This window comes from Escherichia sp. MOD1-EC6021 (genome assembly GCF_002965245.1).
Taxonomy (GTDB): Bacteria; Pseudomonadota; Gammaproteobacteria; order Enterobacterales; family Enterobacteriaceae; genus Escherichia; species Escherichia coli_F.
Genome location: NZ_PTRU01000004.1, coordinates 57,672 through 173,014, shown reverse-complemented (window position 1 = coordinate 173,014; position 115,343 = coordinate 57,672). Strand labels below are relative to the sequence as shown.

The 115,343-nt window shown below is 50.5% G+C and carries 109 protein-coding genes, 1 tRNA gene, 3 other RNA genes, 3 pseudogenes and 1 other annotated feature (2 of these 117 cut by a window edge); of the genes and pseudogenes, 50 read left to right on the top strand and 66 right to left on the bottom strand.

The window, feature by feature from the left end; translation table 11 throughout:
* A protein-coding gene (locus BEB54_RS07080; RefSeq protein WP_000138728.1) for a YcjF family protein crosses the window boundary here: on the bottom strand, window positions 1-777 show its 5' portion. It extends 285 nt beyond the left edge of the window; only the first 777 of its 1,062 coding nucleotides appear in the window; it begins with the start codon at window positions 775-777; its stop codon lies off the left edge, out of view.
* Window positions 774-2,171, bottom strand: coding sequence for a YcjX family protein (locus BEB54_RS07075; RefSeq protein ID WP_105277402.1), 1,398 nt, complete (start codon window positions 2,169-2,171; stop codon window positions 774-776). The genes BEB54_RS07080 and BEB54_RS07075 overlap by 4 nt, the downstream gene beginning before the upstream one ends.
* 144 nt (window positions 2,172-2,315) lie before the next feature.
* Between BEB54_RS07075 and BEB54_RS07070 the strand changes: the two genes are divergently transcribed.
* Window positions 2,316-3,314 (top strand): LacI family DNA-binding transcriptional regulator, encoded by a 999-nt coding sequence (locus tag BEB54_RS07070; protein WP_105277401.1) that lies wholly within the window; start codon window positions 2,316-2,318, stop codon window positions 3,312-3,314.
* 110 nt (window positions 3,315-3,424) lie between these two features.
* On the opposite strand, the pseudogene ompG reads toward BEB54_RS07070, so the two are convergent.
* The 16 genes and pseudogenes from ompG to pspA form a co-directional block, all read right to left on the bottom strand.
* A pseudogene (ompG, locus tag BEB54_RS07065) lies at window positions 3,425-4,332 on the bottom strand (monomeric porin OmpG).
* A gap of 44 nt (window positions 4,333-4,376) precedes the next feature.
* Window positions 4,377-5,459 carry an ABC transporter ATP-binding protein gene (locus BEB54_RS07060; RefSeq protein ID WP_000057969.1) on the bottom strand — a complete coding sequence of 361 codons (1,083 nt, stop codon included), beginning with the start codon at window positions 5,457-5,459 and terminating at the stop codon, window positions 4,377-4,379.
* Window positions 5,460-5,472: 13 nt separating this feature from the next.
* The gene (gene pgmB / locus BEB54_RS07055) at window positions 5,473-6,132 is read right to left on the bottom strand and encodes a beta-phosphoglucomutase (protein WP_105277400.1); all 660 of its coding nucleotides are present in this window, start codon (window positions 6,130-6,132) and stop codon (window positions 5,473-5,475) included.
* Entirely contained in the window at window positions 6,129-8,396 is a 2,268-nt protein-coding gene (gene ycjT / locus BEB54_RS07050) for a kojibiose phosphorylase (protein ID WP_105277399.1), read from the bottom strand. The genes pgmB and ycjT overlap by 4 nt, the downstream gene beginning before the upstream one ends.
* Window positions 8,393-9,448, bottom strand: a complete 1,056-nt coding sequence (locus BEB54_RS07045) for a Gfo/Idh/MocA family protein (RefSeq protein ID WP_039020823.1) — start codon at window positions 9,446-9,448, stop codon at window positions 8,393-8,395. Before BEB54_RS07045 ends, ycjT begins: the two co-directional genes overlap by 4 nt.
* A 9-nt stretch (window positions 9,449-9,457) precedes the next feature.
* Entirely contained in the window at window positions 9,458-10,246 is a 789-nt protein-coding gene (locus BEB54_RS07040; protein ID WP_105267385.1) for a sugar phosphate isomerase/epimerase family protein, read from the bottom strand.
* Window positions 10,247-10,262: 16 nt separating this feature from the next.
* Entirely contained in the window at window positions 10,263-11,315 is a 1,053-nt protein-coding gene (locus BEB54_RS07035) for a zinc-dependent alcohol dehydrogenase (RefSeq protein WP_039020821.1), read from the bottom strand.
* A gap of 30 nt (window positions 11,316-11,345) precedes the next feature.
* Complete coding sequence (locus BEB54_RS07030) at window positions 11,346-12,188, bottom strand: carbohydrate ABC transporter permease (RefSeq protein WP_088542046.1); 843 nt, start codon at window positions 12,186-12,188, stop codon at window positions 11,346-11,348.
* Window positions 12,175-13,056 (bottom strand): carbohydrate ABC transporter permease, encoded by an 882-nt coding sequence (locus tag BEB54_RS07025; protein ID WP_001080790.1) that lies wholly within the window; start codon window positions 13,054-13,056, stop codon window positions 12,175-12,177. The genes BEB54_RS07030 and BEB54_RS07025 overlap by 14 nt, the downstream gene beginning before the upstream one ends.
* Before the next feature lie 20 nt (window positions 13,057-13,076).
* Window positions 13,077-14,369 (bottom strand): ABC transporter substrate-binding protein, encoded by a 1,293-nt coding sequence (locus BEB54_RS07020; RefSeq protein ID WP_000597475.1) that lies wholly within the window; start codon window positions 14,367-14,369, stop codon window positions 13,077-13,079.
* 13 nt (window positions 14,370-14,382) lie between these two features.
* Window positions 14,383-16,062: a glucosylglycerate phosphorylase gene (gene ycjM / locus BEB54_RS07015; protein WP_105277398.1), complete on the bottom strand. Its 1,680-nt coding sequence runs from the start codon at window positions 16,060-16,062 to the stop codon at window positions 14,383-14,385.
* Between the two features lie 213 nt (window positions 16,063-16,275).
* Window positions 16,276-16,590 carry a thiosulfate sulfurtransferase PspE gene (gene pspE / locus BEB54_RS07010; protein ID WP_000473128.1) on the bottom strand — a complete coding sequence of 105 codons (315 nt, stop codon included), beginning with the start codon at window positions 16,588-16,590 and terminating at the stop codon, window positions 16,276-16,278.
* Between the two features lie 74 nt (window positions 16,591-16,664).
* The gene (gene pspD / locus BEB54_RS07005; RefSeq protein ID WP_001295585.1) at window positions 16,665-16,886 is read right to left on the bottom strand and encodes a phage shock protein PspD; all 222 of its coding nucleotides are present in this window, start codon (window positions 16,884-16,886) and stop codon (window positions 16,665-16,667) included.
* Window positions 16,887-16,894: 8 nt separating this feature from the next.
* On the bottom strand, window positions 16,895-17,254 hold the full coding sequence (pspC, locus tag BEB54_RS07000) for an envelope stress response membrane protein PspC (protein WP_000907396.1): 360 nt from the start codon (window positions 17,252-17,254) through the stop codon (window positions 16,895-16,897).
* Complete coding sequence (gene pspB, locus BEB54_RS06995) at window positions 17,254-17,478, bottom strand: envelope stress response membrane protein PspB (protein ID WP_001274958.1); 225 nt, start codon at window positions 17,476-17,478, stop codon at window positions 17,254-17,256. Before pspB ends, pspC begins: the two co-directional genes overlap by 1 nt.
* A 53-nt stretch (window positions 17,479-17,531) precedes the next feature.
* Complete coding sequence (gene pspA, locus BEB54_RS06990; protein WP_000511025.1) at window positions 17,532-18,200, bottom strand: phage shock protein PspA; 669 nt, start codon at window positions 18,198-18,200, stop codon at window positions 17,532-17,534.
* A gap of 166 nt (window positions 18,201-18,366) precedes the next feature.
* Here pspA and pspF point away from each other — a divergent pair, with 166 nt between their 5' ends.
* A complete protein-coding gene (gene pspF / locus BEB54_RS06985; protein WP_000852835.1) occupies window positions 18,367-19,344 on the top strand; it encodes a phage shock protein operon transcriptional activator in 978 nt (325 codons plus the stop codon).
* A gap of 118 nt (window positions 19,345-19,462) precedes the next feature.
* Here pspF and puuE read toward each other — a convergent pair.
* From puuE to puuD, 5 genes and pseudogenes are all read right to left on the bottom strand, one after another.
* Window positions 19,463-20,727, bottom strand: a pseudogene (gene puuE / locus BEB54_RS06980) (4-aminobutyrate transaminase).
* A 37-nt stretch (window positions 20,728-20,764) separates the two neighbouring features.
* Window positions 20,765-22,045 (bottom strand): gamma-glutamylputrescine oxidase, encoded by a 1,281-nt coding sequence (gene puuB / locus BEB54_RS06975; protein ID WP_088542049.1) that lies wholly within the window; start codon window positions 22,043-22,045, stop codon window positions 20,765-20,767.
* Window position 22,046: 1 nt separating this feature from the next.
* Window positions 22,047-23,534, bottom strand: coding sequence for an aldehyde dehydrogenase PuuC (gene puuC / locus BEB54_RS06970; protein ID WP_105277397.1), 1,488 nt, complete (start codon window positions 23,532-23,534; stop codon window positions 22,047-22,049).
* A gap of 149 nt (window positions 23,535-23,683) precedes the next feature.
* A complete protein-coding gene (gene puuR / locus BEB54_RS06965) occupies window positions 23,684-24,241 on the bottom strand; it encodes an HTH-type transcriptional regulator PuuR (RefSeq protein ID WP_001278727.1) in 558 nt (185 codons plus the stop codon).
* A gap of 26 nt (window positions 24,242-24,267) precedes the next feature.
* On the bottom strand, window positions 24,268-25,032 hold the full coding sequence (gene puuD / locus BEB54_RS06960; protein WP_001307158.1) for a gamma-glutamyl-gamma-aminobutyrate hydrolase: 765 nt from the start codon (window positions 25,030-25,032) through the stop codon (window positions 24,268-24,270).
* Between the two features lie 211 nt (window positions 25,033-25,243).
* Between puuD and puuA the strand changes: the two genes are divergently transcribed.
* From puuA to sapF, 9 genes are all read left to right on the top strand, one after another.
* Complete coding sequence (puuA, locus tag BEB54_RS06955; RefSeq protein WP_105277396.1) at window positions 25,244-26,662, top strand: glutamate-putrescine ligase; 1,419 nt, start codon at window positions 25,244-25,246, stop codon at window positions 26,660-26,662.
* A 148-nt stretch (window positions 26,663-26,810) separates the two neighbouring features.
* Window positions 26,811-26,975, top strand: coding sequence for a YmjE family protein (locus BEB54_RS28560; RefSeq protein ID WP_123058307.1), 165 nt, complete (start codon window positions 26,811-26,813; stop codon window positions 26,973-26,975).
* Window positions 26,965-28,350, top strand: coding sequence for a putrescine/proton symporter PuuP (gene puuP / locus BEB54_RS06950; RefSeq protein ID WP_105282156.1), 1,386 nt, complete (start codon window positions 26,965-26,967; stop codon window positions 28,348-28,350). The genes BEB54_RS28560 and puuP overlap by 11 nt, the downstream gene beginning before the upstream one ends.
* Window positions 28,351-28,483: 133 nt before the next feature.
* Window positions 28,484-28,729 (top strand): YmjA family protein, encoded by a 246-nt coding sequence (locus BEB54_RS06945; protein ID WP_001015099.1) that lies wholly within the window; start codon window positions 28,484-28,486, stop codon window positions 28,727-28,729.
* A gap of 312 nt (window positions 28,730-29,041) precedes the next feature.
* The gene (sapA, locus tag BEB54_RS06935; RefSeq protein WP_001250200.1) at window positions 29,042-30,685 is read left to right on the top strand and encodes an ABC transporter substrate-binding protein SapA; all 1,644 of its coding nucleotides are present in this window, start codon (window positions 29,042-29,044) and stop codon (window positions 30,683-30,685) included.
* Entirely contained in the window at window positions 30,682-31,647 is a 966-nt protein-coding gene (sapB, locus tag BEB54_RS06930; protein WP_105277394.1) for a putrescine export ABC transporter permease SapB, read from the top strand. The genes sapA and sapB overlap by 4 nt, the downstream gene beginning before the upstream one ends.
* Window positions 31,634-32,524: a peptide ABC transporter permease SapC gene (sapC, locus tag BEB54_RS06925; RefSeq protein WP_001146166.1), complete on the top strand. Its 891-nt coding sequence runs from the start codon at window positions 31,634-31,636 to the stop codon at window positions 32,522-32,524. Before sapB ends, sapC begins: the two co-directional genes overlap by 14 nt.
* Window positions 32,524-33,516 carry a peptide ABC transporter ATP-binding protein SapD gene (gene sapD / locus BEB54_RS06920; RefSeq protein WP_001128858.1) on the top strand — a complete coding sequence of 331 codons (993 nt, stop codon included), beginning with the start codon at window positions 32,524-32,526 and terminating at the stop codon, window positions 33,514-33,516. The genes sapC and sapD overlap by 1 nt, the downstream gene beginning before the upstream one ends.
* Window position 33,517: 1 nt before the next feature.
* Entirely contained in the window at window positions 33,518-34,324 is an 807-nt protein-coding gene (gene sapF, locus BEB54_RS06915) for a peptide ABC transporter ATP-binding protein SapF (protein WP_000573406.1), read from the top strand.
* Window positions 34,325-34,372: 48 nt separating this feature from the next.
* Here sapF and BEB54_RS06910 read toward each other — a convergent pair whose 3' ends face one another.
* From BEB54_RS06910 to BEB54_RS06890, 5 genes are all read right to left on the bottom strand, one after another.
* A complete protein-coding gene (locus BEB54_RS06910) occupies window positions 34,373-35,536 on the bottom strand; it encodes a multidrug effflux MFS transporter (protein WP_105277393.1) in 1,164 nt (387 codons plus the stop codon).
* Between the two features lie 8 nt (window positions 35,537-35,544).
* On the bottom strand, window positions 35,545-36,918 hold the full coding sequence (locus BEB54_RS06905; protein ID WP_105277392.1) for an efflux transporter outer membrane subunit: 1,374 nt from the start codon (window positions 36,916-36,918) through the stop codon (window positions 35,545-35,547).
* A 3-nt stretch (window positions 36,919-36,921) separates the two neighbouring features.
* Window positions 36,922-40,029: an efflux RND transporter permease subunit gene (locus BEB54_RS06900; protein WP_170881842.1), complete on the bottom strand. Its 3,108-nt coding sequence runs from the start codon at window positions 40,027-40,029 to the stop codon at window positions 36,922-36,924.
* Window positions 40,029-41,150 (bottom strand): efflux RND transporter periplasmic adaptor subunit, encoded by a 1,122-nt coding sequence (locus BEB54_RS06895; protein WP_105282155.1) that lies wholly within the window; start codon window positions 41,148-41,150, stop codon window positions 40,029-40,031. Before BEB54_RS06895 ends, BEB54_RS06900 begins: the two co-directional genes overlap by 1 nt.
* A 148-nt stretch (window positions 41,151-41,298) precedes the next feature.
* On the bottom strand, window positions 41,299-41,865 hold the full coding sequence (locus BEB54_RS06890; RefSeq protein ID WP_105277391.1) for a TetR/AcrR family transcriptional regulator: 567 nt from the start codon (window positions 41,863-41,865) through the stop codon (window positions 41,299-41,301).
* A 476-nt stretch (window positions 41,866-42,341) separates the two neighbouring features.
* On the opposite strand from BEB54_RS06890, the gene fabI reads away from it, so the two are divergent.
* From fabI to BEB54_RS06875, 3 genes are all read left to right on the top strand, one after another.
* Entirely contained in the window at window positions 42,342-43,130 is a 789-nt protein-coding gene (gene fabI, locus BEB54_RS06885; RefSeq protein ID WP_000506490.1) for an enoyl-ACP reductase FabI, read from the top strand.
* A 143-nt stretch (window positions 43,131-43,273) separates the two neighbouring features.
* Entirely contained in the window at window positions 43,274-44,401 is a 1,128-nt protein-coding gene (locus BEB54_RS06880; protein WP_032302932.1) for a carboxymuconolactone decarboxylase family protein, read from the top strand.
* 67 nt (window positions 44,402-44,468) lie between these two features.
* The gene (locus BEB54_RS06875) at window positions 44,469-46,403 is read left to right on the top strand and encodes an exoribonuclease II (protein WP_105282154.1); all 1,935 of its coding nucleotides are present in this window, start codon (window positions 44,469-44,471) and stop codon (window positions 46,401-46,403) included.
* Between the two features lie 76 nt (window positions 46,404-46,479).
* Here BEB54_RS06875 and BEB54_RS06870 read toward each other — a convergent pair whose 3' ends face one another.
* A complete protein-coding gene (locus BEB54_RS06870) occupies window positions 46,480-46,584 on the bottom strand; it encodes a hypothetical protein (protein WP_000221855.1) in 105 nt (34 codons plus the stop codon).
* 53 nt (window positions 46,585-46,637) lie between these two features.
* Here BEB54_RS06870 and pdeR point away from each other — a divergent pair, with 53 nt between their 5' ends.
* Window positions 46,638-48,623: a cyclic di-GMP phosphodiesterase gene (pdeR, locus tag BEB54_RS06865; protein ID WP_000859968.1), complete on the top strand. Its 1,986-nt coding sequence runs from the start codon at window positions 46,638-46,640 to the stop codon at window positions 48,621-48,623.
* Here pdeR and ymiD read toward each other — a convergent pair.
* The gene (gene ymiD / locus BEB54_RS29230) at window positions 48,605-48,733 is read right to left on the bottom strand and encodes a protein YmiD (protein ID WP_212736689.1); all 129 of its coding nucleotides are present in this window, start codon (window positions 48,731-48,733) and stop codon (window positions 48,605-48,607) included. The genes pdeR and ymiD overlap by 19 nt on opposite strands.
* Window positions 48,734-48,770: 37 nt before the next feature.
* Here ymiD and BEB54_RS06860 point away from each other — a divergent pair, with 37 nt between their 5' ends.
* The 3 genes from BEB54_RS06860 (at window position 48,771) to osmB (ending at window position 50,270) form a co-directional block, all read left to right on the top strand.
* Window positions 48,771-48,944 (top strand): YciZ family protein, encoded by a 174-nt coding sequence (locus BEB54_RS06860; protein ID WP_001288368.1) that lies wholly within the window; start codon window positions 48,771-48,773, stop codon window positions 48,942-48,944.
* Between the two features lie 89 nt (window positions 48,945-49,033).
* Entirely contained in the window at window positions 49,034-49,783 is a 750-nt protein-coding gene (gene yciT, locus BEB54_RS06855) for a DNA-binding transcriptional regulator YciT (RefSeq protein ID WP_001088613.1), read from the top strand.
* Between the two features lie 268 nt (window positions 49,784-50,051).
* A complete protein-coding gene (gene osmB / locus BEB54_RS06850; protein ID WP_000498253.1) occupies window positions 50,052-50,270 on the top strand; it encodes an osmotically-inducible lipoprotein OsmB in 219 nt (72 codons plus the stop codon).
* A gap of 125 nt (window positions 50,271-50,395) precedes the next feature.
* Here the strand turns inward: osmB and yciH are convergent, their stop codons facing one another.
* The 5 genes from yciH to pgpB form a co-directional block, all read right to left on the bottom strand.
* On the bottom strand, window positions 50,396-50,722 hold the full coding sequence (gene yciH / locus BEB54_RS06845) for a stress response translation initiation inhibitor YciH (protein WP_001353236.1): 327 nt from the start codon (window positions 50,720-50,722) through the stop codon (window positions 50,396-50,398).
* Window positions 50,722-51,459: an orotidine-5'-phosphate decarboxylase gene (pyrF, locus tag BEB54_RS06840; protein ID WP_000176265.1), complete on the bottom strand. Its 738-nt coding sequence runs from the start codon at window positions 51,457-51,459 to the stop codon at window positions 50,722-50,724. The genes yciH and pyrF overlap by 1 nt, the downstream gene beginning before the upstream one ends.
* A 191-nt stretch (window positions 51,460-51,650) precedes the next feature.
* On the bottom strand, window positions 51,651-52,820 hold the full coding sequence (gene lapB / locus BEB54_RS06835) for a lipopolysaccharide assembly protein LapB (protein WP_105277390.1): 1,170 nt from the start codon (window positions 52,818-52,820) through the stop codon (window positions 51,651-51,653).
* Window positions 52,821-52,826: 6 nt separating this feature from the next.
* Window positions 52,827-53,135 carry a lipopolysaccharide assembly protein LapA gene (gene lapA / locus BEB54_RS06830; protein ID WP_000876284.1) on the bottom strand — a complete coding sequence of 103 codons (309 nt, stop codon included), beginning with the start codon at window positions 53,133-53,135 and terminating at the stop codon, window positions 52,827-52,829.
* Between the two features lie 148 nt (window positions 53,136-53,283).
* On the bottom strand, window positions 53,284-54,048 hold the full coding sequence (gene pgpB / locus BEB54_RS06825; protein WP_105277389.1) for a phosphatidylglycerophosphatase B: 765 nt from the start codon (window positions 54,046-54,048) through the stop codon (window positions 53,284-53,286).
* Window positions 54,049-54,217: 169 nt separating this feature from the next.
* On the opposite strand from pgpB, the gene ribA reads away from it, so the two are divergent.
* Window positions 54,218-54,808: a GTP cyclohydrolase II gene (gene ribA / locus BEB54_RS06820; protein WP_001176295.1), complete on the top strand. Its 591-nt coding sequence runs from the start codon at window positions 54,218-54,220 to the stop codon at window positions 54,806-54,808.
* Between the two features lie 63 nt (window positions 54,809-54,871).
* Here the strand turns inward: ribA and acnA are convergent, their stop codons facing one another.
* From acnA to topA, 6 genes are all read right to left on the bottom strand, one after another.
* Window positions 54,872-57,547 (bottom strand): aconitate hydratase AcnA, encoded by a 2,676-nt coding sequence (gene acnA, locus BEB54_RS06815; protein WP_105277388.1) that lies wholly within the window; start codon window positions 57,545-57,547, stop codon window positions 54,872-54,874.
* Between the two features lie 163 nt (window positions 57,548-57,710).
* Complete coding sequence (gene ymiC / locus BEB54_RS28555) at window positions 57,711-57,806, bottom strand: small membrane protein YmiC (RefSeq protein WP_001310756.1); 96 nt, start codon at window positions 57,804-57,806, stop codon at window positions 57,711-57,713.
* Window positions 57,807-57,919: 113 nt separating this feature from the next.
* On the bottom strand, window positions 57,920-58,087 hold the full coding sequence (gene yciX, locus BEB54_RS06805) for a protein YciX (protein WP_001353237.1): 168 nt from the start codon (window positions 58,085-58,087) through the stop codon (window positions 57,920-57,922).
* A gap of 2 nt (window positions 58,088-58,089) precedes the next feature.
* The gene (locus BEB54_RS06800; protein WP_001300896.1) at window positions 58,090-58,230 is read right to left on the bottom strand and encodes a YmiA family putative membrane protein; all 141 of its coding nucleotides are present in this window, start codon (window positions 58,228-58,230) and stop codon (window positions 58,090-58,092) included.
* 318 nt (window positions 58,231-58,548) lie between these two features.
* The gene (gene cysB, locus BEB54_RS06795) at window positions 58,549-59,523 is read right to left on the bottom strand and encodes an HTH-type transcriptional regulator CysB (protein WP_000776253.1); all 975 of its coding nucleotides are present in this window, start codon (window positions 59,521-59,523) and stop codon (window positions 58,549-58,551) included.
* A gap of 209 nt (window positions 59,524-59,732) precedes the next feature.
* Window positions 59,733-62,330, bottom strand: coding sequence for a type I DNA topoisomerase (topA, locus tag BEB54_RS06785; protein ID WP_001309471.1), 2,598 nt, complete (start codon window positions 62,328-62,330; stop codon window positions 59,733-59,735).
* A gap of 379 nt (window positions 62,331-62,709) precedes the next feature.
* On the opposite strand from topA, the gene BEB54_RS06775 reads away from it, so the two are divergent.
* Window positions 62,710-62,961, top strand: a complete 252-nt coding sequence (locus BEB54_RS06775) for a YciN family protein (protein WP_001031527.1) — start codon at window positions 62,710-62,712, stop codon at window positions 62,959-62,961.
* Window positions 62,962-62,996: 35 nt separating this feature from the next.
* Here the strand turns inward: BEB54_RS06775 and sohB are convergent, their stop codons facing one another.
* The gene (gene sohB / locus BEB54_RS06770) at window positions 62,997-64,046 is read right to left on the bottom strand and encodes a protease SohB (protein WP_000422045.1); all 1,050 of its coding nucleotides are present in this window, start codon (window positions 64,044-64,046) and stop codon (window positions 62,997-62,999) included.
* Window positions 64,047-64,265: 219 nt separating this feature from the next.
* Between sohB and BEB54_RS06765 the strand changes: the two genes are divergently transcribed.
* Complete coding sequence (locus tag BEB54_RS06765; protein ID WP_000559303.1) at window positions 64,266-65,024, top strand: YciK family oxidoreductase; 759 nt, start codon at window positions 64,266-64,268, stop codon at window positions 65,022-65,024.
* Complete coding sequence (cobO, locus tag BEB54_RS06760; protein ID WP_001278876.1) at window positions 65,021-65,611, top strand: cob(I)yrinic acid a,c-diamide adenosyltransferase; 591 nt, start codon at window positions 65,021-65,023, stop codon at window positions 65,609-65,611. The genes BEB54_RS06765 and cobO overlap by 4 nt, the downstream gene beginning before the upstream one ends.
* A gap of 52 nt (window positions 65,612-65,663) precedes the next feature.
* Here cobO and BEB54_RS06755 read toward each other — a convergent pair whose 3' ends face one another.
* From BEB54_RS06755 to rnm, 5 genes are all read right to left on the bottom strand, one after another.
* A complete protein-coding gene (locus BEB54_RS06755; protein ID WP_001000709.1) occupies window positions 65,664-65,972 on the bottom strand; it encodes a hypothetical protein in 309 nt (102 codons plus the stop codon).
* 11 nt (window positions 65,973-65,983) lie between these two features.
* Complete coding sequence (locus BEB54_RS06750) at window positions 65,984-66,985, bottom strand: hypothetical protein (RefSeq protein WP_105277387.1); 1,002 nt, start codon at window positions 66,983-66,985, stop codon at window positions 65,984-65,986.
* Window positions 66,986-67,154: 169 nt separating this feature from the next.
* Window positions 67,155-68,030, bottom strand: a complete 876-nt coding sequence (rluB, locus tag BEB54_RS06745) for a 23S rRNA pseudouridine(2605) synthase RluB (RefSeq protein WP_001291206.1) — start codon at window positions 68,028-68,030, stop codon at window positions 67,155-67,157.
* Window positions 68,031-68,130: 100 nt separating this feature from the next.
* A complete protein-coding gene (locus BEB54_RS06740) occupies window positions 68,131-68,751 on the bottom strand; it encodes an L-threonylcarbamoyladenylate synthase (protein WP_001353240.1) in 621 nt (206 codons plus the stop codon).
* A complete protein-coding gene (gene rnm, locus BEB54_RS06735; protein ID WP_032184177.1) occupies window positions 68,748-69,629 on the bottom strand; it encodes an RNase RNM in 882 nt (293 codons plus the stop codon). Before rnm ends, BEB54_RS06740 begins: the two co-directional genes overlap by 4 nt.
* A gap of 136 nt (window positions 69,630-69,765) precedes the next feature.
* On the opposite strand from rnm, the gene trpL reads away from it, so the two are divergent.
* The 9 genes from trpL to BEB54_RS06690 all read left to right on the top strand — a co-directional run bounded on the left by trpL (window position 69,766) and on the right by BEB54_RS06690 (window position 78,136).
* The gene (gene trpL, locus BEB54_RS06730; protein ID WP_001700591.1) at window positions 69,766-69,810 is read left to right on the top strand and encodes a trp operon leader peptide; all 45 of its coding nucleotides are present in this window, start codon (window positions 69,766-69,768) and stop codon (window positions 69,808-69,810) included.
* Window positions 69,787-69,880: a sequence feature (Trp leader region), on the top strand. It overlaps the preceding gene by 24 nt.
* Window positions 69,881-69,901: 21 nt before the next feature.
* The gene (gene trpE, locus BEB54_RS06725) at window positions 69,902-71,464 is read left to right on the top strand and encodes an anthranilate synthase component I (RefSeq protein WP_105277386.1); all 1,563 of its coding nucleotides are present in this window, start codon (window positions 69,902-69,904) and stop codon (window positions 71,462-71,464) included.
* Window positions 71,464-73,059 (top strand): bifunctional anthranilate synthase glutamate amidotransferase component TrpG/anthranilate phosphoribosyltransferase TrpD, encoded by a 1,596-nt coding sequence (gene trpD, locus BEB54_RS06720; protein ID WP_000763524.1) that lies wholly within the window; start codon window positions 71,464-71,466, stop codon window positions 73,057-73,059. The genes trpE and trpD overlap by 1 nt, the downstream gene beginning before the upstream one ends.
* A complete protein-coding gene (gene trpCF / locus BEB54_RS06715; protein WP_170881843.1) occupies window positions 73,060-74,421 on the top strand; it encodes a bifunctional indole-3-glycerol-phosphate synthase TrpC/phosphoribosylanthranilate isomerase TrpF in 1,362 nt (453 codons plus the stop codon).
* A gap of 11 nt (window positions 74,422-74,432) precedes the next feature.
* Window positions 74,433-75,626 carry a tryptophan synthase subunit beta gene (gene trpB, locus BEB54_RS06710; protein ID WP_000209510.1) on the top strand — a complete coding sequence of 398 codons (1,194 nt, stop codon included), beginning with the start codon at window positions 74,433-74,435 and terminating at the stop codon, window positions 75,624-75,626.
* Window positions 75,626-76,432 (top strand): tryptophan synthase subunit alpha, encoded by an 807-nt coding sequence (trpA, locus tag BEB54_RS06705; protein WP_103253883.1) that lies wholly within the window; start codon window positions 75,626-75,628, stop codon window positions 76,430-76,432. The genes trpB and trpA overlap by 1 nt, the downstream gene beginning before the upstream one ends.
* Before the next feature lie 380 nt (window positions 76,433-76,812).
* Window positions 76,813-76,992, top strand: a complete 180-nt coding sequence (locus BEB54_RS06700) for a general stress protein (protein WP_000807647.1) — start codon at window positions 76,813-76,815, stop codon at window positions 76,990-76,992.
* Window positions 76,993-77,083: 91 nt separating this feature from the next.
* On the top strand, window positions 77,084-77,584 hold the full coding sequence (locus BEB54_RS06695) for a YciE/YciF ferroxidase family protein (RefSeq protein ID WP_001056440.1): 501 nt from the start codon (window positions 77,084-77,086) through the stop codon (window positions 77,582-77,584).
* Window positions 77,585-77,629: 45 nt separating this feature from the next.
* The gene (locus BEB54_RS06690) at window positions 77,630-78,136 is read left to right on the top strand and encodes a ferritin-like domain-containing protein (protein WP_001079516.1); all 507 of its coding nucleotides are present in this window, start codon (window positions 77,630-77,632) and stop codon (window positions 78,134-78,136) included.
* A 58-nt stretch (window positions 78,137-78,194) separates the two neighbouring features.
* On the opposite strand, the gene ompW is transcribed toward BEB54_RS06690, so the two are convergent.
* Window positions 78,195-78,833 carry an outer membrane protein OmpW gene (gene ompW / locus BEB54_RS06685; protein WP_000737226.1) on the bottom strand — a complete coding sequence of 213 codons (639 nt, stop codon included), beginning with the start codon at window positions 78,831-78,833 and terminating at the stop codon, window positions 78,195-78,197.
* A 237-nt stretch (window positions 78,834-79,070) separates the two neighbouring features.
* Between ompW and BEB54_RS06680 the strand changes: the two are divergent.
* From BEB54_RS06680 to yciA, 4 genes and pseudogenes are all read left to right on the top strand, one after another.
* Window positions 79,071-79,160 (top strand): annotated as a pseudogene (locus BEB54_RS06680) (YkgJ family cysteine cluster protein); the annotation flags it as partial.
* Between the two features lie 27 nt (window positions 79,161-79,187).
* Window positions 79,188-79,931 carry a YciC family protein gene (locus tag BEB54_RS06675; protein WP_000028542.1) on the top strand — a complete coding sequence of 248 codons (744 nt, stop codon included), beginning with the start codon at window positions 79,188-79,190 and terminating at the stop codon, window positions 79,929-79,931.
* A 29-nt stretch (window positions 79,932-79,960) separates the two neighbouring features.
* Window positions 79,961-80,500, top strand: coding sequence for a septation protein A (locus BEB54_RS06670; RefSeq protein ID WP_000808667.1), 540 nt, complete (start codon window positions 79,961-79,963; stop codon window positions 80,498-80,500).
* A 104-nt stretch (window positions 80,501-80,604) separates the two neighbouring features.
* Entirely contained in the window at window positions 80,605-81,003 is a 399-nt protein-coding gene (gene yciA, locus BEB54_RS06665) for an acyl-CoA thioester hydrolase YciA (protein ID WP_000108160.1), read from the top strand.
* Between the two features lie 39 nt (window positions 81,004-81,042).
* Here yciA and tonB read toward each other — a convergent pair whose 3' ends face one another.
* The gene (gene tonB / locus BEB54_RS06660; RefSeq protein WP_000171276.1) at window positions 81,043-81,762 is read right to left on the bottom strand and encodes a TonB system transport protein TonB; all 720 of its coding nucleotides are present in this window, start codon (window positions 81,760-81,762) and stop codon (window positions 81,043-81,045) included.
* 223 nt (window positions 81,763-81,985) lie between these two features.
* Here tonB and BEB54_RS06655 point away from each other — a divergent pair, with 223 nt between their 5' ends.
* Window positions 81,986-82,282, top strand: a complete 297-nt coding sequence (locus BEB54_RS06655) for a YciI family protein (protein WP_000967595.1) — start codon at window positions 81,986-81,988, stop codon at window positions 82,280-82,282.
* Between the two features lie 300 nt (window positions 82,283-82,582).
* Complete coding sequence (gene kch, locus BEB54_RS06650) at window positions 82,583-83,836, top strand: voltage-gated potassium channel protein (RefSeq protein WP_032302922.1); 1,254 nt, start codon at window positions 82,583-82,585, stop codon at window positions 83,834-83,836.
* Between the two features lie 54 nt (window positions 83,837-83,890).
* Here kch and BEB54_RS28550 read toward each other — a convergent pair whose 3' ends face one another.
* On the bottom strand, window positions 83,891-84,064 hold the full coding sequence (locus tag BEB54_RS28550; protein WP_001309467.1) for a YciY family protein: 174 nt from the start codon (window positions 84,062-84,064) through the stop codon (window positions 83,891-83,893).
* A 142-nt stretch (window positions 84,065-84,206) separates the two neighbouring features.
* Here BEB54_RS28550 and cls point away from each other — a divergent pair, with 142 nt between their 5' ends.
* The gene (cls, locus tag BEB54_RS06640) at window positions 84,207-85,667 is read left to right on the top strand and encodes a cardiolipin synthase (protein WP_000214516.1); all 1,461 of its coding nucleotides are present in this window, start codon (window positions 84,207-84,209) and stop codon (window positions 85,665-85,667) included.
* A 34-nt stretch (window positions 85,668-85,701) separates the two neighbouring features.
* Entirely contained in the window at window positions 85,702-86,031 is a 330-nt protein-coding gene (locus BEB54_RS06635; RefSeq protein WP_000366959.1) for an HI1450 family dsDNA-mimic protein, read from the top strand.
* Window positions 86,032-86,083: 52 nt separating this feature from the next.
* Here BEB54_RS06635 and oppF read toward each other — a convergent pair whose 3' ends face one another.
* The 5 genes from oppF to oppA all read right to left on the bottom strand — a co-directional run bounded on the left by oppF (window position 86,084) and on the right by oppA (window position 91,670).
* Entirely contained in the window at window positions 86,084-87,088 is a 1,005-nt protein-coding gene (oppF, locus tag BEB54_RS06630) for a murein tripeptide/oligopeptide ABC transporter ATP-binding protein OppF (protein ID WP_000994905.1), read from the bottom strand.
* The gene (oppD, locus tag BEB54_RS06625) at window positions 87,085-88,098 is read right to left on the bottom strand and encodes a murein tripeptide/oligopeptide ABC transporter ATP-binding protein OppD (RefSeq protein ID WP_000110954.1); all 1,014 of its coding nucleotides are present in this window, start codon (window positions 88,096-88,098) and stop codon (window positions 87,085-87,087) included. Before oppD ends, oppF begins: the two co-directional genes overlap by 4 nt.
* An 11-nt stretch (window positions 88,099-88,109) precedes the next feature.
* The gene (oppC, locus tag BEB54_RS06620) at window positions 88,110-89,018 is read right to left on the bottom strand and encodes an oligopeptide ABC transporter permease OppC (RefSeq protein WP_000979659.1); all 909 of its coding nucleotides are present in this window, start codon (window positions 89,016-89,018) and stop codon (window positions 88,110-88,112) included.
* 14 nt (window positions 89,019-89,032) lie between these two features.
* Window positions 89,033-89,953 carry an oligopeptide ABC transporter permease OppB gene (gene oppB / locus BEB54_RS06615; protein ID WP_000911114.1) on the bottom strand — a complete coding sequence of 307 codons (921 nt, stop codon included), beginning with the start codon at window positions 89,951-89,953 and terminating at the stop codon, window positions 89,033-89,035.
* 85 nt (window positions 89,954-90,038) lie between these two features.
* Window positions 90,039-91,670 carry an oligopeptide ABC transporter substrate-binding protein OppA gene (gene oppA, locus BEB54_RS06610; RefSeq protein WP_105277416.1) on the bottom strand — a complete coding sequence of 544 codons (1,632 nt, stop codon included), beginning with the start codon at window positions 91,668-91,670 and terminating at the stop codon, window positions 90,039-90,041.
* Window positions 91,671-91,952: 282 nt separating this feature from the next.
* On the opposite strand from oppA, the gene BEB54_RS28830 reads away from it, so the two are divergent.
* On the top strand, window positions 91,953-92,249 hold the full coding sequence (locus BEB54_RS28830) for a hypothetical protein (protein ID WP_001211521.1): 297 nt from the start codon (window positions 91,953-91,955) through the stop codon (window positions 92,247-92,249).
* 157 nt (window positions 92,250-92,406) lie between these two features.
* Here the strand turns inward: BEB54_RS28830 and ychE are convergent, their stop codons facing one another.
* A complete protein-coding gene (gene ychE / locus BEB54_RS06600) occupies window positions 92,407-93,054 on the bottom strand; it encodes an NAAT family transporter YchE (protein WP_000616773.1) in 648 nt (215 codons plus the stop codon).
* Window positions 93,055-93,530: 476 nt separating this feature from the next.
* On the opposite strand from ychE, the gene adhE reads away from it, so the two are divergent.
* Window positions 93,531-96,206 carry a bifunctional acetaldehyde-CoA/alcohol dehydrogenase gene (gene adhE, locus BEB54_RS06595; RefSeq protein ID WP_000301643.1) on the top strand — a complete coding sequence of 892 codons (2,676 nt, stop codon included), beginning with the start codon at window positions 93,531-93,533 and terminating at the stop codon, window positions 96,204-96,206.
* A gap of 302 nt (window positions 96,207-96,508) precedes the next feature.
* Here adhE and tdk read toward each other — a convergent pair whose 3' ends face one another.
* Window positions 96,509-97,126 (bottom strand): thymidine kinase, encoded by a 618-nt coding sequence (gene tdk / locus BEB54_RS06590; protein WP_000068076.1) that lies wholly within the window; start codon window positions 97,124-97,126, stop codon window positions 96,509-96,511.
* A gap of 603 nt (window positions 97,127-97,729) precedes the next feature.
* On the opposite strand from tdk, the gene hns reads away from it, so the two are divergent.
* The gene (gene hns / locus BEB54_RS06585; protein WP_001287378.1) at window positions 97,730-98,143 is read left to right on the top strand and encodes a histone-like nucleoid-structuring protein H-NS; all 414 of its coding nucleotides are present in this window, start codon (window positions 97,730-97,732) and stop codon (window positions 98,141-98,143) included.
* Between the two features lie 143 nt (window positions 98,144-98,286).
* Here the strand turns inward: hns and galU are convergent, their stop codons facing one another.
* The 3 genes from galU to rssA form a co-directional block, all read right to left on the bottom strand.
* Window positions 98,287-99,195 (bottom strand): UTP--glucose-1-phosphate uridylyltransferase GalU, encoded by a 909-nt coding sequence (gene galU, locus BEB54_RS06580; protein WP_000718995.1) that lies wholly within the window; start codon window positions 99,193-99,195, stop codon window positions 98,287-98,289.
* A gap of 201 nt (window positions 99,196-99,396) precedes the next feature.
* Window positions 99,397-100,410: a two-component system response regulator RssB gene (gene rssB / locus BEB54_RS06575; RefSeq protein WP_000193447.1), complete on the bottom strand. Its 1,014-nt coding sequence runs from the start codon at window positions 100,408-100,410 to the stop codon at window positions 99,397-99,399.
* A gap of 91 nt (window positions 100,411-100,501) precedes the next feature.
* A complete protein-coding gene (rssA, locus tag BEB54_RS06570; protein WP_001226476.1) occupies window positions 100,502-101,407 on the bottom strand; it encodes a patatin-like phospholipase RssA in 906 nt (301 codons plus the stop codon).
* A gap of 112 nt (window positions 101,408-101,519) precedes the next feature.
* On the opposite strand from rssA, the gene BEB54_RS06565 reads away from it, so the two are divergent.
* The 6 genes from BEB54_RS06565 to BEB54_RS06540 all read left to right on the top strand — a co-directional run bounded on the left by BEB54_RS06565 (window position 101,520) and on the right by BEB54_RS06540 (window position 103,648).
* Window positions 101,520-101,978, top strand: coding sequence for a YchJ family protein (locus BEB54_RS06565; RefSeq protein ID WP_001602321.1), 459 nt, complete (start codon window positions 101,520-101,522; stop codon window positions 101,976-101,978).
* Window positions 101,979-102,027: 49 nt separating this feature from the next.
* Window positions 102,028-102,870: a formyltetrahydrofolate deformylase gene (purU, locus tag BEB54_RS06560; protein WP_000555849.1), complete on the top strand. Its 843-nt coding sequence runs from the start codon at window positions 102,028-102,030 to the stop codon at window positions 102,868-102,870.
* A 160-nt stretch (window positions 102,871-103,030) separates the two neighbouring features.
* Window positions 103,031-103,115, top strand: a tRNA-Tyr gene (locus BEB54_RS06555).
* A 46-nt stretch (window positions 103,116-103,161) separates the two neighbouring features.
* Window positions 103,162-103,293, top strand: a non-coding RNA gene (locus BEB54_RS06550) — RtT sRNA.
* Window positions 103,294-103,339: 46 nt separating this feature from the next.
* Window positions 103,340-103,471, top strand: a non-coding RNA gene (locus BEB54_RS06545) — RtT sRNA.
* Window positions 103,472-103,517: 46 nt separating this feature from the next.
* Window positions 103,518-103,648: non-coding RNA, RtT sRNA (locus tag BEB54_RS06540), on the top strand.
* A 168-nt stretch (window positions 103,649-103,816) separates the two neighbouring features.
* Here BEB54_RS06540 and narI read toward each other — a convergent pair.
* From narI to narK, 5 genes are all read right to left on the bottom strand, one after another.
* On the bottom strand, window positions 103,817-104,494 hold the full coding sequence (narI, locus tag BEB54_RS06535; RefSeq protein ID WP_001160117.1) for a respiratory nitrate reductase subunit gamma: 678 nt from the start codon (window positions 104,492-104,494) through the stop codon (window positions 103,817-103,819).
* Window positions 104,494-105,204: a nitrate reductase molybdenum cofactor assembly chaperone gene (narJ, locus tag BEB54_RS06530; RefSeq protein WP_000571676.1), complete on the bottom strand. Its 711-nt coding sequence runs from the start codon at window positions 105,202-105,204 to the stop codon at window positions 104,494-104,496. Before narJ ends, narI begins: the two co-directional genes overlap by 1 nt.
* Entirely contained in the window at window positions 105,201-106,739 is a 1,539-nt protein-coding gene (gene narH, locus BEB54_RS06525) for a nitrate reductase subunit beta (protein ID WP_000702660.1), read from the bottom strand. Before narH ends, narJ begins: the two co-directional genes overlap by 4 nt.
* Window positions 106,736-110,479 (bottom strand): nitrate reductase subunit alpha, encoded by a 3,744-nt coding sequence (locus BEB54_RS06520; protein WP_000032985.1) that lies wholly within the window; start codon window positions 110,477-110,479, stop codon window positions 106,736-106,738. Before BEB54_RS06520 ends, narH begins: the two co-directional genes overlap by 4 nt.
* Before the next feature lie 392 nt (window positions 110,480-110,871).
* Window positions 110,872-112,263, bottom strand: coding sequence for a nitrate transporter NarK (gene narK, locus BEB54_RS06515; RefSeq protein WP_000019836.1), 1,392 nt, complete (start codon window positions 112,261-112,263; stop codon window positions 110,872-110,874).
* A gap of 338 nt (window positions 112,264-112,601) precedes the next feature.
* On the opposite strand from narK, the gene narX reads away from it, so the two are divergent.
* Complete coding sequence (narX, locus tag BEB54_RS06505) at window positions 112,602-114,398, top strand: nitrate/nitrite two-component system sensor histidine kinase NarX (RefSeq protein WP_000918048.1); 1,797 nt, start codon at window positions 112,602-112,604, stop codon at window positions 114,396-114,398.
* Window positions 114,391-115,041 carry a two-component system response regulator NarL gene (narL, locus tag BEB54_RS06500; protein ID WP_105282153.1) on the top strand — a complete coding sequence of 217 codons (651 nt, stop codon included), beginning with the start codon at window positions 114,391-114,393 and terminating at the stop codon, window positions 115,039-115,041. The genes narX and narL overlap by 8 nt, the downstream gene beginning before the upstream one ends.
* Here narL and ychO read toward each other — a convergent pair whose 3' ends face one another.
* Window positions 115,042-115,343: the final stretch of an inverse autotransporter invasin YchO gene (gene ychO, locus BEB54_RS06495; protein ID WP_105277415.1), read on the bottom strand. It continues 1,093 nt past the right edge of the window; 302 of the gene's 1,395 nt are visible here — the last part of the coding sequence; the start codon falls outside the window, past its right edge; its stop codon occupies window positions 115,042-115,044. It abuts the gene before it with no gap.

Here is a 115,343-nt window from a genome sequence, read left to right as displayed (position 1 = left end):
AAACAGGCGCAAACGGCTGTAATATCCCAGTTCAATGCCATACAGCGTGGCGATGCGATTGATCAAACGCAGATTGCGCCAGGCGATAAATGCCATATCCACCAGCGCCAGCGGGCTAACGGCGATCATTAACGTTGATTCCGCCGCTGAGCGACTGATTTCGCGCCGCGCCTGGGCATCTAAAACCGGCTGGACCAGATGAGCATACAGGCTGACCACTTCACGATCGTTCTGCGTTTCATGGATTGAGGCATACCAGCGTTGCAGTGCCGGATGCGACTGGTCGATGCCCGCCTGCTGCGCCAGTTTTTCGCAGAATGCACGGCCTTTACCCGTGCCGTGACTGTGCAACAAATCGCGCGCTTCGTCGCGTTCATGGGCGCGCTGTCGCAAGCGCCATAAGCGCCGCCACTCTGTTACCACTGAACCTACGCCAGCGCCGATAATCAATGCCCCAGCGGCACATCCACCCAGCGCTACCCAATCCTGAGTTTGCCAGGCATTCATCGTCCACTGCACGCCCTGCCCGACAACGCTTGCACCAAACAGAGCCAACCCGCCCATCACCATTTTGCGCCACAGGCTGCGTTTCGGACGTAACGCTGCGTCCATCACCGCTTCAACTTGCCCCTCTTCTTCCTGCGCTTCGTCGAGCGTGGCCGGGGCAAAATTTTGCGCCTGATTTTCGTCAAAGGTCTGCTGCGCCCTGAATTTTGGATTCTGATCGACCTCCAGTGGACCGTCGAAATCAATACGTGGTTTTAACGGTTCGGTCATCGCAATTTATCTCCTATTAAAAATTCCAGCGCAGCATCAAGACGAATATGCGGCAGCGGTTTGTCGACATCCATCACCTGCGGACGAAACGCCTCAAACTGGAAGCCTTGCTTATCCCAGAACGCCTGACCAGGCAAACGTGCGGGAACTTCGCCAGGATAAACAGTGAGCGGTGCACCATCACTGAGTCGATTACCGCGCAGCGCCGGGATTTTCTCACCGTTAACATCAATAATGCCGCTGGTGGTCGCCTGAACTGACGCCAGCCCCAGGCAGTCCATACTGATCCCTTCGAACGCCGCATTTTGCCAGGCATCCTGAATCAGTTGTTGCAGTAATGAAACCATATTGGCGTGCTGATCGATGCTCACATGGTCTGCTTTAGTGGCAGCAAACAATAGCTTATCGATAACCGGCGAAAACAAACGCCGGAACAGGGTTCGCTGCCCGTAGTGGAAACTTTGCATCAGCTGCGTCAGCGCCAGACGCATATCATTAAATGCCTGTGGCCCACTGTTGAGCGGTTGCAGGCAGTCCACCAGCACAATCTGCCGATCAAAACGCAGGAAGTGATTTTTATAGAACCCCTTCACCACTTTCTCGCAGTAATAATTAAATCGTTCGCGCAGCATTCCGGCATTGGTGTGCTTGTCGGCCTGTGCAAGTTTTGATTCGCCCCAGGCATCGACATCGGGCCACGGGAAGAATTGCAGCGCGGGCGCACCTGCCATATCGCCCGGCAAGACAAAACGTCCAGGCTGAATAAAGTGCAGCCCCTGCTGTTTGCAGTGGTGGAGATAATCGGTCCATGCGGCAGCAATGTCTGCAAGACGGTTTTCGTCGGCAGGTGCTAGTGGGTCCAGCCCTTCGCACATCATTCGCCATTTTGCCGACCATTCGCCGCGCTGACCATTGAGTAAGCCCGTCATCTGGCGCGACCAGCTTAAATAGTCCTGCGCCAACATCGGCAAGTCGAGTAACCATTCGCCAGGATAATCCACTATCTCCAGATACAACGTGGAAGTGTCTTTGAAGTGACGCAACAGCGAATCGTTCGATTTATAGCGTAGCGCCAGGCGAATCTCACTGACGCCGCGTGTTGGGGTCGGCCAGGCAGGTGGATCGCCATATAACTGCGCCAGCCCTTCATCGTAGGTGAAGCGCGGAATGCCAAAGTCACGCTGGGGAATGCGTTTTACGCCCAGCAGGCGCTCTTCACGCACCGCACTTAATAGCGGCAAGCGTGCTCCGGCATGAATATTGAGCAACTGATTGACCATCGCAGTGATAAACGCGGTTTTGCCGCTGCGGCTAAGTCCGGTTACAGCGAGGCGCAGATGTCTGTCGACACCCCGATTCACCAGCGCATTAAGTTCATTTTTAAGTCGCTTCATTGCTGTCCTGTGGACCAGAAAAAAATCATTCGTAAGGATATGAATGTGGGGGCCATGCCCTTGATTATCAACTGCCCGTGTTGTCATCTTGAGGCGAACTCCATAAGATGTGCAGCATTCACGTTCGGACGGAGTTCCTGACCTATGTCCCCTACTATTTATGATATTGCCAGGGTTGCCGGCGTATCAAAATCCACCGTATCACGCGTGCTGAATAAGCAAACCAATATCTCCCCGGAAGCGCGCGAAAAAGTGTTACGGGCCATTGAAGAATTACAGTATCAGCCAAATAAACTGGCCCGCGCGCTGACCTCTTCGGGCTTTGATGCCATTATGGTGATTTCTACCCGTTCGACCAAAACGACGGCGGGTAACCCGTTTTTCTCCGAAGTTTTGCATGCCATTACCGCCAAAGCGGAAGATGAGGGTTTCGACGTGATATTGCAGACGTCGCACAACCCGGCTGAAGACTTACAAAAATGTGAAAGCAAAATTAAGCAGAAAATGATTAAAGGCATTATTATGCTAAGTTCGCCAGCAGATGAGTCTTTTTTCGCCCAACTCGATAAATACGATATTCCGGTGGTAGTAATTGGCAAAGTTGAAGGTGAATATGCCCATGTTTATTCTGTCGATACCGATAATTTTGGCGACAGTATTGCGCTGACCGATGCATTAATTGAAAGTGGACATAAAAATATTGCCTGCCTGCATGCTCCGCTTGATGTCCATGTTTCGGTTGACCGCGTTAATGGTTATAAGCAAAGTCTGTCTGAGCATAATATTGCAGTGCGCAATGAGTGGATCGTTGACGGCGGTTATACCCATGAGACAGCACTGCAAGCCGCGCGGGAATTATTAAGCCAGTCACCGTTGCCTGAGGCAGTGTTTGCTACTGACAGCCTGAAATTAATGAGCATTTATCGTGCGGCGGCAGAGAAAAACATTGCTATTCCGCAGCAGTTAGCGGTGGTGGGTTATAGTAATGAAACGCTGTCGTTTATATTAACGCCTGCACCGGGCGGCATCGATGTTCCGACGCAGGAGTTAGGTCAACAAAGCTGCGAGTTATTATTCCGCTTAATTGCCGGAAAACCGTCACCACAAAATATTACCGTTGCCACGCATATGTCGTTGAAATAAATGCCAGCTACGTTGCCTGAATGCCGGATGCGATGCTGGCGCATCTTATCCGGCCTACATTTATAAACCGGATAAAGTACTCGCGCCGCATCCGGCAATTTAGCACATTATCAGAACGCGTAATTCACACCGACACCTGCATAATGGAATTTATCGCTGTCGCCTTCGTCGTGATCCTGCCACTCAAACGCGTATTCCAGCGAAACGGAAAGACCATTCTGGAAATCATAACCGTAAAACAAACCAAGACGGTTAAAATCATGGCCTTCACGTTCGATATCATCCTGCCAGTCCCAGTTACTCCAGCGATCCAACCCAATGCGCGTATACGGTGTTACCGAGTGATTGCCGAGCGTCAGCGGTAAATAGGCGCGAATTTCTTGCGTGGAGAATTCACCGTTATTGCGGCTGTCGTCCATATTGAAGCCGCGCTCGAGATAATAGTTCACTCGCAAGGCAACCGTTTCGTTGAAGGTATATTGCAGACCCGTTTCCGTTTCGACACGGGTATCAGCATAACCGGTTGTATTCAGATCGTTGGCAAATTTATACATCGACAGCCATCCGTTGAAACGTAAATCGTCAGTCAGTTTCACATCCCAGTCTGGCGCGATTTTCCAGCGCTGCATATTTGCCGTGTCTTTACCCGGTTCATCAACGTAGTGATAACCATAGTTACGGAAACCACCGGTCAGGCCGAAACTGAAATCATCGCTTTCGAGAAACTGATAATGCACTTCCAGTTCCGGGCGATCAAACCAGGTTCCACGTTTACCCGCGCTATAATCTACCGGCCCTTCCTGAGATAATAAGCCAGCGATATTCTCCACGGCCCGTTGGCAGCATTAAAATAGACGGAAGGCTCCGCCAGCCCGTCCATATCTTCGCCATAACCCTCGACGTTTTCTATTTCGTACATCGCGCCGATATTAAAGTGCCAGTCGTTTTTTTCCTCAGCCTGTGCGCAGGCCATTCCCGCACACATCACCAGTGCGGTACAGGGTAATAACTTTTTCATTATTGTTCCTTGTATTATCCTGGGGGAATGCCTTCCCCCTGTATTTAGCGAATTGCTATTTCCGTTTCTGCATCAAAGAAATGACATTTGGTCATATCGAAATGAATAGTGACGTTTTCTCCTGCATGATAATCATTTAACGCACCGGCACGGACCACCAGCTCGTGCCCCCCAACCGTGGTGTAGAGCATAAATTCCGCACCGGTTAATTCCGCCACGCTAATTTTGGCGGAAATGTTATTTTCCTCTTGCGCATCCGGATGAATATCTTCCGGGCGTATTCCCATCACGATGGGCTTATGCAAGCTTTCCTGCGTTTTCAGAACCGCTAATTTATCTTCGGGAATGGTTAATTTAAGCGTTTCCGTAACGAATTTATCGCCATCGATCGTGCCGCGAATAAAATTCATTGCTGGTGACCCAATAAAGCCGGCAACAAACATATTCGCCGGTTGGTTATAGACCGTTTTCGGCGCACCGACCTGCTGAACAATCCCATCCTTCATAATGACAATCCGCGTCGCCATGGTCATCGCTTCGGTCTGATCGTGGGTCACGTAGATCATGGTGGTGTTCAGTTTCTGATGCAGCTTGCTGATTTCCGCGCGCATTTGTACGCGCAGCTTGGCATCCAGGTTAGAGAGCGGTTCATCCATTAAAAACACGCCCGCTTCGCGCACAATCGCCCGTCCAAGCGCCACACGCTGGCGTTGCCCGCCGGAAAGCGCACCCGGCTTGCGTTTCAGGTACTCACGCAGGCCAAGGATTTGCGCAGCCCAGTTAACCCGCTCATCTATCACCTCTTTGGCGATTTTTTGCATCTTCAGGCCAAACGCCATGTTGTCGTAGACCGTCATATGCGGATACAGCGCGTAGTTCTGGAAAACCATCGCGATATTGCGCGCTTTGGCCGGAACGTCATTCATTCGTTTGCCGTCGATCAACAGATCGCCGCCGCTGATCTCCTCAAGCCCGGCAATCATACGCAGGGTGGTCGATTTACCGCAGCCTGACGGACCGACAAACACGATGAACTCTTTATCGGCAATCTCCAGGTTGAAGTCCTTCACCACATGCACCTGGTTATCGTAGATCTTTTGAATATGTTGTAACGAAAGCTGTGCCATGTTGATTCCTTTGCTATACGTTTTGCCAGAAGGCCGATAACCGCGGCCAGGTCAGGGACTCCGTTGAGGGCAACAGTAATTGCGCCCCAGTTAAGCCCGCGCCGATCCCCACCGAGCGCATACCGCTGGCGTTAATGGCGTCAATGCCCGCCTGTGCATCTTCAATGCCGATACATGCCTGCGGCAGCACGCCCAGCCCGGCACAGGCGGCGAGAAAGATTTCCGGATCCGGTTTCGAGTGTTTAAGTTGGGAAGCGTCCGCGCAGAAGGTGAAAAACTCGCGCAGCTCCAGCGCATCTAAAATCGTTGGGGCATTCAGAGAGACGGAGGCCAGCCCTACCGGGATGCCTTGCGCCCGAAGATCTGCCAGCAAAGGCCGAATTCCCGGCAGAACAGCGTTAACCGTCAGTTCGCGCAGTGAGTGGACGTAGAGCAGATTTTTGCGATACGCCAGTTGCGCCCGCTCTTGCACGTTAAAGTCGCCCTCTTTGCCCCCGTGTTGCAGAATGCGTCGCAGGGACTCATCGCGGCTGATCCCTTTTAACGTCTCGTTAAATTGCGCATCGATGCTGATGCCGATTTCGGCGGCAATCTGCTGCCATGCCTGGAAGTGCAGATGTGCGGTGTCGGTGATCACGCCATCCAGATCGAAAATTACCCCTTGTAGTTTCATTCATCCTCCTGATGTTTGGTAGCGGTCCCATTGAAGGGCAAAATAAAATCACCCAAACAGAAAACAGATTCTTCAGTCACGGAAATAAGCTGACCGTTCAACCGCATTGAAACGGGCGCAGAAGTTCGAATCGCAATACGCTGCGCGTCGAGAGTGACCTGTAATTCGCAGCCCTGCCAGAACAAAGGGAAAGATAACTGTTGCCACTGCTCAGGTAACGCTGGGTTCAGATGTAATTCGCCGTCGCGCACGCTGACTCCGGCAAAACCCTGAATCGCCCCCAGCCAGATAGCGCCAGTTGCGGCGGCATGGATACCGTCATCGCAGCTATGCGGATCAGCACCAAGATCGATTTCACTCCCCTCGCGCCAGAACGGGTAACTCTGCGCAAGCAAGCCACAACGCGCGGCAACAATGCCGTGGATCGCTTTACTCAATGACGAGTCGTGAATGGTGCGCGGTTCATAAAATTGCAGATTGGCGAGACAAGAGGCCGCTGAAAATTGTTCCGGTAGCATGTAATTGAGCATCACCACATCGGCCTGCTTGAGGATCTGCATCTCGTTCACTTCTGCGCGTGAATAATCCAGCAGAATGGTTTGTTTGCCTGCCGCCGCTTTGTATTTCGCCAGATCTATCGCCGGTTTCGCCATAAACGAATCATCCTGCGGCAAAACGCCGTCGGGCTGAATTTCTGGCATCCACAGCTCTTTGAGGAACATGTCGGCACGATGAATAAACGCGTCGTCGCTACAGCCAAACTGGCGAGCAATATTCAGCGCCTGTTGGACGTTGTAGCAGGCCATATAATTGGTGTATGCGTTATTATTAACGTGTTCGGTATATTCGTCTGGCCCAATAACATCATGAATTTCCAGACGATCGTTAACCCTTACCGCGCGGCTAATCCAGAACTTTGCGGTCTCCAGCAGTAGCGCCATGCCTTCGTGAGCAATGAAGCTTTCATCCCCTGTTACCTGCCAGTATTGAATAACCGCCCAGGCGATATCGGCAACCAGATGATGTTCTGCCTGCGCTGAGGCCACTTTTTGCCGCAGCCCGGTACGAATGTTAATGGCGGCAAATTCCGGCGTTTCTTCTTCGCCGCTACGTGCGCTCTCCCACGGAAACAGCGCGCCCTGCCAGCCATTGCGTCGCGCTTTCTCCTGCGCCCCCGGTAAGTTGTGCCAGCGATAGCGCAGCAAACTCCGGGCAATCGTCGGTTCGCTAAACAGATGGAACGGCAGCAGGAACACTTCCGTATCCCAGAAAACGTGGCCTTTGTAGCCTTCGCCGGTTAAGCCTTTCGCCGCAATGCTGCTACGCTCGTCATGGGCGGGCGTCATAATACGCAAATGATAAAGCGCATAGTCTAACGCCCGCTGATCGTGCGCATCGCAACTGTTTACCGTGATACGACGTTTCTGCCACCATTGCTGCCAGTTTTCTGTGGATGCTGCTAGAAGTTGGTCATAACTCTGTTGCGTGCACCTTTCGAGCTGGCGAAGCGACGCACTGCCCCACTCGTCTAAAGCGGCTTGTCGGTCGTCCCGCCAGTCAATCCACACCCGCTTTTGCAAGGTCAGTGTTTCACCTGTGCGAAGTTGCGCGCTGGTATGTTGCAGCAAACGGCGCTCTTTTGCGGTATAGCACTGCTGAACGTCACCACTCGCCTGACAGTGACAACTGATGGCCACATCACTGCGCCCATCCTGGGTGGTGTAGATCCCCTGCATCAAATGCTGACCAAACACCCGCACCTGGGTTTCGTCCAGATGCTGGCGACCGTGGTTGGTTTGCGTGGCATCAATGCCTGTTGAAATCAGCACTGACGCGTCGGCGTCCAGCGGGGTAATACTGATTTCCAGCGCGACCAGCGGCAGTTGATCTGTTGAAACAAAACGACGGCTTTCAAGGGTGAACCCTGCGCCGTCGCTGGTGCGCCAGATAACACTGCGGCGTAATTCTCCACTGGCAAAGTCAAGCTCACGCTGCCACGCTTCGCGGGATAACGAAAAAATCTCGCCGTTTAGGGTAATTTCCATTCCCACCACGTCTGGCAGATTCACCAGTTCGTTGATTTCACCTTTCCCGGCTCGATGATAAAGCCCTGCCAGATACATGCCGCGCGTCTGCCGCGTGTAATCTTCTTCATGGCTGGCACGAAGCCCAAGATAGCCGTTCCCCTGCGCCATTAATGAGGCATATTTATTCAGGGTATGCTGGCTGAAATGGGGTTCCGTTAATGTTACTGGCCTGGTCATAATTCCACACGCGTCCCTGTTTCTGCGGATTGATACAGCGCCGCCACCAGTTGCTGGATGATGTACCCTTGCTCGGCGTCGGCAATCATCACTGGCTTGCCCTGTACGTGATTGATAAAGGCTTCCATGCTGCGCAAATGACGGTTGTCGTCGGCCAGTTCCCGTTGCATCAGCGTCATTAATTCACCGTTGTTATCGGTATAGATATGCGCCGGAAACAGCGTGGCTCCGGCTTTATCACCGCAAAAGCTGACGTTCATAATCGACTGTTCGCGGATGTTGAGTGCAAATGATGTCTCCAGCCAAAGAATGCCGCCGTTATGAAATTCAATGGTGCCAAACAGCGAATCTTCGACGCTGTAGGTTGCCGGGTCCCACTCACCAAATTGACCACAGCTCTTTTGCGGGCCGATCTTTTGAAAGCTGTGCGCATTCACGCTTTTCACCGCCGGAAAGCCCAGCACATACATCGCGGCATCCAGCATATGAATGCCGATGTCGATCAGCGGGCCGCCACCCTGAAGTTCTTTATTGGTAAAGACACCCCAACCGGGAACGCCGCAGCGACGCAGGGCGCGGGCGGTCGTGACGTAAATCTCCCCCAAAACGCCGTTGGTCACCTGTTCACGCAGTTGTTGCGTATCAAGGGCAAAACGATGGTGAAAGTCGTAGGCCAGCACCTTGCCCTGTTTACGCGCGGTATCACACATCTCCCGCGCCTGTTCTGGCGTCATGGCGGGTGGTTTCTCGCACATCACATGGCAGCCTGCCTCCAGCGCCATCAGGGTATGCTCGTAATGAAAACGGTTGGGTGAACAGACGCTTACCACGTCAGGTTTTACCGCCAGCAGCATGGCCTGCGGATCGTCCCACACGGATGCGTTCCCGTATTTCTCTGCCAACGCCTGCGCCTGGGAAAGGCGGCTGTCACAGACAGCCACCAGTTCCAGATCGTTGCGGGTGCAGTAGTACGAAGCATGAACCTTATCCGCCACCTGTCCCGCGCCTATTATCGCGACCCGCAGCGGAGAGCTTGTCATTGCACTTTTCACAAAGACCTCTTAGCAGGTGCGCAACCAGGCCAAAGAATCACGGTACGCCTGAGCAGGATCTTCTGCCCGGATACGCCCTTCATATACCACATAGCCCTGATAGTTATCGGCGCGCAACTGTTCAAACAGCGCGTGGAAATCGAGGGTGCCGCTGCCCGGCTGATAGCGATGGTTATCGGCAATATGCACATGACCAAGCAGGTCACGGTTGTCATGCAGCGCCTGCGCCAGGTTATCCTCTTCGATGTTCATGTGATAGAAATCGCCGATAATCTGCACATGTTTAAGGTTGTTTTCGACGATGTAACGACGAGCATCGGCGAGCGTGTTGATCATGTGGTCCTGATAGCGGTTTAGCGGTTCGAGATACACCACCGTTCCGGTACGCGCGGCTACCTTCTCCAGGAAACGCAGGGAATCGCTCACCATTTGACGATCGCCATCCAGGCTGCGCGGCGAGGTCATCGGCGGTAAGCGAAAGGTAAACATGCCCCACGCTGCTGGAACGACAATACCTTTGCCGCCCACTTCCGCCAGCGCCTCAAGAATGCGCTCGATCTGCTTTAAACCATTAAGACGACGTTCTTCGATAAAGTCCCCAATCCAGCCGTCATAACCGCCGCAGGCAGTGGTCACCGGTAAACCGGTTTCTTTGATCGCTGATTTGACTTCTTCGAGATTGTTGACCAGCAGTTTGCCGTCAATCTCAAAACCATCAAAACCCATCTCTTTGATATAACGAAATTTCTCCAGAATATTTTCCGGAAAGAAGGCCTGATTCTGTGTGCCGATTTTCATTTTTCCGTCCTTAGAATTAAAAAGTTACGCCCATTTTGATGCTTTGTTCCGGATGCTGGTCGACATACTGCATGTAGCTTTCCGGGCTGTTAGCAAAGGTCACCACCGGGTCGATTAAATCTTCACAATTGAGATAACCGTTCATCAGCAGTTCCCAGCAGGTTTCTTCAATACGCTTGCGGCTCCAGCGCGGATAATCCGGGTTCGGTTCACTGCACGCACGAGAGAAGACAATTTTGGCGTTGTTGAAATGCGCTTCGCGTCCGAGGTTAAAACCTTCAGCAAACGGTTTGGCAAACGCAACATAGGAGATGGTGCCGCCATAAGCCAGGCCGCGCAGTGCCGATTGCAGCGCGTCGGCGTAGCCGCTGGTTTCGATAATCACATCGGCACCCTGCTTGCCGGTCAGCGTTTTAATCTCTTTGCCTACATCCGTGCCAATGGGGTTAAGGCAGAAATCCGCCCCGTGGCGACGGGCAATATCACAGCGATGAGCGATAGGATCGACACCAATCACCACCGACGCGCCAGCGCGTTTTGCCAGTTGAATGGCAATTTGACCAATCGCACCAAGCCCGACTACCACCACAAAATCGCCCACGCGCACGTTGGCATCGCGCACGCCGCTCATGGCAAACTGCGCCGGGTCGTAACAGACGGCGTTTTTCCACGAGCTACCTTGCGGCATCTTGCGCAGTTTGTAGTTATTCACCGCGTTAATGATGACCGTTTCGGAAAGCGGGCCGTAGCCGCATACGCTGTCACCCACCGCGTAGTCGGTAACGTCGCTGCCGCACTCGATAATGTCGCCAACCACCATGTTGCCAAGCTGGAACTTGCCAAACTCAATGCCGCGCGGCGCATCTGCCGGACGGGGGGTGAACATCTGCCATTCGCCATTAAAGTCTTCATCGATAAACGGGCTGGCGGCGCGGAAATCGACCACTTCCGTCCCGTGTTTCGGCGCGCCGAACCGCACGCGGATCTTCACTTCATTGGCTGAAATCGCCCTGTCTTCATACTCCACCAACGCGGCAACGCGCGGTGCTGTGGCTACTAACTTTTTCATGTAAAACTCCTTGTCAAGAAACTGGCCGCTTTAGCCCTTCACGCCACCGGCGGTCAAACCACTCTTAATAAAACGTTCCGAAAGTGCATACATAATCACCACCGGCAATGCGGTCACCAGCGAGGCCGCCATCATTCGGCCCCAGATGTAATCAGGGGTACTGAACAGCGCGTTCAGGCCCACCGGTAAGGTGAAATTGCTGGCGCTGGAGAGGAAAATCGAGGCAAACAGATAGTCGTTCCACGCCACCATAAAGCAGTAGACGAACACGGATATCAGCCCGGACATCGCCAGCGGTACCGTGATGCGGAAGATGATTTGCAGCCGGTTGAGGCCATCCATCATCGCCGCTTCTTCGATTTCATCGGGGATGGTGTCGAAGTAGCTTTTCAGCATAAACACAGCGGTAGGCAGGGTTTGCGTCACCATGGTGATGATCAGCGCCATCTCGGTGTCATAAACGCCAAGCGCGGTGATGATTTTGAACAGCGGCACCACCAGCAAAATGCCGGAGAACATGTACACCGTGTAGAAGCTGGCGTTGATGGTCATTCGCCCTTTAAAGCGCAGGCGGGAAAGCGCGTAAGCCCCAAGAATGCCGAGAAATACTGCTATCACGGATGAAACTACCGACACCACCATGCTGTTACGGAAATAATCGACAAACGGGAAAATCACCGGGTTAAAAATGTCGACGTAATGCTCCAGCGTCCACTGCTGTGGCAGCAGCGTAGGATGCAGCGAGATCGCCTCTTTCGCGCTTTTGAACGAGGTCATCAGCATCACAAAAAACGGAAACAGCGTGATGATGAGAAACAGCGCCAGCCCGCAGTAAAAACCGATGCGACTGAGTGTGCGTTTATTTGTTGCCATTGAGGTTCACCCGTTTTCTGGTCAGCAGAATGACAGCGAAAATAATGATGAAGAGCACCACTGAGATCGCCGCCGCTTTCCCTAAGTCATTAAAGGCAAAGGCGGTTTTGTAGAGATAGACGCCGAGAATATCGACCTTGGTCGTCAGCAAATAAACGTCAGCGAACATGTAGAACATCCAGATGGTACGCAGAGTCACCACCGTCGCCAGGACCGGCATAATCGCGGGCAGCGTGACGATGCGAAACCGTTGCCAGGCATTCGCGCCGTCCATCTCTGCCGCTTCGTACAACGATTTATCAATGGTCTGCAAAATCGCCAGAAACGAGATAAAGGCATACGGGAAGTAGCGCCAGATGGCGAACAGCACCACCAGCACAAAACTACTGCCCGGGTTATCGAACCACAGCGGCGCCTGCTCATAGAGATGCAGAAGATCGACGCCAAGGTAGTTCACAATGCCGTAGCCGTTGTTGAACATGTATTTCCAGGCGAACACCAGTGAAATGGATGGCGTTACGTAGGAGAGGATCACCAACGAACGCGCGGTCTTGCGCAGGCGAAACTCGCGGTTGAAAAACATCGCCACTGCCAGCCCGAGCACGGTGCTGCCCGCCACCACCAGCGCGGTATACCAGACCGTCATCCACAGCGAGTGCCAGAAGCCGGGATCGGAGAGAATACGCACATAGTTGCTCACCCCAACAAACGTTGACTCGATGTTGGGATTAAGCGGCAGACGTAAAAAACTGATTTCGATATTCGACACCATCGGCCACGCCACCAGACCGCCCAGCAGTAATAAGCTGGGCGCGAGAAGCAACAGCGCAAAGGGCATATCGGAACGACCTGAAAAAAGCCTGTTCATTGCGGATTCCTGTCCTGGGATTAGTGCTGTTCGATCAGTTCATCCAGCTTTTTCTGGCTCGCTTGCAGCGTGGTAGAGAGATCGGCTTTCCCCACGGTGACGTTATGCACCATTGAACTCACCACACCAGAGCCCGTGACATCGCCCATGCGGGTAAAGTTTTTGTCCCCTACCGCACCAAAAACCTGAATGTTTGGCAATTCGCTAATCAACTGATTCGGCAAGTCTCCCAGCGCCTTAATCACGTCGTTATCTTTCCAGGTGGCAGTCGTCACAACCGCTTTGTTCACCGGCAGCGCCGCGCCTGGCGACATCATCACCCAGTCGGCAATGTTGTCTGCCTGCTCCATAAAGGTGACAAATTTTTCCGCCGCTTCCGTCTCTTCGCTTTTTTGCCCGGCGGTAATGGTCAGCGAGGTCAACATGCCGTAGACCGCCGAGTTTTTCTCGGTTGGCACCACGAAACCGACATTTTTCGGGTCACCTTCTTTAATCACAGCCGGAAGGATATAGGTGGAGTAAATCGCCATCGGCGCAGTGCCGTTCATAAAGGCGTCTTTCACTTCCATAATGTCGTTAGAGCCCGGCATGGTGTTGGCAGCAAGGTCGCGGTAATAGGTCAGCGCCTGCATCATCTCCGGCGTATCAAGGGTGATTTTGCCTTCGGCGTTAAAAACGTTGGCCTGATTGGATAACGCAAACTGAGAGAACGATTGTTCCGTCAGTACGCTTTCTGCCGTCGGCAGTGCAATACCGTATTTTTTATTCGCCGGATCGTTCAGTTTCTGTGCGACATCCAGCAACTGTTGCCAGTTTTTCGGCTCATCCAGCCCGGCTTTTGCCAGGACATCTTTGCGATACCAGATACCGCCAATCCATGCGCTGACAGGAACACCGGTCCAGGCGCTACCATCTTCGGTGCGCACAATCCGCAGAACGCCGTCATAAAACGCGCCTTCACCGACATTACTGATGACCGTAGCAACCGCTTTGCGATCGATAAGCTGTTCTTTGTCCATCACTTTCGCGTAGTCATGGCTGGTTTCGATCACTTCCGGCAGCGAGCCGCTACGGGAAAGGGTGATGACTTTGGTGTTATAAGCATCTTCTTCCACCGGCACCTGTTTAACAGTGATGCCTGGGTTTTCTTTTTCAAAACGCGCAATTAACTGACTAATTACCGCCTGGCGTTCCTGTTCCACCGAAGAATGCATAAACTCGATGGAAACATTCGTTTTATTTTCTTCTTTACAACCTGAAATCAGGGCGCAGGAAACCAGTGCTGATAACAGCACGATTTTTGATTTAATCATGAGATGTTCCTTTTTATTTAATCCACATAACCTGCCAGGGGCGCAGCGTTATTTCATTACCCACTATATCAACTTCACTAATCAGATCCCGACCGTGCAGGTCAGTAATATTTATATGCTGAATATTTTCACTGACATTAAACAATCCTGTCAGACAATTACCATCCGCGTTGCTTCTTTGAATACGCATTACGGATGAATTAACCGTATCGATGGTAAAATCATTATCTGGATGAAACTCGTTATGACTGCGACGAATTTTAATTAGTCGCGACAATTCATGATATACCGCGTGCCTTAACGTCGCTTTATTGTTCAGTTCGGTCGTGATCTCTTCGCTGGTGTATTTTTTACGGTTAATCGCACGGTTATATCCCAGTTTTTCGACACCTGCGTAATCATTACGCGAGCCCAGAATACTTTGAATATATATCGCTGGCACACCGGGGAAAATTAACAAAATCGCATGGGCAAGGATAAACCTGGCGCAACGTTCTTCATCGCTACTCTCGCTGCGGCTTAACGCATCCATATAAGTGACATTCATTTCATACGGACTGCGCGTACCATCGGGATTATTTTTCCAGTTTACTAATGCCCCTTCCTGCTGTAACGCCTCGACTAGCGCTAATATCTCGCTTTCAGGCAACAAGCCTCGCAGTGGGTTAAGCCCAATACCATCATGAGACGCGAGGAAGTTAAACCAGGTGGTTTTACTGGAAGGCAACGTCAGACTTTGCGCCCACTGGCACAGCGCCTCGACGTTCTGTTTTTGCACCGCATGTAACACCAGCGGCGGCAGTGAGAACTGGTACACCATATGCGCTTCGTCATCACCGTTTCCAAAGTAAGCAATGTTGTCTTTGTGCGGAACATTGGTCTCGGTAATGATCACTGTACCTGGTGCTACGTCATCAATAATCGACCGTAACAGCTTGATAATCAGATGTGTTTTTTCCAGATGGATGCAGCTTGTTCCCGGCTCTTTCCACATAAAGCCAACGGCATCCAGGCGGACATACTCAGCACCTTTCTCAAGGTAACACAGTAAAACATCCACCATCGCCAGTAACACTTCAGGGCTACGGTAATTCAGGTCAATTTGATCGTCGCTAAAGGTGGTCCATAAATGGCGCGTTGAATGATCGCGCATCTGGAATGGCGTTAATAACGGTAACGCACGCGGGCGAGTGACGGCGCTGAGATCGGTTTGCGGGTCAACGGCAATAAAAAAATCTTCAAAGCCTGGCTGCTGCTGTAAATAGTTTTTAAACCATTCACTTTTTGCCGACATATGGTTGCAGACAAAATCAAACATTAAATGACTGCATTCACCGAGTTGCTGAATATCCTGCCACTCCCCCGCTTCACTGGCGACCTGATGATAATCAATTACCGAAAAGCCATCATCAGATGACCATGGATAAAACGGCAACAAATGAACATGTGAAAAAATGCTTTGCAGCCAGTGATGGTAAAACTGATTAAATGTGGGTAGTGGTTTTAAATCATTACTGTGAAATTGATCGGCATAGGTAATTAACACGACATCACTTTCATCCCAGTGTTTTTTACGTCGCTGTGTAATTAATCTTTTCGCACTCTCAAGACGCGTTACAAGTTTCTGTAAATGAGTCGCGGTAAATGTTCCACCGTAGATTTCGTCCAGGTAATCCGTAATTTTCTGTTTCATGTTGCCTTTCCGTGGTAGCGGTCCCATGAGACGAGAGACTACTCCGCAGAAAATAAACTGTCAATTGAGCACAAGGGTTTTAGTCACGCAGGAAATCATTTTTTACCAGGGAAAAAGCGTATTTGTGAGCTGACGCAAATAATCTATGGGGATGTAAATAAGGTGTGACAGAAAAAGTAAACGGCGCATAAGCGCCGCTTAGGGTGGATTCTTTTAACCTTTGACTTTCGGCATTGCGATGTCTTTCAGGCCGCCAGCGTTCTCAACGTGGGTATATCCCATCTCGCTAAGGATCTCTTTTGCCTGTCCTGACTGGCGTCCGGCATTGCAATACACTTTCACGGTGTCGTTTTTATCCGGAACGGCGGTGGCAATGCGCTCTTTCACTTCCTTCAGGGGAATATTGATGGCTCCCTGAACGTGCTCTTGCTGATACTGCTCTGGAACACGAACATCGATCCAGTGTTCAGCGGCGAAAACGGGCAGTGAAAACACCAGTGTCAGAGCAAGTAAGCCTTTTTTAAACATGTAAGCGTCCTTCTATGGATGAAAATTGCCATCCATAATACGCCTTAGCTTTAACAATTTTTGCGAAACTCCCCTCACCTTTTATAACGCTGCGCCAGTTTATTGGCAGCCCGACTTAACAGCGGTTCCAGCGCCACGGCCAGCAACATTTTCAGCGGTCGGCGAGCAACTGATTTTATCGCCCAGCCAGCTACACCTGCCGGGCCATAGCGCAGTGCGGTAAGAAGTACCAGCTTGCCTGCTAATTTGAAACCAGGCTTCACCTTTTGCCCGGCCTGTTGCCAGCGAGTATTCATAACTTTCCTCACAGTTGACGGAAACGGCTACGTAACGTAAAAGTATCGGAAGTGACATAACGTTCCATCTCGCGTAAACGCGTTTCACTTGCCGCCAGTTCACGATCGACTTCATCTAACAATTCGCTGCTGGAAGGCAGTTGTTCACCAAACGCCATGTTGTCAGGCATTGGATCAAGCGCAAATGACAAAATGATGTAAGCAACCAGGGTAAACAGCGCCAGGCCGAAGAAAATCGACAGCACCACCAGGATACGTACCAGTTTTACCGGTACATCAAAATAGTTGGCAATCCCGGCGCAGACGCCGCGTACCATGCCCCGCTGTGGAATACGCCATAATTTTTTATTGAGATTAATGCCCGCCATTAGCGATCCCTCCAGTTCGGATGTTCTGCATCAAGAATGGATTCCAGTGCCTGAATACGTTCGCGCATCCGTTTTGCTTCATCAGCCAGTTGCGCTAATCGTTGCTGCTCACTTTGCGACAATTCACCGCGACCGGAACGATTGCTGTAATGCAGCCATAACCAGATCGGTAAAACAAACAGCACAAAAATGGTTAACGGAATAGCCAGAAATAGCGCGCTCATAAGGACTCCTTAGACGATGAGCGGCGGCGCGTTCGGACGCCGCCTGGATGTTATTATTGATTGTCTTGCTTCATTTTGGCTTTTAATTGTGCCAGTTGCTCGCTGATTGCATCATCCGCTTTCAGTTCGGCAAACTGATCGTCCAGCGATTTTTGTTTACCGAAGCTGTGGCTTTCTGCTTCCGCTTCCATCTGGTCAATTCGACGTTCGAAAGATTCGAAACGAGCCATTGCTTCATCCAGTTTGCCACTGTCCAGCTGACGACGCACATCGCGCGACGAGTTTGCGGCCTGATGGCGTAACATCAATGCCTGCTGGCGAGCGCGTGTTTCGCTCAATTTGTTTTCCAGCTCGCCAATCTCTTTCTTCATGCGTGCCAGCGTATCGTCCACCAGCGTCACTTCATGTTCCAGGCTCTTAATCAGATCGGTCAGTTTCTGTTTTTCAATTAACGCCGCACGCGCCAGATCTTCTCTCTCTTTCAGCAGCGCCAGTTCGGCTTTTTCCTGCCATTCAACTTCACGCGCCGACGCTTGTTCAATACGGCGAGTCAGCTGTTTCTTTTCTGCCAGCGCACGCGCCGAAGTAGAACGTACTTCAACCAGTGTATCTTCCATCTCCTGGATCATCAGACGCACCAGTTTCTGTGGATCTTCCGCTTTCTCTAACAGAGCGTTGATGTTGGCATTCACGATGTCGGCAAAGCGAGAAAAAATACCCATAATGTTGTCCTCTTGATTTCTGCGTTCAGGATTGTCCTGCTGAACTATTAATACAATTTGCGTGCCAATTTTTTATCTTTTTGATTTATAAAGATCTGATTGAAGAATCAACAGCAACATGCCAGGATGAGTTAGCGAATTACACTAACAAGTGGCGAATTTCATCATGGCAGAATACAAAGATAATTTACTCGGTGAGGCGAACAGCTTTCTCGAAGTGCTGGAACAGGTTTCGCATCTCGCACCGCTGGACAAACCGGTGCTCATCATCGGCGAGCGCGGCACAGGTAAAGAGCTGATTGCCAGCCGTCTGCATTATCTCTCCTCCCGTTGGCAGGGGCCGTTTATTTCCCTTAACTGCGCGGCGTTAAATGAAAATCTGCTGGATTCCGAACTGTTTGGTCACGAAGCGGGCGCGTTTACCGGTGCGCAAAAACGTCATCCAGGGAGATTTGAACGTGCCGACGGCGGTACGCTATTTCTTGATGAACTCGCTACGGCACCGATGATGGTGCAAGAAAAATTATTGCGCGTGATTGAGTACGGTGAACTGGAGCGCGTTGGCGGCAGCCAGCCATTGCAGGTGAATGTGCGGTTGGTATGCGCGACGAATGCCGATCTCCCGGCGATGGTCAATGAAGGTACTTTTCGCGCTGACCTGCTCGACCGGCTGGCTTTCGATGTAGTGCAACTGCCGCCCCTGCGCGAGCGCGAAAGCGACATTATGCTGATGGCAGAACACTTTGCCATTCAGATGTGTCGGGAAATCAAGCTGCCTCTGTTCCCGGGTTTTACGGAGCGCGCCAGAGAAACATTGCTGAATTATCGCTGGCCGGGAAATATTCGTGAATTGAAAAACGTGGTGGAACGTTCGGTGTATCGCCACGGCACCAGCGATTATCCGCTTGATGACATTATTATTGATCCTTTTAAACGGCGTCCGCCTGAAGACGCTATCGCCGTTTCAGAAACCACCTCGCTTCCAACGCTGCCGCTGGATTTACGTGAGTTTCAGATGCAGCAGGAAAAAGAGTTACTGCAACTCAGTTTGCAACAAGGGAAATATAACCAGAAGCGCGCGGCTGAATTACTGGGGTTAACCTATCATCAGTTCCGCGCGTTGTTGAAAAAGCACCAGATTTAGCGAAGTTGGGCATACAACTTGCCGGATGCGGCGTGAACGTCTTATCCGGCATACATAATCAATACGTCGTTTGCAGGCCTGATAAGCGCAGCGCATCAGACATTATTGCGTTGGGCTATTAATCGCTCAGCGCATCCTGCAAAATTTTCATTGCCGCATCGAACTGCGCGTCCGGGATGGTCAGCGGGTACAGGAAACGAATCACGTTGCCGTACGCGCCGCAGGTCAGCAGTAACAGCCCCTGCGCCAGCGCGCGCTGCTGAATTTTCTGCGCAATGGCGGCGGAAGGCTCGCCCGTTTGCGGGTCGTTAAACTCCGCCGCAATCATCGACCCCAGACCGCGTACCGCCGCGATGGCCGGAACGCTTTCTTTGGCATCAATCAACGTATTTGTCAGACGCTGGCCCAGTTGATTAGCGCGTTCACAGAGTGATTCTTTGTCGATAATGTTGAGCACCGCGTGCGCGGCAGCCACCGCCAGCGGGTTCCCGGCGTAGGTACCACCAAGCCCGCCCGGCGCGGGCGCGTCCATAATATTCGCGTTACCGACCACGCCCGAAAGCGGCATCCCGCCCGCGAGGCTTTTCGCCATCGTCATTAAGTCCGGCTTATCGGCGTAGTGATCCATGGCAAACAGTTTACCGGTACGCGCAAAGCCGCTTTGCACTTCATCGGCAATCATCACAATACCGTGCTCGTCGCACAGGCGGCGAATGGCGGCAACCAGCTCTTTTGGCGCAACGTTGAAACCGCCTTCGCCCTGCACCGGTTCGAAAATAATCGCCGCCACCTGCTTCGCTTCAATGTCCGATTTAAACAAGCGTTCGATGGCATCGAGGGAGTCCTGCGTTGAAACGCCATGTAAATCTGACGGATAAGGTACGTGATACACCGAACCGGGGAACGGGCCGAAGCCGATTTTGTACGGCGCGACCTTTCCGGTCAGCGCCATGGTCATATATGTACGACCGTGGAAGCCGCCGCTAAACGCAATCACGCCAGGGCGTCCGGTATGGGCGCGGGCGATTTTCACCGCGTTCTCCACCGCTTCCGCACCGGTGGTGAAGAACGCAGTTTTAGCCTGCCCGCTCACCGGGTAAGGGCGTTGATTTTCTCCGCCAGGGTGACGTAGCTTTCGTACGGCACAATCTGATACGCCGTGTGGGTAAACTGTTGCAATTGCTGCTCCACCGCCGCGACCAGATCAGGGTGGCGATGCCCGGTATTCAGCACCGCAATGCCTGCGGCGAAATCGATATATTCGTTGCCCTCTACATCCTTCAGCGTGGCGTTTTCTGCCGACTGGGCGAAGAAGTTACACATCACGCCAACCCCGCGTGGGGTAGCAGAAAGACGACGCTGATGGAATTCATTGTTGCTCATGTTTCACACCTTTTGACTCTTCACTGTTAATCGGAAATTAAACGCCCAGACGATCGCGCAGGCTGTAATAAGCCGCGCCCATCGCGGTAAATGGCACGCGCAGCGTGCGCCCGCCGGGGAACGGGTAATGCGGCAGATTGGCGAAGGCGTCGAAGCGTTCGGCGTCACCGCGCAGCAGTTCAGCAATCAAACGCCCGGCAAGATGGGTACAGGTGACGCCGTGGCCGCTGTAACCCTGCATGTAATAGATGTTGGTATCAAGGCGACCGAACTGCGGCATGCGCGACAAGGTCAGCAGGAAGTTGCCCGTCCAGCGGTAATCAATTTTCACGCCCTTCAGCTGCGGGAAGGTTTTCAGCAGTTTCGGCACAACAAGACGCTCAACATCATCCGGGTCACGCGCGCCGTACACCACGCCGCCGCCGTACAGCAGGCGGTTATCCGCGGTAAGACGGTAGTAATCGAGCAGGTAGTTACAGTCTTCCACGCAGTAGTTTTTCGGGATCAGCGAACGGGCCAAATCATCCGACAGTGGTTCAGTGGTGATCACCTGCGTGCCGCACGGCATACTGCGTTTCGCCAGCTCCGGCTCCACTTTATCGCCCAGATACGCATTCCCGGCGACAATCACATACTTCGCCGTCACCTGACCATTGGCCGTGCGCACAACGGCTGGCGTGGTGTGCTGGATCTGCGTCACCGCAGAAAGCTCATACACGCGTCCACCGTTCAGACGGATGGCGTCGGCTTCACCAATGGCGAGGTTCAGCGGGTGAATATGTCCACCGCTGTGATCCAGCAGCGCACCCGTGTAGCGATCGCTGGCGACTTCGCGGCGAATGGCGTTGGCGTCCAGCAATTCAAGCTGTTTGTTACCGTAGCGTTCCCAGTTCTCTTTCTGCTCTTCGAGTGTGGCGAGTTGTTTATCATTCATCGCCACAAACAGGCCGCCGGGGCGATAGTCGCAGTCAATCTGATAACGTTTGATACGTTCGCGGATGATCTCGCCACCCTCGAACATCATGCTGCCGAGCATACGGGCGGTATCCATGCCGTAGCTTTTTTCGATAACGTCGATGTCGCGGCTGTAGGAGTTCACAAGCTGCCCGCCGTTGCGTCCGCTTGCGCCGAAGCCGATGCGTGAGGCTTCAAGAACCACCACGTCAAAGCCCGCTTCCGCCAGATGCAGCGCGGAGGAAAGCCCGGTATAGCCGCCGCCGACCACGCAAACGTCGCAGGAAATCGACTCATTCAGCGTGTCGAATGGCGCGTATTTATTCGCACTGGCGGCGTAATAACTGCTGGTATGTTCGGTCATTTCAGGCCTCCAGGCTTATCCAGATGGTTTTCAGTTCGGTGAATTTTTCAAGGGCGTGCAGGGATTTGTCGCGACCGTTGCCGCTCTGCTTATAGCCGCCAAACGGCACGGTCATATCACCGTCGTTGTAGTTATTGACGAAGACGGAACCGGCTTTCAGGCGGCGACTCATGCGGTGCGCGCGGGAGAGGTCGCGTGTCCATACCGCCGCGCCAAGTCCGTACTGGCTGTCGTTGGCAAGCTGTAGCGCCTGTTCTTCTGATGTGAAACGCGTGACCACCAGCACCGGACCGAAAATCTCTTCGCGGCTTAAGGACGCATTCGGGTCTACATCCACAAAGATGGTCGGGCCGATGGCGGCAGCCAGCTCGGCGTTACGACCATCCAGCAGCAGTTGCCCTGTGCTTTCGCCTTCCCGAATAAAGCTATGCACCGAGTCAGCGTGGGCGCAGTCGATTAAGGTGCCCATGGTGGTTGCGGGATCAAGTGGATGGCCCGGCTGCCAGTTTTGCGCCTGCTGTTTTAACAGGTCTAAGAATTCATCGGCGATGCTCTCTTCCAGCAACAGGCGCGTTCCGGCGATACACACCTGCCCCTGGTTGTAGAAGATGCCTGCTGCGGTGGCGCTTGCTGCCTGTTGCAGATCCGGGCAGTCGGGGAAAACGATGTTGGCGCTTTTGCCGCCTGCTTCCAGCCAGACGCGTTTCATGTTGCTGTCGCCTGCATCTTTCAGCAGCTGTTTCCCGGTACGGGTCGAACCGGTAAAGGCGATGGCATCGATATCGTTATGACGCGACAGCGCCTGCCCCGCTTCATGACCAAAACCGGTCACCACGTTCAGCACGCCATCCGGCAGACCTGCTTCTTTCGCCAGCCCGGCGAGACGAATCGCACTGAGCGGTGATTTTTCAGACGGTTTTAGAATCACGCTGTTTCCCGCCGCCAGCGCCGGGCCGAGTTTCCAGCAGGTCAGCAGCAACGGGAAGTTCCACGGTACAATGGCAGCAATCACGCCCACCGGTTCACGCACGATCATCGCCAGGTCATTGCTACTGGTGGTCGCCACTTCGCCATACACTTTGTCGATCGCTTCGGCGTACCAGCGAATGGCGCGCGCCGCGCCGGGAATATCATCACGCAGACTGTGACGAATCGGTTTGCCGGTGTCGAGAGTTTCCAGCAGTGCCAGCTCTTCGGCGTTGGCTTCCATTAAATCGGCGAGTTTATTCAGTACCGCTTTACGTTTTGCCGGAGAAGAGTGTGACCAGTCGCCGCGTTCAAATACGCCGCGTGCTGCGCTCACCGCACGGTCGATATCGACGCTCTTGCCGCGGGCAATTTTCGCCAGCGGTGCCTGGGTGACCGGATCAACGGTTTCAAAAGTTTCATTTTCCGCCGCAGCAGTATATTCACCGTTAATAAATAAGCGGGTTTCAATGGCGAGACTTAACGCTTTATCCTGCCAGTAAGCCAGATGATGAAAATTCATTATGACTCCTGTTTCACGTGTATCAGATATATGCAGTTTGTGAACGTCAGGGCGCAGAGATCCCCGGGCCGCATGCCCGCTTATTTCTGGCGACATTCTTTATGGATTGCCGGGCGCATTGCGCTTACCCGGCTTACAGAACAAAAAGATTAAAACGTGGTGGGCGTATGGGCGCTGATAATTCGGCAAATACCTGCCGACGTATTACTGAAACTGTGCGGGATGCCGGTATTAATGGCATAACTTTGCCCCGCGACGAGGTGGTAATCCTGACCATTAATCGTCAGAACAATTTCACCTTCCAGTACAGTGCCTATTTCCTCACCCTGATGCTTAATTCTTTCCCCAGTGGTTGTGCCTGGCTGGTACGTTTCAAATATCATCGCCAGCGTACGATTCGGGTTACCGTTATGAACCAGCTTCATTGACACACCCTGACTACCCATTTCAATTAAGTCGTCCTGATTAATGACGACCTGTGGCTCATCAGGTTTTTCCGGCTCGGAAAAGAATTCCGAGAGTGACAGACCATACACCTTCAGCAGCTTTTGCAGCGTACTGATGGCAGGGCTGACTTTATCTTGTTCTATCGTACTGATAGCACTGTGAGTCAGCCCGGAGAGTTCGGCGGCACGACGTTGTGAAAGCCCCTGCTGCTGGCGGATTTCCGACAAGCGTTTTCCTGGCGCCAGTCCCTCATCACTCATATTTGCATTTCCTTAAACTGTAGTGGTCAGAGTCGCTGTTTTTCAGCGATATGGTGCTGACAAGCGGTGATAAAGCCCTCGAACAATATACGCGAAAGCGCGTACTCGCTACTGTTCCATTCCGGGTGCCACTGTACGCCCAGCGCAAAAGGATGATTGATGACGCTAACCGCCTCAACTAAGCCATCCGGCGAGCGAGCTTCAACACGCAACCGTGGGCTAACGACCTTCGCCCCTTGTCCATGCAGAGAGTTTACCCAAAAGTTGCTACATTCAGGTAACAACGCAGACAGCAATCCCCCCTCTTCAACCTGAACTTCATGCGACGGTGCATATTGCTGTTCCACCGGCAGTTCGGGATCTTCCCGATGTTCCAGCAATTCAGGCTGTTCGCACAGCTTGCGATGCAACGAACCACCGGTTGCCACCACCAGTTCCTGTAAACCCCGGCAGATGGCGAAAATGGGGATGCGCCTTTCGAGTGCGGCATTAATTAACGCCATGCTCAGAAGATCACGCCCGGGATCGGCGTCAGGCTCATCGCCGTTTTCACCATATAGGTGCGGCTGCACATTGCTGGGACTACCAGGAAGATAAATACCATCGAGTTTCGGCAAAAGTTGTTCAAGTAATGACGGTTCCGCCAGCGCATGTGGCAGCGCAATTGGCAAGCCGCCTGCGTGGATGATGGCATTCAGGTACTTTTCTTGCAGAGTCTGGGTCGCATGACCCTTAAGCCTGTTCCTGCACATTACGACACCGATAACCGGATTGTTCATTATATTTTCCATGCTCAATCTCACAAAGTGGACTAAATTATCGCCATTACTGCGCTTTAAATGACCTTTATGTTCAATATTTTTTCAATCTAGCAGCGAGTTTTCATTTTTGCAAACTCAATTTAACATTTGACAAACATTTAGTTTGCATACAGATTCGAATGGTGGTCATTATATTTTACGCTTTGATAACGAGCGGAAAACAAACCAAAGGCGAAGAATCATGGAAACCAATATCGTTGAAGTAGAGAACTTTGTTCAGCAGTCAGAAGAGAGGCGGGGTAGCGCCTTTACGCAGGAAGTGAAACGCTACCTGGAGCGCTACCCGAATACGCAATATGTTGATGTTTTACTTACCGATCTGAATGGTTGTTTTCGTGGGAAACGTATTCCTGTTTCAAGCCTGAAGAAGCTCGAGAAAGGGTGTTATTTCCCGGCCTCGGTGTTTGCAATGGATATTCTGGGCAACGTAGTAGAAGAAGCGGGCCTGGGTCAGGAAATGGGCGAGCCGGATCGTACCTGTGTTCCTGTTCTCGGTTCCTTAACCCCATCTGCTGCAGATCCTGAGTTTATCGGTCAGATGCTCCTGACCATGGTCGATGAAGATGGCGCTCCCTTTGACGTTGAGCCGCGGAACGTTCTCAACCGCCTGTGGCAGCAGCTACGCCAGCGCGGCTTGTTCCCGGTCGTAGCGGTAGAGCTGGAGTTCTATTTACTGGATCGCCAGCGCGACGCTGAAGGGTATCTGCAACCGCCCTGCGCGCCCGGCACCGATGACCGCAATACACAAAGTCAGGTTTACTCCGTTGATAACCTCAACCACTTCGCCGACGTGCTCAATGATATTGATGAGCTGGCGCAGTTACAGCTGATTCCGGCAGATGGCGCGGTCGCCGAGGCCTCGCCAGGTCAGTTTGAAATCAATCTTTACCATACCGATAACGTGCTGGAAGCTTGCGATGATGCGCTGGCACTAAAACGCCTGGTGCGTCTGATGGCAGAAAAGCATAAGATGCACGCCACTTTTATGGCGAAGCCGTATGAAGAGCACGCGGGCAGCGGGATGCATATCCATATCAGTATGCAAAATAATCGTGGCGAGAACGTGCTTTCTGACGCGGAAGGCGAAGATTCGCCGCTGCTGAAAAAGATGCTCGCCGGGATGATTGACCTGATGCCGTCATCAATGGCGTTGCTGGCACCAAACGTGAACTCGTATCGCCGCTTCCAGCCGGGGATGTATGTACCGACGCAGGCGTCGTGGGGCCATAACAACCGCACCGTCGCCCTGCGTATTCCCTGCGGCGATCGCTATAATCACCGCGTGGAATATCGCGTGGCGGGTGCCGATGCCAACCCGTATTTGGTGATGGCAGCGATTTTTGCCGGTATTTTGCATGGCCTTGATAACGAACTGCCATTACAGGAAGAAGTCGAAGGCAACGGGCTGGAACAGGAAGGCTTACCCTTCCCGATTCGCCAGAGCGATGCCCTGGGTGAGTTTATCGAGAACGATCATCTACGCCGCTATTTAGGCGAACGCTTCTGCCATGTCTATCACGCCTGTAAAAATGATGAGCTGTTGCAGTTTGAGCGCCTCATCACAGAAACAGAAATTGAGTGGATGTTGAAAAACGCGTAATACCCCTTGCGGGGTTGTTTCATCGGCCTGAGCGGAGCCAGGCCTGACATTTGCTGGTAATCCAGACATTTCCCGGATGTCGCGTTATGGAGCGCAGGCGGCAACGGGCTTCCGTTAACGATTAAGACTGTGACGAGGAAATGAGATGATGCCGATGATTAAATCCCCGCATGGCGAGGGAGGCTGCGTATGCGCCCCTCCTGCGACTGACTGGACTCCGCCCCCTTTGCTTCCCTTGCTAAACAGGTTTGATTTCAGGTCGATACGACCGCAAACCTTATTACGCAGGGGAGGCAGCAATTATGGCTATTAATTCACCACTGAATATTGCTGCGCAACCCGGCAAAACCCGTCTGCGAAAATCACTGAAATTGTGGCAGGTGGTGATGATGGGTCTGGCCTATCTCACGCCGATGACTGTGTTCGATACCTTTGGCATTGTTTCCGGCATTAGCGACGGTCACGTTCCGGCGTCCTATTTGCTGGCGCTGGCGGGTGTGCTGTTTACCGCGATCAGCTACGGCAAACTGGTTCGCCAGTTTCCGGAGGCCGGTTCGGCCTATACCTACGCGCAAAAGTCGATTAACCCGCACGTCGGATTTATGGTCGGCTGGTCATCGCTGCTGGATTATCTCTTTTTGCCGATGATCAACGTTTTGTTGGCGAAAATCTATCTCTCCGCCCTCTTCCCGGAAGTGCCGCCGTGGGTGTGGGTGGTAACCTTCGTCGCCATTTTAACCGCCGCGAATCTGAAGAGCGTCAACCTGGTCGCTAACTTCAATACCTTGTTTGTACTGGTGCAAATCTCCATCATGGTGGTGTTTATCTTCCTGGTGGTTCAGGGACTACATAAAGGAGAAGGCGTTGGCACCGTCTGGTCGCTTCAGCCGTTTATCAGCGAGAACGCGCATCTGATCCCGATTATTACCGGGGCGACGATTGTCTGTTTCTCGTTCCTCGGTTTCGATGCGGTGACCACGCTTTCAGAGGAGACGCCGGATGCCGCGCGTGTTATTCCGAAAACCATCTTCCTGACGGCGGTGTACGGCGGCGTTATCTTTATCGCGGCGTCGTTCTTTATGCAGCTGTTCTTCCCGGATATCAGCCGCTTTAAAGATCCGGACGCCGCACTGCCGGAAATCGCACTGTACGTTGGCGGCAAGTTGTTCCAGTCGATTTTCCTCTGCACGACGTTTGTGAACACGTTAGCGTCTGGCCTGGCGTCACATGCCAGCGTGTCGCGTCTGCTGTATGTGATGGGGCGCGACAATGTGTTTCCGGAACGCGTGTTTGGCTATGTGCACCCGAAATGGCGGACTCCGGCACTGAATGTCATTATGGTCGGGATTGTCGCGTTGTCAGCGCTGTTCTTTGATTTAGTCACCGCGACAGCATTGATTAACTTCGGTGCTCTGGTGGCGTTTACCTTCGTTAACCTGTCGGTGTTTAATCATTTCTGGCGGCGTAAAGGCATGAATAAAAGCTGGAAGGAACACTTTCACTATTTGCTGATGCCGCTGGTTGGCGCGCTGACGGTGGGTGTGCTGTGGGTTAACCTCGAGTCAACGTCACTGACACTCGGTCTGGTATGGGCTTCATTAGGCGGCGCATATTTGTGGTATCTGATCCGCCGCTATCGCAAAGTGCCGTTGTATGATGGTGACAGAACTCCGGTGAGCGAAACGTAATAGTCGGATGCGCGGCGCATTATCCTGCCTGAGGGTAATGCGCCGCGCCATTAACTATAAAAAGATGTATGACCCGGATCACGAGTGCTATCATCCGCCCTTATGCTTAGCGCATTAACCCCAGGGGCAAATAATGAACCACGATATCCCGCTAAAATATTTTGATATTGCCGATGAGTACGCGACCGAATGCGCAGAGCCTGTCGCAGACGCTGAACGCACACCGCTGGCCCACTACTTCCAGTTACTGCTCACCCGTTTGATGAACAATGAAGAGATCAGCGAAGAAGCCCAACATGAAATGGCTGCTGAAGCGGGGATTAATCCCGTACGCATTGATGAGATCGCAGAGTTTTTGAATCAATGGGGTAATGAGTAATTATTTCATTGCAGACGCTCGGTCAGTATCGTTGCCCGGATAAAGCGTTCACGCCGCATCCGGCTAAAAATGACACGCACTGCAGCGTGCTTTAATGGGTTTCTCACGATCGTACCGCTCTGCTCCTCGCTAAGTTGTTCTGTGAGTTATAGTTATAGAGAAATCACGGGTACGAATGTTGAACAGATGGCGACGTCACCTGTTCAACGACCAACCACACGGCCCTCATTACGACCCCTGAACACAAACGGTAATGGCAAATGTCATTAAATATTAGTAAGATAGCCTCTTTACATAAAATCCCTTAATATTATGCGCCAGGTATTATCGTCTCTTTTGGTGATTGCTGGACTTGTGAGTGGTCAGGCAATCGCCGCGCCTGAATCCCCCCCGCATGCTGATATCCGCGACAGCGGTTTTGTCTATTGCGTCAGCGGGCAAGTCAACACCTTTAACCCATCCAAAGCGAGCAGTGGGTTAATTGTCGATACCCTTGCCGCCCAGTTTTATGATCGACTGCTGGATGTCGATCCCTATACCTATCGCCTGATGCCGGAACTTGCCGAAAGCTGGGAAGTTCTCGACAACGGCGCGACCTATCGCTTCCACCTGCGTCGCGATGTTCCGTTTCAAAAAACCGACTGGTTTACTCCCACTCGTAAAATGAATGCCGACGATGTGGTGTTTACCTTCCAGCGAATTTTTGACCGCAACAACCCGTGGCATAACGTTAATGGCAGCAACTTCCCCTACTTCGACAGCCTGCAATTTGCCGATAACGTGAAAAGCGTCCGCAAACTGGATAATCATACCGTTGAGTTCCGTCTGGCTCAGCCGGATGCTTCTTTTTTGTGGCACCTGGCGACCCATTATGCTTCGGTCATGTCGGCAGAATATGCAGGGAAGTTAGAGAAAGAAGATCGCCAGGAGCAACTCGACCGTCAACCGGTCGGCACTGGACCGTATCAGTTGTCGGAATACCGCGCCGGGCAATTTATTCGCCTACAACGTCATGATGACTTCTGGCGCGGCAAACCGTTAATGCCGCAGGTGGTGGTGGATTTAGGCTCCGGCGGTACCGGACGTCTGTCGAAACTCCTGACCGGGGAGTGCGACGTTCTGGCCTGGCCTGCTGCTAGTCAGCTATCCATTTTGCGTGACGACCCACGCTTGCGTTTAACGCTGCGTCCAGGGATGAATGTCGCCTATCTGGCATTTAACACTGCTAAACCGCCGCTAAATAATCCCGCTGTCCGCCATGCGCTGGCACTGGCGATCAATAACCAGCGTCTGATGCAATCCATCTATTATGGTACGGCTGAAACGGCAGCCTCTATTTTACCGCGCGCCTCGTGGGCCTATGACAACGAGGCTAAAATTACTGAATACAATCCGGCGAAATCGCGCGAACAGTTGAAGGCGTTAGGGCTGGAAAACTTAACGCTGAAACTTTGGGTGCCCACACGTTCGCAGGCGTGGAACCCCAGCCCACTGAAAACCGCCGAACTGATTCAGGCGGATATGGCGCAGGTTGGCGTAAAAGTGGTGATTGTGCCGGTAGAAGGTCGTTTTCAGGAGGCGCGGTTGATGGATATGAGCCATGATCTGACGTTATCCGGTTGGGCGACTGACAGTAACGACCCGGACAGTTTCTTCCGTCCGTTACTGAGCTGCGCGGCAATTCATTCGCAGACCAACCTCGCCCACTGGTGCGATCCGAAATTCGACAGCGTATTGCGTAAGGCGCTCTCCTCGCAGCAACTGGCGGCGCGCATCGAAGCCTATGACGAAGCGCAGAGTATTCTGGCGCAGGAATTGCCCATTTTGCCGCTGGCGTCGTCATTGCGTTTGCAGGCCTATCGGTACGATATCAAAGGTCTGGTACTTAGCCCGTTTGGTAACGCCTCCTTTGCTGGGGTGTATCGCGAGAAACAGGATGAGGTGAAAAAACCATGATTATCTTCACCTTACGCCGCATTTTATTATTGATTGTCACCTTGTTCCTGCTGACCTTCGTTGGCTTCAGCTTGAGCTATTTCACCCCACATGCGCCGTTACAAGGCGCGTCACTGTGGAATGCCTGGGTGTTCTGGTTTAATGGCCTGATCCACTGGGATTTTGGTGTTTCCAGCATTAACGGTCAACCGATTGCCGAACAGTTAAAAGAGGTCTTCCCGGCGACGATGGAACTGTGCATCCTCGCCTTCGGTTTTGCGCTGATTGTCGGGATCCCCGTGGGGATGATTGCCGGGATTACGCGCCATAAGTGGCAGGATAACTTGATCAACGCCATCGCCTTACTGGGCTTTTCAATCCCGGTGTTCTGGCTGGCGCTTCTGTTGACGCTGTTTTGTTCACTCACGCTAGGTTGGTTGCCCGTTTCAGGGCGTTTCGATCTGCTCTACGAAGTGAAACCGATTACCGGTTTTGCGTTGATTGATGCCTGGCTTTCGGACTCACCGTGGCGGGATGAAATGGTCATGAGCGCAATCCGCCATATGATATTGCCCGTGATCACCCTGTCGGTTGCGCCAACAACTGAAGTGATCCGACTGATGCGTATCAGCACAATCGAAGTGTATGACCAGAACTATGTTAAAGCGGCGGCGACCCGCGGTTTGTCGCGCTTTACTATTTTGCGTCGCCATGTTCTGCATAACGCGTTACCTCCGGTTATTCCTCGCCTGGGCTTACAGTTTTCTACCATGCTGACGCTGGCGATGATCACCGAAATGGTCTTTAGCTGGCCGGGTTTAGGGCGCTGGTTAATTAACGCCATCCGCCAGCAAGATTACGCGGCCATTTCCGCCGGAGTGATGGTGTGTGGCTCACTGGTCATTATTGTTAACATGATTTCTGATATTTTGGGTGCCATGGCTAACCCTCTGAAACATAAGGAATGGTATGCCTTACGATAGCGTATACAGCGAAAAGCGCCCGCCGGGCACGCTGCGTACCGCCTGGCGCAAATTTTATAGTGATGCCTCTGCGATGGTCGGTCTGTACGGCTGCGCGGGACTGGCTGTACTGTGTATTTTTGGCGGCTGGTTTGCGCCTTACGGCATCGATCAGCAATTTCTCGGCTATCAATTATTGCCGCCTTCATGGTCACGCTATGGCGAAGTTTCTTTCTTCCTGGGGACTGACGACCTCGGACGCGATGTTTTAAGTCGTTTACTGAGTGGAGCTGCACCAACCGTGGGGGGGGCATTTGTGGTGACGCTTGCAGCGACAATCTGTGGCCTGGTACTTGGCACCTTTGCCGGGTCGACGCACGGTCTACGCTCAGCAGTACTAAACCATATTCTGGATACCTTACTGGCGATCCCTTCTCTGCTGCTGGCAATTATCGTTGTAGCGTTTGCCGGACCGAGTTTGTCGCACGCCATGTTTGCCGTCTGGCTGGCGCTGCTGCCTCGTATGGTACGTTCGATTTACAGCATGGTGCATGATGAACTGGAAAAAGAGTACGTTATCGCCGCCCGTCTGGATGGCGCATCAACGCTGAATATTCTCTGGTTTGCTGTGATGCCTAACATCACCGCCGGGCTGGTCACCGAGATCACCCGCGCACTGTCGATGGCAATTCTCGATATCGCCGCGCTGGGCTTTCTCGATCTCGGCGCACAACTCCCCTCGCCTGAATGGGGAGCGATGCTCGGTGATGCGCTGGAACTGATTTATGTCGCCCCGTGGACTGTCATGCTGCCAGGTGCGGCAATTATGATTAGCGTGCTGTTGGTTAACCTCCTTGGCGACGGTGTTCGTCGTGCAATTATTGCGGGGGTGGAATAATGCCATTACTCGATATTCGTAACCTGACCATTGAATTTAAAACCGGTGATGAGTGGGTTAAAGCCGTCGACCGCGTAAGTATGACCTTAACCGAAGGTGAGATCCGCGGTCTTGTTGGCGAATCCGGTTCCGGCAAAAGTTTGATTGCGAAAGCGATTTGTGGGGTGAATAAAGATAACTGGCGTGTTACTGCTGACCGTATGCGTTTTGATGATATCGATTTGCTGCGTCTCTCCGCACGCGAACGGCGCAAGCTGGTTGGTCACAACGTGTCGATGATTTTCCAGGAACCACAGTCGTGTCTTGACCCTTCAGAACGTGTGGGTCGCCAGTTGATGCAAAACATCCCTGCCTGGACCTATAAAGGCCGTTGGTGGCAGCGTTTTGGCTGGCGCAAACGCCGTGCCATTGAACTGCTGCACCGCGTGGGGATTAAAGATCACAAAGATGCGATGCGCAGTTTTCCCTATGAGTTGACCGAAGGTGAATGTCAGAAAGTGATGATAGCCATTGCACTGGCGAATCAACCGCGTCTGCTGATTGCTGACGAACCGACCAACTCAATGGAGCCAACAACCCAGGCGCAAATCTTTCGCCTGCTGACGCGTCTCAACCAAAACAGCAATACCACTATTTTGCTTATCAGCCATGACTTACAAATGCTTAGCCAATGGGCGGATAAAATTAACGTGCTTTACTGCGGTCAAACGGTGGAAACCGCGCCAAGTAAGGAGTTGGTGACAATGCCACATCATCCTTATACCCAGGCGCTGATCCGCGCGATACCAGACTTCGGCAGCGCGATGCCGCATAAAAGTCGCCTCAATACGCTGCCCGGCGCTATCCCACTGCTGGAACAGTTACCGATTGGGTGTCGTCTGGGGCCGCGTTGCCCGTATGCACAACGAGAATGCATTGTGACGCCACGTTTGACGGGGGCGAAAAATCATCTCTATGCCTGTCATTTCCCGCTGAACATGGAGAAAGAGTGAGATGATCGAAACGCTGCTTGAAGTGCGTAATTTAAGTAAAACGTTCCGCTACCGGACCGGCTGGTTTCGTCGTCAGACCGTAGAAGCGGTAAAACCCTTGAGCTTTACGCTACGTGAAGGCCAGACACTGGCGATCATTGGCGAGAATGGTTCTGGTAAATCCACGCTGGCAAAAATGCTGGCGGGAATGATAGAACCTACCAGCGGCGAGTTATTGATTGACGATCATCCGCTGCATTTTGGCGATTATTCCTTCCGCAGTCAGCGTATTCGCATGATTTTTCAGGATCCTTCGACCTCGTTGAATCCCCGTCAACGTATCTCGCAAATTCTGGATTTTCCACTGCGTCTGAACACCGATCTGGAACCTGAACAGCGTCGCAAACAGATTATTGAAACGATGCGGATGGTTGGGCTGCTACCGGATCACGTCAGTTACTATCCGCATATGTTAGCACCCGGGCAAAAACAGCGTCTGGGTCTGGCGCGCGCGCTGATATTGCGCCCAAAAGTGATTATTGCCGATGAAGCCCTCGCCTCACTGGATATGTCGATGCGTTCGCAGTTGATTAATCTGATGCTGGAGTTACAGGAAAAACAGGGCATTTCGTATATTTATGTTACCCAGCATATCGGAATGATGAAGCACATTAGCGACCAGGTACTGGTGATGCATCAGGGCGAGGTTGTCGAGCGAGGTAGTACTGCGGATGTGCTCGCCTCTCCGCTGCACGACCTCACTAAACGACTGATTGCCGGTCATTTTGGCGAGGCATTGACGGCGGATGCGTGGCGTAAGGACCGTTAGTGTTTTGCACCTCATCCTGACAGGGCCCCCCTCAGGATGAGGTGTTCATTACTTTTGATTGTCGATTCTGGTGAGAGCAACCAGCAATGCCAGCGTATAACACACCGTAATTGCCAGACTCATTTTTAACAGTGTTTCTCCGCCAATTCCCGACAATGGCGCGGCTATACCGCCGAAGACAAACATGCTCATCCCCATCAACGCAGACGCCGTTCCAGATTCCTGCGTCCCTACTGCACTCATAGCCTCTGCCCCGCCAACAGTGCCGATGCCGCTACAAAATGCGATGGTGAAAAATAATGCCACCAGTGCCGGAATGGGCAATTGTACCCATGCGCATAAGACCGTGAGCAATGCACACAAAATTGCCGCTATCAGGCCACCTCGCAACAATGTCATCGCGTTAATCCGTCGCGCCAGGCGCGAGAAGATCCATGAAGCAATGATAAGTCCGATGCCGTTAAGGCCAAACACCAGGCTAAATTGCATTGGACTAAAGCCAAATTCCTTCTGCAACACGAACGACGAAGAGCCGATATACGCAAACAAACCGGCCAGCATAAAACTTTGAATCAGGCAAAAGCGCATAAAAAGGCGGTTCTGCACCACGCTTCGTCCGGTTAATAGCAATGATGAGCCCCTTTTATTTTCTGGCAAGGTCTCATTAATAAATAACAGGCAGCCCAGCATCAGTACGGTGCTAATTTCAGCCATTACCCAGAATAAAGTGCGCCAGTCAAAAGTGCTAACAATGTACCCGCCCAGCACTGGCGACAACACCGGTGCCAGGCCATTCACCGTCATTAACAGCGCAAAAAACTGGGTCAACGTTACTCCCTGATATTTGTCACGAGCAATAGAACGAGAGAGCACCGAACCACCCGCCCCCGCGATCCCTTGAATAAAACGCCAGACCACCAGCCAGTAAATATTGTTCGTTGTCGCGCACAAAATGGAAGAAACAATAAACAATAGCAACGACAAGATTAACGGACGTTTACGCCCTATTTTGTCGCTCAGAGGGCCAAATAACAGTTGTCCGACGCCAAGACCGATCAGTGATGCAGTCAGGGTTAATTGCGTTATGGTCGTGGTTGCCGCCAGTTGCTCAGACATCTCCGGCAAAGCCGGCAAATAAAGATCGGTACACATCGGGCCGATACCGGCTAAAAGACCAAGAATCAATGCCCATGAAAGAGAGACTCTAGCCATATTATTCCTTACTTGAGTGATGACATACCGCCGCCCAGCGACTGCCAGAGCGTGATTCGGTTTGTAAAATCAGTCAGTTGCAGTGCCAGCAGCTCCTGCTGTGCGCTCCACAAGCTGCGCTGCGCCGTCAACACGGTCAGGTAATCACCAACACCCGCCTGATAGCGACGCAAGCCAACATCGACCGTTTGTTGCTCAGCTTTAACATACTGGCGCTGTGCATCCAGTTGCTCTTCAAGCGTGGTCCGCCGCGCCAGTGCGTTAGCGACATCTTTAAATGCGCTCTGAACAGTTTTTTCATAGGTGGCAATGAGCCCACGCTTTTGTGCTTCTGCGTAACGAAGCTGCGCCAGATTACTTCCGCCAGTGAACAGCGGTAATGTGACCGATGGCGCAAATGACCAGATCTGCATTCCGTGGCTGAACAACGACGACAACGCGTCACTGCCAACACCGGCACTGGCAGTCAGCGAAATCGTCGGGAAAAAGTTAGCCCGCGCCGCGCCAATATCTGCATTGGAGCTCTTCAAATTATGTTCCGCTTCCTGGATATCCGGGCGACGCAGCAGAACATCAGATGATACTCCCGCAGGAACCAGACTTATCATCTGTTCCGGCAGGCTTTCCAGTGTTCCCGGTAGCAGATTTTCCGCAAGCGTTGTACCTGCCAGTAAGTTCAGCGCATTTTTATCCTGCATCACTTGTGTCTGATAGCTGGCAACGCTGGCGCGCGCTTGCTGATAAACACTCATCGCCTCACTGACATCTGTCGCTGCCGCCGTGCCAACCTGTTGCTGGCGCTGGATAATTTTCAATGAGTTTTCTGCACTGGCCATCGTTTCTTTTGCCAGGGCCAGGTTGCTGTTATCAGCCGCCAGTGTCAGCCAGGCGGTGCTGATTTCAGCAATCAGCGTTAAACGAGTGTTCTGGGCTGTAAATTCACTGGCAAGCCAGGTTTCCCGCGCCGCCCGAGATAAACTCTGATTACGACCAAACAGATCTAACGTATAACTGGACACCGTGCCGTCAGCCTCAGCAGTTGTTCCCGTACCATTCGCCAGCGAACGACTGCGAGTCGAACTTAAGGCCGCATTCACCGTCGGAAATAACGACGCATTAGTTTGCCCATAGAGCGCCCGTGCTGAGTCAATATCAGCAATCGCTTTTTGCACATCGCGGTTACTGTTCAGTGCAATGGTTACTACCTGCTGCAATCGGGGATCGTGGATCACCTGCTGCCAGTCATGGCTGATTGCCTTCCCCTGGCCCTGTGCTCCCGGCAAGGTCGCCGGGATTGGGGATTCAGGCGTACTGTAGTGAGGATCGAGCGAGACACATCCCGCACTCAACAGCACCAGAAAAATAAGAGAACGACGCAACATAACTTACTCCTGACGGCGCGGTTTACCGGCAAACAAACGTTTCACCAGTACAAAAAATAGAGGAACGAAGAAAATGGCCAGTAATGTAGCGGTCAGCGTGCCGCCAATAATGCCCGTACCAATGGCGATGCGGCTGTTCGCCCCTGCGCCGGTTGCTATCGCCAGCGGCATTACCCCCGCAATAAACGCCAGCGAGGTCATGATGATTGGGCGTAAACGAGTCTGCGCCGCGCGTAATGCCGCACGACTCAAGGAATAGCCCTCTGCAACCGCCGCTTCAGCAAATTCCACAATCAGAATGGCGTTTTTCGACGACAAGCCGATAGTAGTTAATAGCGCTACCTGGAAGTAAACGTCGTTGTTTAAATCACGCATCCAGGCCGCCAGCGCCGCGCCAAGAAGCCCCAGAGGGATCACCAGAATGACCGAGAACGGGACTGACCAGCTTTCGTACAGTGCTGCAAGGCAGAGGAAAACCACCAGAATAGAAACTGCATACAGACTTAATGCCTGACCGCTGGCCAGTTTCTCCTGCAATGACAAACCACTCCAGGCCCAGGTTGTTCCCGCAGGAAGACTGTTTGCCAGTTCCTCCATTTTTGTCATTGCATCGCCGGAACTAAAGCCAGTCGCGTTTTCGCCCTGAATTTCATAGGCTGCCGAGCCGTTGTAGCGCACCAGTCTTTCCGGTCCATACAGCCAGCGGGTGGTCGCAAAAGCAGAGAATGGTGTCATGACGTTATCGCTGCCGCGCACAAACCATTTACCTAAGTCTGACGGCGCGGAACGAAATTCGCTGTCGCCCTGAATGTAGACTTTTTTCACACGACCACGGTCAATAAAGTCATTCACATAAGTACCGCCCCACGCACTGGACAGGGTGTCGGTGACATCATTCAAACTCAACCCTAATGACACCGCTTTATTACTATCAATATCTACCTGCAATTGCGGCATTTGTGGCAAATCATTGGCGCGTACAGAATGTAACTCCGGACTTTGATTCGCTTTTTCTATCAACTGATTACGCATTTGCAGCAGTGTTTCACGATCGGTTCCACCGTTAGCTAACAATTCAAACGTAAAACCATTGCTTTGCCCCAGCCCATCAACGGCTGGCGGCGTCATCGCAAATACCGTGGCATCACGAATTGTGCCCAGCTCTTTGGTTGCCCGTAGGGCGATAGCCTGGGCGGTGTTTTCTGCCCCTTTACGTTGAGACCAGTTTTTCAACGAAACAAACGCCATCCCGGTGTTCTGTCCGCTGCCGCTAAAACTGAAACCATCAACGGTAAAGATGACATCGGTATTTGCTTTCTCGTTAATCAGGAACCAGTCAACAATCTGGCGATTCACTTCTGCTGTACGGGCAGCGGTCGCCCCGGCCGGCAGCGTGTACTGCACCATGATTTCGCCCTGGTCTTCAGTGGGTAAGAAACTGCCCGGCAGTTTCCACATCATCAGGGCCATTCCACCACCCAGTACGACATAAAGCCCCATCGTTCGGGCTGCACGGCGCAGGACATAAATTACGCCTCGCTGATATTTATCTTCAGTACGGCGGTAAAAGCGGTTAAATGCGCCGAAAAAGCCTTTTTTATGTGGCGGAACATGCTGGAGGACGGAACCGCACAGGGCGGGAGTCAAGGTCAATGCCACCACCACGGAAAGCAGCATTGCGGAGATGATGGTGATGGAGAACTGACGATAAATTACGCCCGTAGATCCCCCAAAGAAGGCCATCGGCAGGAATACGGCTGACAACACCAGCGCAATGGCAACCAGTGCGCCAGAAATCTCGCCCATTGATTTTTCCGTGGCTTCACGCGCGGGCAACCCTTCGTCACGCATAATGCGTTCGACGTTCTCCACCACCACAATGGCATCGTCCACCAGCAAGCCGATCGCCAGCACCATTGCAAACAACGTCAGGGTATTAATCGAATAGCCAAACAACGCAAGAACGCCGAATGTGCCCAGCAAAACGACGGGGACAGCTAACGCCGGAATCAGTGTGGCACGCAGGTTTTGCAGGAATAAATACATCACGCAAACCACCAATACGATGGCTTCAAACAGCGTCTGAATTACGTCCTCTACGGAAATTTTAATAAATTCAGTGCTGTCTTTCGGGTATGCGATGTCGTATCCCTGCGGCATGTTCCGCTGGAATTCGGCAATCTTATCCTTGACCAGCGTCGCCGTATTCAGCGCATTCGCACCGGGCGAAAGCATTACAGCAACCCCGGCAGACGGGTGACCGTTAAGTTTGCCGATAGCGGTATAATCTTCACTGCCCATCTCAACGCGAGCCACATCTTTTATACGAACAACTGCGCCGTCTGACTGGCTTTTCACGATAATATTTTTGAACTGATCCACCGTCTGCAAGCGAGACTGCGCACGTACCGTTGCGGTCAGTTGCTGAGTATCCGGTGAAGGCAATGCCCCTATTTTCCCGGCAGTAACCTGCACGTTTTGCGCTTCAATAGCACTTTGCACGTCTGAAGGCATCAGCGAGTAAGACGCCAGTTTGGCCGGGTCGAGCCAGATGCGCATAGCGTATTCCGCGCCAAAGACTTGCAGACTCCCCACACCTTCAACACGCGCCAGGGGGTCCTGAACGTTACTGACCAGCCAGTCGGCGATATCCGAACTGGAGGCTTTGTCAGTGGTGTCATACACGGCAGCAATCAGCAAAAAGTTGCTTTGTGATTTCTCCACCGTAACACCTGTTTGCTGCACTTCGCTGGGTAGGCGCGACTCCGCCTGCTGAATTTTATTCTGCACCTGAACCTGTGCAGTATCTGGATCGGTACCTTGTTCAAAGGTCACATTAATACTGACCGAACCATCAGAGCTACTGGTTGAGCTGAAATAGAGTAAATTATCAAGCCCAGTGAGTTGTTGCTCGATAACCTGAGTCACGCTGTTCTCCAGCGTTTCGGCAGAAGCACCAGTATAAGTGGCTGAAATTTTAATGGTCGGCGGTGCAACGTCAGGATATTGCGCGACGGGTAATGTGCGAATAGCCAGAATCCCCGCCAACATAATCAAAATGGCGATAACCCAGGCAAAGACCGGGCGGCGAACAAAAAAGCGCGAAAACATCAGGCGTTGCCTCCATTAGCCTGAACTTCAACAGCCTTGACGGTCTGCCCTGAAGTGACTTTGGCAGAACCTTCAACAATCAGTCGGTCGCCGTTGTGCAGGCCGTTCAGCACCAGCCATTTATCACCATACGTTTCTCCCGTTTCGAGCGTTCGCTGCTCTACTTTATTGTCTTTATTCACCACCAGCGCAGTTGCATTGCCTTTAGCATCGCGCGTGACGCCCTGTTGCGGCGCGAGAATAGCGTCTTCCATCACGCCTTCATCGACACGAGCGCGAACAAACATTCCCGGTAATAACTGCTGTTGTGGATTGGGGAAAATCGCCCGTAATGTCACCGAACCGGTAGACTCATCTACAGCGACTTCGGTGAGTTCCAGACGCCCTTTTTCGCTGTAGGTTGTGCCATCTTCCAGAATAAGTGAGACGCTCATGGTGTCACTGTTGGTCGCCAGTGACTGTTTACGCAGACGTAATAAATCGACACTGGAGCGAGTGAGGTCGACATACACTGTATCCAGACCACGAATAGTCGTTAACGCTGTATCCTGCGACGCGGTCACCAGTGCGCCAGGGGTTACCGACGAAATACCAATACGCCCCGAAATCGGTGCGGTTACCGTGGTCCAGTCAAGATTAATGCGCGCAGTTTCCAGTGCGGCTTTTTTCGCCTCTACACTGGCTTTATCTTGTGCACAGGTAGACTGAGCATCATCAGCATCCTGTTGTGAAACACCATTCTCTTTCACCAGTCGGGCATAACGCTGCGCTTTCTGGCAATCGGCTTTTACCAGTGCCTGTGCTTGTTGTAATGCTGCCCGGGCTTCATTCCATGCAGCCTGATAACTGGCCGCATCAATCTGGTAGAGAGGCTGTCCAGCCTTGACCAGATCACCTTCCTTAAATAAGCGTTTCTGGATAATTCCCCCAACCTGCGGACGTACTTCAGCACTGAGCGCAGCACTGGTGCGTCCGGTTAATTCACTGACTACCGAAACCGGTTGAGATTTGAGCGTAACAACGCCGACTTCTGTTTCTGACGGGGATGAATTGTTACTTTGCGTATTATCACAACCCGATAAGAGCAGCATTGCCACTACAGATGTTGCTATATACTTCATTATTTTCTCCAGGGTGAGAAATACCCTCCTCATTGAAATTAATGAGGATATGTCAGGGATATTCAGTTATAACGAACCCGCATCGCGAAATGAATTTCGCAATGAAATAAGGGGGATTAATATCCCCCGCTATTGGTTAATTCTGTTCTTATTTATTTATCAACATACTAACAATATCCTGATATATTTCCTGCAGATGTTGTGGATCGCTTTTTTGCGGTGTTAAACGACGATAAACCGTACCTTCCATCATGGTAGCAAACACTTCAACGCAGCAACGAATGTGATCGTCGCTAAGATGGGGATGCATTCTTTTCATATGTGCACAACCGTTAGCGAACATTCTGGCGTCAGCTTCTTCAAGCATTGCCATAACCCGCGAGTTGCGTGTGGCTTCTGCAGCCACTTCCAGCATCAGCGCGTCGTCGTCCTCATTTAAGGATTTACGCAAGGCAAGGACTTCCGGGAAGTGATCGGTACGCGCGTCAATGTCCATTTGGGCAATACGAAAGTCGATGATACGGCGAACCATCTCTTCAATAATGGCGTCTTTGTTGGCGAAGTAACGATATATCTGACCCACGCTAAGCTGAGCTTCACTGGCAATTTGCGACATACTGGCGGCATGAAATCCGCAGCGACGAAAACACCGACGGGCGGCGTTAATGATTTCATCCTGACGCTGTTTGTGGCGTATCTCCAGCTTGCTGGTCATTTCTGTCTCCTGGCCTATCACTTAGTGAGAATGATCATTCTCATTTTTGCTAATTATACGTTTCTCCAAAGTAATGGAAAGTATTTTTATTTATTCATGATGCATATTCTGATAATGAAGAGATTGTGGAGATTCTGTGAAGATAGTTGACAATATTAAGTTGGAGTCAATTCATCAGAAAGACAGCGACTTGTTGTCGCCAGTTCTGTTTTCATCATCAAACTTATCGGAGCTAATACGAATAGTTTCAAAGTCAGATTCTATAAGATATTTCCCCAACCTCCCCCTTGCAGGCGTCAGGAGTAGATAACGCATAATGCTCTGTACCGCAGCTTCTCTCCGCTACAGAAAGCGCAACTATAGCCACTCACAGCCAGGTTGATTATAATAACCGTTTATCTGTTCGTACTGTTTACTAAAACGACGAATCGCCTGATTTTCAGGCACAACAAGCATCAACAATAAGGATTAAAGCTATGGGTTTTCTTTCCGGTAAGCGCATTCTGGTAACCGGTGTTGCCAGCAAACTGTCCATCGCCTACGGTATCGCTCAGGCGATGCACCGCGAAGGAGCTGAACTGGCATTCACCTACCAGAACGACAAACTGAAAGGCCGCGTAGAAGAATTTGCCGCTCAATTGGGTTCTGACATAGTTCTGCAGTGCGATGTTGCCGAAGATGCCAGCATCGACACCATGTTCGCTGAACTGGGGAAAGTTTGGCCGAAATTTGACGGTTTCGTACACTCTATTGGTTTTGCACCTGGCGATCAGCTGGATGGTGACTATGTTAACGCCGTTACTCGTGAAGGCTTCAAAATTGCCCACGACATCAGCTCCTACAGCTTCGTTGCAATGGCAAAAGCTTGCCGCTCCATGCTGAATCCGGGTTCTGCCCTGCTGACCCTTTCCTACCTTGGCGCTGAGCGCGCTATCCCGAACTACAACGTTATGGGTCTGGCAAAAGCGTCTCTGGAAGCGAACGTGCGCTATATGGCGAACGCGATGGGTCCGGAAGGTGTGCGTGTTAACGCCATCTCTGCTGGTCCGATCCGTACTCTGGCGGCTTCCGGTATCAAAGATTTCCGCAAAATGCTGGCTCATTGCGAAGCCGTTACCCCGATTCGCCGTACCGTTACTATTGAAGATGTGGGTAACTCTGCGGCATTCCTGTGCTCCGATCTCTCTGCCGGTATCTCCGGTGAAGTGGTCCACGTTGACGGCGGTTTCAGCATCGCTGCAATGAACGAACTCGAACTGAAATAATCGTTCTGTTGGTCAAGATGGGCGGCGTTCTGCCGCCCGTTATCTCTGTTATACCTTTCTGATATTTGTTATCGCCGATCCGTCTTTCTCCCCTTCCCGCCTTGCGTCAGGATAACGATTTCCTTTACGACCAAGGAGCGCCCATGGAACAACGCCACATCACCGGCAAAAGCCACTGGTATCATGAAACGCAATCCAGTACTGCGGAGAATGACGTTCTGCCTCTGGTCCCGGAAGCCGCAAAGGTTCGCGATCCCTTTCTGCTCGACGTGATCCTTGATGAAGAAACGCTGGCCCCCTTCCTTTCATGGATGGTCCCGGCGCGCATTCTTGCAGCGGAGTTGTTCCCTGACCAGCTTACTGTGACCCGTTCACAGACCTTCACCGCTTATGAACGTTTGTCGACGGCCCTGACGGTTGCTCAGGTTTGCGGCGTCCAGCGGTTGTGCAACTACTATTCGGCGCGACTTACACCGCTCCCCGGACCTGATTCCTCCAGGGAAAGCAATCATCGGTTGGCACAAATCACGCAATATGCCCGCCAACTGGCCAGCTCGCCTTCTATTATCGACAACCGATCGCGCCAACATCTGAATGACGTCGGTCTTACTGCCTGGGACTGTGTGATAATCAACCAAATAATTGGTTTTATTGGCTTTCAGGCGCGGACAATTGCGACATTTCAGGCTTATCTCGGGCATTCGGTACGCTGGTTACCCGGTCTGGAGATACAAAACTACGCCGACGCGTCACTGTTTGCTGATGAATCAATACGCTGGCGAAGCAGCTATGAGGTGGAAAAACTACCTGAAGAGCACACAAAAAGTTCTAATGCAGAACTTTGCCAACTGACCGAAACACTCTCTCTCCACCCTATTTCACTTTCCCTTCTCGAAAAGTTGTTAAACAGCACACGGGTCAATACACAGCCGGATAATAAGCTTGCGGCGTTGTTATGCGCGCGTATTAATGGCAGTCCTGCTTGTTTTGCTGCCTGTATGAATTCATCAAATGAATATAAAAAAATCAGCCCCCTTCTGCGCAAGGGCGAAAATGAAATTAACCAATGGGCTGACCGTCATTCTGTTGAGCGCGCTACCGTTCAGGCGATACAATGGCTGACCCGAGCACCCGATCGCTTTAGCGCAGCCCAATTCAGTCCATTACTCGAACACGAAAAATCATCAACGCAGATTATTAATCTGCTGGTATGGAGCGGGATGTGTGGCTGGATAAATCGCTTAAAAATCGCATTGGGTGAGACATATTAACCTTGCTGCGTCAGACAGATTCGCGTAAAACTGTCAGCCGCTCTAATGGCCACCAAAATAGACAATTATGTTTCAGGACAACCCGCTGCTAGCGCAGCTTAAACAGCAACTGCATTCCCAGACGCCACGCGCTGAAGGGGTGGTAAAAGCCACAGAAAAAGGCTTTGGCTTCCTGGAAGTCGACGCGCAAAAAAGTTATTTCATTCCGCCGCCGCAGATGAAAAAAGTCATGCATGGCGACCGAATTATCGCAGTGATCCACAGTGAAAAAGATCGTGAATCCGCAGAGCCAGAAGAACTGGTTGAGCCGTTTCTGACTCGTTTCGTGGGTAAAGTCCAGGGCAAAAATGACCGTCTGGCCATCGTTCCTGATCATCCACTGTTAAAAGACGCTATTCCTTGTCGCGCAGCCCGTGGCCTGACCCACGAGTTTAAAGAAGGCGACTGGGCGGTTGCCGAAATGCGCCGTCATCCGCTGAAAGGCGATCGTTCTTTCTATGCTGAACTGACACAATACATCACTTTTGGTGACGACCACTTTGTACCGTGGTGGGTTACCCTGGCGCGCCATAACCTGGAAAAAGAAGCACCAGACGGCGTCGCTACCGAAATGCTCGATGAAGGTCTGGTTCGTGAAGATCTGACAGCACTGGATTTTGTCACCATCGACAGTGCCAGCACGGAAGATATGGATGATGCCCTTTTCGCTAAGGCGTTGCCGGATGACAAACTGCAGCTGATTGTGGCGATTGCCGATCCAACCGCGTGGATCGCAGAAGGCAGCAAGCTGGACAAAGCCGCGAAAATTCGCGCATTCACCAACTATCTGCCTGGCTTCAACATCCCTATGCTGCCTCGCGAGCTTTCTGACGATCTCTGCTCACTGCGCGCCAATGAAGTCCGCCCGGTACTGGCATGCCGCATGACGCTCTCCGCTGATGGCACCATTGAAGATAATATCGAATTCTTTGCCGCCACCATCGAATCCAAAGCGAAGCTGGTGTATGACCAGGTCTCTGACTGGCTGGAAAATACCGGTGACTGGCAGCCTGAAAGTGAAGCAATTGCCGAACAAGTCCGTTTGTTAGCGCAAATTTGCCAACGCCGTGGCGAGTGGCGTAATAACCACGCACTGGTATTTAAAGATCGCCCGGATTACCGCTTTATTCTCGGTGAAAAAGGTGAAGTGCTGGATATCGTCGCCGAGCCTCGTCGCATTGCCAATCGTATCGTCGAAGAAGCGATGATTGCCGCTAACATTTGTGCGGCCCGCGTACTGCGCGATAAGCTCGGTTTTGGCATCTATAACGTGCATATGGGCTTTGATCCGGCGAATGCCGACGCGCTGGCGGCGTTGCTGAAAACCCACGGTCTGCATGTCGATGCCGAAGAAGTGCTCATGCTGGACGGTTTCTGCAAACTGCGTCGTGAACTGGATGCGCAACCAACTGGTTTCCTCGACAGCCGCATTCGTCGCTTCCAGTCATTTGCTGAAATTAGCACTGAACCCGGTCCTCACTTTGGCCTCGGTCTGGAAGCATACGCCACCTGGACTTCGCCAATCCGTAAATATGGCGACATGATCAACCACCGTCTGCTGAAAGCGGTTATCAAAGGCGAAACTGCGACGCGTCCGCAGGATGAAATCACTGTCCAAATGGCCGAGCGTCGCCGTCTCAACCGAATGGCAGAACGTGATGTTGGCGACTGGTTATACGCACGCTTCCTGAAAGACAAAGCCGGGACCGACACCCGTTTCGCGGCGGAAATTGTCGATATCAGCCGTGGCGGCATGCGTGTGCGTTTGGTTGATAACGGCGCTATCGCCTTTATTCCAGCACCTTTCTTACACGCTGTGCGCGATGAACTGGTTTGCAGCCAGGAAAACGGCACTGTACAAATTAAAGGTGAAACGGCTTACAAAGTGACCGACGTTATTGACGTCACCATTGCCGAAGTCCGCATGGAAACCCGCAGCATTATTGCACGCCCGGTCGCGTAATCTCCTTTCACGGCCCATTCCTCATGAATGGGCCGTTTATTTCCCCGCTCCACCTTCGCCATATCCCGGCAGATTTTTAACTGACTTTCGTTTGAAAACTGGCGTTTTTCCAAAACTGGATTACAAATAAATAGATAAAAAAAACAATGCGTTTAGCCGCCGTTAATTTCATGTAAGTCATGTTGTTCCTTTTATTTAACCGCGGACTCCGCTGTTAACCGGAGGATATGCATCATGAAAACCGTTAGGGAGTCCACAACGTTGTACAACTTTCTCGGATCGCACAATCCATACTGGCGGTTGACGGAAAGCAGCGATGTTTTGCGCTTTTCTACCACCGAAACCACAGAACCTGAACGTACGTTGCAGTTATCTGCCGAACAGGCTGCTCGCATCAGGGAAATGACGGTCATCACTTCCAGCCTGATGATGAGTCTGACCGTCGATGAAAGCGATCTTTCTGTGCATCTGGTAGGACGAAAAATCAATAAACGGGAATGGGCTGGCAACGCGTCGGCATGGCATGACACACCGGCGGTTGCTCGTGATTTATCACACGGGCTTTCCTTTGCTGAGCAGGTAGTTTCTGAAGCACATTCCGCAATAGTGATTCTCGACAGTCGGGGGAATATCCAACGCTTCAATCGGTTATGTGAAGATTACACAGGGTTGAAAGAACACGACGTCATTGGGCAAAGCGTGTTTAAACTGTTTATGAGCCGTCGTGAAGCTGCGGCATCCAGGCGCAATAACCGTGTATTTTTTCGAAGCGGCAATGCATATGAAGTCGAACTGTGGATACCAACACGTAAAGGCCAGCGGCTGTTTCTGTTTCGCAATAAATTTGTCCACAGCGGCAGTGGCAAGAACGAGATTTTTTTAATCTGTTCCGGCACCGACATTACCGAAGAGCGCCGCGCTCAGGAGCGACTGCGTATTCTGGCAAATACCGACAGTATCACCGGACTGCCGAATCGTAACGCAATGCAGGAGTTAATCGATCACGCCATTAATCAGGCAGATAACAATAAAGTTGGGGTTGTGTATCTTGATTTGGATAATTTTAAAAAGGTCAACGACGCTTATGGGCATTTGTTTGGTGACCAGCTATTACGCGAAGTGTCATTGGCCATTTTAAGCTGTCTCGAACATGATCAGGTGTTGGCGCGTCCAGGTGGCGATGAGTTTCTGGTACTGGCATCCAATACCTCACAAAGCGCGCTGGAAGCAATGGCATCACGAATTTTGACCCGCTTACGACTCCCCTTCCGCATTGGTTTAATTGAAGTTTATACCAGCTGTTCAGTGGGTATTTCACTCTCTCCCGAACATGGTTCGGACAGCGCGGCTATTATTCGTCACGCCGACACAGCAATGTACACAGCGAAGGAAGGCGGACGAGGACAATTTTGCGTTTTTACCCCAGAAATGAATCAGCGGGTATTTGAATATCTCTGGCTGGATACCAACTTGCGTAAAGCACTGGAAAACGATCAGTTGGTTATTCACTATCAACCGAAAATCACCTGGCGTGGCGAAGTACGCAGTCTGGAAGCTTTAGTACGTTGGCAGTCACCTGAACGTGGGTTGATTCCACCGTTGGACTTTATTTCCTACGCCGAAGAGTCAGGGCTAATTGTGCCTTTAGGCCGTTGGGTGATTCTCGATGTCGTACGCCAGGTGGCGAAGTGGCGGGATAAAGGCATTAACCTGCGAGTTGCGGTAAACATTTCTGCACGTCAGCTCGCCGATCAAACCATTTTCACCGCCCTGAAACAGGTTCTCCAGGAACTCAATTTTGAATACTGCCCTATTGATGTTGAACTGACGGAGAGCTGCCTGATTGAGAATGATGAACTGGCACTGTCTGTTATTCAACAATTTAGCCAACTAGGTGCGCAAGTGCATCTGGACGATTTTGGTACCGGCTACTCTTCACTTTCGCAACTGGCGCGCTTTCCGATCGATGCGATTAAACTTGACCAGGTTTTTGTTCGAGATATTCACAAACAACCTGTATCGCAGTCGCTGGTCCGGGCGATCGTCGCTGTGGCCCAGGCATTGAATCTTCAGGTGATCGCTGAAGGAGTGGAGAGTAAAAAGGAAGATGCTTTTTTAACCAAGAACGGGATCAATGAGCGGCAAGGATTTTTGTTTGCCAAACCAATGCCCGCCGTCGCCTTCGAACGCTGGTATAAACGCTATCTGAAGCGCGCATAAGTAGATGAATATATATACTTAGCGATGTATTCCGTCATTATATATCGTATTCCCGGATGATAATTAGCCGTTGCCGTTAAACACTTCTCTTTTAGCGGCAATTTTTGCATTATTCATTTTCTCCCTTTTGCTATAAGGATGTCCTTGATGTCTGAATTTGATGCCCAGCGCGTTGCCGAACGTATTGATATTGTGTTAGATATCCTTGTGGCAGGCGATTACCACTCTGCGATCCATAATCTCGAGATACTTAAAGCAGAACTCTTGCGCCAGGTTGCTGAATCTACGCCAGACATCCCGAAGGCACCGTGGGAGATTTAACAATCGTGCCTTCAGGTTTTCCTATTTGAGGATGCCCGGCGCGTCAGTATTTTTTTATTAAGTATTATAACGTTATAAGAATTACAGCGATGAATTCCCGACAACAAACTATTCTACAGATGGTCATTGACCAGGGTCAGGTTAGCGTAACCGATCTGGCAAAAGCCACTGGAGTTTCTGAAGTTACCATTCGCCAGGATCTCAACACCCTCGAAAAACTGAGTTACCTCCGCCGTGCACATGGCTTTGCAGTTTCGCTTGATAGTGATGACGTCGAAACCCGTATGATGAGCAACTATACACTGAAGCGTGAACTCGCCGAGTTTGCCGCGTCACTGGTTCAACCGGGCGAAACTATCTTTATCGAAAATGGCAGCAGCAATGCACTACTCGCCCGGACTCTGGGCGAGCAGAAGAAAAATGTCACTATCATCACGGTCAGCAGCTATATTGCACATTTGCTGAAAGACGCGCCTTGTGAAGTCATTTTACTCGGTGGCGTGTACCAGAAAAAAAGCGAAAGTATGGTTGGCCCTCTGACACGTCATTGCATCCAACAGGTGCATTTCAGCAAGGCATTTATTGGTATTGATGGCTGGCAGCCTGAAACTGGGTTTACCGGTCGCGATATGATGCGTACCGATGTGGTCAATGCCGTGCTGGAAAAAGAGTGCGAAGCGATAGTCCTGACTGACAGTTCGAAATTTGGTGCTGTACATTCATACTCCATCGGCCCCGTTGAGCGATTCAATCGCGTGATTACCGATTCGAAAATACGCGCCAGCGATCTGATGCATCTTGAGCACAGTAAACTCACCGTTCACGTCGTTGACATTTAACCATTTCCCTTCTCTACGGATGATTTGCTGTTTTGCAAATCATCCGCTCTAAGATGATTCCTGGTTGATAATTAAGACTATTTACCTGTTATTAACACTCTCAAGATATAAAATTATTATCAGCGATATAACAGGAAGTCATTATCACCTGCGTGATATAACCCTGCGCGCGAGCGGATTTCACGGAATAATTTCACCAGGCTTATTCTTAGCTATTATAGTTATAGAGAGCTTACTTCCGTGAATCATAAATTCAGGAGAGAGTATTATGTTTGTAACGAGCAAAAAAATGACCGCGGCTGTTCTGGCAATTACCCTGGCAATGTCTCTGAGTGCCTGTTCTAACTGGTCTAAACGAGACCGTAACACCGCAATTGGCGCGGGCGCAGGTGCATTAGGCGGTGCAGTACTGACCGATGGCAGTACGCTGGGTACATTAGGTGGTGCAGCCGTCGGTGGTGTTATTGGTCACCAGGTCGGTAAATAATCGTAAATAAATGTCGATTATCGACTCGCAATTATAATACGCTTGATTCTGTTCAGTACGAAATAACTGAATAATACACACAGTAAAATATTCTAAAGCCACGGATATATCCGTGGCTTTTTATGTTAACCGCCGGCGAGTTTTACCTTCATCCCTTTCGCTTCAAGCAGTGATTTTAATAAATCGCGCTTATCACCCTGGATTTCAATAATTCCATCTTTAACTGCCCCGCCGCAGCCGCATTTTTTCTTCAGTTCCGCTGCCAGTTTTGTCAGTTCGGCATCATCGAGATCGACACCGGTAATCAAGCAAACGCCCTTACCTTTACGTCCACTGGTCTGACGCTGAATACGCACCACACCGTCGCCTTTAGGGCGTACAGGGGCCGCTTTTGGCTCATCAATACGTCCGGTTTCCGTTGAGTAGACCAGACGGCTGTTGGAATCACTCATCATGCACTCCGCTGTAGAGAGGCGTTGATCGCTTTCAGCGTTTGCGCTGGATCTACCGATTGCGTTACCGGGCGACCAATCACCATATAATCAACACCAGCCGCCAACGCCTGTTCTGGCGTCATAATGCGGCGCTGGTCACCAGCTTCACTCCCCTGCGGACGAATGCCCGGCGTAACCAGTTTGAACTCCTGACCGAATACCTGTTTAAAGCGCACAGCTTCCTGAGCAGAACACACCACACCATCAAGGCCACATTTTTGCGTCAGTGCCGCCAGACGTTCTGCATAATCTGCAGGTGACAGCGTCACGCCAAGATCGGCCAGGTCGCTGGCTTCCATGCTCGTCAACACCGTCACAGCAATCAAAAGCGGTGCATCTTTGCCAAACGGGACGAGTGCCTCACGCGCTGCGGTCATCATACGCGCCCCACCGGAGGCGTGAACATTCACCATCCACACGCCTAAGTCAGCTGCAGCAGCGACAGCGTGCGCTGCAGTGTTGGGAATATCGTGAAATTTCAGGTCGAGGAAGATATCAAAACCACGCTGTTGAAGTTCGCGTACAAATTGAGGTCCAAACAGCGTAAACATCTCTTTGCCGACTTTCAGACGACAATCGCGTGGGTCGATCTTGTCGACAAAGGCCAGCGCGGCATCACGATTATGATAATCAAGGGCAACAACCACAGGAGAATTCGTAACAGCGCGGGAAGAAGATGAAGCAGTTAACGTCATGACCAGACCTTCTTGATGATGGGCACCGGAAGTGGCGCGAAACAGGTAAACGGCGAGCATTCTACCCGTGGAAATAAAAAATTAACAGTTGCGATTTTTCCCCTGGCAGGCTTTTCTGCGCCCGAGTTACCGGAGCACAATGGAACATCAATAATTAGTATGTTGTAACTAAAGTCGGATTTTTTTAAAAATTACAGGCCATCAAGACCGCGAATCGGTTTAATGGTTGACCAGGCCCGACAAGATGGACAATGCCAGTAGAGGGTGTATGCGGTAAAACCACATTTCTGGCAGCGATAACGAGGCTTACTACGCACCTTCTCGCCAACCATGTCACGCAGCACCATCAGACTCTCTTTGGCACGCCCTTCTTCCGCTTCATTTAAGTGGTAATCCATTAGCTTATGGAACACACGCATGGTCGGATGACGCTGAAGCTGACGCGTAATATAGACCTGTGCGGCCTCACTACCGTCGCGCGCTTCGATGATGTCCGCAAGCATTAGTTCAGCATCGGCACCGGTGTTCTCTTCCACCGCGCGCTGCAGGAACTCAGCCCATTCGGCAGTTTTACCCAACTGCTGGTAGCAGGTTTGCAGCATTTCCAGCGTTTCGCTGACCAATTCTCTGTCCTGGGATATCACGCGTTGCAAACTTTCGACGGCTTTGGCGTATTCTCCTTTCGCCATAAATACGCGTCCCATCATGATAGATATGCGGGCGCTGTTTTTATCTGCCGCCGCACCTTTTTTTAACAAGGCCATGGCACGATCGAGATCGTCGCTGGCCATATGCTGTAGGGCTAACTCGCAGTAGAAATGAGCAATTTCGACGCGCTGCTTATCTTTACCCAGCTTCACCAGGCGTTCGGCAACATCAATTGCTTTCTGCCACTCGCTGGTAGCCTGGTAGATTTGTAGCAACTGTTGCAGCGCGCCAATGCGGAAGTCAGTTTCATCGGTCAGTTGATTGAACATGTCTTCCGCGCGGTCGTATAACCCGGCGGCCATGTAATCACGCCCCAGCTGTTGAATCGCCAACAGACGCTGTTCATAGGTCAGCGAAGCGCTTTCCATTAGGGTCTGATGGATGCGAATAGCGCGATCAACTTCGCCACGCGAACGGAACAGGTTTCCGAGCGTAAGGTGGGCTTCAACGGTACCCGTATCCTCTTTAAGCATATCGAGAAACAGGTCTACCGCTTTATCCTGTTGATTACTAAGCAGAAAGTTAACCCCCGCTACGTAATCACGCGACAAGCGGTTGGCTTCATCTTGCTTGTTTTGTTGCGCACTTCTGCGGCCCATATACCAGCCATAGGCAGCGGCTACAGGCAAAAGCAGAAACAACAACTCCAGCATAGAAAGTTATTCCTTCGCCGCTGACGAATGCGGCGCTACAGCCACGTCAGTCGCGGGTGAAAGCTGGTTTTCCAGTCGCTTTATTTTACGTTCAGCGCGCGCCAGGGAAACACGAACTCGCAGCCAGAACAGGCCGCAAATCAGCCAACCGATAGCAAACCCCGCAGCAAACAATACCGCCAGCAATGTGGAAATACGGTACTCCCCTTGCGCTAACAGATAATTAAACGTCACCTGTTGATCGTTCTGCGCACCCAACGTGACCGAAATCACGAAGATCGCTAACACCAGTAAGAAAATGAGTAAATATTTCACATTACTTCCCGTTATGTGGTTAGAGCGAATAAATTATGGTCAACTTACCGCAATAGCCCTTTAAAGTACCATTTTCGCGCCGTCTGCGAAATGGCAACCACGCGCATTGTTGATGATTTAAGGGCTAAATTCGGAAAATCAACCAGCGTTAACTTTCTTGTTCTCGTTGCGCAATTTCGCGATTTTCTTCCGCAGGTGGTGTTAATGGCCCACAAATTCGTTGTGCAAGCCACGTTGCTATCGCCACCAGCGCCCACGAAATCAACGTAGCTACCACCAGATCGCGCGGCCAATGCATCCCGAGTAGCAGGCGGCTTCCCATGACTCCTGTTGCCCAGACCAGCAAGATAGCAATGGTTAACGTTCGCCGACGCGGCCACAGCAACCCAACGGCCAACAGCGCCCAACTGGCAGCAAACATCGTGTGACCGGAAGGAAAGGCAAACCCCGTCTCTTTCTGCCAGTGTGAACGCAAATATTGTGGGATATTATTCTCTTCAGCCAACTGTTCTTTCACTAAATTTCCGCGTTCTGCTCGCTTTAAAGTGTAGAACTCATCAACCGGAATATGATGTGTTTTTTCCAGCCAGATTACAAAAGGTCGTGGTTCCTGGACTTTGTCTTTGATCCAGGATTTAACGCCTTGTCCCACAAGGATTGCCGCCGCCAGAATGGCAAATAACATAATGGCAGCCTTAATGCGAAAACGCAGACACCAGAGAAACCAGCCGAATAAAATCAAATGTGTAATGACGCCCCAGGGCTGAGTGACAGTTTCAGTAACCCAAAAAGCTGCTTTTAGTAGCCAACTTTGTTCTCCAGGTTGCCAACGCCAGCCAGAAATCCATACGGCTACCGGCATAACAAGCAATAGTGCAGCTCCCACTGCGGTACGTCTGGCAATCGAACGCATGGCATCTCCTTTTTGATAAGTCCCACAATCATAACTGAAAATGCCAGTTCCAGGAAAAATTGACAGATTTGTGCCATTCCGTGAACGATCGACGCGTCGTGATTAGGTGAACCCCTTCTCGTTATGGCAAAATAAGCCAATACAGAACCAGCATTATCTGGAGAATTTCATGCAGCTTAAACGTGTGGCAGAAGCCAAACTGCCAACCCCATGGGGCGATTTCCTGATGGTGGGATTTGAAGAACTGGCAACCGGACACGATCATGTCGCGCTAGTCTATGGCGATATTTCCGGGCATACCCCGGTACTTGCGCGCGTCCATTCCGAATGTCTGACCGGTGACGCCCTGTTCAGCTTGCGCTGCGATTGTGGCTTCCAGCTCGAAGCGGCACTGACGCAAATTGCCGAAGAAGGCCGTGGTATTTTGCTGTATCACCGTCAGGAAGGTCGTAACATTGGTCTGCTGAATAAAATCCGCGCTTATGCACTGCAGGATCAAGGTTACGATACTGTAGAGGCTAACCACCAGTTAGGCTTCGCCGCTGATGAGCGCGACTTCACTCTTTGCGCTGATATGTTCAAACTCCTTGGCGTCAATGAAGTCCGCTTGTTAACCAACAACCCGAAAAAAGTCGAAATTCTGACCGAAGCAGGGATTAATATTGTTGAACGCGTACCGTTGATTGTAGGTCGTAACCCCAATAACGAACATTATCTCGATACCAAAGCCGAGAAAATGGGTCATTTGCTGAACAAATAACCCTCTTGCATTGTGTAATTCATTTGCTTGCCGGAAGCAAAATAACCGGCAAGCAAATACTCGTTACTTCAACATATTACGAATGACATAATGCAAAATGCCGTCGTTCTGGTAGTAGGTCAACTCCGTCGCGGTGTCGATACGACAACGGCAGGGTACGACTTCCTGGCTACCATCCGCGCGCGTAAACGTCACCGGAACCGTCGCACCGGGTTGTAGACTTTGCAGATCGACAATATCAATCTTCTCTTCCCCGATTAGCCCTAACGTTTTACGCGTCACGCCTTGCGGAAATTCCAGCGGCAGGATGCCCATGCCAATTAAATTCGAGCGGTGAATTCGTTCAAACGATTCGGCAATCACAACACGAATGCCAAGTAGACGCGGACCTTTTGCTGCCCAGTCACGGCTGGAGCCTGACCCATACTCTTTCCCGGCAATCACCGCCAGCGGCGTTTGCTCCTGCTTATAGCGCATCGCGGCATCATAAATAGAGACGACATCACTGTCAGGTAGATGCCGCGTCATCCCCCCTTCAACGCCAGGCACCATTTCATTACGGATGCGAATATTGGCGAAGGTGCCGCGCATCATCACTTCATGGTTACCACGCCGCGAACCGTAGGAGTTAAAGTCTTTTCGCTCAACACCCCGACCTTGTAGATATCGCCCCGCCGGGCTATCGGGCTTAATGCTGCCCGCCGGAGAAATGTGGTCAGTGGTAACCGAATCCCCCAGCATTGCGAGGATCCGCGCACCGTGAATATCTTCCACAGGTGCTGGTGTTGCCTGCATTTCATCAAAGAAAGGCGATAAGCGAATATAGGTTGAATCTTCCTGCCAACCGTAGGTATCGGATCGTGTGACGTTAATTTCCTTCCACTCTGCTGTGCCTTCAAAAACTTCTGCGTACTCTTTGCGGAACATTTCTGTGGAGACTTGTTCTACCGCACGGGCAATTTCTTGTGCCGATGGCCAGATATCTTTCAGATATACCGGATCGCCTTTACGATCGTGACCAATAGGCTCAGAAGCGAGGTTAATATTCATATTTCCCGCCAGCGCATAGGCAACCACCAGCGGCGGCGAGGCCAGCCAGTTAGTTTTAACCAGCGGATGGATACGGCCTTCAAAGTTACGGTTGCCGGACAGCACCGCACCGACGGTTAAATCGCCTTTTTTGATTGCCGTTTCGATAGGATCGGGCAATGGACCAGAGTTACCAATACAGGTGGTACAACCGTATCCCACAAGGTTAAATCCCAGTTCATCCAGATACGGTGTCAGTTTCGCTTTTGCCAGATAATCAGAAACGACTTTCGAGCCTGGTGCCAGCGACGCTTTGACCCACGGTTGCCGCTTGAGGCCCAGGGTTACAGCTTTTTTCGCCAGCAAACCAGCGGCCATCAGCACACTTGGGTTAGAGGTGTTGGTGCACGACGTTATCGCAGCAATGACCACCGCGCCATCAGGTAACTGATACTGATGTCCGTTCATAACATAATCGACCGGCTGGCGATCTTTATGCGTGGCATTTACTTCCAGTTCGTTACTGGCGGCAAATGCTTTTGGTACATCGGGCAGTGCAACGCGATCCTGTGGGCGTTTTGGCCCTGCCAGGCTCGCTTCAACGTCATTCATATCCAGTTCTAACGTACTGGTAAAAATCGGTTCATCGCCCGGGTTACGCCACATGCCCTGCGCTTTGGCATATTTTTCGACCAACTCGACCTGATCTTCGCTGCGCCCGCTTAAACGCATGTAATCGAGGGTGACAGCATCGATTGGGAAGAAGCCACAGGTGGCACCATATTCTGGCGACATATTGGCAATGGTGGCGCGATCCGCCAGCGGTAGTGAATCCAGCCCATCACCATAAAATTCGACGAATTTCCCCACCACGCCATGTTTGCGCAGCATTTGGGTAACAGTGAGAACCAGGTCTGTGGCGGTAATACCTTCACGTAATTTTCCGGTGAGTTTAAAGCCCACTACGTCCGGGATAAGCATGGAAACCGGCTGGCCTAACATTGCGGCTTCGGCTTCGATCCCACCAACGCCCCACCCCAGCACGCCAAGGCCGTTGATCATGGTGGTGTGCGAGTCAGTACCAACGAGTGTATCCGGATAAGCAATCCATTCACCGTCCTGCAATTCGCTCCACACTGCTTTGCCGAGATATTCGAGGTTAACCTGATGGCAAATGCCTGTGCCTGGCGGCACGACGCTAAAACGACTGAACGCCTGCTTTCCCCATTTCAGGAACACATAACGTTCGTGGTTGCGCTCCATTTCCAGGCGCACGTTTTCTTCAAATGCCTCATCATCACCAAAACGATCGACGGTCACCGAGTGGTCAATGACCAGGTCGACCGGTGAGAGCGGGTTAACCTTTGCAGTATCGCCGCCGAGGCGTTTAACCGCTTCGCGCATTGCCGCCAGATCAACAACGGCAGGTACGCCGGTAAAGTCCTGCATCAGCACCCTTGCCGGGCGGTAGGCAATTTCACGGTCAGCATGGGCATTTTTCAGCCATCCCACCAGCGCGTAGATATCCTCTTCGGTAACCGAGTTACCATCCTGCCAGCGCAGCAGGTTTTCGAGCAAAACTTTGAGTGACTTAGGCAGACGGGTGATATCGCCCAGTGATTTGGCAGCAAGCGGCAGGCTGTAGTAGTGGTAAGTTTTATCTTTGGCCTGCAACGTGTCCTTACTGGCTTCTCGTAGGGTTGACGACATAGCTCCTCCTTAATGACAGGGTTGCGAAGCCCTGATTCTCTTCAGGGTGAATATTAAAGATAACACAAACATTGCGTAACGATTTGATAACAACCCAAATTGATAAAAGAGGAGAAACCTTGTGGCAAAGCAAATGAAAACCCCGCCGCAGCGGGGTCAGGGATCAGTGAGTAATGATCCAGAGGAGTTCGGCCCAGAAGAGCATCGACAGAGAAAATGCGCCCATCCAGGACCAATATTTCATATTTGTGTTGATCATAGGCTACACCCTTAACGGTTATTACTTTGTGTTGAGATAACTCAACCTGTTATTGCTGCGGTGTATTAAAAGCCCTTTAATTCATTAAAAATGGGTAATAAGAATGATGATAATTATTGTTTCGGCTGATCATCTTCAGCAAACAGTTCTATAAAGGCTTGCTGCTGCGTTGTTAGTTGCCAGTCGTCTGGAATAACGACGGAACATTCCCGTTTCGTTACTGGTTCATTGTCACTATGCTGACATAATGGTGACGACTCCAGTTGCTCCTGACCGACCATAGTTATCCCCACACTTTCCAAATCAGCAGTGCGACAACCACCCAGAAAAGTGCAGAACCAAGAAATACCGCTAGCCAGGCTTTGCGTTTTAATTCAGGGTCCCGGCGGGGTTCCTGATTTCCAGAAGGCATTGCTAACCTCATATAATCGCCATCACTTATCAGCAAGACGTTGAACGATTGGTGTAATTAATCATACGATGAGACAAATCCTAAAGAAACTTTAGTCAAAAATCCAGCGAATTTACGAATCGTCTCCAGTGAATAATTCAATCTTTTGACCTGAAATAGATATTTGAAAACTGGAGTTTGCGAGGCGGGTAATTAGACACTACTTTACAGGTAATTTACCCTATAAATATGAGGGATAAAAATATTGTGCACAGTATACAAATAAGCAACAAAAGAGAATATATTCCGGCACCTTCGCTACATAAAAGGTGCCGAAAATAACGCAAGAAATTATTTTTCCGGCAGTTTTATATCTTTAAACATGACCTCAATTTCTTCATTAGAGCGCAATGCGACAGCCGCATCAACGACATCACGCGTTAAATGCGGTGCAAAACGCTGAATGAAATCATACATATAACTGCGCAAAAAAGTACTACGGCGAAAACCAATTTTGGTTGTACTGTGGCTGAAGATATCGTGAGCATCAACGCGCACCAGGTCGGGATCGGCGACCGGATCCACCGCCATGCTGGCAATAACCCCTACCCCCAATCCTAACCGGACGTAAGTTTTAATGACGTCAGCATCCGTTGCCGTGAAGACGATACGCGGCGTTAACCCTGCGCGGTTAAAGGCAGTATCCAGTTCTGAGCGTCCGGTAAAGCCGAAGGTATATGTCACCAACGGATATTGCGCCAGTTCTTCAATGGTAATGGCTTTTTTGCCTGCCAGAGGATGATCCGGGGTTACCACAATAGCCCGGTTCCAGTGGTAGCACGGTAACATCACTAAATCTTCATACAGATGCAGCGCTTCTGTGGCGATAGCGAAATCGGCATTGCCTTTAGAGACAGCATCAGCAATTTGTGTCGGCGAGCCCTGGTGCATATGCAAAGAAACGCGAGGATAACGCTCAATAAAGCCTTTGATGACGTTTGGTAACGCATAGCGTGCCTGGGTATGCGTGGTGGCGATATACAGCGAGCCTTTATCCGGCCAGGTGTGCTCTCCGGCGACCGATTTTATAGCATCGACTTTCGACAGGACTTCACGAGCGATACGAATTATTTCTTGTCCTGCTGGCGTTACCTGCGTCAGGTGCTTGCCGCTTCGGGAAAAAATTTGAATGCCTAGCTCGTCTTCCAGCATTCTGACTTGTTTACTGATCCCGGGTTGTGATGTGTAAAGTCCTTCCGCCGTTGATGAGACATTCAGGTTATGATTGACCACCTCAACAATATAGCGAAGTTGTTGTAATTTCATGTTAAACCATCCACTTAGACGCCATCAGAACATCGTTTTTTCGTCACACCTGGCGGGTGACTAATACGATTTAATAATAAAAAAGGTGCTAACTATAACCACTATATCATTTATAGCCTTAGTGTATAGGTGTGAAGAAAAAATAATATGCAATAAAAAAGGGCCGCTTTCGCGACCCTTTGTTTATAATAACCTGACAGAATTAAAGGTTATTTTTTCCCTTCAACCCATTTGCCATCAACATAAAATGCTGACCAGCCAGTCGCCTTTCCGTCTTTTTCCGAAGAGACATATTGCTGTTTGGTTTTACGGCTAAAGCGAACCATGGTCTTATTACCTTCCGGATCCTGCTGTGGCGCATCGGCCAGATAACGCAGTTTTTCCGGCAGACGGTCGCGGAAGCGATAAAGCTCTTCCACCAGTGGCGCACGTGTTTCACGCGATTTCGGGAAGGTATTGGCCGCCAGGAACACACCGGCAGCACCGTCACGCAGCACGAAATAAGCATCTGATTTTTCGCACGGCAGCTCCGGTAATGGCACCGGATCTTCCTTCGGTGGTGCCACTTCGCCGTTACGTAAAATCTTACGTGTGTTTTTACACTCTTCGTTAGTGCAGGCCATGTATTTACCGAAACGCCCCATTTTCAGGTGCATTTCAGATCCACATTTTTCACACTCAACGATCGGGCCGTCATAACCTTTAATGCGGAATTCGCCCTCTTCGATCTCGTAACCGTCGCAGGTTGGGTTATTACCACAGACATGCAACTTACGTTTCGGATCGATGAGATAGCTGTCCATCGCCGTGCCGCATTTCGGGCAACGACGTTTTGCGCGCAGCGCGTTGGTTTCAGCGTCTTCACCTTCCAGCACGTTCAGCACTTCGTTTTCCGGCACCAGGTTGATGGTGGTTTTGCAACGCTCTTTCGGTGGCAGAGCGTAGCCGGAACAGCCAAGGAATACCCCGGTGCTCGCTGTGCGAATCCCCATTTTGCGACCACAGGTCGGGCAGTCAATGCTGGTCAGAACCATCTGGTTCGGGCGCATACCACCCTCTTCGGGATCTTTTTCAGCTTTATCTAACTGCTGGGTGAAATCCGAGAAGAAGTGATCCAGTACAGCTTTCCACTCTGCTTCGTGATTTGCCACCTGGTCGAGGCTGTTTTCCATCTGCGCGGTGAAGTCGTAGTTCATTAACTCGCGGAAATTCTCTTCCAGGCGATCGGTGACGATTTCGCCCATTTTTTCCGCATAGAAACGACGATTTTCTACTCGCACATAGCCACGATCCTGAATGGTCGAAATGATCGACGCATAGGTAGAAGGACGACCGATACCGCGTTTTTCCAGCTCTTTGACCAGCGATGCTTCACTGAAACGGGCTGGCGGCTTGGTAAAGTGCTGGGCTGGTGTCAGTTCAACGAGCGTCAGAGCATCGCCTTTATCGACTGCCGGTAAGATACGATCTTCATCGCCTTTACGCAGCGCAGGCATCACTTTCGTCCAGCCATCAAAGCGCAAAATACGACCGCGTGCTTTCAGGCGGAAATCGCCCGCACCAACGGTCAGCGTCGTGGAGTCATATTTCGCTGGGGTCATCTGGCAGGCAACGAACTGACGCCAGATTAACTGGTACAGTTTCTGCGCATCTGCTTCCATATCCTTCAGCGATTCCGCCATCACATTGACGTCAGAAGGACGAATCGCTTCGTGCGCTTCCTGTGAGTTTTCTTTGCTGGCGTACTGATTCGGACTTTCCGGCAGATATTTCTTACCAAAATTATCGCTGATATAACCGCGAACCATATTTACTGCGTCCTGACTCAGGTTGGTGGAGTCGGTACGCATGTAAGTGATATAGCCTGCTTCATACAAACGCTGCGCCATCATCATGGTTTTTTTCACGCCAAAACCAAGACGGGTGCTGGCAGCTTGTTGCAGCGTAGAGGTAATAAAAGGAGCGCCAGGTTTACTGGTTGTCGGTTTGTCTTCACGTTCCAGCACGCTGTAGCGCGCTTTTTCCAGCAGACTTACCGCAGCCTGAGTTTGTTCTTTGTTGACCGGGCGGAACGGTTTGTCGTTCTGATGAGTCACCTGCAACGCCAACGCATCACCAGATGGCGTGGTCGTGCTGGCATCGACTTCCCAGAACTCTTCCGGTACGAACGCTTTAATTTCACGCTCACGCTCGACCACCAGGCGGACCGCCACCGACTGCACACGACCTGCAGACAGACCACGAGCGATCTTTTTCCACAGCAGCGGCGAAACCATATATCCCACCACGCGGTCCATAAAGCGACGCGCCTGCTGGGCATTAACACGATCAATATTCAGCTCACCTGGTTTGTTAAATGCCTGGCGGATCGCGTTTTTAGTAATTTCGTTAAACACCACTCGGCTATAGCGCGCATCATCACCACCAATCACTTCCCGCAGGTGCCATGCAATGGCTTCCCCTTCGCGGTCAAGGTCGGTTGCGAGATAGATGTGGTCTGCTTTTTCAGCCAGTTGTTTCAGTTCAGAGACGACCTTCTCTTTACCAGGCAGCACTTCATAGTGCGCCTCCCAATTGTGCCACGGGTCAACCCCCATACGGTTGACGAGAGCGCCACGTTCATCCTTTTTAGGCTTTTTAGCCGTCTTGGTGGAGGTAGAGTCGGCACTCTTTTTGGCAGCTGAGCCACTGGTCGGCAAATCGCGGATGTGACCGACGCTAGATTTCACCACGTAGTCACTACCCAGATACTTGTTGATCGTTTTGGCTTTTGCCGGGGACTCAACGATGACAAGAGCTTTACCCATATTCACCTTACCTAATTTGATTCTTCCAGGAATGCGTCGCACGTTGATAAACCTTCCACTGGCAACGAGTTACCGATATGGACTCGTTCTCTGCGGATATCAACCCCTTGTCGTGACTCTGTTCACGAAAATTCAGGTGACTGAGTTAACAGGTCTTGGCCTACAGGCGCTATAGCACGACGGAATTTTGGTCGAATGTCAAGCAAATCTATTGCCAGATTGACGAAAGCGTCACACTGTACCTGATAAAATCCGATACGCAACTTTATTAGCATGCAAAATCCAAAGTTGCCAGTAAGGCGCTCTTGCCACCAGCGTGGTATATTTGTCTGCAAGCCATGCCTGGCGTAGACTAATGTCCTTATTTAAGGAGTAAATAATGAACAAAGAGACACAACCCATCGACCGCGAAACGCTGTTGAAAGAGGCCAATAAAATCATTCGTGAGCATGAGGATACGCTCGCAGGGATTGAAGCCACCGGCGTCTCGCAGCGTAATGGCGTGCTGGTCTTTACCGGCGACTACTTTTTAGATGAACAAGGATTGCCAACAGCCAAAAGCACCGCGGTGTTTAATATGTTCAAACACCTGGCCCATGTGCTTTCAGAAAAATATCACCTGGTTGATTAAAGCAAAACGCGAGGTCTTACCCTCGCGTTTGTCTTTTACATCAATGGCTTTTGCCCCCGCTGCCACCAGCGTAGCAACAATCGATCGGCGCTCTCTGCCGCGCTGCCGGTGAATCGGTCAATGAGTCTTTTACGCTGCATATAGCGTACATTGACCACTTCACGGCCTTCCATCAGGCTAAGAATAACTTCATCACTGGTGTTGATTTCATCAACCAGGCCTTTCTCTACCGCCTGTTGTCCGTACCAGTGTTCACCCGTTGCCACCTGTTCAATATCCAGAGACGGACGCATACGCTTCACAAAATCTTTAAATAACTGATGCGTTTCGTTCAGCTCTTCGCGGAATTTCTCCCGCCCTTCTTCGGTGTTTTCACCCAGCAAGGTCAGCGTGCGCTTATACTGCCCGGCGGTGTGCAGTTCGATATCAATATCTTTGCTTTTCAGGAAGCGGTTAAAGTTGGGCATTTGCGCCACCACCCCAATGGAACCCACAATAGCAAACGGTGCGGAAACAATTTTGTCCGCCACACAGGCCATCATGTAACCGCCGCTGGCAGCAACTTTGTCTACCGTAACAGTTAAAGGAATGTTTTTATCACGCAGACGCTGCAGCTGCGAAGCCGCCAGCCCGTAACCATGCACCATGCCACCAGGGCTTTCCAGACGTAGCACAACCTGATCCTGCGGTTTAAATGCTGCGAGTACCGCCGTTATCTCTTCACGTAGCGAGTTCACTTCATGGGCGTCCATGCTGCCTTTAAAATCCAGCACCCAGACGCGAGGTTTACTGTCAGTTGCCACCTCGCCCAGTTTGGCTTTCGCTTTTGCGGCTTTCGCTTCTTGCTTGTGCTTTTTCTTCTGCGCTTTGTGCCACTGTTTTTGCTGATGTGAGTCCATCAGCGCCGCGGCCAGTTCTTCTTTCATCTCCTTATACTGTTCGCTGAGATTGTTGACCCGTAACTCGCCACGCTGGCGTTTATTACGTTGAGCAACATTGACAATAATGGCGGCAATCGCCGCAATCGCTAGCACAACGGTAACGATTTTCGCCAAAAACAAACCATATTCAGACAACAATTCCACGAGTCCCCACCTTGGTTAAACAACGCTTTGGCTCACAGTTTACAACAGGCATGTTAAGCCGTCTCGCAGAGATGTTATTGCAGCGAAAGTATGACAAAGTATCCATTTTGCGGTGTTATCGCCCCAGGCTGATTGAAATGCCCTTCTGTTTCAGGCATAAAGCCCCAAAGTCTTAAAGTACACTGGCAGCGCGACAGACAACGTCGTTGAGGAGTAGCCATGCATTACCAGCCAAAACAAGATTTACTCAATGATCGCATTATCCTGGTGACGGGAGCCAGCAATGGTATTGGTCGTGAAGCCGCGATGACGTATGCACGCTATGGTGCGACAGTGATTCTGTTGGGCCGTAATGAAGAAAAATTACGTCAGGTAGCCAGCCACATAAACGAAGAAACTGGGCGTCAGCCACAGTGGTTTATTCTCGATTTGCTGACCTGCACGTCCGAAGATTGCCAACAACTGGCACAGCGCATTGCCGTTAATTATCCGCGTCTGGATGGTGTTTTGCATAATGCCGGATTGCTCGGCGATGTTTGCCCAATGAGCGAGCAAAACCCGCAGGTCTGGCAGGACGTCATGCAGGTCAACGTTAATGCCACCTTTATGCTCACCCAGGCACTGCTTCCTTTATTACTCAAATCGGACGCCGGTTCACTGGTCTTTACTTCATCAAGCGTTGGACGTCAGGGGCGTGCAAACTGGGGCGCTTATGCAGCGTCGAAATTTGCCACCGAAGGGATGATGCAGGTACTGGCCGATGAATATCAGCAGCGCCTGCGCGTCAACTGCATTAACCCAGGTGGTACGCGCACCGCAATGCGCGCAAGCGCCTTCCCGACCGAAGATCCACAGAAACTTAAAACACCCGCTGATATCATGCCGCTCTACCTCTGGCTGATGGGCGATGACAGCCGCCGTAAAACCGGCATGACCTTTGACGCCCAACCGGGCCGTAAACCAGGAATATCCCAATGAGTGATGAACGCTACCAACAGCGTCAGCAGCGTGTAAAAGATAAAGTGGATGCCCGTGTGGCCCAGGCCCAGGATGAACGCGGTATTATCATCGTCTTTACCGGCAATGGAAAAGGCAAAACCACCGCAGCATTTGGTACGGCAACACGCGCAGTTGGTCACGGAAAAAAAGTGGGCGTCGTGCAGTTTATTAAAGGCACCTGGCCTAATGGCGAACGAAATCTGCTGGAACCACACGGCGTTGAATTTCAGGTGATGGCAACGGGCTTTACCTGGGATACGCAAAACCGCGAATCTGATACCGCGGCCTGCCGTGAAGTCTGGCAACATGCCAAACGAATGCTGGCCGATCCTTCACTGGATATGGTTTTGCTCGATGAGCTGACGTATATGGTGGCGTATGACTATTTACCACTGGATGAAGTGGTGCAGGCGTTAAATGAACGTCCACATCAACAGACGGTGATTATCACGGGTCGTGGTTGTCATCGGGATATTCTTGAACTGGCGGATACGGTAAGTGAATTACGCCCCGTCAAACATGCGTTTGATGCTGGTGTTAAGGCGCAAATCGGGATTGATTATTAAGGGAAAGCACCTCAAAAGATCGCCTCTTGAGGTGCTTTAATCATGATTATATTCAAGCGGCAATAGCAAAACTCAGAATCCGTTTAATCTCATTCAAATGTCCCGGATATGCTTCATGATTCTCAGCGTCAACATCTTCAATAAATAATATCAGTTCAGTAATTAACGCATTGGCATCTTCATAACTGATTCCGCTTAACTCTGGCGAAGTTTCAGTACCGTAGTTAATCGTCAGATTGTTCATCACCGTGAGGATAAGGATAAAATATTTATGACAAACCTTGCATGTGGTTTTGTTGCCCAGAGTATTATACAGCATATCAAGTAATGCCAGTATTCTACGGTTTTGTACATCGTTCATAAAAAGCCCTCCTATAACATTATTCCGCTGGCAATAAGCAATTTCGCCAGCCCCTCAGACGCCTTTAACCCACTAATGACCTGTGCGCGTAATATTTCATTTAATCTTTTTTGTTCAGCTGCCGTGCGTGTTTTATTAGTGTATAAACCTTTTAGATAATCACCCTTATCTATAAAGGCATTTAAAGCTTCAATCGCGGGCATTGCAGCAGCCGATGCCTGTAGTCTGGTTTCATTCACATTGATTACTGAACTTAGAAACTCCTTCCTGTTTTTCAGAGTGTTAAACTCTGTATTCTTAGAGTTTTTAGATACCGCATTATAATAAAGCATATTATTATGTACATTCGCAAAGGTATAATTTTCAATCTTATCGCCTTTTGTATAAATATCATTACGCAAAACAGTCATGTTTTTTATAAGTCTTACCCAATTTTTATCCGCCGTTTTACCTATTTTCCCAGCATTGACCTTTATTATATGTAACTCATTGAAATAACTTACTAAATCTTTAACCGCCGCTGCCGATTCAGCTAAATCTTTGCTATGTGAAACATCAAGTAGTGTTTGCGCGTTGTTTGCGTGATCCAGAGCCTGTTTAAGTAATGTCACTTGCTGACTTTCTGTAGTTTTTATGTCTTCAGTCAAGAGCTCTACATAAGCACTCATGCTATTAATGACTTCCATTGAAGCCAGTAGTTTCTCTTTTTCGAATGGGACTAATTGTACTTTATCTGTTTTTTCTTCAGGGGGCCTGCATAATTTTCCACCCTGACCATCGTTCGCAACATCAATGGTATAATCAGGTCGCAATGCACAATCCGGATTAGTCGCATAAAAATTAACAAGAAAGTTTTCACGAGAAGCATAGTATTGTTTAAAGAAACTTGCATTCGCCGCAACCGCCTTGTTACCCGCAGTAATAACAGTTTCAGCTTGTTCATTTTTCAATGCTTCAGTTGCACAACCTGAAAGCATTAACAGCGATAGAAATAATCCACTATATCTAATCATAACCCACCTCTTGACGTTGAGTTTATCTCAGATAATTAAATAGTAATGTGGCTATTCCCTGGCATTATTCATAAGCAAGTATGAAATTAAATTAAAATACTGCGACTATTTATCATGCTTCAAATGAAGAAAAGGCCCCGCAGGGCCTTTATTTAATACTTAACTTAAATTAACCGTTATTATTACGTCCACCAGAACGACGACCGCCGCTGACCTGGCTGTGACGTTTCACCGCACGACGAATTTGATTCGCCTTCATACGACGACGGTCTTTTTCTACAGCAACTTTAGAGCTGGTTTCTGGCGGTAGTTCCACCAGCTCACGCAGATAGTTAGTCTGGGCAAGATCCAGCTCAGTCCAGCCACCGCGTGGCAGACCTTTCGGCAGTGGGATATCACCGTAACGCACGCGGATCAGACGGCTCACCTGCACACCAACAGCTTCCCAAAGACGACGAACTTCACGGTTACGGCCTTCGGTCAGAGTAACGTTGTACCACTGGTTGATCCCTTCGCCGCCGCTGAACTTAATGGTTTTAAAGGCTGCCGGACCATCTTCCAGCTGCACGCCACGACTCAAATCACGCAGTTTCGCGTCGTCAACCTGACCAAATACACGCACGGCATATTCACGTTCAACTTCACGGCTTGGATGCATTAAACGGTTTGCCAGTTCACCATCGGTGGTGAACAGCAGCAGACCACAGGTGTTAACGTCCAGACGACCTACGGCAATCCAGCGTGCGCCACGCAGCTTTGGCAGACGGTCAAATACCGTTGGACGCCCTTCCGGATCGTTACGGGTACACAACTCACCTTCCGGTTTGTAATAGGCCAGAACGCGACAAATTTGTTCAGCGGACTCACGTACCGAAATCAGGTGACCATCGATACGGATTTTCAATCCAGGGGTAATTTCAACACGATCGCCGAGTTTAGCAATTTTGCCATCAACACTCACACGACCGGCTTCAATAATAGATTCGATTTCACGGCGAGAACCGTGGCCGGCACGCGCCAGCACTTTCTGTAGCTTTTCGCTCATAGAGCTTCCTTTTGGTGTCGCCTTCCCAGGCGTCGAACAGGAGAATCAATGGCGCAGTAGAGCGCCATTTTAAGGCCGCGTAGTATACAGAGTTAAGCACTTATAAAAAAGGCTTCACATCACCTACGCCTTCACGCAATACGACTGGCGTATCATCGGTGAGATCAATAACCGTTGTCGGTTTCTGCCCGAGATAGCCGCCGTGAATAATCAAATCCACCTGTTTTTCCAGACGGTCTTTAATTTCTTCCGGATCGGATTCGGTAAATTCACTGCCTGGCAGCATTAGCGAAGTGGAAAGCATCGGTTCGCCCAATGCTTCAAGCAACGCCTGCGCAATTGGGTTAGAAGGCACACGCATACCGATGGTTTTGCGTTTTTCCTGCAACAGACGGCGTGGCACTTCCTTCGTCCCCTTCAGGATGAAAGTGTAGTTACCCGGCGTATTGTTTTTCATCAAACGAAACGCAACGTTATCGACAAATGAATAGGTCGAGAGTTCAGAAAGATCGCGACACATCAGGGTAAAGTTGTGACCGTCCGGCAGCTGGCGAATACGACAAATACGCTCCATGGCGTTTTTATCTTCAATTTTACAGCCGAGCGCATAGCCGGAATCAGTTGGATAAACAATCACCCCGCCTTTACGCACGATCTCCACCGCCTGGTTGATCAGACGTTGCTGCGGGTTATCAGGATGAATATAAAAAAACTGGCTCATAATTCCCTCTCTGTGGTGTTCTGCGGCTGTTCCCATAGCTGCCAGACGCCTTCAACGCCTGCGGGCAGCCAGAGTTTACGACCCAGTTCGATCCACGGGCATGGCTGATGAAAATCAGATCCTTGTGATGCCCATAAATGGTGCTGGCGGGCAAGCGTCGCCAGTTGGGTGCGTTCATTGGGCGATTGCTGGCACTGCGCGACTTCCATCGCGTCGCCGTGGTGTTCGGCAAAATGCGCAACCAATCTTTTCAGCCATTTAGCACTAAGATTGTACCGCCCAGGATGAGCAAGCACCGCCTTACCGCCAGAATGATGAATGACATCAATAGCTTGTTCTATTGTACACCACTGTGGCGGAACGTATCCGGTTTTCCCGCGCGCCAGATATTTTTTAAAGATATCCGCCATTGAACTGGCTTTGCCACATTCAACCAAGAAACGAGCAAAATGACCGCGCGTCACCGCACCGCCCTGCGCCAGTCGTTGCGCGCCTTCCAGCGCTCCAGGTATTTGCGCTTTTTCAAGTCTTTCGGCAATTAACTTCGCCCGCTGATTGCGCCGTTCTGTCTGCTGCGCGAGAAACTCACACATTAACGGATGAGTAATATCAATATTCAGCCCGACAATATGAATTTCATGATTTTCCCAGACGGTGGATATTTCCACGCCAGGAATAAGATTCAGTGCCAGTCCTGAACGTGAAATTTCTTCTCTTGCTGGCGCGATTGCCGCTGTGGTGTCATGGTCGGTGATCGCCAGGGTGCCGACGCGCATCTCGACTGCACGGTGCACCAATGCTTCTGGCGTCAGGCAGCCATCGGAAGCTGTGGTATGGCTGTGCAGGTCATAAATCACTGCGTAATTCGTGTCGCTCAAGGCGCACTCCCATTTTGGATAATGTTTTTGCGCCGACATCATAACGGTTCTGGCAAATATTCTGAAATGAGCTGTTGACAATTAATCATCGAACTAGTTAACTAGTACGCAAGTTCACGTAAAAAGGGTATCGACAATGAAAGCGATTTTCGTACTGAAAGGTTGGTGGCGCACTTCCTGAAACGGGCAGTGTATTCACCATGCGTAAAGCAATCAGATACCCAGCCCGCCTAATGAGCGGGCTTTTTTTTGAACAAAATTAGAGAATAACAATGCAAACACAAAAACCGACTCTCGAACTGTTAACCTGCGAAGGTGCTTATCGCGATAATCCGACCGCGCTTTTTCATCAGTTGTGTGGGGATCGTCCGGCAACGCTGCTGCTGGAATCCGCAGATATCGACAGCAAGGATGATTTAAAAAGCCTGCTGCTGGTGGACAGTGCGCTGCGCATTACAGCATTAGGTGACACTGTCACAATTAAGGCGCTCTCCGGCAATGGCGAAGCCCTGCTGACACTACTGGATAACGCCCTGCCCGCTGGGGTCGATAATGAGCAATCGCCACAATGCCGCGTACTGCGCTTCCCCCCGGTCAGTCCACTGTTGGATGAAGACGCCCGCTTATGCTCCCTTTCGGTTTTTGACGCTTTCCGCTTATTACAGAATCTGTTGAATGTACCGAAGGAAGAACGGGAAGCGATGTTCTTTGGCGGCCTGTTCTCTTATGACCTTGTGGCGGGGTTTGAAGATTTACCGCAACTGGCAGCGGAAAATAACTGCCCTGATTTCTGTTTTTATCTCGCTGAAACGCTGATGGTTATCGATCATCAGAAAAAAAGTACCCGTATTCAGGCCAGCCTGTTTGGTCAAAATGAAGAAGAAAAACAACGTCTCACTGCTCGCCTGAACGAACTTCGCCAGCAACTGACCGAAACCGCGCCACCGCTGCCGGTAGTTTCCGTGCCGCATATGCATTGTGAATGTAATCAGAGCGATGAAGAGTTCGGTGGCGTAGTGCGTTCGTTGCAAAAAGCGATTCGCGCCGGAGAAATTTTCCAGGTCGTGCCATCTCGCCGTTTCTCACTGCCCTGCCCGTCATCGCTGGCGGCCTATTACGTGCTGAAAAAGAGTAATCCCAGCCCGTACATGTTTTTTATGCATGATAATGATTTCACCCTGTTCGGCGCGTCGCCGGAAAGTTCGCTCAAGTATGACGCCTCCAGCCGCCAGATTGAGATCTACCCGATTGCCGGAACACGCCCACGAGGACGTCGCGCCGATGGTTCACTGGACAGAGACCTGGACAGCCGCATTGAACTGGAGATGCGTACCGACCATAAAGAGCTTTCTGAACATCTGATGCTGGTGGATCTCGCCCGTAATGATCTGGCACGCATTTGCACTCCTGGCAGCCGCTACGTAGCCGATCTCACCAAAGTTGACCGTTACTCTTACGTGATGCATCTCGTCTCCCGCGTGGTCGGTGAGCTGCGCCACGATCTTGACGCCCTGCACGCTTACCGCGCCTGTATGAATATGGGCACGTTAAGCGGTGCCCCGAAAGTGCGCGCCATGCAGTTAATTGCCGAAGCGGAAGGTCGTCGACGCGGCAGCTACGGCGGCGCGGTAGGTTATTTCACCGCACATGGAGATCTGGACACCTGCATTGTCATCCGTTCGGCGCTGGTGGAAAACGGTATCGCCACCGTGCAAGCCGGTGCTGGCGTAGTCCTTGATTCTGTTCCGCAGTCGGAAGCCGACGAAACCCGTAATAAAGCCCGCGCTGTACTGCGCGCTATCGCCACCGCGCATCATGCACAGGAGACTTTCTGATGGCTGACATTCTGCTGCTCGATAATATCGACTCTTTTACTTATAACCTGGCAGATCAGTTGCGCAGCAATGGGCATAACGTGGTGATTTACCGCAACCATATTCCGGCGCAAACCTTAATTGAACGTCTTGCGACCATGAGCAATCCGGTGCTGATGCTTTCTCCTGGCCCCGGAGTGCCGAGTGAAGCAGGTTGTATGCCGGAACTCCTCACCCGTTTGCGTGGCAAGCTGCCAATTATTGGCATTTGCCTCGGACATCAGGCGATTGTCGAAGCTTACGGGGGCTATGTCGGTCAGGCGGGCGAAATTCTTCACGGTAAAGCGTCGAGCATTGAACATGACGGTCAGGCGATGTTTGCCGGATTGACAAACCCATTGCCGGTGGCGCGTTATCACTCGCTGGTTGGCAGTAATATTCCGGCAGGTTTAACCATCAACGCCCATTTTAATGGCATGGTGATGGCGGTGCGTCATGATGCGGATCGCGTTTGTGGATTCCAGTTCCATCCGGAATCCATTCTCACCACCCAGGGCGCTCGCCTGCTGGAACAAACGCTGGCCTGGGCGCAACAGAAGCTGGAGCCGACCAACACACTGCAACCAATTCTGGAAAAACTGTATCAGGCGCAGACGCTTAGCCAACAAGAAAGCCACCAGCTGTTTTCAGCGGTGGTGCGTGGCGAGCTGAAACCGGAACAACTGGCGGCTGCATTGGTCAGCATGAAAATTCGCGGCGAGCACCCGAACGAAATCGCCGGGGCAGCAACTGCCCTTCTGGAAAATGCTGCGCCGTTCCCACGCCCTGATTATCTGTTTGCCGATATCGTCGGCACCGGCGGTGACGGCAGCAACAGTATCAATATTTCTACCGCCAGTGCGTTTGTCGCCGCGGCCTGTGGGCTGAAAGTGGCGAAACACGGTAACCGCAGCGTCTCCAGTAAATCCGGCTCGTCGGATCTGCTGGCGGCATTCGGTATTAATCTTGATATGAACGCCGATAAATCGCGCCAGGCGCTGGATGAGTTAGGCGTCTGTTTCCTCTTTGCGCCGAAATATCACACCGGATTTCGCCATGCGATGCCGGTTCGCCAGCAACTGAAAACCCGCACCCTGTTCAACGTGCTGGGGCCACTGATTAACCCGGCGCATCCGCCGCTGGCGCTAATTGGTGTCTACAGCCCGGAACTGGTGCTGCCAATTGCCGAAACCTTGCGCGTGCTGGGGTATCAACGCGCAGCGGTGGTGCACAGCGGGGGGATGGATGAAGTTTCATTACACGCGCCGACAATCGTTGCCGAACTGCATGACGGCGAAATTAAGAGCTATCAGTTGACCGCTGAAGATTTTGGCCTGACACCCTACCATCAGGAGCAACTGGCAGGCGGAACACCGGAAGAAAACCGTGACATTTTAACACGCTTGTTACAAGGTAAAGGCGACGCCGCCCATGAAGCAGCCGTCGCGGCGAATGTCGCCATGTTAATGCGCCTGCATGGCCATGAAGATCTGCAAGCCAATGCGCAAACCGTTCTTGAGGTACTGCGCAGTGGTTCCGCTTACGACAGAGTCACCGCACTGGCGGCACGAGGGTAAATGATGCAAACCGTTTTAGCGAAAATCGTCGCAGACAAGGCGATTTGGGTAGAAGCCCGCAAACAGCAGCAACCGCTGGCCAGTTTTCAGAATGAGGTTCAGCCGAGCACGCGACATTTTTATGATGCACTGCAAGGCGCACGCACGGCGTTTATTCTGGAATGCAAAAAAGCGTCGCCGTCAAAAGGCGTGATCCGTGATGATTTCGATCCGGCACGCATTGCCGCCATTTATAAACATTACGCTTCGGCAATTTCGGTGCTGACTGATGAGAAATATTTTCAGGGGAGCTTTGATTTCCTCCCCATCGTCAGCCAAATCGCCCCGCAGCCGATTTTGTGTAAAGACTTTATTATCGACCCTTACCAGATCTATCTGGCGCGCTATTACCAGGCCGATGCCTGTTTATTAATGCTGTCGGTGCTGGACGACGATCAGTATCGCCAGCTCGCTGCTGTAGCCCACAGTCTGGAGATGGGCGTGCTGAGCGAAGTCAGTAATGAAGAGGAGCTGGAGCGCGCCATTGCATTGGGAGCAAAAGTCGTTGGCATCAACAACCGCGATCTGCGTGACTTGTCGATTGATCTTAACCGTACCCGCGAGCTTGCGCCGAAACTGGGGCACAACGTGACGGTAATCAGCGAATCCGGCATCAATACTTACGCCCAGGTGCGTGAGTTAAGCCACTTCGCTAACGGCTTTCTGATTGGTTCGGCGCTAATGGCCCATGATGATTTGAACGCCGCCGTGCGCCGGGTGTTGCTGGGTGAGAATAAAGTGTGTGGTCTGACGCGTGGGCAAGATGCTAAAGCAGCTCATGACGCGGGCGCGATTTACGGTGGATTGATATTTGTTACAACGTCACCCCGTTGCGTCAGCGTTGAACAGGCGCAGGAAGTGATGGCTGCGGCACCGTTGCAATACGTTGGCGTGTTCCGCAATCACGATATTGCCGATGTGGTGGACAAAGCTAAGGTGTTATCGCTGGCGGCAGTGCAACTGCATGGTAATGAAGATCAGCTGTATATCGACACTCTGCGTGAGGTTCTGCCAGCAAACGTCGCCATCTGGAAGGCTTTAAGTGTCGGTGAAACTCTTCCCGCGCGCGATTTTCAGCACATCGATAAATATGTATTCGACAACGGTCAGGGCGGGAGCGGACAACGTTTCGACTGGTCACTGTTAAACGGTCAATCGCTTGGCAACGTTCTGCTGGCGGGTGGCTTAGGCGCAGATAACTGCGTGGAAGCGGCACAAACCGGCTGCGCCGGGCTTGATTTTAATTCTGCTGTAGAGTCGCAACCGGGCATCAAAGACGCACGTCTTTTGGCCTCGGTTTTCCAGACGCTGCGCGCATATTAAGGAAAGGAACAATGACAACATTACTTAACCCGTATTTTGGTGAGTTTGGCGGCATGTACGTGCCACAAATCCTGATGCCTGCTCTGCGCCAGCTGGAAGAAGCTTTTGTCAGCGCGCAAAAAGATCCTGAATTTCAGGCCCAGTTCAACGACCTGCTGAAAAACTATGCCGGGCGCCCAACCGCGCTGACCAAATGTCAGAACATTACAGCCGGCACTAACACCACGCTGTATCTGAAGCGTGAAGATTTGCTGCACGGCGGCGCACATAAAACTAACCAGGTTCTGGGCCAGGCTTTGCTGGCGAAGCGGATGGGTAAAACCGAAATCATCGCCGAAACCGGTGCTGGTCAGCATGGCGTGGCTTCTGCGCTTGCCAGCGCCCTGCTCGGCCTGAAATGCCGTATTTATATGGGTGCCAAAGACGTTGAACGCCAGTCGCCTAACGTTTTTCGTATGCGCTTAATGGGTGCGGAAGTGATCCCGGTGCATAGCGGTTCCGCGACGCTGAAAGATGCCTGTAATGAGGCGCTACGCGACTGGTCCGGCAGTTATGAAACCGCGCACTATATGCTGGGCACTGCAGCTGGCCCGCATCCTTACCCGACCATTGTGCGTGAGTTTCAGCGGATGATTGGCGAAGAAACGAAAGCGCAAATTCTGGAAAGAGAAGGTCGTCTGCCGGATGCCGTTATTGCCTGTGTTGGCGGCGGTTCGAATGCCATCGGCATGTTTGCAGATTTCATCAACGAAACCGACGTCGGCCTGATCGGCGTGGAGCCTGGTGGTCACGGTATCGAAACTGGCGAGCACGGCGCACCGTTAAAACATGGTCGCGTGGGCATCTATTTCGGTATGAAAGCGCCAATGATGCAAACCGAAGACGGGCAGATTGAAGAGTCTTACTCGATTTCTGCCGGGCTGGATTTCCCGTCCGTTGGCCCACAGCATGCGTATCTCAACAGCATAGGTCGTGCTAATTACGTGTCGATTACCGATGATGAAGCACTGGAAGCCTTTAAAACGCTGTGCCTGCACGAAGGGATTATCCCGGCGCTGGAATCCTCCCACGCGCTGGCCCACGCACTGAAAATGATGCGCGAAAACCCGGAAAAAGAGCAGCTACTGGTGGTTAACCTTTCCGGTCGCGGCGATAAAGACATCTTCACCGTTCACGATATTTTGAAAGCACGAGGGGAAATCTGATGGAACGCTATGAATCTCTGTTTGCCCAACTGAAGGAGCGCAAAGAAGGCGCATTCGTTCCTTTCGTCACCCTCGGTGATCCGGGCATTGAGCAGTCGCTGAAAATTATCGATACGCTAATTGAAGCCGGTGCTGACGCGCTGGAGTTAGGTATCCCCTTCTCCGACCCACTGGCAGATGGCCCGACGATTCAAAACGCCACACTGCGTGCCTTTGCGGCAGGTGTGACCCCGGCGCAGTGCTTTGAGATGCTGGCACTCATTCGCCAGAAGTACCCGACCATTCCGATCGGCCTTTTGATGTATGCCAACCTGGTGTTTAACAAAGGCATTGATGAGTTTTATGCCCAGTGCGAAAAAGTCGGCGTCGATTCGGTGCTGGTTGCCGATGTGCCCGTGGAAGAGTCTGCGCCCTTCCGCCAGGCCGCGTTGCGCCATAATGTCGCACCTATCTTTATTTGCCCGCCGAATGCCGACGAGGATTTACTGCGCCAGATTGCGTCTTATGGCCGTGGTTACACCTATTTATTGTCGCGTGCGGGCGTGACCGGAGCTGAAAACCGCGCCGCGTTACCTCTCAATCATCTGGTTGCGAAGCTGAAGGAGTACAACGCGGCGCCTCCATTGCAAGGATTTGGTATTTCCGCCCCGGATCAGGTAAAAGCAGCGATTGATGCAGGAGCGGCGGGCGCGATTTCTGGTTCGGCAATTGTTAAAATCATCGAGCAACATATTAATGAGCCAGAGAAAATGCTGGCGGTACTGAAAGCTTTTGTACAACCGATGAAAACAGCGACGCGCAGTTAATCCCACAGCCGCCAGTTCCGCTGGCGGCATTTTAACTATCTTTAATGAAGCAGGAAAAATCCTAAATTCATTTATTATTTATCTTTTTACCGTTTCGCTTACCCCTGACGTACGTCAACTTACGTCATTTTTCCGCCCAAAAGTAATATAATCAAACAAATTAATCCCGCAACAAAACACTACTAAAATCAATAATTTTCTCTAACCCACTTATTTCTTGGGTATTTATGAATATATCGAAAGTCTTTTTCAAAATATATTTTTCACATTCCTTCTCACTTTGCTCAATTTGACTAATTCTCATTACCGACTAATTTTAATGAGTGTCGACACACAACACTCATATTAATGAAACAATGCAACGCAACGGGAGAAATAACATGGCCGAACATCGTGGTGGTTCAGGAAATTTCGCCGAAGATCGTGAGAAGGCATCCGACGCTGGCCGTAAAGGCGGTCAACACAGCGGCGGTAATTTTAAAAATGATCCGCAACGCGCATCCGAAGCGGGTAAAAAAGGCGGTCAGCACAGCGGTGGAAATAAATCAGGAAAATCCTGATCCGCCGTTAATTATTAATATCAGCTGACGTTGATAAAGATAATTGCCTCTGCGGGCCGTATGGCTCGCAGTGATTTCACTGGAGAAAAATATGAATATGAAGTCCATTGAAGATGTATTTATTCACCTGCTTTCAGACACCTACAGTGCAGAAAAACAATTAACACGGGCACTAGCAAAACTCGCCAGAGCAACATCTAACGAAAAATTAAGTCAGGCTTTTCATGCACACCTCGAGGAAACTCATGGACAGATTGAACGTATTGATCAAGTTGTGGAATCTGAACCGAATCTGAAAATTAAGCGCATGAAATGTGTGGCAATGGAAGGTCTCATTGAAGAAGCTAATGAGGTCATCGAAAGTACCGAGAAAAACGAAGTACGTGATGCCGCACTGATTGCCGCTGCACAGAAAGTTGAGCACTATGAGATCGCCAGTTATGGGACATTAGCGACACTGGCTGAGCAATTAGGTTATCGTAAAGCAGCGAAGCTTCTGAAAGAAACTCTGGAAGAAGAAAAGGCCACCGACATGAAACTAACTGATCTGGCCCTTAATAACGTAAATAAGAAAGCAGAAAATAAAGCCTGAAATATGAACTTTAACTTTTAGTCATTTTATAAAGAGGACATTTTCATGAATCGTATTGAACATTATCACGACTGGTTACGTGACGCCCACGCAATGGAAAAGCAAGCAGAATCTATGCTTGAATCCATGGCCAGCCGCATAGATAATTATCCTGAGCTACGCGCTCGTATTGAACAACATGTTAGTGAAACCAAAAACCAGATTGTACAACTGGAAACTATTCTTGATCGTAATGACATTTCACGCTCAGTCATTAAAGATTCTATGAGTAAAATGGCTGCACTTGGGCAGTCAATCGGTGGTATATTCCCTTCTGATGAAATAGTCAAAGGCTCTATTAGCGGATATGTCTTCGAGCAATTTGAAATCGCCTGTTATACCTCACTCTTAGCAGCAGCAAAAAATGCCGGTGATACAGCCTCAATTCCGATTATCGAAGCGATTTTAAATGAGGAAAAGCAAATGGCCGACTGGCTGATTCAGCATATTCCGCAAACAACGGAGAAATTTTTAATTCGCTCCGAAACTGATGGCGTAGAAGCGAAGAAATAATACCCTTTATGCCATGTCCTTCTTGACCCCGTAATCACGGGGTCATTTTTGTGCGGAATTAAAAACGATATCCAGCTGAGAACATAAACACCCACGGATCGAGGCGTACGCTATCGTGTTGCTGTGCACCACCCAGCTTATAATTTGCGGTGGTGTCAATATCCATGTACCAGACTGACATGTTCACCAACCAGTCACGGTTAATCAGATAATCAACCCCCACCTGCCCGGCAGCTCCCCAGGAATCTTTCAGACTGAGATCGGATAGCCCCGCTTCTTTGCCATGATCGTTAAATCCATTATCAAAGAATGTGGTGTAGTTGATACCTGCACCAACGTAAGGACGGAATTTGCTGCTGGCATCGCCAAAATACCACTGCGCCATCAGTGTTGGCGGCAGATGATGAACGGTTGCAATATCACCGGTCGCCCGGGTACCGATTTTATGGCGGAACGGCGTCGCTGCCAGTAATTCCACACCAATATTGTCGGTCGCCATATAAGTAAACGTCAGACCCAGTTGAGTGTTATTGGTCACGCTAAATCCACCCAGACTTCCTAATGTACCACCAGCACCTTCTGTTGGACGTACAGTTGCAGAACCTGCACGCATAAAAAACTCGCCTGCTTCATGCGCAAAGGCACTGCCAGAAAGAAGAGTTGTTACTGCCAAAGCCGCCACTGTTAACTTTTTCATATCCGCTCCGTCGTTATGGTTATAAAAACGTGACGAATATACCCACATTGGAGTAACAAATGATCCTACACAGATCACATTATATATGATAATTCACCCTTTATTGATCTGGATTAATTTAGAAGTTGCACTGTGAATCCTGGTTAATGTGATTTAAATCAATTCCTATATATTTCACTACGCAAACATTAACTCGCTCGCCACTTGCTGCGGTTTGCCCATAGCTTAGACCCGCAATTACCTCAGCTTTACAAAGATATGCTTTTCCATACAAGACCTGATGCTGCCACCCGAGGCTTAACCAGGGTACAATTGCCCGCTAATTAACACCTGCATAAAACTCAAGGAGAGTGCATGTCTATCACGGCGCAGTCCGTATACCGTGACACCGGAAATTTCTTCCGTAATCAATTTATGACCATTCTGTTGGTATCGTTGCTATGTGCGTTTATCACAGTGGTGTTAGGGCATGTTTTCTCACCCAGTGATGCACAGCTTGCTCAGCTCAATGACGGCGTGCCCGTTAGCGGCAGTAGTGGGTTGTTCGACCTGGTTCAGAATATGTCACCTGAACAGCAACAAATTTTGCTGCAGGCTTCAGCGGCGTCCACTTTTTCAGGATTAATCGGTAACGCCATTCTCGCCGGAGGCGTAATATTAATTATCCAGCTGGTGTCTGCGGGTCAGAGAGTCAGTGCGCTTCGAGCTATTGGTGCCAGTGCGCCGATATTGCCAAAGTTATTTATTCTGATTTTTCTGACTACCCTTTTAGTACAGATTGGCATCATGCTGGTGGTCGTTCCGGGAATTATCATGGCCATTTTACTGGCTCTGGCACCGGTGATGTTGGTACAGGACAAAATGGGCATTTTTGCCTCGATGCGTAGCAGTATGCGGCTGACATGGGCGAATATGCGTCTGGTGGCACCCGCAGTACTGAGCTGGTTGCTGGCAAAAACACTGTTGCTGCTTTTTGCCTCTTCTTTTGCCGCATTAACCCCGGAAATTGGTGCCGTACTGGCGAACACTTTGAGCAACATGATTTCAGCCGTACTGCTCATCTATCTGTTCCGCCTGTATATGTTGATTCGCCAATAACCTTAAGCATTTGATTACGGAATCGTAAAATGAAGCAGTTTCTTGATTTTTTACCGCTGGTTGTCTTTTTCGCGTTTTACAAGATTTATGACATCTATGCGGCTACTGCGGCGCTGATCGTCGCCACGGCGATTGTGCTTATATATAGCTGGGTTCGCTTTCGTAAAGTTGAGAAGATGGCCCTGATCACTTTTGTTCTGGTGGTCGTCTTCGGTGGCTTGACGCTGTTCTTCCACAATGATGAGTTTATTAAATGGAAGGTTACTGTCATTTATGCCCTGTTTGCAGGTGCCCTGTTAGTCAGCCAATGGGTGATGAAAAAGCCGCTAATTCAGCGGATGCTGGGTAAAGAACTCACGCTGCCGCAACCGGTATGGTCGAAGCTGAATCTGGCCTGGGCTGTTTTCTTTATCCTTTGCGGTCTGGCAAACATCTACATCGCATTCTGGCTGCCGCAAAATATTTGGGTCAACTTTAAAGTGTTTGGCCTGACCGCTCTTACCTTAATCTTCACATTGTTAAGCGGTATCTATATCTACCGCCACATGCCGCAGGAAGATAAATCCTAACCAGACTGCCAGTCCTTCGGGGCTGGCACTGTATCTCCTCTGTTCTCCTCAGTAAAATCATAGTAGCATCGCGCCTGTGATTTTCCTTTTAAGTCGGTTTTACCATGTCTACAACACATAACGTCCCTCAGGGCGATCTTGTTTTACGTACTTTAGCCATGCCCGCCGATACCAATGCCAATGGTGACATCTTTGGTGGTTGGTTAATGTCACAAATGGATATTGGCGGCGCTATTCTGGCGAAAGAAATTGCGCACGGTCGCGTAGTGACCGTGCGGGTTGAAGGAATGACTTTCTTACGACCGGTTGCGGTCGGCGATGTGGTGTGCTGCTATGCACGCTGTGTCCAGAAAGGGACGACATCGGTCAGCATTAATATTGAAGTGTGGGTGAAAAAAGTCGCGTCTGAACCCATCGGGCAACGCTATAAAGCGACAGAAGCATTATTTAAGTATGTCGCGGTTGATCCTGAAGGAAAACCTCGCGCCTTACCTGTTGAGTAATAGTCAAAAGCCTCCGGTCGGAGGCTTTTGACTTTCTGCTTACTGAATTTCGGTGGTGCCGTTAATTTTAAACAGGATATTCACCACAATCCCACTGCCTGGCTTACCCGGCTCATAACGCCATCTGCGCATCGCATTTTTCACCTCACGCTCAAACATGTTCGCAGGCTTGGCTGAGAGGATTTGCACGTTATCCACGCGACCATCCGGCGTGACATCAAATTTAACTTTAACCTGCCCTTCAATGCGCAATGCCTGTGCTCGTGCCGGATACTGCGGCTGATTGCGACTTAATGCGCGTGGTCCTGAAGCCACACTTGTAACCGGCTTGCTGGTTGCAGCCGTCGCCGTACTTGATGTCGGGCGCGCGGGTGCCGTATTTTCAAACGGTGATGCCGGACGCGACTCTACGGGTTTGACATCGCGTTTTGGCTGCTCCTGTACCTTTTTCACCGGCTTCGGTTTTGGCTTAGGTTTCGGCTTAGGCTTTTCAATGACCACCGGTGCTTCTTTTGGCGGTTCAGGGATCGGCTCAGGTTCCGGTTCTGGCTCTACCACCGGCTCCGGTGGCGGCTGAACGGCTTGTGGCGGTTCGAGATCCGCAGGCGCAACCATCGTGACAGAAATTGGCTGCGCAGGCGCAGGTAGTTCAATAACCTGATGTACCGAGGTATAGAGCAGACCCGCCACAACAGCACCATGAATGCAGACCGAAAGTAACGTCGGCCAGGGGAAGCGGCGAGGTAAATCAAGGGTCATTGAAGTCATAATCATTTCAGTAGAAAAACCAGGCCTCGATTTTAAATGCAAATAGCAATCATATTCAATAAGGCAAGACGATCAGGATCAGTGAAAATGTCATTTTTGGCGTAATTGACCTTACTTTATGCATGGTCTTAACAAAGACATCATCTTTCCGTTGCAGATCTTCGCCCTTTCAAATAACGTACTTTACAACTTTCCCGAACAAGGAGTTGTGCCCGTGTTGTATGTTATTTACGCTCAAGACAAAGCTGATAGCCTCGAAAAACGCCTTTCCGTTCGTCCGGCACATTTAGCACGTTTACAGTTACTGCATGATGAAGGTCGATTGTTGACCGCCGGTCCAATGCCAGCAGTAGACAGTAACGATCCAGGGGCTGCGGGATTTACTGGCTCAACCGTTATTGCTGAATTTGAATCGCTGGAAGCAGCTCAGGCCTGGGCCGATGCTGACCCGTACGTGGCGGCAGGAGTCTATGAACACGTTTCAGTGAAACCATTTAAGAAAGTGTTCTGAATAGAGATTCAATATTTAAGGGCACGGTTTTAGCAACCGTGTTCTAGTTTGGCCTTTCCTTATAGGTCTGTCAGTGCATTCACCCCCACAAGCAGATAATAACTTTATCTGTATTTCTTTATATGATGTGAGCATATTCAGGAAAAATGCCCTTTCCTGACGCAGAGTTGCTCACTCAAAACCTTTGATTACTTCAGATAAAGTCATCTACTATTGTTTAACACATTCACGTGCTGCATGTATGTTCAGAAAATGTGCACGTTGAGATAATTAAACAAAATTGTGGTTACAGAGGTATCAGTGAGTCACTGGACTACATTCAAACAAACAGCAACAAATTTATGGGTGACCCTACGGCACGACATTCTCGCGCTGGCCGTCTTTTTAAATGGATTGCTTATTTTTAAAACAATCTATGGTATGTCGGTCAATTTGCTTGATATTTTCCATATCAAAGCCTTTTCAGAATTAGATCTCTCCTTGCTGGCAAATGCCCCACTCTTTATGCTCGGCGTCTTTCTTGTCCTGAACTCCATTGGCTTACTGTTCCGGGCAAAGCTCGCATGGGCAATCAGTATCATTTTGTTGTTGATAGCGCTAATTTACACCCTGCATTTTTATCCCTGGCTGAAATTTAGTATTGGATTTTGCATTTTTACGCTGGTGTTTTTGCTGATACTGCGCAAAGACTTCTCCCACAGTAGCGCCGCAGCCGGGACAATTTTCGCATTTATTAGTTTCACGACGTTACTGTTTTACTCCACCTACGGTGCGCTTTATTTAAGCGAAGGTTTTAATCCGCGAATAGAAAGTTTGATGACCGCGTTCTATTTTTCGATAGAAACCATGTCAACCGTCGGCTATGGCGATATTGTCCCTGTTTCTGAATCAGCACGATTATTCACTATTTCGGTCATTATTTCCGGCATTACCGTTTTTGCCACCTCCATGACTTCAATTTTTGGTCCGCTTATCCGCGGGGGATTCAACAAACTTGTAAAAGGAAAAAATCATACAATGCATCGTAAAGATCATTTTATTGTTTGCGGGCATTCGATTCTCGCCATCAATACGATTCTGCAACTGAATCAACGCGGACAAAATGTAACGGTTATCAGCAACTTGCCTGAAGATGATATCAAGCAACTTGAGCAACGCTTAGGTGATAACGCTGATGTTATCCCCGGTGACAGTAATGACAGTTCAGTATTAAAGAAAGCAGGAATCGATCGATGCCGGGCCATTCTGGCGCTGAGTGATAACGATGCTGATAACGCGTTTGTTGTACTATCGGCAAAAGATATGAGCAGTGATGTCAAAACAGTTCTCGCCGTCAGTGATAGCAAAAACCTGAATAAGATTAAGATGGTACATCCGGATATCATTCTCTCGCCGCAACTGTTTGGCAGCGAAATTCTGGCACGAGTTTTAAATGGTGAAGAGATTAATAATGATATGCTCGTTTCAATGTTGTTGAACTCCGGTCATGGTATTTTCAGCGATAACGATGAACAAGAAACGAAAGCTGACAATAAAGAATCGGCGCAAAAATAGAGTTTGAAGACGAAAGGGCAAACTTATTGGGCACCGCAATGGTGCCCAGAACATTTAGATATTGTAGATCGCAAACAATAACGAGTTACGCTGTTTGTTTAGAATGCACTTCCTGATGCTGTGGATACGCATATTTCGGCGCGACTGCCCCTCAAGCCAACGCGATTTACGTCGGCTAGCCTGACGCTGCATGCGCCAGCGCCCCACTTCCGTTCTACTCCGCTTCATGTTAACTACTCTATGCAATAACAGAATGGTCATTATACCCCCGACCCCGACGCTGACCAGTGCTTTTCCCGCGTTTTTATTTGCCAGATGAATCCATATGCGTAAACTCATAACAATGCGCTTTCAAAAGGATTTCTAATCTATGACAACCGTTTATACGTTGGTGAGTTGGTTGGCCATTCTGGGATACTGGTTGCTCATTGCAGGCGTAACTTTACGCATTCTAATGAAACGACGCGCAGTTCCCTCCGCGATGGCCTGGCTGTTGATCATTTACATTCTGCCCTTAGTCGGAATTATTGCCTATCTTGCCGTTGGCGAGCTCCATTTAGGCAAACGCCGCGCTGAGCGCGCCAGAGCGATGTGGCCTTCCACCGCAAAATGGCTTAACGACCTTAAAGCCTGTAAGCATATCTTCGCCGAAGAAAACAGCAGTGTCGCAGCGCCATTATTCAAGCTTTGTGAGCGTCGTCAGGGGATCGCTGGGGTCAAAGGGAATCAGCTGCAACTGATGACCGAGTCAGATGATGTGATGCAGGCGTTAATCCGCGACATCCAGCTCGCTCGCCATAATATTGAGATGGTGTTTTATATCTGGCAACCCGGCGGCATGGCGGACCAGGTGGCAGAATCTTTAATGGCCGCTGCACGTCGTGGTATTCATTGCCGACTAATGCTCGACTCCGCCGGAAGTGTGGCTTTTTTCCGCAGCCCGTGGCCAGAGCTAATGCGTAATGCCGGCATTGAAGTGGTCGAAGCATTAAAGGTCAATCTGATGCGTGTGTTTTTACGCCGTATGGATCTGCGCCAACATCGCAAGATGATCATGATCGATAATTACATCGCGTACACCGGCAGCATGAATATGGTCGACCCTCGCTACTTCAAACAGGATGCGGGTGTAGGGCAATGGATTGATCTGATGGCGCGTATGGAAGGTCCGATCGCCACCGCGATGGGGATTATATATTCCTGCGACTGGGAGATTGAAACCGGGAAACGTATTCTGCCGCCACCACCAGATGTCAATATTATGCCGTTTGAGCAGGCCAGCGGTCACACCATTCACACAATTGCTTCTGGCCCCGGCTTTCCGGAAGATCTCATTCACCAGGCATTACTGACTGCGGCTTATTCGGCACGTGAATATTTGATCATGACAACGCCCTACTTTGTGCCCAGCGATGATTTACTTCATGCGATTTGCACGGCGGCGCAGCGCGGGGTGGATGTCAGTATTATCCTTCCGCGAAAAAATGATTCAATGCTGGTTGGCTGGGCCAGTCGCGCGTTCTTTACGGAACTGCTGGCTGCTGGGGTTAAAATTTATCAGTTTGAAGGCGGGTTATTGCATACCAAGAGCGTGCTGGTCGATGGCGAATTAAGTCTGGTTGGTACCGTTAACCTTGATATGCGTAGTCTGTGGCTGAATTTCGAGATTACCCTGGCAATCGACGATAAAGGGTTTGGTGCTGACCTCGCCGCCGTTCAGGACGATTATATTTCGCGTTCTCGTCTGCTCGATGCCCGTTTATGGCTAAAACGCCCATTATGGCAACGTGTCGCCGAGCGACTGTTTTACTTCTTCAGCCCGTTGCTGTAAAACGTCGCCAACAGAGGTTAAACAGGTAGTGACTATGGATATGGATCTAAACAATCGCTTGACTGAAGATGAAACGCTTGAGCAGGCCTACGATATTTTTCTCGAACTGGCTGCCGACAATCTCGATCCAGCTGATGTTCTGCTGTTCAATCTTCAGTTTGAAGAGCGCGGCGGCGCGGAGTTATTCGATCCGGCAGAAGACTGGCAGGAACATGTTGATTTCGATTTGAACCCGGACTTTTTTGCCGAAGTGGTGATTGGTCTGGCGGACAGTGAAGATGGTGAAATCAACGATGTTTTCGCCCGCATTCTGTTATGCCGCGAAAAAGATCACAAACTGTGCCATATCATCTGGCGGGAATAAATAATCGCTTTCGGCGTGAAAAAGGGCTGACAACTGTCAGCCCTTATTTTGTTTAAAGCGGATCGACTTTCAGGCAAGACACGGCGTGTCTGAAACTCCCCTCCAGCACAGGACGTGTTTTGGCACACTCTGGACCGGCAATCGGGCAACGGGTACGGAAAACACAACCGGAAGGCGGGTTGATCGGCGACGGTAATTCTCCTTCCAGTAACTGGATAGTTTTGTTCTTCTCCAGATCCGGATCAGGTATGGGGACTGCCGACATCAATGCCCTGGTGTAAGGATGTAGCGGATTGTGGTAGACCTCATCATAGGTCCCCAGTTCTACCGCATGGCCGAGATACATCACCAGCACACGATCGGAAATGTGTTTTACCACGGCCAGGTCGTGAGCGATAAAAATTAATGACAATCCCATCTCGCGTTGCAGCTGCTGGAGCAGGTTGACCACCTGCGCCTGAATTGACACGTCCAGCGCCGACACCGGCTCATCACAGATAATCAGCTTCGGTTCAAGAATAAGAGCACGAGCAATCCCGATACGCTGGCACTGCCCACCAGAGAACTCATGCGGATAGCGGTTAATCAGGTTAGGCAATAACCCGACTTTCAGCATCATCGCCTTCACGCGCTCGCGAACTTCCTGGCGTGACATTTTCGGATGATAAGTACGCAGTGGTTCAGCGATGATCTCGCCGATGGTCATACGCGGGTTAAGCGATGCCAATGGATCCTGGAAAATCATCTGAATATCACTGCGAACGGCACGCCATTCATCGGGCTTCATGCCCAGCAACTCTTTACCTAACCAGGCAACATGACCGTCGGTCGCTTTAACCAGGCCAATGATGGCGCGAGCAAAGGTGGACTTACCGCATCCCGACTCCCCTACCACACCTAATGTTTCCCCTTCATACAGGCGAAGAGTTACACCATCTACGGCTTTGAGCGTTTTCGGCGGTTGCCAGAACCACTGTTTGCCATCTTTGATTTCAAAGTGCACTTTCAGATCGGCGATTTCGAGGAGGACTTTTCTTCCTTCGGTTACAGCATTCATAACAGTTCCTCCACCGGTTTAAAGCAAGCACGCAGACGGCCAGGCGTAAACTCTTCCAGCGGCGGTGCGCTACTACAAATTTCCATCGCATGCGGACAACGTGGCTGGAACGGGCAACCTTTCGGTAATCGCAACAGGTTTGGCGGATTACCCGGGATGGTCAACATTGTTTCACCTTCCGCATCGAGACGCGGCACCGCGTTGAGTAAACCGATAGAATAAGGATGAACGGGTTGATAAAAGACATCGCGCGCGTTGCCATATTCCATCGTGCGCCCGGCGTACATTACCAGCACTTTGTCGCAGATCCCTGCCACCACGCCAAGATCGTGGGTGATCATAATGATGGCGGTATTAAATTCCCGCTTCAGTTCATTCAATAGCGTCATGATCTGCGCCTGTACGGTGACGTCCAGCGCAGTAGTGGGTTCATCAGCAATCAGTAGCTTAGGTCGACATAGCAATGCCATCGCAATCATGACTCGCTGACGCATGCCACCAGAAAATTCATGCGGGTACATTTTCATGCGTTTACGTGCTTCCGGCATTTTTACCGCATCGAGCATCCGCACCGACTCTTCAAACGCCTCAGCTTTGCTCATGTTCTTATGCAACATCAGCACTTCCATCAACTGCTCACCGACGCGCATATAGGGATTCAACGAAGTCATCGGATCCTGAAAAATCATTGAGATTTGTTCAGCACGCAGTTTATTGAGTTCACGCTCTGGCAAATTGAGGATTTCACGCCCATTGAAGGTTGCCGATCCGCCAATACGTCCGTTGGCAGCCAGCAGGCCCATCAACGCAAATGCAGTTTGCGATTTACCCGAACCAGACTCACCTACAATGCCCAGCGTTTCTCCGGCACGTAGAGAAAAATTCAAATCATTGACCGCCGTGACGTCGCCATCCGGGGTACTAAAGGTGACACGCAAATCTTTCACGTTCAGCAGTGCGTCAGCCTGTTGTTGTGCGAGCGGCACAGTTGCAGTTTCAATTACGCTCATGGCTGCACTCCTTAACGATCTTTCGGGTCGAGGGCATCACGCAAGCCATCGCCGATAAAGTTGAAACAAAATAGCGTCACCACGAGGAATCCCGCTGGGAACAACAGTAACCATGGAGAGACTTCCATCGAGTTCGCGCCATCACTCAGCAATGCGCCCCAGCTGCTTAACGGCTCTTGCGTCCCCAACCCCAGGAAGCTAAGGAAAGATTCAAAGAGGATCATGCTGGGCACCAGTAGCGATGCGTAGACCACCACCACACCGAGTACGTTCGGTACAATGTGGCGAATAACAATGCCCGGCGTCGATACACCGCCAACTTGTGCCGCCTCAATAAACTCTTTACGCTTCAGACTCAGGGTTTGCCCACGCACAATACGAGCCATATCCAGCCAGGAAACCATGCCAATCGCCACGAAAATCAGCAGGATGTTTTGACCGAAAAAGGTCACCAGCAAAATGACGAAGAACATGAATGGGAAGGAGTTGAGGATTTCCAGCAGACGCATCATTACCGAATCCACTTTACCGCCCAGATAACCGGAAAGCGAACCATAAAGTGTCCCCACGACCACTGCCACCAGTGCCGCAGCAACACCGACCATGAGTGAGATACGCCCGCCAATCGCAACACGCACAAGCAGGTCGCGACCGGATGAGTCAGTACCAAAGTAGTGACCGGACTCCATATCTGGGGCGCTGGACATCATCGCCCAGTCAGTATCGTCATAGGCAAACTGCGAAAGCATCGGTGCCAGGATTACAAATAACGCGATTAGCACCAGCACTATCAGACTGGCAACCGCCGCACGGTTATGCATAAAACGTCGACGTGCGTCCTGCCACAAGCTGCGCCCTTCGACCTCCAGCTTTTCACTGAAATTTTCCAGCGTCTCGCTGTTTTTCTTACTTAACATCATCGCGAGCTCCAGTATCAGTAACGGATTTTCGGGTCGATAACCGCATATAGCACATCGACAATGGCATTAAACAAAATGGTTAACGCGCCAACCAGAATGGTCAGACTTAACACTAAGGAATAGTCACGATTCAATGCGCCATTAACGAACAATTGCCCAATCCCCGGTAAACCATAAATGGTTTCGATGACCATAGAACCGGTAATAATGCCGACAAATGCAGGGCCCATATAGGAGAGCACGGGTAACAGAGCAGGTTTTAGTGCGTGGCGTAAAATGATCCGCCGCATAGGTAACCCTTTCGCCCTGGCGGTACGAATAAAGTTGGAGTGTAAAACCTCAATCATAGAGCCACGGGTAATACGCGCGATACTGGCGATATAGGCGAGTGACAACGCCACCATTGGCAGTATCATGAATTTAAGCGCCCCGCCATTCCAGCCACCGCCCGGTAGCCAATGCAAAATGATCGCAAATATCATGACTAATAATGGCGCAACCACAAAACTGGGGATAACCACCCCGGTCATTGCCAGCCCCATCACTGTATAGTCCCATTTGGTGTTTTGTTTTAATGCAGCAATAACGCCAGCACTAACGCCCAGTACTACCGCAAGGAAAAATGCAGCGGCTCCCAGTTTTGCTGAAACCGGAAAGCTGGAGGCTACCAGGTCATTGACCGAATAATCTTTATATTTAAAAGACGGACCGAAATCGCCATGCGCCAGTTGTTTCAGGTAACTGAAATACTGAGTCATGATCGGATCATTAAGATGATATTTCGCTTCGATATTGGCCATCACTTCTGGCGGTAAAGTACGTTCGCCGGTAAAAGGGCTTCCCGGCGCGAGGCGCATCATGAAGAACGAAATAGTAATAAGAATAAATAGCGTCGGAATCGCTTCCAGACAGCGACGTAGAATAAATTTTAACATTGCCCTACCTTCTGGCCTGTGCCTTCTGTAATGCGATAAAAATCAGACACCGTGGAGCAGGACACTCCTGCCCCACGTATTGCCATTAGTGCTTCACAATGTACATATTCCGGGTGTAGGTATTATCCAGCGGATCTTTGCCGGTATAGCCACCAACCCACGGTTTCACCAGACGCGCATTCACGTAGTAATAAACAGGAACAATGGCCGAATCCTTATCCAGCTGTTGTTCTGCTTTAGTGTACAGAGCTGTGCGCTGCGCCTCGTCAGTCGCTTTCAGCGTTTCCGCCATAATGCTGTCAAAGGCCGGGCTCTTATAATGCGCGGTATTCATCGAGCTGTTCGACAGCATGGTGTTCAGGAAGGAAGTTGGTTCGTTGTAGTCTGCACACCAGCCTGCACGGGCCACATCAAAAGTGCCCTGGTGACGGGTGTCGAGGAACGTTTTCCACTCCTGGTTAACCAGTTTGACGTTTACACCAATGTTTTTCTTCCACAATGAAGAGGCAGCAATCGCCAGCTTTTTATGGAGATCGGAGGTGTTATACAACAGGTTGATGGTCAACGGTTTGTCTGCGGTATAACCCGCTTCAGCCAGCAGTTTTTTCGCTTCTTCGTTACGTTTTTCCTGGCTCCAGCCAAACCATTCCGGCTGAGTCAATTTTGCGCCATCAGTATACGGTGGAGTGTAACCATAGGCGGGCATGTCGCCCTGCGCTTTCACTTTATTAACAATGATATCGCGGTCCATACCCAGTTTCAGTGCGGTACGCACACGTACATCGTTGAATGGCGGTTTCTGGTTGTTAATTTCGTAATAATAAGTGCACAGGTATGGATCAACGTGAACTTCGTCCGGGATCTCTTTTTTCAGCTTCTGGAACAATTCGATCGGCATGTTGTTATAAGTCATGTCGATTTCACCACTACGGTAGCGGTTGACATCGGTAACTTCAGAAGCAATAGGCAAATAGGTTACCTGGTTAATAACGGTTTTCGCGTTGTTCCAGTAGGTTGGGCTGCGTTCAAGAACGATTCGTTCGTTTACGACCCAATCTTTTAAGGTATAGGCACCGTTGGTGATGATATTACCAGGCTGGGTCCATTTTTCGCCGAATTTCTCGATAGAGGCTTTTGGCACCGGTGAAGTTGATGGGTGAACAAGTAATTTATAGAAGTACGGAACAGGTTCACTTAAGGTGACTTCTAATGTGTGATCATCAATAGCTTTCACGCCGAGATCGGTAATCGGTTTTTTCCCTTCAAGAATTTCATCAATACCGGCGATATGCCCATATTGCAGATAACTGGCATACGGAGAAGCGGTGTTTGGATCAACAGAACGTTGCCAGCTATACACAAAGTCTTGTGCTGTGACTGGCGTGCCATCAGACCATTTCGCATCTTTACGCAAATGGAAGGTCCAGACTTTCGCGTCTTTATTATCCCAGGATTCAGCGACGCCAGGTGCCGGATGACCGTCAAGATCGCTGACCAGTAAGCCTTCAAACAGGTCTCGGCTGATATTAGACTCCGGAACACCTTCAATTTTATGCGGATCTAATGACTGAACTTCTGAACCATTGTTACGTACCAGCGTTTGTTTTTCCGCCAGTGTGACGCCTGCGGGTACATCAGCTGCCAGCGCGACATTCCCTGCCATAAGCGCAGCCAGAACGCCAGCTGCTACTAAACTTCTCTTGGTGATGTTGGTCATTGTTTTTTGGACTCCCTCATTATAATTACTGGTATTAACCAGCATGTGTAATCCCGGATTGGGACCCTGCACAGGCTCGGAGACTTTCTGCTGTCAGGTTACTTTATCGTTACGGATTGCTATCACTGACTTTATTTATTCTGGTGATTCAGACGATCACCTTATGTCGATTCGTACTGTGTCTCCCCTGTCGAGACACATTATTCTTTCGCGACGCTCTTTAATTGTTAATTATTCTCATTACCAATAAAAATTGTCTGGCGGTTGCCCGGAAAGTACCAAATGCGCTTCTTACTCGCCAATACATTTTGCAAAATTGTTAAGCAATTCTCTTTTATTGACCGTATCAGAATCTATAGTTTGCATCCATGTCTTAACAAACATCTTTCAATTCAATCAAATAGAGATTGGTTAAGCATGTCTATCTTTTCTGATTACAGTTCCAGTAGTGAAATGCACAATAATTTAACAATTGATTATTATTTAGCACTTTCCTCTACCAAAGGCAGTGGAATTACTAATATCATTTCAATTATTCTTCAGCAAGCCCAGGATTATGATGTGGCGAAAATAACATGATGGTGAGGAGAAGCAGTTAAGGAAATCCTTATAACTAACTGTAATTTGAGAAGAATATTTTTACCCATTCCTTTTGCTTTTGATAACTGCGCGGGAACAAAGTAAAAATAATGACGAAGTAAACGGAGCATGGCAGCTCCGTTTCATTTGAAAGGAATTAATTAAGCAGGCCGGGGAAAATCCCCTTAATACCAGTAACGATAAATTCAATCCCCAATGCCATCAGCAATAGCCCCATAATACGCGTAATCACGTTGATGCCGGTCTGGCGTAAAACCCGTACCAGCCACGGTGCCATGCGGAACAATCCCCAGCAACATAAAGCGAACAAAGCAATAGCCACAAAGAAACCAAACAGATAGCTAATGCTGTGATAACGCGTACCCCAGACGATGGTAGAACTGATCGCCCCTGGCCCCGCCATCAACGGCAACGCCAACGGCACCACACCAATGCTTTCACGTACCGCGGTTTCTGATTTTTCTTGCTTGTTCTGTTTATCCTCGCCAAGCTTGCCGCTGATCATCGACATCGCTATTGTCACCACCAGGATGCCACCGGCGATACGGAATGAATCAATTGATATACCAAAAAGTTGCAGAATCGTGTCGCCGAGAAAAAGCGAGATCCACAAGATAATGGCCACAGACAGGTTGGCTGTAAGGTTCGTTTTGTTTCGCGCTGCCGCTGTCTGATAACTGGTCATGCTGATAAAGACGGGAATAATCCCTACCGGGTTGACCAGCGCAAATAACCCGATGAAAAATTTGAAGTAAACGGGAAAATCAAAAAGGGTCTGAATCACGGTTAGCTCCGAAGCAAAAGCCGGATAATGTTAGCCATAAAAAGGTTAAAAAGACGCGCTGACAATACGCCTTTTAACCGCATTTTTCACCTCCTAACTACTTAAAATTGCTATCATTCGTTATTGTTATCTAGTTGTACAAAACATGCTAATGTAACCAACAAACCATACTACAATTTATTAACTGTTAGCTATAATGGCGAAAAGCGATGCTGAAAGGTGTCAGCTTCGCAAAAATTTGATTTGGATCACGTAATCAGTACCCAGAAGTGAGTAATCTTGCTTACGCCACCTGGAAGTGACGCATTAGAGATAAATAGCTCTAATGTTTAAACTCTTTTAGTAAATCACAGTGAGTGTGAGCGCGAGTAAGCTTTTGATTTTCATCGGTTAAGCAAATCATCACCGCACTGACTATACTCTCGTATTCGAGCAGATGATTTACTAAAAAAGTTTAACATTATCAGGAGAGCATTATGGCTGTTACTAATGTCGCTGAACTTAACGCACTCGTAGAGCGTGTAAAAAAAGCCCAGCGTGAATATGCCAGTTTCACTCAAGAGCAAGTAGACAAAATCTTCCGCGCCGCCGCCCTGGCAGCTGCAGATGCTCGAATCCCACTCGCGAAAATGGCCGTTGCCGAATCCGGCATGGGTATCGTCGAAGATAAAGTAATCAAAAACCACTTTGCTTCTGAATATATCTACAACGCCTATAAAGATGAAAAAACCTGTGGTGTTCTGTCTGAAGACGACACTTTTGGTACCATCACTATCGCTGAACCAATCGGTATTATTTGCGGTATCGTTCCGACCACTAACCCGACTTCAACTGCTATCTTCAAATCGCTGATCAGCCTGAAGACCCGTAACGCCATTATCTTCTCCCCGCACCCGCGTGCAAAAGATGCAACCAACAAAGCAGCTGATATCGTTCTGCAGGCTGCTATCGCTGCCGGTGCTCCGAAAGATCTGATCGGCTGGATCGATCAACCTTCGGTTGAACTGTCTAACGCACTGATGCACCACCCAGACATCAACCTGATCCTCGCGACCGGTGGTCCGGGCATGGTTAAAGCCGCATACAGCTCCGGTAAACCAGCTATCGGCGTAGGCGCGGGTAACACGCCAGTTGTTATCGATGAAACTGCTGATATCAAACGTGCAGTTGCATCTGTACTGATGTCCAAAACCTTCGACAACGGCGTAATCTGTGCTTCTGAACAGTCTGTTGTTGTTGTTGACTCTGTTTATGACGCAGTACGTGAACGTTTCGCAACCCACGGCGGCTATCTGTTGCAGGGTAAAGAGCTGAAAGCTGTTCAGGATGTTATCCTGAAAAACGGTGCGCTGAACGCGGCTATCGTTGGTCAGCCAGCCTATAAAATTGCTGAACTGGCAGGCTTCTCTGTACCAGAAAATACCAAGATTCTGATCGGTGAAGTGACCGTTGTTGATGAAAGCGAACCGTTCGCACATGAAAAACTGTCCCCGACTCTGGCAATGTACCGTGCTAAAGATTTCGAAGACGCGGTAGAAAAAGCAGAGAAACTGGTTGCTATGGGCGGCATCGGTCATACCTCTTGCCTGTACACTGACCAGGATAACCAACCGGCTCGCGTTGCCTACTTCGGTCAGAAAATGAAAACGGCCCGTATTCTGATCAACACCCCGGCGTCTCAGGGTGGTATCGGTGACCTGTATAACTTCAAACTCGCACCTTCCCTGACTCTGGGTTGTGGTTCCTGGGGTGGTAACTCCATCTCTGAAAACGTTGGTCCGAAACACCTGATCAACAAGAAAACCGTTGCTAAGCGAGCTGAAAACATGTTGTGGCACAAACTTCCGAAATCTATCTACTTCCGCCGTGGCTCTCTGCCAATCGCGCTGGATGAAGTGATTACTGATGGCCACAAACGTGCGCTCATCGTGACTGACCGCTTCCTGTTCAACAATGGTTATGCTGATCAGATCACTTCCGTACTGAAAGCAGCAGGCGTTGAAACTGAAGTCTTCTTCGAAGTAGAAGCTGACCCGACCCTGAGCATCGTTCGTAAAGGTGCAGAACTGGCAAACTCCTTCAAACCAGACGTGATTATCGCGCTGGGTGGTGGTTCCCCGATGGACGCCGCGAAGATCATGTGGGTCATGTACGAACATCCGGAAACTCACTTCGAAGAACTGGCGCTGCGCTTTATGGATATCCGTAAACGTATCTACAAGTTCCCGAAAATGGGCGTGAAAGCGAAAATGATCGCTGTCACCACCACTTCTGGTACAGGTTCTGAAGTCACTCCGTTTGCGGTTGTAACTGACGACGCTACTGGTCAGAAATATCCGCTGGCAGACTATGCGCTGACCCCGGATATGGCGATTGTCGATGCCAACCTGGTTATGGACATGCCGAAGTCCCTGTGTGCTTTCGGTGGTCTGGACGCAGTAACTCACGCCATGGAAGCTTATGTTTCTGTACTGGCATCTGAGTTCTCTGATGGTCAGGCACTGCAGGCACTGAAACTGCTGAAAGAATATCTGCCAGCGTCCTACCACGAAGGATCTAAAAATCCGGTAGCGCGTGAACGTGTTCACAGTGCAGCAACTATCGCGGGTATCGCGTTTGCGAACGCCTTCCTGGGTGTATGTCACTCAATGGCGCACAAACTGGGTTCCCAGTTCCATATTCCGCACGGTCTGGCAAACGCCCTGCTGATTTGTAACGTTATTCGCTACAACGCGAATGACAACCCGACCAAGCAGACTGCATTCAGCCAGTATGACCGTCCGCAGGCTCGCCGTCGTTATGCTGAAATTGCTGACCACCTGGGTCTGAGCGCACCGGGCGACCGTACTGCTGCTAAGATCGAGAAACTGCTGGCATGGCTGGAAACGCTGAAAGCTGAACTGGGTATTCCGAAATCTATCCGTGAAGCTGGCGTTCAGGAAGCAGACTTCCTGGCGAATGTGGATAAACTGTCTGAAGATGCATTCGATGACCAGTGCACCGGCGCTAACCCGCGTTACCCACTGATCTCCGAGCTGAAACAGATTCTGCTGGATACCTACTACGGTCGTGATTATGTAGAAGGTGAAACTGCAGCGAAAAAAGAAGCCGCTCCGGCTAAAGCTGAGAAAAAAGCGAAGAAATCCGCTTAATAAGTAGCGCTGTCTGGCAACATAAACGGTCCCTTCTGGGGCCGTTTTTTTGTTTTACCCAAAGCAACTTTCCCATAAACCGACAGCATTTGCCTTCATCATATTTACGGCGATGTATAACGCCTACACACAGCGATATTGTACTTTACAGGTCACAAGTCAACGTCACTGTAAAAGCGATCTGTGAGGGGTATAGTGGCGTTAAAGAACTGTCGAGAAGGGTATATACACCGGATGAAGTGCGTAAAATGAACTGACAGGATAAAAGCGCCCTGCTCACCCTGTCAGTAAAGAAATTCTTATTAATCGTGGCGATGCCTTTCCTGAATAGCCGTTAATGAGCCGACTTCTAACGCCTCTTTATAGTGTTTGCGGCATACAGAAACGTAGCGTTCATTACCACCAATAACCACCTGCTCACCTTCGTTATAAGGTCTGCCTGCTTGATCAAGACGCAGCACCATGCTTGCTTTACGGCCACAAAAACAGATGGTTTTTAATTCAACCAGTTTGTCGGACCATGCCAGTAAGTATTGGCTGCCAATAAATAATTCACCTCGAAAATCGGTACGTAAACCATAACAAAGTACGGGTATATCGAGTTGATCTACAACCTCCGATAATTCATATACTTGTTGTCTGGTTAAAAACTGGCATTCATCAACCAGTACGCAATGAATTGCCTGCTGTTCATGTTCCGCACGAATCTCATCAAATAATGATGAATTTTGGTTAAATAATTTTGCAGGCGATGACAAACCTATACGCGAGCTGACTTTCCCGGCACCAAAGCGATCATCAATTTCTGCCGTATATACGACAGTGCGCATGCCGCGTTCCTGGTAATTGTATGAAGATTGCAACAATGCTGTAGACTTACCCGCATTCATTGCGGAATAGTAGAAATATAGCTGTGCCATCAGCCACAGGCCCTCAATGATATGAATTAAAGTTGGCTGGAGTTTATCATAATTCGTCAGTTTTTCAGCTCAACAGTATGCATAGAAGTGGTATATGCGTTCTCCCTTACGAAGCCTTGCATAATCCTTCTGAGCTATCATTACAACTGCCTCGCTTGTTATAAGCGGGTAAATGACTGCTGGTAACTATTCACAATCTTTAACCTGTTGCGCAAGTAATAGCCCTCTGTTGACCTCCTGGAGATAGTGCAATACTAAGTCCCTGCTCTTATTGCGACTGTTCTACTTTTCATCATTCGCTTAATAGGGAATTCTCGTAAACACGACTAATACAGAAGACTGAAAGGTCGTCAGCCTACGATAATCTCCCCATAAAATGTGACATGAATCAGGAAGTTTTAACCTCACGTGCTGCGAAATCATCGGCGCAAATAGGGCTATATGCCGCGTCTTTTCTGGCTAATTTTATGAAAAGATATTTATTGGCGGCACAAAATAAAGAACAATTTTGAATTCCTTACATTCCTGGCTATTGCACAACTGAATTTAAGGCTCTATTATTACCTCAACAAACCACCCCAATATAAGTTTGAGATTACTACAATGAGCGAAGCACTTAAAATTCTGAACAACATCCGTACTCTTCGTGCGCAGGCAAGAGAATGTACACTTGAAACGCTGGAAGAAATGCTGGAAAAATTAGAAGTTGTTGTTAACGAACGTCGCGAAGAAGAAAGCGCGGCTGCTGCTGAAGTTGAAGAGCGCACTCGTAAACTGCAACAATATCGCGAAATGCTGATCGCTGACGGTATTGACCCGAACGAACTGCTGAATAGCCTTGCTGCCGTTAAATCTGGCACCAAAGCTAAACGCGCTCAGCGTCCGGCAAAATACAGCTACGTTGACGAAAACGGCGAAACTAAAACCTGGACTGGCCAGGGTCGTACTCCAGCTGTAATCAAAAAAGCAATGGATGAGCAAGGTAAATCCCTCGACGATTTCCTGATCAAGCAATAATCTTTTGTAGATGACACTTGCTTAAAATCCCGCCATTGGCGGGATTTTTTATTGTCCGGTTTAAGACAATTTAATAAGAATAAGCTATAAAAAAACGGCGTCGATTGCTCAACGCCGTTTCGTGGATAACACCGATACGGAAGTTACTTCTTAATGCCCATCTCTTCTTCAAGCCAGGCTTTAAATTCCGTGCCAAGGGTGTTATGACGAATACCGTATTCAACGAAGGCCTGCATGTAACCTAATTTATTACCGCAGTCATGGCTCTTCCCTTTCATATGATAGGCTTCCACCGTTTCTTTTTCGATCAGCATATCAATTGCGTCGGTGAGCTGAATTTCATCACCAGCACCCGGAGGGGTTTTTGCCAGCAACGGCCAAATATCCGCGCTAAGAACGTAACGACCCACAATAGCGAGATTAGACGGCGCAACATCCGCTTTTGGTTTTTCAACCACGCCAACCATCGGTACGCTTTCACCCGGCGCTAATTCAACGCCTTTGCAATCCACAACGCCATATGCGGTCACATCAGCAACCGGTTCAACCATGATCTGGCTATGACCCGTTTCATCAAAGCGGCGGATCATCTCTGCCAGGTTATCCTGTGACAAATCGGATTCATATTCATCCAGAATAACGTCAGGCAAAATAACAGCCACAGGTTCATCACCCACTACCGGGTGAGCACACAATACCGCGTGTCCCAGGCCTTTCGCCAGCCCCTGACGAACTTGCATAATAGTCACGTGCGGCGGACAAATAGACTGCACTTCATCAAGAAGTTGACGTTTTACACGTTTTTCCAGCATTGCTTCCAGTTCAAAACTGGTATCAAAGTGGTTTTCAATAGAGTTTTTAGATGAGTGAGTAACCAGCACAATTTCAGTAATGCCAGCCGCAATACATTCATTCACGACGTATTGAATTAATGGCTTATCGACAAGTGGCAGCATCTCTTTCGGGATGGCTTTCGTCGCCGGCAACATCCTGGTTCCTAATCCCGCAACGGGGATAACGGCTTTTTTGACTTTCGTATTAATGGCAGCCATTTAAATTCTCCTGGACTGTTCGTGTTTTGAACGTGTTCATATTTCTGTATCGCATCCCAGTATATCAGCACCCCGAAGGGGCTAAGTTCTGAAAAGGAGGCGAGTTAGCATAATTAAGACAATTACTTATACGAATGGCGACGATAGTACCACCAGCCGACATTAGCAGGTAATGCAAATTTAGCCCGCGTTATCGTTTGCTCATTCTGCAGACAACATCAAGCGAAGCCGACCACCGGTTCCCCATATTTGGCATTGCCAGGCATCGCATCGCTGGCTCAATTGATTCAAATAAGCGTTACCTAAAGTGCCTAACGGAACACCATTACTGATTTGCACCTGGTGTTCGCCAGTATTTAACGTCGCATTCAGACCCGCAGAAACCAGAATGAGATTTTTCAGTTCGCGATGATAATAGCCAACTAATAGCGGAAACTGCCCCGGCAGATTGGCCTGACGGAGTAAATGGTTTACCTGCTTCAATAACGCGCCCAACTCTGGCAACCGTTGATTTTGATGTGCAAGCTGTTCCTGTAATAATCCGTTAAACAATGCGCGTAATAACAAGGCAGCAAGTACGCCATTATGTCCAGCTCTGGTGACATCAAGGCAATAAAATGCAAGATCGTTTTCCGAAAGTGCGGCAATATCAAGCACCAGGCCGGGTTTGTCCGCGGCAACCAATTGACGATAATTAACCCGGCAATGGGAAATCACCTGCTGAACCGGCGGTTGCAATTCCTGTAATAATTTCGCCGCTGCGGCAGGGTTATCAACCATTGCATCCCAGTCGCGAAAAAGCCTCTCCTCTTCCTCAACGCGGGAATTAAACATGCTGGGATAGAGACAGGCAAAAACCATCTCGCGCAAGCGATTCAGATCTTTAACTGGTTTCAGCAAAACATCTTCAACGCCCAGACGTAACGCTTTGGCAATATCTGCCATATTTTCAGTGGCAGATATCACCAGAACCGGTGTCTGGTCACCTCTGTTGCGTATATGTTCCAGCAGTTTAAGCCCGTTCATTCGTGGCATCGCGATATCACATATCATCAGGTCTGGAGTGAAACCTCCCAGCAACTCAAGGGCATCCACCCCATCAGCCGCCAGTACCGTTGTCGCTCCCAATGAGGAAAACCACGAATCCAGAAGCGAGCGAAATACCTGCTCATCTTCAACAATGAGAATCTGTTTTCCGACCAATGGCTGCGTCATGTTCTCTCCCCTGACTGGCTTTACTCAATAGTGGCATGCTATTGCCACCTGCGCCTGTCAGAATTAACTTAAGTGTAGATAAAAATTCTGGTCAAATGTTGGTGCGTACCAACGGCAAAAGTTCGTCCATTTTCTTTTCCACTGCCAGCTGCCCAGCCGCAATGGCAGCGTGCGCGCGATGGAAATCAAGCGTAGATATTTGCGGGCAAACAGGTTGAATCAGAATATCGGGCGGATCACCTGCCATGCGGTTCCTTTTAAGGCGGTTCTCCAGCACCTGGATAGAAGTGGTCATAATCTCTGTTGCCGTTGGCGCTGTCACCGCCCGACGTGTCGTTATGCTGCCCAACCTTTCTTTCAGACGCGCATGCCACGGCAGAGAATCACCATTCTCGCTATTTTCTTCACTGACATTAAAGGAGAGCAGATCTTGTTGCATCAAATGAGCATCGTGCTGCAGGTCGACCGCTATCACAATATCAGCACCCAATGCACGCGTGAGCGAAATAGGAATTGGGTTAACTACTGCCCCATCAACCAGCCAGTAGCCGTTATGCGCAACGGGTGCCATTAGTCCTGGAATACTGCATGATGCACGAATAGCAAGATGGAGATCGCCTTCAGTAAACCATAATTCGCGCCCAGTACTTAAATTGGTGGCAACAGCCGCGAAGCGACGGGAACAATTTTCGATCTCTGTTTCCGGCATTATTTCGCGATATTGATTGAAGACACGCTCGCCGCGCAGTAACCCACCGCGCTGCCAGGAGAGATCCATCAGGCGTAAAACATCCCAATAACTGAAAGAGGTTACCCAATCTTCCAGCGCAGATAATCGATCGCATGCATAGGCCGCGCCCACCAGCGAACCAATTGAGCATCCTGCAACGATATCAATTTCAATACCCACTTTTTTTAGCGCATTAATAACGCCAATATGCGACCAACCTCTCGCCGCGCCAGATCCCAGCGCCAGCCCTATTTTTATCTTTCTCATTATTCCCGCAAGATTCCCCTGGAATGCAATCGTAGCAACATCGCTACTGCTCGGTTAACATAGTGCTACTCAGGCGGTTAATACGCCGTTATTGTTTCCAGGGAGATTATTTGTGTCTCAGCTTTGTCCCTGTGGTAGTGCTGTCGAGTATAGCCTATGTTGCCACCCTTATGTGTCTGGTGAAAAGGTTGCACCTGATCCAGAACATCTCATGCGTTCGCGTTACTGCGCTTTTGTGATGCAAGACGCAGATTATTTAATAAAGACCTGGCATCCATCTTGTGGAGCGGCGGCGTTACGTGCCGAATTGATTGCCGGATTTGCGCATACTGAATGGTTGGGATTGACCGTATTTGAACATTGTTGGCAGGACGGCGACAATATCGGATTTGTCAGTTTTGTTGCTCGATTTACCGAAGGTGGCAAAACAGGTGCAATAATTGAACGTTCGCGATTTTTGAAAGAAAACGGTCAATGGTACTATATTGACGGTACACGTCCGCAGTTTGGCCGCAACGATCCCTGCCCTTGTGGTTCAGGTAAAAAATTTAAAAAGTGCTGCGGCCAATAATGGTTGACGGTACGGTTAAGCAAACACTCTCAACAAGGTTTTTCCAGCAATGCATTCACTCCAACGTAAAGTTCTGCGTACTATTTGTCCGGACCAAAAAGGTCTGATCGCCCGTATTACTAATATTTGCTACAAGCACGAGTTAAATATCGTGCAGAACAATGAATTTGTTGATCACCGTACCGGGCGCTTTTTTATGCGCACGGAACTGGAAGGAATTTTTAATGATTCCACCCTGCTGGCGGATCTCGACAGCGCATTGCCAGAAGGCTCCGTACGTGAGCTGAATCCTGCCGGTCGTCGCCGGATAGTGATTCTGGTCACTAAAGAGGCGCATTGCCTTGGCGATTTGTTGATGAAAGCCAATTACGGCGGCCTGGATGTCGAAATCGCGGCAGTTATTGGTAACCACGATACTTTACGTTCTCTGGTTGAGCGTTTTGATATTCCGTTTGAGCTGGTAAGTCATGAAGGATTAAGTCGCAACGAGCACGATCAAAAGATGGCGGATGCCATTGATGCTTATCAGCCTGACTACGTGGTGCTGGCGAAGTATATGCGGGTATTAACGCCAGAGTTCGTAGCACGCTTCCCGAATAAAATTATCAATATTCACCATTCATTCCTGCCAGCGTTTATCGGTGCACGTCCCTATCACCAGGCCTATGAGCGTGGCGTGAAGATTATTGGTGCAACCGCTCACTATGTGAATGACAATCTGGATGAAGGCCCAATCATCATGCAGGACGTTATTCATGTCGATCATACATACACGGCTGAAGATATGATGCGTGCAGGTCGTGATGTCGAGAAAAACGTCTTAAGCCGCGCGCTTTACAAAGTGCTGGCGCAGCGTGTATTTGTTTACGGTAACCGGACGATTATTCTTTAATCGCCAGCAAAATAGAACTGGTTGCCTTTAATCCGTTACGGATGAAAATTACGCAACCAGTTCATTTTTCTCAACGTAACCCTTTACAGCGGCGTGTCATTTGATATGATGCGCCCCGCTTCCCCACAAGGGAGCAGGCCAGTAAAAAGCATTACCCCGTGGTGGGGTTCCCGAGCGGCCAAAGGGAGCAGACTGTAAATCTGCCGTCATCGACTTCGAAGGTTCGAATCCTTCCCCCACCACCATCACTTTCAAAAACCCCTGTATTCTCCAACGAATCCGTAACTGAATATTCTGCCCATGCGGGGAAGGATGAGAAGCTTCGACTAAGGTTCGACTCGAGCGCCAGCGAGAGAGCGTTGCCGCAGGCAACGACCCGTAGGGCGAAGCGCGCAGCGCTGAGTAATCCTTCCCCCACCACCATCACTTTCAAAAGTTCCTGAAATCCCCAACAAATCCACAATTGAATATTCTGCCCATGCGGGGAAGGATGAGAAACTTCGACCAAGGTTCGCCCCGAGCGCCAGCGAGAGAGCGTTGCCGCAGGCAACGACCCGTAGGGCGAAGCGCGCAGCGCTGAGTAATCCTTCCCCCACCACCATCACTTTCAAAAGTTCCTGAAATCCCCAACAAATCCACAATTGAATATTCTGCCCATGCGGGGAAGGATGAGAAACTTCGACCAAGGTTCGCCCCGAGCGCCAGCGAGAGAGCGTTGCCGCAGGCAACGACCCGTAGGGCGAAGCGCGCAGCGCTGAGTAATCCTTCCCCACCACCATCACACCCTTAAATACTCAAAACCTGTTACTTCAAGCTAATTTGCCCCGTGGCACCGCGTTTACCGGACCTACAATATCCTCCCCTGTAGGTCAGATAAGCGAATCACTCCGCAGCGTACCCATAAAAAAACCCCGCCGAAGCAGGGTCTGTGTGAACTAAAATTCACTTAGTGGCGAGCGCGCACCAGCTGATACTTACGTGTCAGATACTCCACTGGTACGCTCCAGATGTGCACCAGACGCGAGAACGGGAACAGCAGGAATAACGTCATCCCCAGCACCAGGTGCAGACGGAAGATAAACGCCACACCATCAAGATGTTGAGAAGCGCCACCATGGAAGGTCACCACCGACTGCGCCCAGCCAACCAGTTTCATCATCTCGCTACCGTCCATATGCTGGGCGGAGAATGGAATGGTCAGCAGGCCCAGTGCGCACTGGATAACCAGCAGCGACAGGATCAGGATGTCCGCTCCGGTAGTCGTTGCACGCACGCGCGGGCTGAACAGGCGGCGTTTTAGCAACAGCACGCCGCCAATCAGACACAGCACGCCGCTGGCACCACCAGCAATCATCGCCATTTTCTGTTTAACTTCAATTGGCAACCACGCTTCATACATCCAGTGCGGCGTCAGCATACCGAAGAAGTGGCCGACAAAAATCCCCAGAATACCGATATGGAACAGGTTCGACGCCAGGTTCATCCCTTTGCGATCCAGCATCTGGCTGGATGCCGCGCGCCAGGTGTACTGCCCGTAGTCATAGCGCAGCCAGCTACCAATCAGGAAGACGGCCCCGGCTATGTACGGGTAGATATCAAAGAAGAACATATTCAGGAATTGCATTAGTGCTGTCCTCCGGTGGTGATATTCAGATATTGCGGCGCGACGGCACCGGCAAAGCGACGCTGATGAGCAGTGATTGCTGAATCACCGCAACCTTTGTCAGCAAAGAACTTAACCTGCTCTTCTTCCCAGACAGCATCCAGCGCCTGTGGCGTATCGTCGCGCGCTTCGTCGGCAATTTTTTCCGCCACTTTGTCGCTGTCGATAGCGGTATTCGCCAGTTTCAGCAGCAGATCAAACAGCACGGCATAACGGCTTTCACGCTGTTGCAGACGTGCGCTCAGCAACGCCAGGATCGGCGCGATGTCTTTCAAACCTTCCACGGCTTCGCTTTGCGGCAACTGCGCCAGGTACTCCAGATACAGCGGCAGATGATCCGGTAATTCGCGGCTGTTCAATTGCAAACCGTGCTGCTCATACTGTGCCAACAAGTCAACCATTGCCTGGCCGCGATCGCGGGATTCACCGTGAACATGCTCAAACAGCAGCAACGACGTGGCGCGACCACGGTCGAACAGTTCGCTGTACTGGGCCTGAGCATCCAGCGGATCCAGCGCTGTTAAATCGCGCAGGAAAATGCCCAGCGCATGGGCATCCTCTTTCGACAGATTTTCCGACGCAGCAATCGCCTCAAACATCTCTTGTTGATGCTGCCATAAGGCAGCATCCGGATATTCAAGGAGACGCGATACAATCACAAGTTCGATCATGGGTGCGGCTCCGTTTTACTGGTCACGTCGATGGCATCGATACGGCGGCTGTTGAACAGATTGAATTTGGTATCTGAACCGTGGCAGCCGTCACCAAAGGTAAAGCCGCAGCCATTTTTCTCCGGGAAGGCTTCCCGCGCCAGTTCACGATGACTGCTCGGCACTACAAAGCGATCTTCATAGTTGGCAATCGCCAGATAACGGTACATCTCCTGTGCCTGAGCTTCGGTCAGACCGACCTCTTCCAGCGCACGGGTATCAACTTTACCGTCAACGGTTTCAGCACGTTTGTAATGACGCATCGCCAGCATACGTTTCAGCGCGCGCAGTACCGGTTTGGTATCACCGGCGGTCAGCAGATTCGCCAGATACTGTACCGGGATACGCAGGCTTTCGACGTCTGGCAAAATACCGTTGCTGCCCAGCTCGCCCGCATCTGCCGCAGACTGAATCGGCGACAGAGGCGGCACGTACCAGACCATCGGCAGTGTGCGATATTCCGGATGCAGCGGCAGCGCCAGTTTCCATTCCATCGCCATTTTATAAACCGGCGACTGCTGTGCGGCTTCAATAACGCTCAGCGGAATACCGTCTTTAATCGCCTGCTCGATGACCTTCGGATCGTTCGGATCGAGGAACACTTCCAGCTGACGCTGGTAGAGATCTTTCTCGTTCTCGGTGCTGGCTGCACGTTCAATGGCGTCGGCATCGTACAGCAGCACGCCAAGATAACGGATACGGCCGACACAGGTTTCTGAACATACTGTCGGCTGACCCGCTTCAATACGCGGATAGCAGAAGATGCACTTCTCAGACTTACCGCTCTTCCAGTTGAAGTAGATTTTTTTGTACGGGCATCCGGTGATGCACATACGCCAGCCACGGCATTTGTCCTGGTCGATCAGGACGATGCCATCTTCTTCACGTTTGTAGATAGCCCCGCTTGGACAGGTCGCCACACATGCCGGGTTCAGGCAGTGTTCGCACAGGCGTGGCAAATACATCATGAAGGTGTTCTCGAACTGGCTATACATCGCCTTCTGGATGTTGTCGAAGTTCTTGTCTTTCGCCAGTTTGTCAAACTCACCGCCCAGGTCATCTTCCCAGTTCGGTCCTTTTTCGATTTTCGCCATCCGTTCGCCGGTAATCAGCGAACGTGGACGGGCAATCGGCTGCGATTTGCTGCCTTCCGGCGCGGTATGCAGGTTCTGATAGTCAAAATCGAACGGCTCGTAATAATCGTCGATCCCCGGCAGATGCGGGTTAGCGAAGATTTTACCCAGCAGCATGGCGCGGTTACCCATGCGCGGTTGCAGTTTGCCATTGATTTTACGGATCCAGCCGCCTTTGTATTTTTCCTGGTTTTCCCAGTCTGTCGGGAAGCCCTGGCCCGGCTTGGTTTCCACGTTGTTGAACCACGCGTATTCCACGCCTTCACGGCTGGTCCAGACGTTTTTACAGGTCACTGAACAGGTGTGGCAACCGATGCACTTATCCAGATTCAGCACCATGCCGACTTGTGAACGAATTTTCATTTTACGCTCTCCTGTACCTGGTCATTGCCTTCGCCATCTAACCAGTCAATGTTCTTCATCTTACGCACTACAACAAATTCATCGCGGTTAGAACCTACAGTGCCGTAGTAGTTAAAGCCGTATGCCAGATGGGCATAGCCGCCGATCATATGCGTCGGTTTCGGCGTGATACGGGTGACCGAGTTATGAATACCACCGCGCTGGCTGGTGATTTCTGAACCCGGCAGGTTAACGATACGTTCCTGCGCGTGGTACATCATGGTCATCCCTGCCGGAACACGCTGGCTGACAACTGCACGGGCAGTCAGTGCACCGTTGCTGTTGAAGACTTCAATCCAGTCGTTATCGGCGATACCCAGCTCTTTGGCATCGGCTTCACTCAACCAGACCACCGGACCACCGCGACCTAAAGTCAGCATCAGCAGGTTGTCGCTGTAGGTGGAGTGGATACCCCATTTCTGGTGCGGTGTCAGGAAGTTGAGCGCTTTTTCCGGATTACCGTTAGATTTCTGACCCATCACTTCTTTCACCGAACGGGTGTCGATCGGCGGACGATAAACCAGCAGGCTTTCACCGAAATCACGCATCCACTGATGATCCTGATACAGCTGCTGACGGCCAGAGAGCGTACGCCACGGGATCAGCTCGTGAACGTTGGTGTAACCGGCGTTGTAAGAAACGTGTTCATCTTCAAGGCCAGACCAGGTCGGGCTGGAGATGATTTTGCGCGGCTGCGCCTGAATGTCACGGAAGCGGATCTTCTCGTCTTCTTTATTCAGCGCCAGATGCGTATGGTCACGACCGGTAAACTCGCTCAGGGCAGCCCAGGCTTTCACGGCTACCTGACCATTGGTTTCCGGTGCCAGCGTCAGGATCATCTCTGCCGCATCAATTGCGGTGTTCAGCATCGGCTGGCCTTTTGCCGGACCTTCCGCTTTGGTGTAGTTGAGCTTACGCAGCAGATCCATCTCGCTCTGGGTGTTCCAGGCAATCCCTTTACCGCCGTTACCGATTTTCTCCATCAGCGGACCGATAGAGGTAAAGCGTTCGTAAGTTGCCGGATAATCGCGCTCTACGACCATAATGTGCGGTGCAGTTTTACCTGGGATCAGGTCGCATTCGCCTTTTTTCCAGTCTTTCACATCCAGCGGCTGCGCCAGTTCAGCGGCAGAGTCGTGCTGGATCGGCAGCGTAACGATGTCGGTTTCTTTGCCCAGATGACCAACGCACACTTCGGAGAATTTCTTCGCGATGGCTTTGTAGATTTCCCAGTCGCTTTTCGCTTCCCAGGCCGGATCGACCGCAGCAGACAGCGGGTGAATAAACGGATGCATATCCGAAGTATTCATGTCGTCTTTTTCGTACCATGTCGCCGTCGGCAAAATGATGTCGGAATAGAGACAGGTGCTCGACAGACGGAAGTCCAGCGTCACCACCAGATCCAGCTTGCCTTCCAGACCGTTGTCCTGCCAGTCCACTTCTTCCGGCTTCACGCCGCCCTGCTGACCCAGGTCTTTACCCTGGATACCGTGCTCCGTCCCCAGCAGGTACTTGAGCATAAACTCATGACCTTTACCGGAAGAACCGAGCAGGTTAGAACGCCAGATGAACAGGTTACGCGGGTGGTTTTTACCGTTTTCTGGTTGTTCTGCCGCAAAACGGATAGAACCCTCTTTCAGGGATTTCACGGTGTAATCCACCGGATTCATGCCCGCTTTTTCCGCTTCGCGAGCGATAGTTAGCGGGTTAGTGCCTAACTGCGGCGCAGACGGCAGCCAGCCCATACGTTCTGCACGGACGTTAAAGTCGATCAGATGTCCGGTATAACGGGATTTATCCGCCATCGGCGACAACAACTCTTCTGCGGTCACGGTTTCATAACGCCACTGGCTGGAGTGGTTATAGAAATAAGAGGTGCTGTTCATGTGACGCGCCGGACGCTGCCAGTCAAGAGCAAACGCCAGCGGCTGCCAGCCGGTTTGCGGACGCAGTTTTTCCTGACCTACATAGTGCGCCCAGCCACCACCGCTCTGACCGACGCAGCCGCAGAAAATCAGCATGTTGATCAGACCGCGATAGTTCATATCAAGGTGATACCAGTGGTTCAGACCTGCACCAACGATGATCATTGAACGACCGTGGGTCTTATCAGCGTTATCGGCAAATTCACGGGCGATGCGAATAATCTGGCTGCGAGAAACGCCGGTAATCTGCTCGGCCCACGCAGGGGTGTAAGCTTTCACATCGTCATAGCTGGTTGCACAGTTAACGTCGTTCAGGCCACGCTCCAGACCATAGTTTGCCAGCGTCAGATCATAAACGGTGGTCACCAGTGCGGTGCTGCCATCAGCCAGTTGCAAGCGTTTCACCGGCAGCTTGTGCAGCAGCACGTTTTCCAGTTCCACTTTGTTGAAGTGTTCCGTGCCGTCGCCACCAAAGTATGGGAAGCCCACCTCAGCGATCTCATCCTGGCTACCCAGCAGGCTCAGTTGCAGCTCGGTTTCTTCGCCAGTTTTGCCATCGCGCTGCTCAAGATTCCATTTGCCCTTCTCGCCCCAGCGGAAGCCAATAGAACCGTTCGGTGCAACCATTTCTCCATTGGTATTAAAGGCGACTGTTTTCCATTCCGGATTGTTTTCCTGGCCCAGCGCATCCACCAGATCGGCAGCGCGCAGCATACGACCCGCAGCGTAGTAACCGTCGCGCTCTTCCAGCATCACCAGCATTGGCATGTCGGTATAACGACGCACATAGTCGGTGAAATACTGGCTTGGGTTGTCGAGGTGGAATTCACGCAGCATCACGTGGCCCATCGCCAGCGCCATTGCTGCGTCGGTGCCCTGTTTCGGTGCCAGCCACAGATCGCACAGTTTGGCGATTTCAGCGTAGTCCGGCGTGACGGCAACGGTTTTGGTGCCTTTGTAGCGCACTTCAGTAAAGAAGTGAGCATCCGGGGTACGGGTCTGCGGCACGTTAGAGCCCCAGGCGATGATGTAGCTGGAGTTGTACCAGTCAGCGGATTCTGGTACGTCAGTCTGCTCACCCCAGGTTTGTGGAGATGCAGGAGGCAGGTCGCAGTACCAGTCGTAGAAGCTTAAGCAAGTACCGCCAATCAGCGAAAGATAGCGAGCACCCGATGCGTAAGAAACCATCGACATTGCCGGAATTGGCGAGAAGCCAGCGACGCGGTCCGGGCCGTAGTTTTTGATGGTGTATACGTTAGAGGCGGCGATCAGTTCGTTCACTTCCTGCCAGGAAGAACGAACAAAACCACCGCGTCCACGCGCCTGCTTAAAGCTTTTCGCTTTATCGGCGTCTTCAATGATAGAAGCCCATGCCTCAACCGGATCGCTATGCTGCGCCTTCGCTTCACGCCACATTTTCATCAGGCGTTTGCGCATCATCGGATATTTCAGACGGTTGGCGCTATAGAGATACCAGGAGTAGCTGGCACCGCGCGGGCAGCCGCGAGGTTCATGGTTTGGCAGATCCGGACGGGTACGCGGATAGTCAGTTTGCTGGGTTTCCCAAGTCACCAGACCGTTTTTAACGTAGATTTTCCAGCTGCAGGAGCCGGTGCAGTTTACCCCATGGGTAGAGCGGACGATTTTGTCATGCTGCCAACGCTGGCGATATCCATCCTCCCAGTCACGGTTGGTATTGAGAAGCTGGCCATGCCCATCGGCAAAGGTTTCACCCTTCTGTTTGAAGTAGCGAAACCGGTCCAGGAATTTACTCATCGGTTTTCTCCTGTGGGAGCCTGTCGGCCCTCTGATAAATCGACATTGCTAATGTTTAAGGGCAAGGTAACGCTCTGAAACAGCGTGGGAATTGATAACGATCAAGAGTGATGGGGATGAAAAATAAAGTAAATTCCTAAGATACCCCTTTAGGATAATTAACAGTTACAGCATAAAAGACTGTAAATTAAGGCATTTTATACCTGTAGTTATTTAAACTATTAAGAATTTTATGCAGATGGGTATTAAGGAGTATTCCCCATGGGTAACATATTAATGGCTCTTAATGAAATCCGGCGAAATAAGCCATATAACATTAGTATGTTGTAACTAAATGATGCATAAAAAAAGCGCGACATCATGCCGCGCAAAGGATAATCAAATATTAAGATTTATTTTTTAGAATGCCGACCATATACCGCCCAGGTAATCACTACGCAGGCGATATAGAAAATCAAAAATACTTTCATTGCGCCGACTGGCGAACCCGTTAATGCCAGCGAGCTACCGAACGCTTTCGGGATAAAGAAGCCACCAATCGCGCCAATCGCAGAGATGAAACCCAGCGCCGCCGCCGTGTCGGTTGCCGCTTCACGCATCGCACGTTCGTCAGAACCCCCTTCTGCTTTCACGCGATCCATTGTCAGTTTACGGAAGATCACGGAAATCATCTGGAAAGTGGAACCACTACCCAGCCCAGCTGTCAGGAACAGCGCCAGGAAGACTGCGAAGAACGCCATAAAGCTTCCGCCCTGTCCGTCAGTCGGTAAGGTCAGGAACAGCAGGCCGCTGAAAATCGCCATCAGGATAAAGTTCACCAGTGTGACACGAGTTCCGCCCAGACGGTCAGATAATGCACCACCTGCAGAACGCGCCAGCGCACCAATAAACGGCCCGAAGAAAGCGTATTGCAGAATCTGAACATCCGGGAACTGCGTTTTTGACAGCATCGCAAAGCCCGCGGAGAAGCCGATGAAGGAGCCGAAGGTTGCCAGATACAGCAGGCTCATAATCCACAGATGACCCCGTTTGAGTACCGGCAACTGCTCCTTGATGGAGGCTTTTGAGGTAGCAAGATCGTTCATGCCAAACCACGCCGCAATGGTGAAGATGGCAAGGAACGGCACCCATACCCAGGACGCATTCGCCAGATACAGCTCAGTCCCATCCGGCTGTTTGACACCCTGGCTACCAAATACTGCGAAAATCGACAGTGATACCACCAGCGGAGCAACCAACTGCATGACGCTGACGCCCATGTTGCCCAGACCACCATTCAGACCCAGCGCGCCACCCTGCTTCTGTTTCGGAAAGAAGAAGCTGATGTTTGCCATACTGGATGCGAAGTTCGCGCCAGCAAAGCCGCACAGCAGAGAGATGATGATGAAGACGCTATAAGGCGTGGAGGTATCCTGCACGGCAAAACCCAGCCAGACGCAAGGAATAATCAGAATACCGGTGCTGAACGCCGTCCAGCGACGACCACCGAAGATAGGAACCATAAAGGAGTATGGAACACGTAACAACGCGCCAGAAACCGATGGCAGCGCCGTCAACATAAATAGCTGATCGGTCGTAAAATTAAAACCGACTTTCGGTAAGTTCACCGCAACAGCACTGAATAACATCCATACGCAAAACGCCAGCAGCAGACAGGGAACGGAAATCCACAGGTTGCGGCTGGCAATACGTTGACCGCGTTGTTGCCAGAACGCAGGATCTTCCGGTCGCCAATCTGTAATGACAGCTCCAGTAGCCCTTTCGGGGGCGGATGAGTGACTCATAGACACCTCTGATACTCGTTTCGATGTCTGCCACCTTAGTGTCTGTAGCTAAAGGCAATTTGATGTAAATCAAACGATAAGATAACTTTATCTATCATTGATATTTATCATTACCCATAGTGAGTACAGTGATTTCATAAAAATTATGAGATTTTTCACGGTGCTGTAAAATCCCTACCCTTACCGATGTAAAGCGACTTACCACGCGGCAAATAAGGAGTAACTCTTTCCGGGTATGGGTATACTTCAGCCAATAGCCGAGAATACTGCCATTCCAGAATGTATCGTCACATTCATTAAGGTTATTGCTCATTTAAAGCCTGAAGGAAGAGGTTTGCATGCTTAAACGTTGTCTCTCTCCGCTCACCCTGGTTAATCAGGTTGCGCTTATTGTGTTGCTTTCTACTGCTATTGGACTGGCAGGGATGGCAGTTTCTGGCTGGCTGGTGCAAGGCGTTCAGGGCAGCGCCCATGCGATCAACAAAGCGGGATCGCTGCGCATGCAAAGTTACCGTCTGTTGGCGGCAGTGCCATTAAGCGAGAAAGACAAGCCCTTAATTAAAGAGATGGAACAAACGGCATTTAGCGCCGAGTTAACCCGAGCAGCAGAACGAGACGGACAACTGGCGCAACTACAGGGTTTACAAGATTACTGGCGTAATGAACTGATCCCTGCGCTGCTGCGTGCACAAAACCGCAAAACGGTGTCAGCGGATGTCAGCCAGTTTGTTGCGGGGCTTGATCAACTGGTATCTGGTTTTGACCGCACCACGGAAATGCGCATTGAGACAGTGGTGCTGGTCCATCGGGTAATGGCGGTATTTATGGCACTGTTACTGGTGTTCACTATTATCTGGTTGCGGGCGCGACTGCTACAACCGTGGCGGCAGTTGTTGGCAATGGCGAGTGCCGTCAGCCATCGCGATTTTACCCAACGCGCGAACATCAGCGGGCGCAACGAAATGGCTATGCTTGGAACTGCGTTGAACAATATGTCTGCAGAACTGGCGGAAAGTTACGCCGTACTTGAGCAGCGGGTTCAGGAGAAAACCGCCGGGCTGGAACATAAAAATCAGATCCTCTCTTTTTTATGGCAGGCCAACCGCCGTTTGCATTCCCGCGCCCCGCTGTGTGAACGCCTGTCACCTGTACTCAACGGCTTACAGAATTTAACCCTGCTACGTGATATCGAACTGCGGGTGTATGACACTGATGATGAAGAGAATCATCAGGAGTTTACCTGCCAGCCAGATATGACCTGCGATGATAAAGGCTGTCAGCTCTGCCCGCGCGGTGTACTCCCCGTTGGCGATCGCGGCACAACCCTGAAGTGGCGGCTGGCTGACTCTCATACGCAGTACGGTATTTTGCTGGCAACCCTGCCGCAGGGGCGTCATCTTAGTCATGATCAACAACAACTGGTGGATACCCTGGTTGAACAACTCACCGCCACGCTTGCGCTGGATCGCCATCAGGAACGTCAGCAACAGTTGATCGTGATGGAAGAGCGTGCCACCATTGCGCGCGAACTGCATGATTCTATTGCCCAATCTCTCTCTTGCATGAAGATGCAGGTGAGTTGTTTACAGATGCAGGGCGATGCGCTGCCAGAAAGCAGCCGCGAACTGTTAAGTCAGATCCGTAACGAACTGAATGCATCCTGGGCGCAGTTGCGTGAATTGCTCACCACATTCCGCTTGCAGCTCACCGAGCCTGGATTACGTCCGGCGCTGGAGGCGAGTTGCGAAGAGTACAGCGCCAGGTTTGGCTTCCCGGTGAAGCTGGATTATCAATTGCCGCCTCGTCTGGTGCCTTCGCATCAGGCAATCCATCTGTTGCAAATTGCCCGTGAGGCATTAAGTAACGCCCTCAAACATTCGCAAGCGAGTGAGGTCGTGGTGACAGTGGCGCAAAACGATAATCAGGTCAAACTGACCGTCCAGGATAACGGCTGCGGCGTGCCTGAAAATGCCATCCGCAGCAATCACTACGGCATGATAATAATGCGCGACCGTGCGCAAAGTTTACGGGGCGATTGCCGCGTCCGCCGTCGTGAATCAGGTGGCACCGAAGTGGTGGTCACCTTTATTCCCGAAAAAACTTTCACAGACGTCCAAGGAGATACCCATGAGTAATCAGGAACCGGCTACTATCCTGCTGATCGACGATCACCCGATGCTGCGAACTGGCGTAAAACAGCTTATTAGTATGGCACCAGATATCACCGTGGTTGGCGAAGCGAGTAATGGCGAACAGGGTATTGAACTGGCGGAGTCTCTTGATCCCGATCTGATCCTGTTAGATCTCAATATGCCCGGCATGAACGGTCTGGAAACGCTGGATAAACTGCGCGAAAAGTCCCTCTCCGGGCGCATTGTGGTATTCAGCGTCTCTAATCATGAAGAAGAAGTGGTCACCGCACTGAAACGCGGCGCGGATGGCTATCTGTTAAAAGATATGGAACCGGAAGATCTGCTGAAAGCATTGCATCAGGCAGCTGCTGGCGAAATGGTATTAAGCGAAGCATTAACGCCTGTTCTGGCCGCCAGCTTGCGCGCTAACCGTGCCACTACTGAACGCGATGTTAACCAGTTAACCCCACGCGAGCGCGATATTCTCAAGCTGATTGCCCAGGGTTTGCCGAACAAGATGATTGCCCGCCGCCTGGACATCACCGAAAGCACAGTAAAAGTGCACGTCAAGCACATGCTGAAGAAAATGAAGCTCAAGTCTCGCGTGGAAGCAGCAGTATGGGTGCATCAGGAGCGCATTTTCTGATTACGGTTCCCAGCGCAGTTCGTCGTTTGACAATGCGTCGAACGGTTCGACAAGCGTTAGCGTGATCTCATTGGAGGAGACACGCTGCCCCTGGTTATCTTCCACCACTACAGACAATCGCCAGCGATTGCTTGCCCCTTCCCCGTTTTGCCAGTCAGGCATGATCAGCGTCCAGCCCTCCGCGCTATTGGCTTGTGCGCCCGGCGTCAAACTTAATATCTGCGTATCGCCCTGCCAAATCAGTTGCCGAATACCATAACGACTGCGGATTTGTAATTTCAGCGGCACTGTTTCGCCAGGTT

Coding starts and splice junctions, on each gene's coding strand:
- BEB54_RS07075 (WP_105277402.1), bottom strand. CDS start 2,171: ATGAAGCGACTTAAAAATGAACTTAATGCGCTGGTGAATCGGGGTGTC.
- BEB54_RS07070 (WP_105277401.1), top strand. CDS start 2,316: ATGTCCCCTACTATTTATGATATTGCCAGGGTTGCCGGCGTATCAAAA.
- BEB54_RS07060 (WP_000057969.1), bottom strand. CDS start 5,459: ATGGCACAGCTTTCGTTACAACATATTCAAAAGATCTACGATAACCAG.
- pgmB (WP_105277400.1), bottom strand. CDS start 6,132: ATGAAACTACAAGGGGTAATTTTCGATCTGGATGGCGTGATCACCGAC.
- ycjT (WP_105277399.1), bottom strand. CDS start 8,396: ATGACCAGGCCAGTAACATTAACGGAACCCCATTTCAGCCAGCATACC.
- BEB54_RS07040 (WP_105267385.1), bottom strand. CDS start 10,246: ATGAAAATCGGCACACAGAATCAGGCCTTCTTTCCGGAAAATATTCTG.
- BEB54_RS07035 (WP_039020821.1), bottom strand. CDS start 11,315: ATGAAAAAGTTAGTAGCCACAGCACCGCGCGTTGCCGCGTTGGTGGAG.
- BEB54_RS07030 (WP_088542046.1), bottom strand. CDS start 12,188: ATGGCAACAAATAAACGCACACTCAGTCGCATCGGTTTTTACTGCGGG.
- BEB54_RS07025 (WP_001080790.1), bottom strand. CDS start 13,056: ATGAACAGGCTTTTTTCAGGTCGTTCCGATATGCCCTTTGCGCTGTTG.
- BEB54_RS07020 (WP_000597475.1), bottom strand. CDS start 14,369: ATGATTAAATCAAAAATCGTGCTGTTATCAGCACTGGTTTCCTGCGCC.
- ycjM (WP_105277398.1), bottom strand. CDS start 16,062: ATGAAACAGAAAATTACGGATTACCTGGACGAAATCTACGGTGGAACA.
- pspE (WP_000473128.1), bottom strand. CDS start 16,590: ATGTTTAAAAAAGGCTTACTTGCTCTGACACTGGTGTTTTCACTGCCC.
- pspD (WP_001295585.1), bottom strand. CDS start 16,886: ATGAATACTCGCTGGCAACAGGCCGGGCAAAAGGTGAAGCCTGGTTTC.
- pspC (WP_000907396.1), bottom strand. CDS start 17,254: ATGGCGGGCATTAATCTCAATAAAAAATTATGGCGTATTCCACAGCGG.
- pspB (WP_001274958.1), bottom strand. CDS start 17,478: ATGAGCGCGCTATTTCTGGCTATTCCGTTAACCATTTTTGTGCTGTTT.
- pspA (WP_000511025.1), bottom strand. CDS start 18,200: ATGGGTATTTTTTCTCGCTTTGCCGACATCGTGAATGCCAACATCAAC.
- pspF (WP_000852835.1), top strand. CDS start 18,367: ATGGCAGAATACAAAGATAATTTACTCGGTGAGGCGAACAGCTTTCTC.
- puuB (WP_088542049.1), bottom strand. CDS start 22,045: ATGACCGAACATACCAGCAGTTATTACGCCGCCAGTGCGAATAAATAC.
- puuC (WP_105277397.1), bottom strand. CDS start 23,534: ATGAATTTTCATCATCTGGCTTACTGGCAGGATAAAGCGTTAAGTCTC.
- puuR (WP_001278727.1), bottom strand. CDS start 24,241: ATGAGTGATGAGGGACTGGCGCCAGGAAAACGCTTGTCGGAAATCCGC.
- puuD (WP_001307158.1), bottom strand. CDS start 25,032: ATGGAAAATATAATGAACAATCCGGTTATCGGTGTCGTAATGTGCAGG.
- puuA (WP_105277396.1), top strand. CDS start 25,244: ATGGAAACCAATATCGTTGAAGTAGAGAACTTTGTTCAGCAGTCAGAA.
- BEB54_RS28560 (WP_123058307.1), top strand. CDS start 26,811: ATGCCGATGATTAAATCCCCGCATGGCGAGGGAGGCTGCGTATGCGCC.
- puuP (WP_105282156.1), top strand. CDS start 26,965: ATGGCTATTAATTCACCACTGAATATTGCTGCGCAACCCGGCAAAACC.
- BEB54_RS06945 (WP_001015099.1), top strand. CDS start 28,484: ATGAACCACGATATCCCGCTAAAATATTTTGATATTGCCGATGAGTAC.
- sapA (WP_001250200.1), top strand. CDS start 29,042: ATGCGCCAGGTATTATCGTCTCTTTTGGTGATTGCTGGACTTGTGAGT.
- sapB (WP_105277394.1), top strand. CDS start 30,682: ATGATTATCTTCACCTTACGCCGCATTTTATTATTGATTGTCACCTTG.
- sapC (WP_001146166.1), top strand. CDS start 31,634: ATGCCTTACGATAGCGTATACAGCGAAAAGCGCCCGCCGGGCACGCTG.
- sapD (WP_001128858.1), top strand. CDS start 32,524: ATGCCATTACTCGATATTCGTAACCTGACCATTGAATTTAAAACCGGT.
- sapF (WP_000573406.1), top strand. CDS start 33,518: ATGATCGAAACGCTGCTTGAAGTGCGTAATTTAAGTAAAACGTTCCGC.
- BEB54_RS06910 (WP_105277393.1), bottom strand. CDS start 35,536: ATGGCTAGAGTCTCTCTTTCATGGGCATTGATTCTTGGTCTTTTAGCC.
- BEB54_RS06905 (WP_105277392.1), bottom strand. CDS start 36,918: ATGTTGCGTCGTTCTCTTATTTTTCTGGTGCTGTTGAGTGCGGGATGT.
- BEB54_RS06900 (WP_170881842.1), bottom strand. CDS start 40,029: ATGTTTTCGCGCTTTTTTGTTCGCCGCCCGGTCTTTGCCTGGGTTATC.
- BEB54_RS06895 (WP_105282155.1), bottom strand. CDS start 41,150: ATGAAGTATATAGCAACATCTGTAGTGGCAATGCTGCTCTTATCGGGT.
- BEB54_RS06890 (WP_105277391.1), bottom strand. CDS start 41,865: ATGACCAGCAAGCTGGAGATACGCCACAAACAGCGTCAGGATGAAATC.
- fabI (WP_000506490.1), top strand. CDS start 42,342: ATGGGTTTTCTTTCCGGTAAGCGCATTCTGGTAACCGGTGTTGCCAGC.
- BEB54_RS06880 (WP_032302932.1), top strand. CDS start 43,274: ATGGAACAACGCCACATCACCGGCAAAAGCCACTGGTATCATGAAACG.
- BEB54_RS06875 (WP_105282154.1), top strand. CDS start 44,469: ATGTTTCAGGACAACCCGCTGCTAGCGCAGCTTAAACAGCAACTGCAT.
- BEB54_RS06870 (WP_000221855.1), bottom strand. CDS start 46,584: ATGACTTACATGAAATTAACGGCGGCTAAACGCATTGTTTTTTTTATC.
- pdeR (WP_000859968.1), top strand. CDS start 46,638: ATGAAAACCGTTAGGGAGTCCACAACGTTGTACAACTTTCTCGGATCG.
- ymiD (WP_212736689.1), bottom strand. CDS start 48,733: ATGCAAAAATTGCCGCTAAAAGAGAAGTGTTTAACGGCAACGGCTAAT.
- BEB54_RS06860 (WP_001288368.1), top strand. CDS start 48,771: ATGTCTGAATTTGATGCCCAGCGCGTTGCCGAACGTATTGATATTGTG.
- yciT (WP_001088613.1), top strand. CDS start 49,034: ATGAATTCCCGACAACAAACTATTCTACAGATGGTCATTGACCAGGGT.
- osmB (WP_000498253.1), top strand. CDS start 50,052: ATGTTTGTAACGAGCAAAAAAATGACCGCGGCTGTTCTGGCAATTACC.
- yciH (WP_001353236.1), bottom strand. CDS start 50,722: ATGAGTGATTCCAACAGCCGTCTGGTCTACTCAACGGAAACCGGACGT.
- pyrF (WP_000176265.1), bottom strand. CDS start 51,459: ATGACGTTAACTGCTTCATCTTCTTCCCGCGCTGTTACGAATTCTCCT.
- lapB (WP_105277390.1), bottom strand. CDS start 52,820: ATGCTGGAGTTGTTGTTTCTGCTTTTGCCTGTAGCCGCTGCCTATGGC.
- pgpB (WP_105277389.1), bottom strand. CDS start 54,048: ATGCGTTCGATTGCCAGACGTACCGCAGTGGGAGCTGCACTATTGCTT.
- ribA (WP_001176295.1), top strand. CDS start 54,218: ATGCAGCTTAAACGTGTGGCAGAAGCCAAACTGCCAACCCCATGGGGC.
- acnA (WP_105277388.1), bottom strand. CDS start 57,547: ATGTCGTCAACCCTACGAGAAGCCAGTAAGGACACGTTGCAGGCCAAA.
- ymiC (WP_001310756.1), bottom strand. CDS start 57,806: ATGATCAACACAAATATGAAATATTGGTCCTGGATGGGCGCATTTTCT.
- yciX (WP_001353237.1), bottom strand. CDS start 58,087: ATGGTCGGTCAGGAGCAACTGGAGTCGTCACCATTATGTCAGCATAGT.
- BEB54_RS06800 (WP_001300896.1), bottom strand. CDS start 58,230: ATGAGGTTAGCAATGCCTTCTGGAAATCAGGAACCCCGCCGGGACCCT.
- cysB (WP_000776253.1), bottom strand. CDS start 59,523: ATGAAATTACAACAACTTCGCTATATTGTTGAGGTGGTCAATCATAAC.
- topA (WP_001309471.1), bottom strand. CDS start 62,330: ATGGGTAAAGCTCTTGTCATCGTTGAGTCCCCGGCAAAAGCCAAAACG.
- BEB54_RS06775 (WP_001031527.1), top strand. CDS start 62,710: ATGAACAAAGAGACACAACCCATCGACCGCGAAACGCTGTTGAAAGAG.
- BEB54_RS06765 (WP_000559303.1), top strand. CDS start 64,266: ATGCATTACCAGCCAAAACAAGATTTACTCAATGATCGCATTATCCTG.
- cobO (WP_001278876.1), top strand. CDS start 65,021: ATGAGTGATGAACGCTACCAACAGCGTCAGCAGCGTGTAAAAGATAAA.
- BEB54_RS06755 (WP_001000709.1), bottom strand. CDS start 65,972: ATGAACGATGTACAAAACCGTAGAATACTGGCATTACTTGATATGCTG.
- BEB54_RS06750 (WP_105277387.1), bottom strand. CDS start 66,985: ATGATTAGATATAGTGGATTATTTCTATCGCTGTTAATGCTTTCAGGT.
- rluB (WP_001291206.1), bottom strand. CDS start 68,030: ATGAGCGAAAAGCTACAGAAAGTGCTGGCGCGTGCCGGCCACGGTTCT.
- BEB54_RS06740 (WP_001353240.1), bottom strand. CDS start 68,751: ATGAGCCAGTTTTTTTATATTCATCCTGATAACCCGCAGCAACGTCTG.
- trpE (WP_105277386.1), top strand. CDS start 69,902: ATGCAAACACAAAAACCGACTCTCGAACTGTTAACCTGCGAAGGTGCT.
- trpD (WP_000763524.1), top strand. CDS start 71,464: ATGGCTGACATTCTGCTGCTCGATAATATCGACTCTTTTACTTATAAC.
- trpCF (WP_170881843.1), top strand. CDS start 73,060: ATGATGCAAACCGTTTTAGCGAAAATCGTCGCAGACAAGGCGATTTGG.
- trpB (WP_000209510.1), top strand. CDS start 74,433: ATGACAACATTACTTAACCCGTATTTTGGTGAGTTTGGCGGCATGTAC.
- trpA (WP_103253883.1), top strand. CDS start 75,626: ATGGAACGCTATGAATCTCTGTTTGCCCAACTGAAGGAGCGCAAAGAA.
- BEB54_RS06700 (WP_000807647.1), top strand. CDS start 76,813: ATGGCCGAACATCGTGGTGGTTCAGGAAATTTCGCCGAAGATCGTGAG.
- BEB54_RS06695 (WP_001056440.1), top strand. CDS start 77,084: ATGAATATGAAGTCCATTGAAGATGTATTTATTCACCTGCTTTCAGAC.
- BEB54_RS06690 (WP_001079516.1), top strand. CDS start 77,630: ATGAATCGTATTGAACATTATCACGACTGGTTACGTGACGCCCACGCA.
- ompW (WP_000737226.1), bottom strand. CDS start 78,833: ATGAAAAAGTTAACAGTGGCGGCTTTGGCAGTAACAACTCTTCTTTCT.
- BEB54_RS06675 (WP_000028542.1), top strand. CDS start 79,188: ATGTCTATCACGGCGCAGTCCGTATACCGTGACACCGGAAATTTCTTC.
- BEB54_RS06670 (WP_000808667.1), top strand. CDS start 79,961: ATGAAGCAGTTTCTTGATTTTTTACCGCTGGTTGTCTTTTTCGCGTTT.
- yciA (WP_000108160.1), top strand. CDS start 80,605: ATGTCTACAACACATAACGTCCCTCAGGGCGATCTTGTTTTACGTACT.
- tonB (WP_000171276.1), bottom strand. CDS start 81,762: ATGACCCTTGATTTACCTCGCCGCTTCCCCTGGCCGACGTTACTTTCG.
- BEB54_RS28550 (WP_001309467.1), bottom strand. CDS start 84,064: ATGAAGCGGAGTAGAACGGAAGTGGGGCGCTGGCGCATGCAGCGTCAG.
- cls (WP_000214516.1), top strand. CDS start 84,207: ATGACAACCGTTTATACGTTGGTGAGTTGGTTGGCCATTCTGGGATAC.
- BEB54_RS06635 (WP_000366959.1), top strand. CDS start 85,702: ATGGATATGGATCTAAACAATCGCTTGACTGAAGATGAAACGCTTGAG.
- oppF (WP_000994905.1), bottom strand. CDS start 87,088: ATGAATGCTGTAACCGAAGGAAGAAAAGTCCTCCTCGAAATCGCCGAT.
- oppD (WP_000110954.1), bottom strand. CDS start 88,098: ATGAGCGTAATTGAAACTGCAACTGTGCCGCTCGCACAACAACAGGCT.
- oppC (WP_000979659.1), bottom strand. CDS start 89,018: ATGATGTTAAGTAAGAAAAACAGCGAGACGCTGGAAAATTTCAGTGAA.
- oppB (WP_000911114.1), bottom strand. CDS start 89,953: ATGTTAAAATTTATTCTACGTCGCTGTCTGGAAGCGATTCCGACGCTA.
- oppA (WP_105277416.1), bottom strand. CDS start 91,670: ATGACCAACATCACCAAGAGAAGTTTAGTAGCAGCTGGCGTTCTGGCT.
- BEB54_RS28830 (WP_001211521.1), top strand. CDS start 91,953: ATGCGCTTCTTACTCGCCAATACATTTTGCAAAATTGTTAAGCAATTC.
- adhE (WP_000301643.1), top strand. CDS start 93,531: ATGGCTGTTACTAATGTCGCTGAACTTAACGCACTCGTAGAGCGTGTA.
- tdk (WP_000068076.1), bottom strand. CDS start 97,126: ATGGCACAGCTATATTTCTACTATTCCGCAATGAATGCGGGTAAGTCT.
- hns (WP_001287378.1), top strand. CDS start 97,730: ATGAGCGAAGCACTTAAAATTCTGAACAACATCCGTACTCTTCGTGCG.
- galU (WP_000718995.1), bottom strand. CDS start 99,195: ATGGCTGCCATTAATACGAAAGTCAAAAAAGCCGTTATCCCCGTTGCG.
- rssB (WP_000193447.1), bottom strand. CDS start 100,410: ATGACGCAGCCATTGGTCGGAAAACAGATTCTCATTGTTGAAGATGAG.
- rssA (WP_001226476.1), bottom strand. CDS start 101,407: ATGAGAAAGATAAAAATAGGGCTGGCGCTGGGATCTGGCGCGGCGAGA.
- purU (WP_000555849.1), top strand. CDS start 102,028: ATGCATTCACTCCAACGTAAAGTTCTGCGTACTATTTGTCCGGACCAA.
- narI (WP_001160117.1), bottom strand. CDS start 104,494: ATGCAATTCCTGAATATGTTCTTCTTTGATATCTACCCGTACATAGCC.
- narJ (WP_000571676.1), bottom strand. CDS start 105,204: ATGATCGAACTTGTGATTGTATCGCGTCTCCTTGAATATCCGGATGCT.
- narH (WP_000702660.1), bottom strand. CDS start 106,739: ATGAAAATTCGTTCACAAGTCGGCATGGTGCTGAATCTGGATAAGTGC.
- BEB54_RS06520 (WP_000032985.1), bottom strand. CDS start 110,479: ATGAGTAAATTCCTGGACCGGTTTCGCTACTTCAAACAGAAGGGTGAA.
- narK (WP_000019836.1), bottom strand. CDS start 112,263: ATGAGTCACTCATCCGCCCCCGAAAGGGCTACTGGAGCTGTCATTACA.
- narX (WP_000918048.1), top strand. CDS start 112,602: ATGCTTAAACGTTGTCTCTCTCCGCTCACCCTGGTTAATCAGGTTGCG.
- narL (WP_105282153.1), top strand. CDS start 114,391: ATGAGTAATCAGGAACCGGCTACTATCCTGCTGATCGACGATCACCCG.